At 47.1% G+C, this 115,343-nt stretch carries 94 protein-coding genes, 3 pseudogenes and 1 riboswitch (1 of these 98 running past the window's edge); of the genes and pseudogenes, 42 read left to right on the top strand and 55 right to left on the bottom strand.

What is annotated here, in order from left to right; translation table 11 throughout:
- The 3 genes and pseudogenes from pgl to T411_RS01000000118955 form a co-directional block, all read right to left on the bottom strand.
- Positions 1-298, bottom strand: the 5' portion of a protein-coding gene (gene pgl, locus T411_RS0102430; RefSeq protein WP_000607048.1) for a 6-phosphogluconolactonase. It extends 419 nt beyond the left edge of the window; the window shows 298 of its 717 coding nt (coding positions 1-298); it begins with the start codon at positions 296-298; the stop codon falls past the left edge of the window.
- Positions 295-1,797: a glucose-6-phosphate dehydrogenase gene (zwf, locus tag T411_RS0102425; RefSeq protein WP_000236508.1), complete on the bottom strand. Its 1,503-nt coding sequence runs from the start codon at positions 1,795-1,797 to the stop codon at positions 295-297. The genes pgl and zwf overlap by 4 nt, the downstream gene beginning before the upstream one ends.
- Before the next feature lie 346 nt (positions 1,798-2,143).
- Positions 2,144-5,031: pseudogene (locus tag T411_RS01000000118955) on the bottom strand (HD domain-containing phosphohydrolase).
- 224 nt (positions 5,032-5,255) lie between these two features.
- On the opposite strand from T411_RS01000000118955, the gene T411_RS0102415 reads away from it, so the two are divergent.
- The 4 genes from T411_RS0102415 to T411_RS0102400 all read left to right on the top strand — a co-directional run bounded on the left by T411_RS0102415 (position 5,256) and on the right by T411_RS0102400 (position 8,496).
- Positions 5,256-6,008, top strand: coding sequence for a phosphatase (locus T411_RS0102415; protein WP_000762043.1), 753 nt, complete (start codon positions 5,256-5,258; stop codon positions 6,006-6,008).
- Positions 6,009-6,084: 76 nt separating this feature from the next.
- Entirely contained in the window at positions 6,085-6,468 is a 384-nt protein-coding gene (locus tag T411_RS0102410; protein WP_000751795.1) for a cytochrome b562, read from the top strand.
- Positions 6,469-6,624: 156 nt separating this feature from the next.
- A complete protein-coding gene (locus T411_RS0102405) occupies positions 6,625-6,972 on the top strand; it encodes a hypothetical protein (protein WP_001069628.1) in 348 nt (115 codons plus the stop codon).
- Positions 6,973-7,083: 111 nt separating this feature from the next.
- A complete protein-coding gene (locus T411_RS0102400) occupies positions 7,084-8,496 on the top strand; it encodes a PepSY-associated TM helix domain-containing protein (RefSeq protein WP_000109027.1) in 1,413 nt (470 codons plus the stop codon).
- A 77-nt stretch (positions 8,497-8,573) separates the two neighbouring features.
- Here the strand turns inward: T411_RS0102400 and gloA2 are convergent, their stop codons facing one another.
- The 4 genes from gloA2 to hchA form a co-directional block, all read right to left on the bottom strand.
- Positions 8,574-8,957, bottom strand: coding sequence for an SMU1112c/YaeR family gloxylase I-like metalloprotein (gloA2, locus tag T411_RS0102395; RefSeq protein ID WP_000919370.1), 384 nt, complete (start codon positions 8,955-8,957; stop codon positions 8,574-8,576).
- A complete protein-coding gene (locus T411_RS0102390) occupies positions 8,951-9,889 on the bottom strand; it encodes a LysR family transcriptional regulator (protein ID WP_000926300.1) in 939 nt (312 codons plus the stop codon). The genes gloA2 and T411_RS0102390 overlap by 7 nt, the downstream gene beginning before the upstream one ends.
- Positions 9,890-9,988: 99 nt before the next feature.
- A complete protein-coding gene (locus tag T411_RS0102385) occupies positions 9,989-10,708 on the bottom strand; it encodes a PA1136 family autoinducer-binding transcriptional regulator (protein WP_001111918.1) in 720 nt (239 codons plus the stop codon).
- A gap of 19 nt (positions 10,709-10,727) precedes the next feature.
- Positions 10,728-11,588 (bottom strand): glyoxalase III HchA, encoded by an 861-nt coding sequence (hchA, locus tag T411_RS0102380; protein WP_000214329.1) that lies wholly within the window; start codon positions 11,586-11,588, stop codon positions 10,728-10,730.
- A gap of 319 nt (positions 11,589-11,907) precedes the next feature.
- Between hchA and T411_RS0102375 the strand changes: the two genes are divergently transcribed.
- Both T411_RS0102375 and tdh read left to right on the top strand, forming a co-directional pair.
- Positions 11,908-13,101 carry a glycine C-acetyltransferase gene (locus T411_RS0102375; protein ID WP_000092856.1) on the top strand — a complete coding sequence of 398 codons (1,194 nt, stop codon included), beginning with the start codon at positions 11,908-11,910 and terminating at the stop codon, positions 13,099-13,101.
- A gap of 2 nt (positions 13,102-13,103) precedes the next feature.
- Entirely contained in the window at positions 13,104-14,135 is a 1,032-nt protein-coding gene (tdh, locus tag T411_RS0102370) for an L-threonine 3-dehydrogenase (RefSeq protein ID WP_000692622.1), read from the top strand.
- Between the two features lie 349 nt (positions 14,136-14,484).
- On the opposite strand, the pseudogene T411_RS1000000121265 reads toward tdh, so the two are convergent.
- The 9 genes and pseudogenes from T411_RS1000000121265 to dsdC all read right to left on the bottom strand — a co-directional run.
- A pseudogene (locus T411_RS1000000121265) lies at positions 14,485-14,733 on the bottom strand (integrase core domain-containing protein); the annotation flags it as partial.
- A gap of 498 nt (positions 14,734-15,231) precedes the next feature.
- Positions 15,232-16,293: an alpha-pore-forming cytotoxin subunit MakE gene (gene makE / locus T411_RS0102365; RefSeq protein ID WP_001076381.1), complete on the bottom strand. Its 1,062-nt coding sequence runs from the start codon at positions 16,291-16,293 to the stop codon at positions 15,232-15,234.
- 50 nt (positions 16,294-16,343) lie between these two features.
- The gene (gene makA, locus T411_RS0102360; RefSeq protein WP_000082911.1) at positions 16,344-17,453 is read right to left on the bottom strand and encodes a cytotoxin MakA; all 1,110 of its coding nucleotides are present in this window, start codon (positions 17,451-17,453) and stop codon (positions 16,344-16,346) included.
- A gap of 12 nt (positions 17,454-17,465) precedes the next feature.
- Complete coding sequence (gene makB / locus T411_RS0102355) at positions 17,466-18,530, bottom strand: alpha-pore-forming cytotoxin subunit MakB (RefSeq protein WP_000950891.1); 1,065 nt, start codon at positions 18,528-18,530, stop codon at positions 17,466-17,468.
- An 11-nt stretch (positions 18,531-18,541) separates the two neighbouring features.
- The gene (gene makC / locus T411_RS0102350) at positions 18,542-18,937 is read right to left on the bottom strand and encodes an alpha-pore-forming tripartite toxin MakABE regulator MakC (RefSeq protein ID WP_000754946.1); all 396 of its coding nucleotides are present in this window, start codon (positions 18,935-18,937) and stop codon (positions 18,542-18,544) included.
- A 24-nt stretch (positions 18,938-18,961) separates the two neighbouring features.
- Positions 18,962-19,342, bottom strand: a complete 381-nt coding sequence (gene makD / locus T411_RS0102345) for an alpha-pore-forming tripartite toxin MakABE regulator MakD (protein ID WP_000717843.1) — start codon at positions 19,340-19,342, stop codon at positions 18,962-18,964.
- A 628-nt stretch (positions 19,343-19,970) separates the two neighbouring features.
- On the bottom strand, positions 19,971-20,132 hold the full coding sequence (locus tag T411_RS0102340) for an integrase (RefSeq protein ID WP_000627863.1): 162 nt from the start codon (positions 20,130-20,132) through the stop codon (positions 19,971-19,973).
- A 107-nt stretch (positions 20,133-20,239) separates the two neighbouring features.
- The gene (locus T411_RS0102335) at positions 20,240-21,316 is read right to left on the bottom strand and encodes a linear amide C-N hydrolase (protein ID WP_000782346.1); all 1,077 of its coding nucleotides are present in this window, start codon (positions 21,314-21,316) and stop codon (positions 20,240-20,242) included.
- A gap of 299 nt (positions 21,317-21,615) precedes the next feature.
- A complete protein-coding gene (dsdC, locus tag T411_RS0102330) occupies positions 21,616-22,560 on the bottom strand; it encodes a DNA-binding transcriptional regulator DsdC (RefSeq protein ID WP_000288116.1) in 945 nt (314 codons plus the stop codon).
- Between the two features lie 207 nt (positions 22,561-22,767).
- Between dsdC and dsdA the strand changes: the two genes are divergently transcribed.
- Positions 22,768-24,093, top strand: coding sequence for a D-serine ammonia-lyase (dsdA, locus tag T411_RS0102325; RefSeq protein WP_001885353.1), 1,326 nt, complete (start codon positions 22,768-22,770; stop codon positions 24,091-24,093).
- Between the two features lie 216 nt (positions 24,094-24,309).
- Here dsdA and T411_RS0102320 read toward each other — a convergent pair whose 3' ends face one another.
- From T411_RS0102320 to T411_RS0102295, 7 genes are all read right to left on the bottom strand, one after another.
- Complete coding sequence (locus tag T411_RS0102320) at positions 24,310-24,513, bottom strand: hypothetical protein (protein WP_000792246.1); 204 nt, start codon at positions 24,511-24,513, stop codon at positions 24,310-24,312.
- Between the two features lie 709 nt (positions 24,514-25,222).
- Positions 25,223-25,324, bottom strand: coding sequence for a cytochrome bd-I oxidase subunit CydX (gene cydX / locus T411_RS1000000119935; protein ID WP_071908327.1), 102 nt, complete (start codon positions 25,322-25,324; stop codon positions 25,223-25,225).
- Positions 25,325-25,334: 10 nt separating this feature from the next.
- Positions 25,335-26,471, bottom strand: coding sequence for a cytochrome d ubiquinol oxidase subunit II (cydB, locus tag T411_RS0102315; protein ID WP_000464440.1), 1,137 nt, complete (start codon positions 26,469-26,471; stop codon positions 25,335-25,337).
- A 12-nt stretch (positions 26,472-26,483) separates the two neighbouring features.
- Positions 26,484-28,064 carry a cytochrome ubiquinol oxidase subunit I gene (locus T411_RS0102310; protein ID WP_000568068.1) on the bottom strand — a complete coding sequence of 527 codons (1,581 nt, stop codon included), beginning with the start codon at positions 28,062-28,064 and terminating at the stop codon, positions 26,484-26,486.
- A gap of 140 nt (positions 28,065-28,204) precedes the next feature.
- Entirely contained in the window at positions 28,205-29,623 is a 1,419-nt protein-coding gene (locus T411_RS0102305; protein ID WP_000749571.1) for an aminotransferase-like domain-containing protein, read from the bottom strand.
- Between the two features lie 237 nt (positions 29,624-29,860).
- Positions 29,861-30,811: a D-alanyl-D-alanine endopeptidase gene (gene pbpG, locus T411_RS0102300; RefSeq protein ID WP_000689270.1), complete on the bottom strand. Its 951-nt coding sequence runs from the start codon at positions 30,809-30,811 to the stop codon at positions 29,861-29,863.
- 530 nt (positions 30,812-31,341) lie between these two features.
- Positions 31,342-31,524 (bottom strand): hypothetical protein, encoded by a 183-nt coding sequence (locus T411_RS0102295; RefSeq protein WP_000380449.1) that lies wholly within the window; start codon positions 31,522-31,524, stop codon positions 31,342-31,344.
- A 240-nt stretch (positions 31,525-31,764) separates the two neighbouring features.
- Between T411_RS0102295 and ompW the strand changes: the two genes are divergently transcribed.
- Positions 31,765-32,418, top strand: coding sequence for an outer membrane protein OmpW (gene ompW / locus T411_RS0102290; RefSeq protein ID WP_000814593.1), 654 nt, complete (start codon positions 31,765-31,767; stop codon positions 32,416-32,418).
- 195 nt (positions 32,419-32,613) lie between these two features.
- On the opposite strand, the gene T411_RS01000000118945 is transcribed toward ompW, so the two are convergent.
- Positions 32,614-32,823, bottom strand: coding sequence for a hypothetical protein (locus tag T411_RS01000000118945; RefSeq protein WP_032074627.1), 210 nt, complete (start codon positions 32,821-32,823; stop codon positions 32,614-32,616).
- A 15-nt stretch (positions 32,824-32,838) separates the two neighbouring features.
- Between T411_RS01000000118945 and hapA the strand changes: the two genes are divergently transcribed.
- Positions 32,839-34,668: a hemagglutinin/proteinase HapA gene (gene hapA / locus T411_RS0102285; RefSeq protein ID WP_000782166.1), complete on the top strand. Its 1,830-nt coding sequence runs from the start codon at positions 32,839-32,841 to the stop codon at positions 34,666-34,668.
- Positions 34,669-34,748: 80 nt separating this feature from the next.
- On the opposite strand, the gene T411_RS0102280 is transcribed toward hapA, so the two are convergent.
- From T411_RS0102280 to T411_RS0102255, 5 genes are all read right to left on the bottom strand, one after another.
- Positions 34,749-36,029: a methyl-accepting chemotaxis protein gene (locus T411_RS0102280; RefSeq protein ID WP_000478324.1), complete on the bottom strand. Its 1,281-nt coding sequence runs from the start codon at positions 36,027-36,029 to the stop codon at positions 34,749-34,751.
- Positions 36,030-36,506: 477 nt separating this feature from the next.
- Positions 36,507-38,897, bottom strand: coding sequence for a VolA/Pla-1 family phospholipase (locus T411_RS0102275; protein ID WP_000815657.1), 2,391 nt, complete (start codon positions 38,895-38,897; stop codon positions 36,507-36,509).
- 15 nt (positions 38,898-38,912) lie between these two features.
- Entirely contained in the window at positions 38,913-40,151 is a 1,239-nt protein-coding gene (locus T411_RS0102270) for an outer membrane protein transport protein (protein WP_000966057.1), read from the bottom strand.
- A gap of 359 nt (positions 40,152-40,510) precedes the next feature.
- A complete protein-coding gene (locus T411_RS0102260; RefSeq protein ID WP_000729211.1) occupies positions 40,511-40,696 on the bottom strand; it encodes a hypothetical protein in 186 nt (61 codons plus the stop codon).
- Positions 40,686-42,758: an alpha-amylase gene (locus T411_RS0102255; protein ID WP_000772619.1), complete on the bottom strand. Its 2,073-nt coding sequence runs from the start codon at positions 42,756-42,758 to the stop codon at positions 40,686-40,688. Before T411_RS0102255 ends, T411_RS0102260 begins: the two co-directional genes overlap by 11 nt.
- Positions 42,759-43,049: 291 nt before the next feature.
- On the opposite strand from T411_RS0102255, the gene T411_RS0102250 reads away from it, so the two are divergent.
- Entirely contained in the window at positions 43,050-43,973 is a 924-nt protein-coding gene (locus T411_RS0102250) for an aldo/keto reductase (RefSeq protein ID WP_001187221.1), read from the top strand.
- Positions 43,974-44,124: 151 nt separating this feature from the next.
- On the opposite strand, the gene T411_RS1000000121475 is transcribed toward T411_RS0102250, so the two are convergent.
- Positions 44,125-44,259, bottom strand: a complete 135-nt coding sequence (locus tag T411_RS1000000121475; protein ID WP_000003970.1) for a hypothetical protein — start codon at positions 44,257-44,259, stop codon at positions 44,125-44,127.
- A gap of 26 nt (positions 44,260-44,285) precedes the next feature.
- Between T411_RS1000000121475 and T411_RS0102240 the strand changes: the two genes are divergently transcribed.
- The 9 genes and pseudogenes from T411_RS0102240 (at position 44,286) to T411_RS0102200 (ending at position 62,109) form a co-directional block, all read left to right on the top strand.
- Positions 44,286-44,957 (top strand): hypothetical protein, encoded by a 672-nt coding sequence (locus T411_RS0102240; protein ID WP_000702730.1) that lies wholly within the window; start codon positions 44,286-44,288, stop codon positions 44,955-44,957.
- Positions 44,958-44,965: 8 nt separating this feature from the next.
- The gene (locus T411_RS0102235) at positions 44,966-45,649 is read left to right on the top strand and encodes an ABC transporter ATP-binding protein (RefSeq protein ID WP_000902226.1); all 684 of its coding nucleotides are present in this window, start codon (positions 44,966-44,968) and stop codon (positions 45,647-45,649) included.
- Positions 45,637-46,896 (top strand): ABC transporter permease, encoded by a 1,260-nt coding sequence (locus T411_RS0102230; RefSeq protein WP_000517213.1) that lies wholly within the window; start codon positions 45,637-45,639, stop codon positions 46,894-46,896. The genes T411_RS0102235 and T411_RS0102230 overlap by 13 nt, the downstream gene beginning before the upstream one ends.
- Positions 46,889-47,632, top strand: coding sequence for an outer membrane lipoprotein-sorting protein (locus tag T411_RS0102225; RefSeq protein WP_000475395.1), 744 nt, complete (start codon positions 46,889-46,891; stop codon positions 47,630-47,632). The genes T411_RS0102230 and T411_RS0102225 overlap by 8 nt, the downstream gene beginning before the upstream one ends.
- A gap of 4 nt (positions 47,633-47,636) precedes the next feature.
- On the top strand, positions 47,637-48,881 hold the full coding sequence (locus tag T411_RS0102220; protein WP_001203200.1) for a hypothetical protein: 1,245 nt from the start codon (positions 47,637-47,639) through the stop codon (positions 48,879-48,881).
- Positions 48,882-49,961 (top strand): sensor histidine kinase, encoded by a 1,080-nt coding sequence (locus T411_RS0102215; protein WP_000970565.1) that lies wholly within the window; start codon positions 48,882-48,884, stop codon positions 49,959-49,961.
- Between the two features lie 159 nt (positions 49,962-50,120).
- A complete protein-coding gene (locus T411_RS0102210; protein ID WP_000981879.1) occupies positions 50,121-50,906 on the top strand; it encodes a LytR/AlgR family response regulator transcription factor in 786 nt (261 codons plus the stop codon).
- Positions 50,907-51,205: 299 nt separating this feature from the next.
- Entirely contained in the window at positions 51,206-60,997 is a 9,792-nt protein-coding gene (locus T411_RS0102205; RefSeq protein ID WP_001191816.1) for a retention module-containing protein, read from the top strand.
- A 130-nt stretch (positions 60,998-61,127) separates the two neighbouring features.
- Positions 61,128-62,109 (top strand): annotated as a pseudogene (locus T411_RS0102200) (GGDEF domain-containing protein).
- Positions 62,110-62,151: 42 nt separating this feature from the next.
- Here the strand turns inward: T411_RS0102200 and yjeH are convergent.
- Positions 62,152-63,396 carry an L-methionine/branched-chain amino acid transporter gene (gene yjeH, locus T411_RS0102190; RefSeq protein WP_001912395.1) on the bottom strand — a complete coding sequence of 415 codons (1,245 nt, stop codon included), beginning with the start codon at positions 63,394-63,396 and terminating at the stop codon, positions 62,152-62,154.
- A 185-nt stretch (positions 63,397-63,581) separates the two neighbouring features.
- Between yjeH and T411_RS0102185 the strand changes: the two genes are divergently transcribed.
- A complete protein-coding gene (locus T411_RS0102185; protein ID WP_000176956.1) occupies positions 63,582-64,196 on the top strand; it encodes a LysE family translocator in 615 nt (204 codons plus the stop codon).
- Between the two features lie 48 nt (positions 64,197-64,244).
- Here T411_RS0102185 and T411_RS0102180 read toward each other — a convergent pair whose 3' ends face one another.
- The 3 genes from T411_RS0102180 to T411_RS0102170 all read right to left on the bottom strand — a co-directional run bounded on the left by T411_RS0102180 (position 64,245) and on the right by T411_RS0102170 (position 67,440).
- Entirely contained in the window at positions 64,245-64,469 is a 225-nt protein-coding gene (locus T411_RS0102180) for a hypothetical protein (RefSeq protein WP_001079005.1), read from the bottom strand.
- A 300-nt stretch (positions 64,470-64,769) separates the two neighbouring features.
- Complete coding sequence (locus T411_RS0102175) at positions 64,770-66,206, bottom strand: glyceraldehyde-3-phosphate dehydrogenase (RefSeq protein WP_001912394.1); 1,437 nt, start codon at positions 66,204-66,206, stop codon at positions 64,770-64,772.
- Positions 66,207-66,954: 748 nt separating this feature from the next.
- Positions 66,955-67,440: a dCMP deaminase family protein gene (locus T411_RS0102170; RefSeq protein ID WP_000624159.1), complete on the bottom strand. Its 486-nt coding sequence runs from the start codon at positions 67,438-67,440 to the stop codon at positions 66,955-66,957.
- 892 nt (positions 67,441-68,332) lie between these two features.
- Here T411_RS0102170 and T411_RS0102165 point away from each other — a divergent pair.
- The 4 genes from T411_RS0102165 (at position 68,333) to yddG (ending at position 71,945) form a co-directional block, all read left to right on the top strand.
- Complete coding sequence (locus T411_RS0102165; RefSeq protein WP_001148883.1) at positions 68,333-68,737, top strand: OsmC family protein; 405 nt, start codon at positions 68,333-68,335, stop codon at positions 68,735-68,737.
- Between the two features lie 154 nt (positions 68,738-68,891).
- A complete protein-coding gene (gene paeA / locus T411_RS0102160) occupies positions 68,892-70,205 on the top strand; it encodes a polyamine export protein PaeA (RefSeq protein ID WP_000007489.1) in 1,314 nt (437 codons plus the stop codon).
- Between the two features lie 143 nt (positions 70,206-70,348).
- A complete protein-coding gene (locus T411_RS0102155; RefSeq protein ID WP_001292091.1) occupies positions 70,349-70,921 on the top strand; it encodes a sugar O-acetyltransferase in 573 nt (190 codons plus the stop codon).
- 76 nt (positions 70,922-70,997) lie between these two features.
- Positions 70,998-71,945, top strand: a complete 948-nt coding sequence (yddG, locus tag T411_RS0102150; protein ID WP_000813131.1) for an aromatic amino acid DMT transporter YddG — start codon at positions 70,998-71,000, stop codon at positions 71,943-71,945.
- A gap of 31 nt (positions 71,946-71,976) precedes the next feature.
- Here yddG and T411_RS0102145 read toward each other — a convergent pair whose 3' ends face one another.
- Together T411_RS0102145 and T411_RS0102140 are read right to left on the bottom strand one after the other, a co-directional pair.
- A complete protein-coding gene (locus T411_RS0102145) occupies positions 71,977-72,873 on the bottom strand; it encodes a cation diffusion facilitator family transporter (protein ID WP_000337240.1) in 897 nt (298 codons plus the stop codon).
- A gap of 193 nt (positions 72,874-73,066) precedes the next feature.
- Entirely contained in the window at positions 73,067-73,945 is an 879-nt protein-coding gene (locus tag T411_RS0102140) for a LysR family transcriptional regulator (protein WP_001054352.1), read from the bottom strand.
- Between the two features lie 195 nt (positions 73,946-74,140).
- Between T411_RS0102140 and T411_RS0102135 the strand changes: the two genes are divergently transcribed.
- On the top strand, positions 74,141-74,719 hold the full coding sequence (locus T411_RS0102135; RefSeq protein ID WP_000929762.1) for a class I SAM-dependent DNA methyltransferase: 579 nt from the start codon (positions 74,141-74,143) through the stop codon (positions 74,717-74,719).
- Positions 74,720-75,022: 303 nt separating this feature from the next.
- Here T411_RS0102135 and T411_RS0102130 read toward each other — a convergent pair whose 3' ends face one another.
- From T411_RS0102130 to T411_RS0102120, 3 genes are all read right to left on the bottom strand, one after another.
- The gene (locus tag T411_RS0102130) at positions 75,023-75,217 is read right to left on the bottom strand and encodes a hypothetical protein (protein ID WP_001882642.1); all 195 of its coding nucleotides are present in this window, start codon (positions 75,215-75,217) and stop codon (positions 75,023-75,025) included.
- Position 75,218: 1 nt separating this feature from the next.
- Positions 75,219-76,136, bottom strand: a complete 918-nt coding sequence (locus tag T411_RS0102125; protein ID WP_000384531.1) for a LysR family transcriptional regulator — start codon at positions 76,134-76,136, stop codon at positions 75,219-75,221.
- Positions 76,137-76,266: 130 nt separating this feature from the next.
- Entirely contained in the window at positions 76,267-78,246 is a 1,980-nt protein-coding gene (locus T411_RS0102120; protein WP_000099717.1) for an acetoacetate--CoA ligase, read from the bottom strand.
- Positions 78,247-78,479: 233 nt separating this feature from the next.
- Between T411_RS0102120 and phhA the strand changes: the two genes are divergently transcribed.
- From phhA to T411_RS0102090, 6 genes are all read left to right on the top strand, one after another.
- Positions 78,480-79,274 carry a phenylalanine 4-monooxygenase gene (gene phhA, locus T411_RS0102115; RefSeq protein ID WP_000195733.1) on the top strand — a complete coding sequence of 265 codons (795 nt, stop codon included), beginning with the start codon at positions 78,480-78,482 and terminating at the stop codon, positions 79,272-79,274.
- Positions 79,264-79,593, top strand: coding sequence for a 4a-hydroxytetrahydrobiopterin dehydratase (locus tag T411_RS0102110; RefSeq protein ID WP_000883445.1), 330 nt, complete (start codon positions 79,264-79,266; stop codon positions 79,591-79,593). Before phhA ends, T411_RS0102110 begins: the two co-directional genes overlap by 11 nt.
- 679 nt (positions 79,594-80,272) lie before the next feature.
- On the top strand, positions 80,273-80,815 hold the full coding sequence (ectA, locus tag T411_RS0102105) for a diaminobutyrate acetyltransferase (RefSeq protein ID WP_000493522.1): 543 nt from the start codon (positions 80,273-80,275) through the stop codon (positions 80,813-80,815).
- Between the two features lie 23 nt (positions 80,816-80,838).
- On the top strand, positions 80,839-82,104 hold the full coding sequence (gene ectB, locus T411_RS0102100; protein WP_000350837.1) for a diaminobutyrate--2-oxoglutarate transaminase: 1,266 nt from the start codon (positions 80,839-80,841) through the stop codon (positions 82,102-82,104).
- 35 nt (positions 82,105-82,139) lie between these two features.
- Positions 82,140-82,556: an ectoine synthase gene (locus T411_RS0102095; RefSeq protein ID WP_000637098.1), complete on the top strand. Its 417-nt coding sequence runs from the start codon at positions 82,140-82,142 to the stop codon at positions 82,554-82,556.
- Entirely contained in the window at positions 82,556-83,977 is a 1,422-nt protein-coding gene (locus T411_RS0102090) for an aspartate kinase (RefSeq protein ID WP_000122727.1), read from the top strand. The genes T411_RS0102095 and T411_RS0102090 overlap by 1 nt, the downstream gene beginning before the upstream one ends.
- Positions 83,978-84,057: 80 nt before the next feature.
- Here T411_RS0102090 and T411_RS0102085 read toward each other — a convergent pair whose 3' ends face one another.
- From T411_RS0102085 to T411_RS0102065, 5 genes are all read right to left on the bottom strand, one after another.
- Complete coding sequence (locus T411_RS0102085) at positions 84,058-84,264, bottom strand: hypothetical protein (RefSeq protein ID WP_000163959.1); 207 nt, start codon at positions 84,262-84,264, stop codon at positions 84,058-84,060.
- A gap of 32 nt (positions 84,265-84,296) precedes the next feature.
- Positions 84,297-85,889, bottom strand: a complete 1,593-nt coding sequence (groL, locus tag T411_RS0102080; protein WP_001882637.1) for a chaperonin GroEL — start codon at positions 85,887-85,889, stop codon at positions 84,297-84,299.
- 28 nt (positions 85,890-85,917) lie between these two features.
- Positions 85,918-86,208: a co-chaperone GroES gene (locus T411_RS0102075; RefSeq protein ID WP_001026270.1), complete on the bottom strand. Its 291-nt coding sequence runs from the start codon at positions 86,206-86,208 to the stop codon at positions 85,918-85,920.
- 201 nt (positions 86,209-86,409) lie between these two features.
- A complete protein-coding gene (locus T411_RS0102070; RefSeq protein WP_000006220.1) occupies positions 86,410-87,756 on the bottom strand; it encodes a magnesium transporter in 1,347 nt (448 codons plus the stop codon).
- A gap of 2 nt (positions 87,757-87,758) precedes the next feature.
- A complete protein-coding gene (locus T411_RS0102065; RefSeq protein ID WP_000456055.1) occupies positions 87,759-88,319 on the bottom strand; it encodes a mechanosensitive ion channel domain-containing protein in 561 nt (186 codons plus the stop codon).
- Between the two features lie 446 nt (positions 88,320-88,765).
- On the opposite strand from T411_RS0102065, the gene speA reads away from it, so the two are divergent.
- Positions 88,766-90,676, top strand: coding sequence for an arginine decarboxylase (speA, locus tag T411_RS0102060; RefSeq protein ID WP_001917949.1), 1,911 nt, complete (start codon positions 88,766-88,768; stop codon positions 90,674-90,676).
- Positions 90,677-91,606, top strand: a complete 930-nt coding sequence (gene speB, locus T411_RS0102055) for an agmatinase (protein WP_000998707.1) — start codon at positions 90,677-90,679, stop codon at positions 91,604-91,606.
- Positions 91,607-91,793: 187 nt separating this feature from the next.
- On the opposite strand, the gene T411_RS0102050 is transcribed toward speB, so the two are convergent.
- From T411_RS0102050 to gbpA, 3 genes are all read right to left on the bottom strand, one after another.
- A complete protein-coding gene (locus tag T411_RS0102050; protein WP_001037203.1) occupies positions 91,794-93,299 on the bottom strand; it encodes a M28 family metallopeptidase in 1,506 nt (501 codons plus the stop codon).
- A gap of 34 nt (positions 93,300-93,333) precedes the next feature.
- A complete protein-coding gene (locus T411_RS0102045) occupies positions 93,334-94,761 on the bottom strand; it encodes a serine protease (protein WP_000837091.1) in 1,428 nt (475 codons plus the stop codon).
- A 330-nt stretch (positions 94,762-95,091) separates the two neighbouring features.
- On the bottom strand, positions 95,092-96,549 hold the full coding sequence (gene gbpA / locus T411_RS0102040; RefSeq protein WP_000744638.1) for an N-acetylglucosamine-binding protein GbpA: 1,458 nt from the start codon (positions 96,547-96,549) through the stop codon (positions 95,092-95,094).
- A 117-nt stretch (positions 96,550-96,666) separates the two neighbouring features.
- Positions 96,667-96,773, bottom strand: a riboswitch (cyclic di-GMP riboswitch).
- A gap of 269 nt (positions 96,774-97,042) precedes the next feature.
- On the opposite strand from gbpA, the gene T411_RS0102035 reads away from it, so the two are divergent.
- Positions 97,043-98,593 carry a cryptochrome/photolyase family protein gene (locus T411_RS0102035; protein ID WP_001270801.1) on the top strand — a complete coding sequence of 517 codons (1,551 nt, stop codon included), beginning with the start codon at positions 97,043-97,045 and terminating at the stop codon, positions 98,591-98,593.
- 294 nt (positions 98,594-98,887) lie between these two features.
- Complete coding sequence (locus T411_RS0102030) at positions 98,888-99,559, top strand: MaoC family dehydratase (RefSeq protein ID WP_001261563.1); 672 nt, start codon at positions 98,888-98,890, stop codon at positions 99,557-99,559.
- A gap of 145 nt (positions 99,560-99,704) precedes the next feature.
- Here T411_RS0102030 and T411_RS0102025 read toward each other — a convergent pair whose 3' ends face one another.
- On the bottom strand, positions 99,705-100,541 hold the full coding sequence (locus T411_RS0102025) for a phosphate ABC transporter substrate-binding protein PstS family protein (protein ID WP_000620570.1): 837 nt from the start codon (positions 100,539-100,541) through the stop codon (positions 99,705-99,707).
- 207 nt (positions 100,542-100,748) lie between these two features.
- Between T411_RS0102025 and T411_RS0102020 the strand changes: the two genes are divergently transcribed.
- Positions 100,749-101,102: a DUF3024 domain-containing protein gene (locus T411_RS0102020; protein ID WP_000636799.1), complete on the top strand. Its 354-nt coding sequence runs from the start codon at positions 100,749-100,751 to the stop codon at positions 101,100-101,102.
- Positions 101,103-101,196: 94 nt separating this feature from the next.
- Here T411_RS0102020 and rnb read toward each other — a convergent pair whose 3' ends face one another.
- The gene (rnb, locus tag T411_RS0102015) at positions 101,197-103,233 is read right to left on the bottom strand and encodes an exoribonuclease II (RefSeq protein WP_000485063.1); all 2,037 of its coding nucleotides are present in this window, start codon (positions 103,231-103,233) and stop codon (positions 101,197-101,199) included.
- Between the two features lie 373 nt (positions 103,234-103,606).
- Here rnb and T411_RS0102010 point away from each other — a divergent pair, with 373 nt between their 5' ends.
- The 3 genes from T411_RS0102010 (at position 103,607) to T411_RS0102000 (ending at position 108,726) form a co-directional block, all read left to right on the top strand.
- The gene (locus tag T411_RS0102010; protein ID WP_001154248.1) at positions 103,607-105,538 is read left to right on the top strand and encodes a DEAD/DEAH box helicase; all 1,932 of its coding nucleotides are present in this window, start codon (positions 103,607-103,609) and stop codon (positions 105,536-105,538) included.
- Between the two features lie 143 nt (positions 105,539-105,681).
- Positions 105,682-106,674, top strand: coding sequence for a GlyGly-anchored extracellular serine protease VesA (gene vesA / locus T411_RS0102005; protein WP_001233649.1), 993 nt, complete (start codon positions 105,682-105,684; stop codon positions 106,672-106,674).
- Positions 106,675-106,764: 90 nt separating this feature from the next.
- Positions 106,765-108,726, top strand: coding sequence for an LTA synthase family protein (locus T411_RS0102000; RefSeq protein ID WP_001037545.1), 1,962 nt, complete (start codon positions 106,765-106,767; stop codon positions 108,724-108,726).
- An 88-nt stretch (positions 108,727-108,814) separates the two neighbouring features.
- On the opposite strand, the gene T411_RS0101995 is transcribed toward T411_RS0102000, so the two are convergent.
- Complete coding sequence (locus tag T411_RS0101995; RefSeq protein ID WP_000671604.1) at positions 108,815-110,119, bottom strand: inosine/guanosine kinase; 1,305 nt, start codon at positions 110,117-110,119, stop codon at positions 108,815-108,817.
- 118 nt (positions 110,120-110,237) lie between these two features.
- On the bottom strand, positions 110,238-110,720 hold the full coding sequence (locus T411_RS0101990; protein WP_000935051.1) for a CreA family protein: 483 nt from the start codon (positions 110,718-110,720) through the stop codon (positions 110,238-110,240).
- Positions 110,721-111,041: 321 nt separating this feature from the next.
- Here T411_RS0101990 and T411_RS0101985 point away from each other — a divergent pair, with 321 nt between their 5' ends.
- Positions 111,042-111,548, top strand: coding sequence for a hypothetical protein (locus T411_RS0101985; RefSeq protein WP_000640597.1), 507 nt, complete (start codon positions 111,042-111,044; stop codon positions 111,546-111,548).
- A gap of 138 nt (positions 111,549-111,686) precedes the next feature.
- Positions 111,687-112,367 carry an HAD family hydrolase gene (locus tag T411_RS0101980; protein WP_000140419.1) on the top strand — a complete coding sequence of 227 codons (681 nt, stop codon included), beginning with the start codon at positions 111,687-111,689 and terminating at the stop codon, positions 112,365-112,367.
- Positions 112,368-112,562: 195 nt separating this feature from the next.
- Here T411_RS0101980 and T411_RS0101975 read toward each other — a convergent pair whose 3' ends face one another.
- From T411_RS0101975 to T411_RS0101960, 4 genes are all read right to left on the bottom strand, one after another.
- Positions 112,563-112,784: a transcription initiation factor TFIIIB gene (locus tag T411_RS0101975; RefSeq protein ID WP_001065259.1), complete on the bottom strand. Its 222-nt coding sequence runs from the start codon at positions 112,782-112,784 to the stop codon at positions 112,563-112,565.
- A 237-nt stretch (positions 112,785-113,021) separates the two neighbouring features.
- A complete protein-coding gene (locus T411_RS0101970; RefSeq protein WP_001917946.1) occupies positions 113,022-113,870 on the bottom strand; it encodes a recombinase family protein in 849 nt (282 codons plus the stop codon).
- A gap of 322 nt (positions 113,871-114,192) precedes the next feature.
- Positions 114,193-114,486, bottom strand: coding sequence for a hypothetical protein (locus T411_RS0101965; protein ID WP_000595765.1), 294 nt, complete (start codon positions 114,484-114,486; stop codon positions 114,193-114,195).
- Positions 114,487-114,969 (bottom strand): Rha family transcriptional regulator, encoded by a 483-nt coding sequence (locus tag T411_RS0101960; RefSeq protein ID WP_001034334.1) that lies wholly within the window; start codon positions 114,967-114,969, stop codon positions 114,487-114,489.
- 112 nt (positions 114,970-115,081) lie between these two features.
- On the opposite strand from T411_RS0101960, the gene T411_RS0101955 reads away from it, so the two are divergent.
- Positions 115,082-115,343: IS3 family transposase (locus T411_RS0101955; RefSeq protein ID WP_027694887.1), on the top strand; the 262-nt coding region annotated here is incomplete at its 3' end.

Genomic DNA, 115,343 nt, shown 5'->3' with positions numbered 1-115,343 from the left:
GAATGTTCTGTGCAGGCATGTTGATTTTGCTAAACAGCAGCGCATTGGCTTCACCGTAGTTGCTTTCTGCGTCATCCGGTGCCACACAGCGTTCATCCCCCCACCAGAAATGCAGGTTTTTCCACTGAATGTCGTTGGCGTAAGGCTGGCTTGCCAAAAGCTTAAACAGCATTTTTGGTGTGCTGCCGCCAGATAAGGAAATGTGTACTGGCTGACCTTGCTGGCTGTACGCCAACATATCGTCGGCAAGGCTTTTCACTACGGCATCCGCAGTTGGGAAAATTTTATGGTTGATCATAATTCGCAGTAATCCGTGTTAGTGAGGTTTTTACAAGGGAAGCGCCACTCACGGCCGTCACGGCGCAGCAAGTCATCCGACTCTTTCGGGCCCCAAGTGCCACAGGCGTAGCCATACAGCGATTGCGGATCTTGTTTGAAATCGAGGATCGGCTGCACAAACTTCCAACAAGCTTCTACAGCATCAGTACGGGCAAACAGTGTCGCGTCACCATTGAGTGCATCCAGCAGCAAACGCTCATAAGCGGTCAGCATTTTGATCTGCTCAAGTGAGGCGTAGTGGAAATTCATCGACACTTCTTTGGCTTTGAAACCTGCGCCGGGCTCTTTCAAGCCGAAGCTCATCAGAATGCCTTCATCAGGCTGAATACGGATGATCAGCTTGTTCTCTGGCGCATTTTGCCCAAAGACAGGATGCGGTGTACGTTTGAAGTGAATGACCACTTCGGTGACACGCGTTGGTAAACGTTTACCGCTGCGCACATAGAATGGCACACCATTCCAACGCCAGTTATTGATGAACATTTTTAGCGCGACGTAAGTTTCGGTGCGTGAATCCGCCGCCACGCCCGGCTCATTACGGTAGCTGGGTAAAAATTGCCCACGCACTTCCGATTCGGTGTATTGACCGAGCACCAGATTGTTGCGCAGATCAGATTCAGAAAGCGGTTGTAGGCTTTGCAGCACCTTGTTCACTTCGTTACGAATGGAATCCGCGTTGATCGCCGCAGGCGGCTCCATGCCCACCATAGCCAGCACTTGCAGCAGGTGGTTTTGGAACATATCGCGCACCGCGCCAGAACCATCGTAATAACCGCCGCGCTCTTCCACACCTAGGAATTCTGCGCCTGTGATTTCCACGTAATCAATAAAGTTACGGTTCCACAGTGGCTCAAACATGCCGTTGGCAAAGCGGAACACCAGCAGGTTTTGCACGGTTTCTTTACCAAGGTAGTGGTCGATACGGTAGATCTGATGCTCTTTGAAGTGGTGGTGGATTTCCACATCCAGATCTTGTGCAGATTGCAGATCGTAACCAAAAGGTTTTTCGATGATCAGACGCTTCCAGCCTTGGCTCTCATCGTTGAGGCCATGTGCCGCAAGGCAAGCTGGGATCACGCCATACAAGCTTGGTGGAGTTGCGAGATAAAACAGCGTATTACGCTGCTCAAACTGATAATCGTTAGCCAGTGTATCAAGGCGGGTCGCTAAGTGCTGATAATCAGCTACTTCTGAGGTGTTCAGCGCTTGATAATGCACATGCTGCATGAAGGCTTCGAGAGCGGCAGGTTCTGTTTTTTCCAGCTCTTGCAGTGAGCGCTTTAGCTTCTCGCGGTAAGACTCGTCACTGTACTCGGTACGGCTCACACCTAAAATCGCAAACGATTTAGGCAGTTGCTGACTGGCATAGAGGTGATACAACGCAGGAATAAGCTTACGGTACGTCAAATCTCCCGAAGCACCGAAAATTACGATGCTGCTGTTTTCAGGTATTACCATCATCTTTCCTTTAGAAACGAGGTACTCCCTTGATTTTGCAGTGAATCAATATCCATATTCACCGGAAAACCTTTGGGTATTGTTAGCATGCGCCAACCCTAGCAGCGCAATACACAAATCAAAAACCGATCTTGCCTATAGGTTTAATAGGAAAAATCAATCGGCGGGGAGGAACTGGTGCTAGCGAAACTCATCCCCGACTCGGGGGCGTATTGTCTACGACTCTTTGACATACATCAACTATTGATAACGCAATCGATTGAATTGTGACACGTTAAAATGTTAACCGTCAGTTTTTAAAAGGAAAAATGAGAAAGGCGTCAACGCGCCTTTCTGTCGTGATGTTCTAGTAATCTTCCCGTAAATACGCCAGCACTTTTTGAATATGCTCTTGAGTATCGACAACGCTATTTTGATACTGCTCCACCGAAAGAAATTGCTCTGCGTAAGTTTGATGAAGGTTGTGCTGCAAAAACAGCAGATAGAGTTTAGGGTCGATGTGCCCGCTGGTGGCCATATCTGTCATGATCGCGATGCACTCTTGCAAGGACTTGGCCTTCTTGTAGGGGCGATCATTAGACGTCAGAGCTTCAAACACATCGGCAATCGCCATGATGCGTGCAGGTACCGACAGCTGTGAGGCTTCGATTCCTCGTGGGTAGCCTTTGCCATCCATGCGCTCATGGTGTCCTCCTGCAATTTCGGGCACGCCTTGTAAATGTTTGGGGTAGGGTAAGCGTTGCAGCATCAAGATAGTCTGTATGATGTGATCATTAATCATAAACCGATCTTCTGCGGTTAAGGTGCCCCGTTTGACTTTGAGGTTATGCAGCTCCCCACGATTGTATTGCAGAGCCGGAGGCGTGAGACAGAAGGCTTCTTGCCATGTTTCTTGTGGGGTTTTGCCTTGTGGCCAAGGAATTTGGTGGACAGACTTATCGGCCAGCAACGGTTCCCAGACCGGCAATGGAGCTGGGGCTGCGGCGCGGCTTTTCTCAACCCAAGAGATGCCGATTTGATCATCTAAAGTCCGCTGCCATTGGCGCTGAGCGATCTGCTCCAGTCGTTTGATATCCTCATCACTCATCCCTTCGCTGCCAAGGTTACACTGAGCCACAAAAGCAAACTCGTCGTCCAATTGTTGATGCAGCGCCTTCAACGCCTGCTCTGCCTGTTTTGGATCCCCCCTTGAGCGCAGCTTTGCCAGTAATCACGCTCCGCTTGCATTTTTAAGAGTTCAAAGCGCATGCGCACCTCGTGGATCCGGTCGTAAATCGTTTCCAGCTTAGTGGCTTTGTCAACCACGAATTCTGGCGTGGTAACTTTGCCACAGTCATGCAACCAAGCCGCGAGGGTTAACTCTTCCCACTGTTCGGAACTCATCGTGAATTCAGCGAAATAGCGTTTATCTTTGGCCGCGGCTTCGGCTAATAAACGGGTTAATTCAGGAACGCGTTGACAATGGCCTCCGGTATAGGGCGATTTGGTATCAATCGCCGATGCAATCAGTTCGACGAACGCCTTCAGCATCTCTTTTTGTTGCTGAATTTTATCGATGTTGTCTTTGGCAATTTCAGCAAAACTGAGCAGTTCACGCAAAAATGCGTGTTTATCGGCTTGAACGTTTTCTATGGTGCGTTCATAGCCCAAACAGACAATCCCGACTAATTGACGCTCGCGGTTCAGTAGCGGGAAGAAGTATAAGTCTGAGTTGTAAAGCTGATCGAGATACGTGCGCAGAATATTATCTTTACGATTGAGGTGGATGGTTTCCCCTTTGCGCAGCTCGGCTAACAGCCATGCACTGCTGCTGAGTAGCTGATTAATATCGATTTTGAACGGTATGATGGCGTGATTGGCGGCAACAGAGAATTGATTATTTTCTTGATCATACACATACAGCAGTATGGTTTCGGCTTTAGTGATGGCATAACTCTGGTGAGCTATGGTTCTTGCCAGTTGAGCGAAATCTTGATTGTTAGTGGTTTCGCGCAGTAAGCGAAGCAGGTCGTGTAACGCATGTTCCATTAATTGGATGGATTGGCTTAAGTTCGCCGCTTCAGTAATCATGGTTTGTGGGTAGCGCGTTTTTTTGAAGTTAAAACGCGCGATGTTATCAGTCAGTTGGATGAGATTGTGTAATGGACTGGAGAGCCGTTTCGCCACCCAAATGACGACAGGGAAGCAAAACAGAAGCAACACAATCGCACTGGTGATTTGACGATTACGTAAGGTGATAAGATCCGCCAGCAGTTCATCTTTCGGTGTCGCTTGCGCTAAAAACAGATGCAACTGCTGGTTGAGTTTGACTGGCGTGAGGGTAGTGACCCAATCTTGACCTTGACTATGGGGAGTATCGTATTGCGCTTGGCTAGTAATGCGGCTCATGACAGAAGCAAACGGTGTGTCAGTATTTAGGAGTGATTGCTTAATCTGCTCTGGATCGGAGCGAAGATTGAGCCCTGAATTGTGCTCTGCTAGGGGGCGTAGCTGCTGATCCAGCAAGATCAGTTGTGAATGATCGGAGAAGCCAAGTTTACTCAGTTCACTGGAAAGGGCTTTCAACGTTAAATCGGCCCCCACGACCTGTTTGCCACTGAATGAGCGGCGTGACAAGGTTAACCCATAGGTTTGGAGAGTGAAAAATAGGTAGGGCTCGGTAATGCGGATCACCCCATCATTGGCGGCATTCAGATACCAAGGGCGTACTCTCGGATCAAAAAAATGGGCGACCTCTTTATATTGCCCGACTAATTTCATCTCTTGATTGAGAAAATAGATGTCGTTGGTGCCATCGATATGGCTGTAGTTCATCCATAGTACTGCGTCATCTGGTGCCGCAAACATCACTCGATCTGCACGGCTAAGTAAGGGGCGGAACATAAAAAACTGCCCTGTTTCATTGGCAAAATAGAGCGAATTTAAGTTCGAAGATTGCTCAAATGCGCGTAATACTGAGGTTAACCAACGTTCATCTTGTAGTGGCGGTTCGGTGTGCTCAATAAAACGGCTAGTGGCAAGAAAATCGAGACTGGTCAGGATAGGAGCCACATTTTGGGTAAACACGGTTTCGAGCTTTTTGCTGTTCTCGTGTGCTAAGGTTCTCGCACTACCCGCCAGAAGCTGTTGAGAGCTGTAATAACTGATCGCAATCAGCACACTGCCGATGAATAAGATCAGAATAAAAAACAGACTGCTGATATGGATAGATAGGGAATAACGACGCTTTTTCATAATGTTACCTAAGCCAAATAACACAGATAAGTATTGTTCATCTTGGCTAGGTTGCAAAAAATCACGCGATTAAATCTGTTTGTTTGGCTTGGTGTCGCAAACTGAGCCTCTCTTTGTGACGTGTTATGTCTGTTGTGCAAGGCCATGAAGTGCACGATTGAACATAGCAACCCTAAGGGGAGGCTGCTACACTGGCCGGCAATGCGTTTGGAAGGACTGTTGAAATGAAATTAGCTGTAGATACTCACACTCACACTCACACTTACGCCAGTGGCCACGCTTACAGCACGCTGATTGAGAATGCGCGTGCGGCCAAGCAAAATGGCTTGACGCTGTTTTGTACCACTGATCATGCCGAGTCTATGCCCGGAGCGCCGCATTACTGGTTTTTCTCCAACCAGCGCATTTTGCCCCGTTTTCTGGAGGGCGTTGGCGTGATCCGCGGTGTCGAGGCTAACATCCTCAATACGCAAGGTGAGATTGATTTGCACTCGAGCGTGGATCACAACTTGGATTGGGTGATTGGTAGTTTCCACGAGCCAGTATTTCATCCCGCCGATAAAGCAGCGCACACCCAAGCCCTGATCGAAACCATCAAAGGCGGTCGAGTGGATGCGCTAGGGCATCTGGGTAATCCGCACTTTGATTTTGATTTCGAGCAGGTGATTGCCTGTGCCAAAACGCACAATGTCGCGATTGAAATCAACAACAGTACCTTAAAAGGCCATAGCCGAGTGGGCAGTATTGATCGTTGTTACGAGATTGCTCGTGTCGCGAAATCGCTTGATGCCTACATCACCACTGGCAGTGATGCCCATTTTTGTCTGGACATAGGCGGTTTATCGCTAGCCAGTCAATTGATTGATGAAGTGGGCATTAACCCGCAACGTGTGATCACTCATACCGCGCGTCAGTTTCTCGACTTTCTTGAGTTACGTGGTCGCCAGCCGATTGAAGAGTTTGCCGGTCTACTTTAATTTTGCAACAAAACTCAGCTCACTTTTGCAGGCAGAATGGCGTACAATTCCACTCCCTTCAAAAGTGAGTAGAAAAATGAAAAAAACACTGATTCTAGTGGCAGCATTGCTCGCCACTCCGGTTCTTGCCGCGGGACAAGATCTTAAATCAATCATGCAGGACATGAAGCTCGCCTTTAAACAGGCCGCAGAAGCGCCAACCGTTGAAGCGATGCAAGCACCGATTTCTACCCTCGAAAGCTTGGTTGAGCAAGCCAAACGAGGTGTTTATCCTGTTGAAAAAGAAGCCACTTACCAAGAAGGCTTCCAAAAGCTCGCGGTGACTTTGGATAAAATAGACGCTCATTTGCAAGCCGGTGAACTCGAGGCAGCAAAAGCTAGCCTAAAAACCGTTGATGATCTGCGAATTGAATACCATGACAAACGCAATCCAAGTATTTGGAAGCGGTTGTTTGGTTAGTCTGCCTTTTCCTTCCTGCTTGAGAGCGACTTAAGTGGGAAGGAACGCTGGTTAGATGTAAACAACCCTCATCTTTTTGTTAAAACTTGGGTGTAACACACTGTTATGGTTATCACTAATGGTTATAGTAGTGAGCAATCCATAAAGAGTGTTGTTATGAACCCGCGACGTACCTTTCACCGCTTGATGCTGAAACTCAGCCTGCTTAGTTGGCTGCTGGTTTCGCTCATGCCTGTGCTCAATGCACACGGCAATGCGGCGGGCGTTTGGGCAACACTTTGTACCATCAATGGTTTTGAACTGGTCAAAATTGAAGATGGCAAACCGCAAACTCAGCACAGTAAGCCGTGTCCGTTTGCCCATTTCTCCAATTTTCATCACACCGAACTTCCAACCACACAACTTCCAATTCGACAAACGACGGCGCAAGTAGATGGTTACACTTTTTTGGCTCTAAGTGTCCGTTTTGAAAGTGCTGTCCCGCGTGCTCCGCCTGTGACTTAACTGAAATCATTACCCAATAACAATAAAACTATTTAGTAAAGTCACACGCTCATATCCCATTTGGTTTCTTCACCGAAGGGATAATTTGCGTTTAAAAAAGGAAGAAATACGTTGAGTACCGTTACTACACCTCAACCGACGGCGGCTGCGCGTCGTAAGACCCTCTATTTTCTCACTTGGCGTTGGCATTTTTATGCGGGCCTGTTTGTGGTGCCTTTTATGTTGATGTTGGCGCTGACGGGCTTAGTCATGTTGTTTGATGATGAAATTGAACAAGCTCGCTATGCCGAGGTATTAAACGTTACACCACAAGCGCAGGTCATGCCTGTTTCTCAGCAGCTTGCGGCAGTACAAAAGGCGTATCCAGAAGCGCAAGTTACCCAGTTTATTCCTGCGCTTCAGCCGGATTTAGCCAACCGTTTTTCTGTACTGTTTAGCGATGGTTCAACCCAATTTGTCACGGTTAATCCGTATAGCGCTGTGGTTCTGGGCACTATTGATCGTAGCGAAAGCTGGTATGAATGGGCGAACAGCATTCACGGCACCTTATTGATTGGCGATTGGGGAGATTATTTGATTGAAGTCGCGGCGAGCTTGGGGATGATTTTACTGGTGAGTGGTATCTACTTATGGTTGCCGCTTGATAACGCGCGTAAAGCGGGGTTTCTCAAAATCCGAGTGGGCAGTGGTGCGCGAATTTTCTGGCGTGACCTGCACGCAAATTTAGGTGGCATGCTGTCCTTAGTACTGCTGTTTTTCCTGATTTCCGGTCTTTCGTGGGCGGGCATTTGGGGCGGGAAACTGGTGCAGGCATGGAATACCTTCCCGACGTATTACACTTGGGGAGAAAAACCGCAATCGGTACTCACGCATGCGGATTTAAACCATGGCTCAGAAAAAGAGATGCCTTGGAACTTAGAGCAAACGCCAGTACCGCAATCGCATCATCATGGGGGTGAGCATGAAATGGTTGCGGTTAATCCTCAATTCGGTATCGACCAAGTGATCGCTCAGGCCAAGGCGCTCGGTTTTACGCAGTACCGCGTTGCTTTTCCGCGTGGGGAAACGGGCGTGTATACCGTTTCTGCCAATACCATGGCGGGTGATATTGTCGATCCACGTGATGATCGCACTGCGCATTTTGACCAATATTCTGGTGCGTTACTCACCGAGGTCACTTGGCAAGATTATTCGCCATTTGCCAAAGCAATGGCGGCGGGGATTTCGCTACACCAAGGCGATCTGAGTGTATGGAACAAAATAGCCAACGTGCTGTTTTGTCTCGCTTTCATTCTGATCTCTGTCACAGGTGTGGTGATGTGGTGGCTGCGCCGCCCGACCGGTCAAGCTCGGCTAGGTGTTCCGCCACGTTTTGAGCAAGATGGAGTATGGAAAGCAGGCTTAGCCACGTTACTGGTGATTGGTGTGGCATTCCCACTGGCGGGAGCGACGATAGTGTTGGCTTTGCTGCTTGATGGGTTACTGGTGAGTCGTATTGCTAAGCTGAAAATCGCTTTCAGTTAAGTGCAAAACTAGGAAAGTAAATAGAGGCCAGATTTTATCTGGCCTTTTTAGTTCACATGAGTACGAGTCGACCTCGTTTAAGCCTGATACAACTCAAGTGGCAACCCATCCGGATCAGCAAAAAAGGTGTAGGCTTTGCCAGTGTATTCATCAATGCGGATTGGCTCCACACTTACGCCTTGTTGCTCGAGTTGAGCTTTTATTTCTGCCACATCATCGACCACAAACGCCAAATGGCGCAGCCCTTGCGCCTCCGGAAAACTTGGCCGTTCAGGTGCTTTAGGAAAAGAGAACAACTCAATCTGCGAACCATCGGGCAGGGCTAAATCCAGCTTGTAAGAATCTCGCGCTGCACGGTAGTTTTCGGCCAATACGCGTAAGCCTAAAATTTCCGTATAAAACGCCTTAGAGCGTGGATAATCCGAACAAATGATCGCAGCATGATGAATGCGTTTTAGCATGTGGATTCCTTACCATTGAGCTTAGGACTTAGGTGTTCGAGCACAAAATCAATAAACACCCGTAGGCGAGCCGGCATGTATTTGGTTTGCGCGTACTGCATGGCAATCGCGCCGTGATAATTACTCTTAATATTCCACTCTTGCAGCACTTGCACCACCTTGCCCGCAGCCAGCGCATCTTGCACCACAAAATCATGGAAAATCCCGATGCCGAGATGATTCTTCACCCCAGTTAAGCGTAACTGCGATTGGTTCACGGCGTAACGACCACTCACAGCAACTGTGTGTGTTTCACGGCCTTTGGCAAACGTCCAGATATGATCTTTATCGGTTTCCGCGAGGTAGAGGCAATCATGCTCGGCTAAATCGGTGGGGTGAATCGGCGTGCCACGCTGCGCCAAATATTCAGGGCTGGCACACAGCACCAAATTGGTTTTGCACAGTTCCCGCAGCACGAGGTTTTCATCTGGCTTATCCGTCAAGCGAAAGGCGACATCAATATTGTGTTTGAACAGATCAATGTCACCATCGGCGGCACGCAACTTGAGCTGAATATGCGGATATTGGGCGAGAAATGGCACCACAAACGGCTGCAATACGGAATTTAAAAACGCCTCTGGCGCAGCAACAGTTAGTGCACCAGCAGGCTCGGCATGTTCCGAACTGGAGATTTCGATCGCTTGCTGCGCCGCATTGACCATCAATAAGCTTTGGTCATACACCTTTTGCCCCGCTTGAGTAATGATGAGTTTGCGCGTCGTACGTTCAAACAGCTTGACCGACAAGGCTTGCTCAAGGCGAGTAATCAGCTTACTGAGCGCAGAAGGTGTTACGCCAAGTTTGCTGGCCGCAGCGGTAAAACTGCCTTCATTGACCACCACAATAAAAGTGGCGAGGTCGGGCAAAAGAGCAATCAATTTGGGAAGTAGCATAAGTGTCGATAAGTCGGCCAACCAGTGGCGTCACTGTCGCAGAATCATCGGCTAAATGCAATTTGGTGGTAGTAAAGTCAGAGTTTAATCCGGTATAGCTCATATTGAATGACTATTGATATCGCCCCGTTGTATCGCAATTCTTATTGTTTCGGCTGTCGTTGCCCCACCAAGTTTGAGTCTGGCGTTACGCAAGTGATTTTCAATGGTTCTGGGAGAAACACCAAGAGCTATAGCAATATCGGCTTGTCTGCGTCCCAGTGCTGTCAATGACAGCACTTCTTTTTCCCGTTTAGAGAGCAATGCTGAGCGGTTTGGATCTGAGGACTCAAGCAGACGACGTGCCGCAAAAAACGCATAAGTTGATAAAAGACTAAGTTCACAACGAGCTCGCGGTGAGCTATCTATTGCCTTACCGCCTAGACTCACAGCTCCTTCTAGTCCTAGATGGCCAAAAATAGGAATTTGTAGGCCGTGTATGCCGCTACCTTTGGGTTTGGCAACCACTCTGTATTGTTCTCGATTGACGTCAGGTTTTTTAGTCCAAAAGAAAGGACGATCCGTTTCAATAATATGACGAGTTATAGGGCAATATTTGATGTAAGTCGCTGCATCAATGTTTTCTCCATCGTCAAACCAATCACCTTCAATCCAATAGATACGCTCTATGATGCCATCGAGCGTGGAGTGTGCTGAGAAAAACACGATCTTATCGTAACCATAAAAATGCGCCCGTTGCCGAACAATATCTTGAACCGTGGAAAAGCTATGGCTTTCTTCCAGTTGGCTTATCAAGGTGATTAAATCGACAGCGGGCATAGGTTCTTTCTGCTCTATTTTATTTCTGCTCAACTTCAGCAAGTAATGCCTTGGCGGCGAGTTGCCCTAAAGCATTGCCTGCAAGCGGACTATCACCGGTCAACATTTTACGGTCTTGGAAGACTTGTCCTGATATTCCAGTATTCAGTAATTCAAAACCAATCGCTTGCAATTGTTCGCCAAACTTCCATGTCAGATGACCTGGCATATAGCCGATACTGGGCGTTTGAGCATCCATTTCGTCAGGAAAGGCCACAATTTTATATCCAGCAAACAATGGATCATCACCTACGGCAAGGAAGGCTGCAGGCCCGTGACAGAGCGAGATAATAAATTTATTTTGTTTCATCGCCCATTGTAAGACCGCTTTAACCTCTTGGCTGTCAGGCAGACCCATTAACGCGCCATGTCCACCGGGAATAAACACACCGATATAATCGGAGTCTTCACCTAACGCAGTTTCAATCACATCACTCAACTTAAGTGGCTGCCTGAAAGAAGATTGATATTTGCTATATAACCCATTCACTTCTTGGTCTTCTCTTGGCATTGCCCACCATTCAAACTTCACTGGATTACCAGAAAGTGTAGCAATATCAAAAGAAAAACCTGCCTTATCAAGATGATACATTGGCAAAAGCGTTTCAACGGGATGATTACCCGTAGAAAAAAAAGTGCCGTTATCCATCATCAGATAACGCTCATCGGCACCAACGACAAGGATTTTCCAACGTCCGCCTTGGTAAGGGGTAGGGTAATGGGCACCACTTAAATCTGACTTGGAGGCAGTGAATTGACTCAGAGAGTATGCCGATGGGAAGAAAGCATTATCTTCTGCTGGGTCGGGAGTCGGATGTTTATCATTCATTACTGTCGTCATGGTGTTCTCCTTGGTTAAACCTTAAGTCGTTTTGATTATAGCGGTGACCTTTGATTAAAAAATAAGGGATTTCCCCTAAATGAAAATAATTCTTATGTTTAGGACTTGATGATAAGCGCAGGCAAATCATTCTTTATCTGTGCCTGAGGTTCACGAATGCTTTTCCGTTATCGCAGATAATCGCTTGAGTGACCTTGGATTACACTAAGGGAAAGGTTTTTTACAGTGTAAATATCCCCTTCCGACTTGAAGCGTACCCGCTAAGTTGTTTGGGTATAGATCCTGTTACCCGCAAAACGAAAACAAGAAGGAATACGCAATGTCTTCTGCTTTTTATCAGCAAATCCGTACTCAGCTTGAGGAAGTGAAAGCTGAGGGGCTTTATAAATCCGAACGTGTGATCACCTCGCAGCAACAAGCGGCGGTCGAAATTTCTACTGGCGAACAAGTACTGAACTTCTGTGCCAACAACTATCTTGGCTTGGCCAATCACCCTGCTCTGATTGAAGCGGCGAAACAGGGTATGGACAGCCACGGCTTTGGTATGGCTTCGGTGCGTTTCATCTGTGGTACGCAAGATATCCATAAACAGCTGGAACAGAAGCTCTCTCAATTCTTAGGTAAAGAAGACACCATTCTTTACACCTCATGCTTTGATGCAAATGCGGGTTTGTTTGAAACTCTGCTCGATAAAGAAGATGCGATCATCTCTGACGCACTAAACCACGCTTCAATCATTGATGGTGTACGTCTGTGTAAAGCGATGCGTTTTCGCTACTCGAACAACAACATGGCCGAGCTGGAAGAGCAACTTATCGCGGCAGATGCTGCTGGCGCTCGCCACAAGTTGATCGTGACGGATGGCGTGTTCTCAATGGATGGTGTAGTGGCTAACTTGCCTGCAATCTGTGACTTGGCAGATAAATACAACGCCTTAGTGATGGTGGATGACTCTCACGCGGTAGGCTTCATGGGCGCGAATGGTCGCGGCACACACGAATACCACGATGTGATTGATCGCATCGACATCATCACCGGCACGCTAGGCAAAGCCATGGGCGGTGCATCCGGCGGCTACACTTCAGGAAAGAAAGAAGTGATTGATTGGCTGCGTCAACGTTCACGTCCATATCTGTTCTCTAACTCGGTTGCACCTTCGATTGTTGCGGCGTCACTGCGTGTGTTGGATCTGCTGCAAGAGAGCGGCGATCTGCGTGAGCGCCTATGGGAAAACGCAGCGCACTTCCGTACTCGTATGGAAGCGGCGGGTTTCACTATGGGTGGTGCCGATCACGCCATCATTCCCATCATGCTAGGTGATGCCAAAGTTGCCGCAGAATTTGCGGAACGCGCACTGGCCAAAGGCATTTACGTTATTGGTTTCTCATTCCCGGTTGTACCAAAGGGACAAGCGCGCATTCGTACGCAAATGTCAGCCGCACACAGCCGTGAACAACTGGACAAAGCCATCGACGCCTTCATTGAAGTGGGTCGTGATATGGGACTTATTTAATTATGAAAATCAAAGCACTTTCAAAACTGAAACCAGAGCAGGGCATCTGGATGAACGAAGTGGACATGCCTGAGCTTGGCCACAACGACCTGCTGATCAAAATTAAGAAAACTGCCATTTGTGGCACTGACGTACACATTTATAACTGGGATGAGTGGTCACAAAAAACCATTCCAGTGCCTATGGTAGTCGGCCATGAATATGTGGGTGAAGTGGTTGGGATTGGCCAAGAAGTGCGTGGTTTCCAAATTGGAGATCGCGTTTCTGGTGAAGGTCACATCACTTGTGGTCACTGCCGTAACTGCCGTGGTGGCCGTACCCACCTGTGCCGCAACACCATTGGTGTGGGCGTAAACCGCACGGGTTGTTTCTCTGAATACTTAGTGATCCCAGCGTTTAACGCATTCAAGATCCCGGATGGTATTTCAGATGATCTGGCGTCTATTTTCGACCCGTTTGGAAACGCTGTACACACTGCGCTTTCATTCGACTTAGTGGGTGAAGATGTTCTGATCACCGGTGCTGGCCCAATCGGCATTATGGCCGCAGCTGTTGCGAAACATGTAGGTGCGCGCCATGTGGTGATCACCGATGTGAACGAATACCGCCTCGATTTAGCCCGTAAAATGGGCGTGACTCGCGCTGTGAACGTTGCTGAGCAAAACCTAGAAGACGTGATGAAAGAACTCGGTATGACCGAAGGTTTTGATGTGGGCTTAGAGATGTCTGGTGTACCGAGTGCGTTTAGCGCCATGCTAAAAACCATGAACCACGGTGGCCGCATTGCTCTGTTAGGTATTCCACCGTCATCGATGGCGATTGATTGGAACCAAGTGATCTTCAAAGGCCTTGTTATTAAAGGGATTTATGGAAGGGAAATGTTTGAAACTTGGTATAAGATGGCGAGCCTGATCCAATCGGGTCTCGATATCAGCCCAATTATCACTCACCACTTCAAAGTGGATGACTTCCAAAAAGGCTTCGACATCATGCGCAGCGGGGCTTCTGGCAAAGTTATCCTCGATTGGCAGTAACCGAAAATCTCTCCACAGAGCGCTCCGCAAGGGGCGCTTTGTTTTTGGCTAATACTGTTTTTATAAACAGTAAAGTGGAAAATATGACCCGATTTAGCCCTCGCTTTGGTCCCATTTTGGTCCCATCTGACTTTGTAATGGGACCACGTTCAGTTTGTTTTGGTCCCATCATCGCAACACGTAGAGGCGAAGAAGTTCTATGTAATAATTGGACAAAAGTGAGTCATTGGCTTTACTGAATTAGCAAATTATTTGAGGTGTTGAAAAGTTGTTTAGTTTAACTAAGTGTCCAAAATTGCTAGGAAAGAGTGCTCCTGCAAGACTTGACACTAAATTAAGCGACATATTGTTATTTAAAGTTAACTGGGCTTAGATACCCAAGAGTGCTGTGCTTTCTCATCCGATTATCATAATTTTCTATGTATTCAAAGATCATTTGTTGCATCTAGGCTCTCGTCATAATTAGCTCATATTGGATCGCTTCAGCTTTCATCGAATTGTTGAAACTCTCAATACAGGTAGGGGCCCAACAATTACCTCACCTAGATAAGCTTTGCTTGATTTTATAACGCCAAAACAGTTGTCGATATGAGCGACTGATGGGAAAGCTCATTAAACTGTTATTGCTATGGCAATTCTGCTCTAGTGAACATCAAGCCCTGTATATGGAGAATAGTTGACTGATTTTATACCGCGACATCCAAAAGATACCATAGGTGAGTCTTAAAATATAAGGTCATACCATCTAGCTGTTAACCAATAATCCCAATGGTGTAGACGCGAGCGTGATGCTGTACAGCATCGTCGAGATGGCGAAAGAAAATGGCCTTATCCTCGATAATTACATTGTCAATGTGTATGAAAAAATTAGCCAGATATCGATGCACTGTTACCCTGGGACGTCCAACACTAGCAAATCGCCCCGTGGGTTCATGGGCGAATACGATATGCCAATTCGATGATTCCTCAGGGAGAAGTATCAACAGCAGATGAGTACACCCTTTGTCATGGCAATAGGGTTATTGGCGGTATCGGCATTGCTTTATAACTTGCTCAATTAAATCAGCTATTGGCTCCGTCACTGGAGCGAAATCAATTACTTGATTTGAGCTTTTGTTATTTGAGGTTGTGCATTATTGAGCGTTGATGCTACCTCCAGAATATCTTGCCACTCATTGTAAGCTGATTGGTACCAAACTTGCTCCAGAATGACCGCTTGTGAATCTTGTGCTTTGGTAAGGTTAGAAACGACATTGTTGGTTTCATTGTATAAACTGAGCACCGTGGTTTGTAGTGTATCTAAGGATCGGCTGATCGCCGCACAATCGTTGTTAACTTGATCGACACTTAGCAATAGGGCATTGAGAGACGCGATTTGTTGTTGATCTTGAGAGAGCGTTTGTTGATCGTGGTTGATGGTATTTAAAGATGATTGGATATCGCTTTGCAGGCTAGATATTTCACTTTGTGCTTCTACAATAGAGCTAACACCAAACCCTGCCAATATCAAAGAACCTCCCAGTGTAAACGGAGCAAGCACCACGCCAAAAATCGTTTCAAATATCCCTTTCTTACGCTGCGATTGAGCGTTCGCAATGGCGGTTTTAAATGCTGCTATCTGCTGTTTCATTAGATCAATTTGGGCGTTGGTGGCGATAATTTCTGCTTGGATTGAAACTTCTTCTTGCTGGATCTGTGCAATAGTTTGTTGCAATGTGTTATGAGCATCTTCCACTTGGCGAGCCCAAGCATTCAATCCCTCATCATAACGTTTTATATTTGATGTAAGACTTTGAATCGGATTTTGTAATGTTAAGATTAATGAAGTGAGCTGCTGTAGTTGGGCGGTATCAAAACGGGTTTCTAGTGCTTTGAATAACGTTAAAATTTGAACATTAGAATCTTTGAATGTATTCGCAATGGAAAGAACACTGTCCATAATGTCATTTGAAAAATATAAATTACCACTCAAACGCCATTGTCGTACCAGTTTTTGCACCGCATTTAAATTTTGTTCTACCTGAGCATACCAATGTTCTGCATTGCCTTGATCAATATAAGTTTCAACAACGCCTTGGCATGCAGAATTTAGTAACACCATAGCGCTAATAGATGCAGGAATGTCGGTTTGAAGTTGCTCGCTGGCTGATTGATTCATGATGGTCCTCGAAAAAGAATAGAAGGGGGCGTAACCCCCTTTAGTAATGTTTAAGCTGCTTGTTTTACTGCAGGTGCTAACTCTTTCGTTTCGATAGCTATTTTTGCGCTAGCTAGCTGTTTAGCAAGTTCAACCGCATCATCCCATTCGTTTTTCGCTGCGTCAGACATCACTTTTTCCATTATAATGCTCTGCATGGATGCACCATTATTAAGCTTTGTTACTACATCATCTAACTCGTTGCCAAAGACAGTCCACGTTGTTTCAAAATCAGATAATACTGATGTCGATGTTTCAATCGCTGAAACAACGGCGCTACTGGCATTGGAAAGCCCCTGTAAAGCGATAATCTGTTGTTGATCTTCAGCTTTTTGCTTTTGTTCTTGCGCGATGCTGTCGTAGTCATCATCAATTTGATTTTGTAATACGCCCCATGTAACGCCACCAGCAATAATCGATGCCGCGCCGACGGCTGCGATACCGCCGGAGACTGCAGCTGCGGTGCCAGCGGTTGCGACGGTAAGCGCAACGCCTGCGACGAGCATAAAGATGCCAACACCAACCGCAACTTGTGCATAGACCAGATCTTTATTCAGTTTCTCAATGGCTGCACGATTGTTGTCTATTGCGTTATTCATACTTTCAATATCTGTTTGTAAATCAATAATTGTTTTTTGAATATTGGTCGCACCATTGACTAAGTCATCATGTGCTGCTTGCATTTTCACCCCCCAATCAGAGAGTTCCTTATTCATCCCTTTGACTGTGGCTTCGATACCGCTGACTTGAGAAGATAGGGCGGTCATAATCTGTGAAGCTTGCTGAACCGTTGTATTGTCTTTGCCACTTGCTGTTGGATCCGCTTTATATAACTCATGAATGGCATCGATTGATGCTTGAAAAGTAGCGTCAAAATTAATTACGCTGGAGGGAATCGATGCTGATACTTGTGGTCCCAAATCGTCAATCCATTGCTTAGCAACCAATTTTGCTGAGTCTAACTTTTTACTCAGGTCATCAAACCAATCTGGTTTTACCGTAGGTGGCGTAAATTGTGTGTTTAAAATGGCATGGCACTGCGCTGTGATGACTGTGGTTGCCAAAAATGCAGATTGAGTGGTTTGCTGTGTTGGGTTCAACTGAGTAACTTGTTGTGACATTGTGTATCTCCTTTACTGTTCTTGAATGGTGTTATTTAGTGTGTTGACTAAAACGGGTTTTCCAACGTTTGGCGGTAAACTAATGAGTTGCACAAATTCTGAAATGGTTTTCCATGAGGCTGAAGCAATCTTGATGGTTTGCAAATCAGTCAATAGGGCAGGGTCTGAACCGCTTTGTAAGGCGTTGATCAGTTCGTTTACCTTGTCTAATTCGTCTTGCCATAACAATGAAAGTGCTGGCAAGCTATCATCAATCTTTAGGAATTCTTCGCTCATGTTGCTGAGGGTTTGAATAATGGCTTTAGTAATGGCAGCCGCTTGTGCTTCTTCACTGGCTAGTGTTTGTAATTGAGTGAGTTTGTCTAAATCTTGTTGTACCTCTTTCGCGCTCGATATTGTGCTGTATGCACTGTAACCAACCGTGAATAGCGCACCAGCAAAGGAAAGGAATGGCACAGACGTCGTTGCTCCCATTACGACACCGTAGGAAATAGTGACCATACTTTGTATGTAAGCTTTTCCTGCTCTTAATTGGGCCGCCGTGACATTGGCTCCTAAACTGGCAATGGATTGCGATAGAGAGCCTATCTCTGTTGCAATGCGTACCATTGCTTGTTCTTCGCTCGCAAGTTCATTCCAGCCATCTTGAATGCTGGATGCGAGTAGCTCCTCTGCATTTTTCGCTTGGTTGTAAGATTTCGTGAAAACTTGCTGAGCTTCATTTGTTAACGTGATATTTTGCTTTAACGTTTTTTGCAATAATTGTAAGCATTCAATCCATTGCTTCGTACTTGTTATCGCCTTACTGTTTTGTGCGCAGGCATCGAACGTGGTCTGATAATTAATAAACGATGTAATAATTTGCGCAAAAATTTTAGGCTTTTGCTGCATAAACTCATTCATTACCGCTCTTAAGATCTCAGTCCTGCTTCGAACTTCTACGAGCCAGTTTGGATCTTTTGCTACATGGCCAATAAAGAGAGAGTTGCACGTTGCATCGTAATTACTAATACCTAAAAAATCAGTATATACGTCGGTCAGCATATTTAATGCGGTATCAACATTTGGGCTTAACATGAGTTCGCCCTCTACAGTGAAATAACGAGGAAAGGATCAAACGTTAATCTTGAACCATCAATAGACAAGGTCGCATTGTATTGTTGTGTGCTGGCTTGTCCTTGCGCTTCAACTCGGCCTTCCCAGAATTCATCACCGCTTAGTCCTTGTTTAGTGGGTATACAAACTCTGTCATTTATCATTTGCCCATTAAACTCGACAATATCAACTTCATTGTCTGGTGAAATAGCGACAACTCGCCAGCATAATAATTGGCCGTCTTTACAGGCTGTTTTTAACTCAGCTTGGCCTTCATTACCCGAGCCCATATATTTATTTGTATCAATGAGATAAATGTTACTTTGCAGATCTCGACTTGCAAGCGCTGCTGCTGCATCTACGACCATGAGTATTTCTACTTTTTTCATACAATGTTCCTTATTTAGATGGAGTTATTGAACTTCGAGATAAGGTGAAAAATTCATTGTTATTCCGTTTATTGAAAGAGAAATGGTATATAGATAACGCCCAGTATCCCCGCGAGTCTGAACTCTGCCTTCCCATGCGTCATTAACAGGGCTTGGTAAGCAAGCTTTTTGATCAATCATGTCACCATAGAATCCCGTTATATTGACTTCGTCATCTGGCGAAATGGCGCAGCTACGCCAGCAAATAAACTGACCATCTTCAGATACCGTGTGGAGTTGGCACGTCCCTTCATCCCATGAACCAAGCCATTGGTTACTATCAATTAAGTAAACGTTACTAATTAAGCTAGTGGTTGCTAATGCTCCGGCACAATCAACCACGATAAGTATTTCTATTTTTTTCATCCAATACCTACTGACGTTTATTTATGGAGCCACAGGGTATCACTGTACTGATTTAACCATTTCGAATGGTTTTTGGGTTTTACCCACTAAATATTATTGATATTAGTGTTTATATATATGTATTTTTAATCTCTATGCATATAAATATAGTTAGTGATTTCAGTTAATCAAGGTCGCATAACTAATATGTACATATCAGTATGTAAATAAGATAAATACATAATGAAATTTATGGATGGCTCTTAATTTTAATTTCATTTTTGTTATTTATTAATCATTGTATTTGTGGGCTTGATCATATTTTTGCGTGAGAAATTGCAAGGAATAATTAAACGAACATTTATTTGATGGAATAATTATTTCATGGTTGGACGTTGAGGGAGCTCCTCATGTTTTTTCTAATGTCTAATCATGCTTGAATAAATTTCGTGCAAGTATAACTGCTGCTAGTTCGGCTATGGCGGAGGTTTAATCCGTACGCAGGGCTTTCAAGCCTCGGAATGTTTCTTCAATTTGCACACGCTTCGAGTTCACTTTGGGGCAAAAATTTGTTGTCATGTCGACCTAGTTGATTGTAGGAGTTATGGGGATTCCGTTCGGTAGGATCAAAAAACCGCCTAATCGGCGGTTATTGATTCCTCACTTTTTCTAGCTCTTGCCATACCCGTTCGGATTCTTTCTTGTTCGATTCAACCAGCCATTTACCGTAGACCCTTGCGACCATGGTGATATCAGCGTGGCCCATTTGTTGTGCCAAGTAACTCACGTTGACGTTAGCGTGAGTGATCATCCAACTGGCGTAGGTATGTCGAAGTTGATACTGATTACGGTAACGGACGCCTCTTTTTGCACCGAGTTGATGAGTTGCATATCGTATTAGTCACCGCAATATCCTGATCATTCTGCCCCGAGCCACTTGAAGGGCTCTGCTGGCTTAAGTGCAGCTGAAAGCTCGCCTGCGAGAGGCTGGCCCCGTTCCACTCTAACGACTTTTGGGGCTGCGCCTTCCGTCAGATCAACCTTACTCATGTCTAGCCAAGAAACGGCGGGGAAAACTGCAGACTCAAAGTAATAAATCTTCGCTGTATGATCTGCAAATGTACGCCACAGTGTCATTGCGAGGTTAGGGCGGTCGGGATCAGTAATGCCGAGAGGGACGCTAACCGCACGAATTTGCGAAAAAACAGATGCAAGTGCAAGGTCGTTGTCTCGGTATTTAGGTGAGGCACTGAGAGCATAAGAGGCGCGGACAAAGCGATCTGCGGCATTGATTGTGCCTGGAAGAAATTTGCTTCCGCCTATCTGCTGCCAATAGGTATTGAGTGCTAGCTGCTGATCGAACGTCGGTGAGTTAGTCATTACCTTGTACTGCGAACCATGATGAATCACGAGCTTGCCATCAATGTATTCAAAAATCGCAGAGTCGCCGTTCACGTCAGAAATCGAGAGGTGTAAGGCTGCTGCGTCTCCGTTTGGCAGTGAAGGCGCAATGATGGTAAATGGAGGATTGGCCATTGCCGTAACGGCCTCTTCTACGGTTGCGTAGTTATCGAGAAAATACTGTGCCCAAGCACCAGCGGTCAGTGTAGGCTTTCCTGCCTTGGTTGCATCCCCCCATTTAGCCTCCTTCAGATACAGCATGTTGGCAACGAGTCCTTTCTCATTCATTCCATCAGCGGTTCCAGCATCATAGAAGGAGACAATAATTGAGCCGTACTTCGCGCTCCACTTGATTGGATTGTCACCAACCGTTCCATCGCGTTTCATCCCTTTGGGAAAGACCCACAGCGCCGTCGCTGCGGAAGGATCCGCCCAATCCATGGATCGTCCGCTGATATAGGATTGATTCCCCGTCTCGTATAAGATGCGTGTGCAAGCTTGGGCGTTGTGCAAAGGCCCGAAAGCGAGCGCGATGGCTAAGGTGCTGAGCACAGTTTTCATCGTCGTGTATGGTTTCATGTGTTTCATCTTCATCTCTGATTCCTCTTTGGTGATGTGATGCAGTCCTTTCCAGACATAAACATTAGTCCCTATAGTCCTAACGTGAGGTTAAGGGGCGGCAACGCATTAACACTTAACTCAAGCACAACAACTGCAATCACCGCAGTTCATTGAGAATTCAAATACAACACATGTGTAATTTGTTGCATATTTGCTTTATACAGAACTGTATTGAGAGGCGCAAGCCTGTCGTTGATTGTCTAGGATGAATGGTAGATTACAAATTCAAGATACCCATGCATCCATGGAAATAAAGTGATTACAAAATGAATTTACACTGCTTTTTTTACCTGTGATTCCAACCAATCAATGAAAAGTTTTACTTTTTGATTGTGCTTATTCGGCAGAGTCGCGACATAGTATCTTTGCTTACAAATCACCTCAGTATTGGGGTAGGGGGTCATCAGCTCACCCGACGATAGTCGCGATTTGACTAAACTGAATCGGCCCATTGCGATCCCTGCATTATTGATAGCCGCTATTACTGCTAAGTCTGATCGGTCGAAGCCGATACGGGATATATTTTCTAAGTTTTCCAACTGATTGGCATTGGCCCATGTTTTCCACTCATCTGCATCTGAATTATAGTTCCATGCCTGATTGTCATGGAGTAATGTGGTGTTATAAAGGTTATCCATTGAGCTAGTGAGCGAATATTTTTGGGCATACTCAGGGGTGCAAACTGGAATGATCGTTTCTGAGAATATTTCTTTGCAAGATAGCTTATCTGGCATATGGTCATCAAAATAGATGGCGACATCAATTCCAGAACCTTGGAAACTGATATTTTCATTTCCTGTTAGCAATTTCAGATCAATGGATGGATAGAGCTCTTTAAATGCGTGAATACGAGGAACTAACCAACATTGTGCAAAAGAAGGTCTTGAATAAATAGTCAGTAAGCCTGAGGTTTCACCATTTTTTATATCGGTAATTTCTTGATTTAGATTATTCAATGTTTTTTGTAAAGAGTGATATATACGTTGTCCCTCTTCAGTTAATACTACCTTTCTATGTGTTCGCTCAAATAATTTAATTCCGATTTCTTCCTCAAGTTTATTTATTCTATGCGATATCGCACTCGGTGTGAGTGAGAGTTCATCCGCAGCCAAAGAAAAGGAATTATGCCTAGCGGCTACTTCAAAAGTATGCAACTTTGAAAGCTGAAAACTATTTATTCGGCTGTGTTTGGCAAAGATATTATCCTTAGTGTACATAGTTAGGCTCTGACTGAGGTATCAAGGTTCTGTCATATTAGCCCAATGTTGTGAATAAAATACACCTATTGTCCTGTGTTTCCCCAAGAGTCTATGAATTTCACGATTTTGTTTTAATCTGGTTCATGTGAAAGTGATTATTCTTCACTTGTCAGGATGTCTAATCTTCTATGAAATGCTCAGTGCATAAATAAACACCAAGGTTTTATGATGACGATCAACATAGAGCAACTTACCGAGCAATATCCGCTAGTCAAAGAGCTCATCGAGCTTAAAGAGGTATCTTGGTTTAACCCATCCATTACTCGCCTTGAGGAAGGGTTAAGCTACGTTGGACTTGGTTCTGAGGATATTCAAGATGCGAGTCAACGCTTAAAACGATTCGCACCTTATCTTGCAAAAGCGTTTCCAGAAACCGCGAAAACAAACGGAATTATTGAGTCTGAGGTCGTTCCCATTTCAGAGATGCAAAGCGTGCTTGAGCGTGAATATGACACCCCAATACAAGGTCGATTACTCCTCAAAAAAGACAGTCACTTACCCATTTCTGGCTCTATAAAAGCGCGAGGCGGGATCTATGAAGTGTTGACTCACGCAGAAAAACTCGCGATAGAGGCCGGATTGCTGACGGAGTCAGATGACTACAGCAAACTCTTAAACGAAGAATTTCGTGATTTCTTTAAACGGTTCAGTATTGCAGTGGGTTCGACCGGAAATCTGGGGATGTCGATTGGGATTATGAGTGCTAAGTTAGGTTTCTCGGTTTCTGTGCATATGTCAGCCGATGCAAGGGCGTGGAAGAAAAACAGACTCCGTGCTCTTGGGGTCAATGTGATTGAGTACGCCCAAGATTATGGTGTTGCGGTCGCTCAGGGGCGCAAAGAAGCTGAAAATGATCCGACGTGCTTTTTCATTGATGATGAAAATTCGCAAACTCTATTTCTAGGGTATTCGGTTGCAGGTGAACGCCTCAAGAAACAGTTCGATGAAAAAGGTATTGTAGTCGACGCGCAGCACCCTTTATTTGTTTACCTACCCTGCGGCGTTGGTGGGGGACCGGGAGGGGTTGCTTTCGGTCTGAAAATGGCTTTTGGGGACAATGTTCATTGTATTTTTGCTGAGCCGACTCATTCTCCATGCATGATGCTTGGTGTTCATACTGGCTTGCATGACGCAATCAGTGTTCAAGATATCGGGATTGATAACATCACTGCAGCTGATGGTTTAGCGGTGGGGAGAGCTTCTGGTTTTGTCGGTCGAGCAATGGAAAGGCTGCTGGATGGCTATTTAACCATCAGTGATGAGCGTATGTACCGACTGCTTGGGCAATTGAATGAAGCGGAGAATATCCAGCTCGAGCCTTCTGCATTAGCCGGTATGATTGGCCCTATCGTGGTCACAAAGAGTGTTGAATATCGAGCTCGAATGCAGTTTGATGATACCGTGATGGGGAATGCCACGCATCTTGTTTGGGCGACTGGCGGGGGAATGGTTCCAGCAGAAGAGATGGACTCTTACCTAAAAAATCGTTGATTTAACAATAAGAGGTAAGGCGTTTCACCAAAAAGTGAAGCGCCGTTGATGTGTAAAGGTTCATCGGACTCAACATATCCCTTGCGACTTGATGTTGCAGCCGTTTGGGAAATTGCTCTAGAGACAAGTCATATTTATCAAAGGTGAGTGATGAGAATGATGTGAAGAGGAATAAAACTTACACACCACCATCATTAGGCTTATTAATAAGTTTGGTTATTGATTCTGCTTAAAAAAGCGCTCAGCATGAGCAAATAGCTTGTCACAGAGAATTTTTTGTTCAGTGTACTCTTCAGAGCCGACAGACATTTCGCCTAAAACCGCTTGGGCGCTATGATACTCTTTTACCATCTCTTCAAATTTTGCTTCATATGCACCTTTTTTATTTTTTTTAGGCAATTTAACTCTTTTGTTCTTCATGATTTACCTTTTGAAAGCCATGTGATGCATATTTATTATTACTTGTGATTTTTACTCAGTTTAATAATAAATACTCATCAATATTTAAACCCAAGCATTTAAGATAATCTTGAATGCTTGACTTGTTATCTTGAGAAGTGGTCATTTAATTAACGGAACACGTTAATCAATAATTTATGCTTCTTTGGTTATATGAGGAATATACTTCTTTTTAAAATTCCAATGCGCGATTTTTTATCTTCTAAAGATGGCTCGCGCAATGATATGCATTGAGATTATCTTATGATAATAAAAACATGTCACTAAGTGCTCGTTTTACTACACACTCAAAATGAAACCTAAAAGAAATTCAGACTAACCAAAGAATGAATATTTCAAGATAAAAAACGAGGCTCACTATACACGGATAAAATGAAATAGATAGACTTTTTTCGCTCTTTCATGGTTAGCCTTAAGGTTAACATGCTTCACAAGAGTTAATGTGTGAACGCATTGATTGTAGTTTTTAGCATCACTCATAGCGTTGATCGTTGAGCAGATTTTGATGCAACCATGACATGCCACTGAGTGACATGCCATGATTAAAATGCTCATAAATGGTATGCGAGCGTGATCCATGTGCTCTTGTTTACCCACATACCTGAAAGATTTTTCTAGGGTATCTTTCGATATGGCACTGGATGGTTATGTTGGTAACCTCTGCTTAAGTTTAAGGTTGTCTTTCCGTGCTATTTTTCTCTAAATTAATGATATTCAGAATAGAGAATGTGGCCGCTAGAAATAAGCCTGAAATCCATATGAAATACCACATGCGAATACCTCTAATAGAGTGAGTGATGATTACGTTCGATATATTGCTTATCAAGTCGACCAAACATGGTTCTGTAACTGAAAGCGGTATAAAAAAGAATGATGGGCAACATGACAAAGGCTACGCCCGTCATAATATTTAATGTTCGCTCACTGGATGTCGCATCCCACAAAGTTAAACTATGGCTTGGTTCAAAACTGGATGGCATGATGAAGGGGAACATCGCAAAACCTGCGGTTAAAATAATACAAGCATTCGTCACGCTGGCGCAGACGAAGGTGATAGCATCGTTTTTCCATTTCGCACTGAGGAATACTCCCATAGCCATCATTAAGCCACCCATAGGTGCAAACCACATCCACGGGTAACGTTCAAAATTGGTTAGCCAAGCACCGGCTTGTTGGAAGACGACCTTATTTAACGGATTAGATATGGCGTTATAGTCTAATGAGCTGACAATCAGGTATCCATTCATTCCATGCACCATAAACCCACCTATGATGAATAATCCAAAGAGACACAAGACACTTATTTGAGCGGTTAGCCGCGCTTTTTTATGAAGAATATCGCTGGTTTTGAGCGTGAGCCATGCACTGCCTTGCACTAATGCCATTAATACGCCAATACCGCCAGACAGCACGCTGAAAGGGGTAATGAGATCGATGAAGGATCCATGATAATCTACCATCAGTAACGCATTGAGCGAGAAAGGTAATCCTTGCATTAAATTCCCAAAGGCGACACCAAATAGAAGAGGAGGAATTAAACCTGAAAGCGAAATCGAGATATCGCAGATTTTTCGCCAAGAAGGGGTATCAATCTTTGCGCGATATTCCAATGCTAGTGGCCGTAACCAAAGCGCCAACAGTATTAAATACATAGCAATATACAGGCTTGAAAAAGAGGTGGCATAAACTAAAGGCCAGGCGGCAAAGAGTGCTCCCCCTGCGGTGATTAGCCATACTTGGTTGCCATCCCAATGAGGCGCAATTGAATTGATCATCACTCGTTTGTCGGATTCCGATTGTCCAAGGATGGGCAAGAGTGCACCTACCCCCATATCAAAACCATCGGTGATCATAAAACCAATCAGCAATGCACCGATCAGCCCCCACCAAATGAGGCGCAATGTGTCATATTCAAACATGAATACTCTCTCCTAATATTGTACTTGTTGTGCCAACTTATGCTCGTATAAGCTTTGTTCGTCCTGATAGCGACCAGTTTTTAAGCTACTGGGTCCTTTTCGAGCAACGGTGACTATGAGATAGCTTTCCACAAAAATAAAAACGGTATAAAGACTTAGAATGATGGCGAGCGAAGTGATTAAGTTTTCGAACGTTTGGGATGAGACGGCAACCGTGACGGGAAGGACTTCACCGATTGCCCAAGGCTGACGACCATATTCGGCGACAAACCAACCCGCCTCGATAGCAATCCATGGCAATGGAATTGACCAGAGCGCAGCTTTGAGTACCCAAGGCTTATGAGTGATGCGTTGACGGCAGGTTTGTAGCAAGGCGGCACCAAATACAAACAGCATAATGAAGCCGCAGCCAACCATGATGCGAAATGACCAAAACAGTGGCCACACAGTAGGCATGGAATCATCTGCTGCTTGCTGGATCTGTGCCTCGTTGGCATCTGTGATGGTATCGGTATAACGCTTGAGTAACAGCCCGTAGCCGAGGTCATGCTTCGTTTGCTCAAATTTTCGTTGTGTTTCTACGGATGCATCACCAGCCTGTAACCGTTCAAGTAGTTGATAAGCCACCATTCCGTTACGAATGCGTAGTAGATGTTCATGGCGTAAATCGTGGAGCCCTGTTACTTGTTCATCAAACGAACGGGTGGCGATTAACCCCATGAGGTAGGGAATTTTAATGGCATAATCGGTTTTACCTTCTTTCTGATTGGGTAAGCCGAACAGAGTGAACGCTGCTGGGGCTGGTTCGGTGTGCCATTCTGCCTCAATCGCGGCCAACTTTACTTTTTGGACATCGCCAAGTTTATAGCCCGACTCATCCCCCAATACGATCACTGAGATAATGGCTGCCATACCAAAAGTGGCGGCGATGGCAAATGAACGGCGCGCAAACTCGATGTCACGGCCTTGCAATAAGTAATAAGAACTCACCCCGAGAATAAACATTGCACCACAGGTGTAAGCGGATGCGACAGTATGGAGAAATTTCACCTGCGCGACCGGGTTTAATACCACTTCGGCAAAGCTGGTCATTTCCATACGCATGGTTTGATAGTTGAACTCTGCTCCGACGGGATTTTGCATCCAACCGTTTGCAACCAAGATCCACAAGGCAGAAAAGCTAGATCCTAGGGCTACTAGCCATGTGATGAGCAAATGCTGGCGTTTTGACAAGCGTGACCAACCAAAGAAGAACAGGCCCACAAAAGTGGACTCCAGAAAAAAGGCGACGAGAGCCTCAATCGCTAACGGAGCACCAAAAATATCGCCAACATAATGTGAATAGTAAGACCAGTTGGTTCCAAACTGAAACTCCATGGTTAAACCCGTCGTCACACCTAACGCAAAGTTTATTCCAAAGAGCTTGCCCCAAAAGCGGGTCATGTCTTGGTAAATCTGCTTCCCTGTGAGTACATAAATCGACTCCATGATAGCGAGTAGGCAAGACATCCCTATGGTTAAAGGGACGAAGAGAAAGTGAAACATGGCCGTTAATGCGAACTGCAAACGCGATAATTCAACAACATCAATCATGAAAGCTCCCAACCATCGTAAGATGGCTTTACATCAAGAATTGGAAGGCATTTCAGCACAGCTTTTGAAGTGAGAACTAGAACAGTTCGAAAGTTAAAAAATAGAACAGATTGATGGTGGTCACGACGATCATTGTGCGATTACCTATTGATTTCCATGGTGTGAATAAGCTGACCTAGAGTTTGAATGGCTTGCTCGATTCGTTCATCACATGCATAAGAACAGTTGAGACGGATATGATGGGAAAAGCGTTTATCGCTGCTGAACAAGATCCCCGGAGCAATTGCTATATTGTGTTCAAGTGCCTGTTCGTACAGAGTTTCTGCGTAAATGGTTTGGGGCAGTTCGACCCAGATAAAATAGCCCCCGTTATTGAGATGGATTTTAGTGTTATGTGGCAAGTAGGTTCGCAGTAATTCAGCATGTGCTTTTTTACGCTCGTTCAGCAATTTACGCAGTTTTTTTAAGTGGTGATCAAAGTTATAAAAAGTGAGGTAATGAGATAGGCCGAGCTGGATCGGGATGCTGCTAGAAAGAGTGGACAAATGCTGTAAGCGTTGGATGTTTAAGGCGCGTTCTCCCGCAACGACCCAACCGATACGAAAACCGGGCGATAGAGATTTCGAAAATGAACCGCATAGCAGGATATTGCCTACTTTATCGTAAGCTTTTGCTGGCAGTGAGCTTGGGTTACCTATACCAAGCTCACGATAAACATCATCTTCAATCATTGGAATTTGATAGTGATTGACTAACTCTGCCAAACGCTGCTTGTTTGTTTCACTCATAGAATAGCCGAGCGGATTCTGTGACTCGGTCATAAACCAGCATGCTTTAATATCCATAGAAGAAAATACAGAGGCTAACACATCGAGATCAATGCCATCTCTAGGATCGGTTGGGATCTCAACCGCCGTAAGATTGAGCCGTTCAATCGCTTGCAAAACACCATAAAAAGCGGGGTATTCGATGGCGACTAAATCCCCCGGTTTTGTGCAAGATTGTAAGCATAAGTTCAACGCTTCCATTGCCCCTGAAGTAATGACGATGTCATCGGGTAATACATTTAAACCACTTTTTTGATAGCGCTGAGCGATTTGCCGTCTTAGCGTTTGGCTGCCAGGAGGTAAATTAGTCAGCATGCAGCTTCCCAACATTTGACGGCTAGCATTCGCTAAACTGCGTGATAACGCTTGGTGTGGAAATAACGCAGGGTCAGGGAATGCTGAACTAAATGGAATGATCTCGGGGTCTTTTGCTCTTTGTAGGACGTCGTATAGTAAATCGCTGATTTTTACTGGATAGGGTTTAATCACTTTTGCACTGAGATTGCCGGCAAATAGAGTATTTCTTCGCGGTAACACGACATAGCCTGATTTCGCTTTGGCGCGAATATAGCCTTGATCTTCCAACTGTTGATAGGCTTGGAGCACAGTTTCAATACTCAGCTTGTATCGTTTGCAGGTGGATCGAATCGATGGGATTTTTTCTCCACTAAGCCAGATATTCTGCTCGATTTGACTTTTAATTGTGTTGGCCAGTACTTGCGATTTCTTCATCAAAAAACCTGTTTGCTCTCATTTGCCCCACCGCTTATCCATCCTACTGACTGTGGCGACGCAGAGCGAACTATATCTTTGCTTGTTCGTTGAGACTAGGGTGAGATTGGTGAGGCGAGTTTATTCTCATCGCAAAAAGCCTGTGCGCCGAGATTGAGATGGATTCCAATACCGCCTTTTGCCTTCTTACGTCGTAAGAGAGGCAAAGGGCATAGCGCTCAGAGTGAGATTGGATCGTCAGCTTTTGTAATCACTGATTTTAGCGATTTGCTCTTGGCTGCGTTGCTTTTTATATTGCTTGGCTTCCGATGAAAGAGGCGTGACCTTGCCGGTTTCTATCCAAGTACGTAGACGATTGGCATCACCGACGGGTGAAAGTTTGCCTTTAGTATCCAGTACGACGAAGGCAACTTGGCGTCTACCCATCTGTGTGCGCATGACAAGACAATGTCCTGCGGCATTGGTGAATCCGGTTTTTGTGAGGTCAATTTTCCAATTGTCGTTGTGCACCAATCGGTTCGTGTTACGGAAATCGAGCGTGTATCGAGGTTTAGAAAAGGTGACGGTTTTCTTGTCGGTGGCGCTCAATTTACCCAACAAAGGGTATTTTTTACTGGCTTTCAGTAATACCACCAAGTCGCGAGCCGTTGAGACATTTTTCGCTGAGAGCCCGGTTGGCTCGACAAAGCGCGTATTTTTCATACCTAATGCTTTCGCTTTGGCGTTCATGGCTTTAATGAACGCTTTATAGCCGCCCGGATAGTGGTGGGCAAGGCTTGCCGCGGCGCGGTTTTCAGATGACATTAATGTCAGCAATAGCATATCTTTTCGACTGATTTCACTGCCGATCTTTACTCGAGAGTGCACGCCTTTCATCTCTTTCGCGTCTTTGATGGTGATGGGCAGTTTGGCATCCATGGGCAGCTTGGCATCTAAAGTCACGATGGCTGTCATTAATTTCGTGACTGAAGCGATGGGTTTTACCGCATCAGGATTATTGGAATAAATAATCTCATTGGTTTTAAGATCGATCACCAATGCACTATTGGCAGAGAGTTCTTGCTTCTTAACGGTTTTTTTTACGCCAGCTTTGGTCGTAGTTGAGGAATCGGCGGAATGCGCTGGTATGGCAATGATTAAACTGCTGCATATCAGAAGAACATGACCAAGGCGAGAGAAGATCTTCATTTTGAATTCACTGAACGGTTAATTAAGTCAAAGGTTTGTCATTTGTACCCAATCTACTCGAAACCACAGCATTAAACCGCGCTTACGAATGCCCGCGGCACGATTACACTATGCTGCTGGTGGCTTACTTTTGAGTGGTTACCTGGACATCGAGTCGTTTGGGTATCACTGACAAAGTAAGTATAAGAGGCTTAGTTTCGGAGCAATAGAAGCGCCATTGAAAATATATTTATCCTTTTTTGGCACTCAACTACTGGAAAAATCTAGATTTTGGTATACGGTCTGGCGTGCTGAGCTTATGTGAATTTCAATACTTAGAAAAGGTGTCCATCTGAAGCGAGTCGCACCTAATGATAAAGTTTGAGTACGAAAGCACAGTTTGTTGCGCTCATTCATTTCAATCCCTACCGTGAGGCATGCCTACAAGTGCGATGCCATATGCAACGTATCAACCCTCTACTTAACTACGGTCACTATTAATGGGTGACTTCGCTCACCAACTCTTCAAATTGGGTGATATCCCAATCACTTCAACTGTCCGTGACTTTTCCGACCAGCGGCAGTAAACGCCACGCTTCACTTTCTCGAAACGGGTGATTGGTGATGACGGCGTAACCGGCGACGCAACATCTGCCGCCTTTGGATCGAATGAACTCGGCAATGGTATTAACGGCTTCATCACTGTATGACTCGATTTTGTAGAGTGTGTCCATATCGTCATCCTCGATTGGGGAACAACGAATCTTTTGCATATTTGATGCCATGATGGCACGTCATGCTCGCACTAGAAGAATGTTAAGGATGTTTGCAAAAAGTGATGCAAGTTGCAAAAACACATTATTAATGTGCCTAAATGATGCAAATTGATTTCCATCAAGTTTGTGTGATTTTTGTGTGCTACTGTGCGCGCAACACAAAGATAACAACATAGCCCTACAAAAAAGGAAAACGTCATGAAACAAACCATTTGCGGCCTAGCCGTACTTGCAGCCCTAAGCTCCGCTCCTGTATTTGCTCACCAAGAAGGTGACTTTATTGTGCGCGCGGGTATTGCCTCGGTAGTACCTAATGACAGTAGCGATAAAGTGTTAAACACTCAAAGTGAGTTGGCAGTTAATAGCAATACCCAGTTAGGGTTAACGCTTGGCTATATGTTTACTGACAACATCAGTTTTGAAGTCCTCGCTGCTACGCCATTTTCACATAAGATTTCTACCTCTGGTGGTGAGTTAGGTAGCCTTGGTGATATTGGTGAAACAAAACATTTGCCACCTACCTTTATGGTCCAATACTACTTTGGTGAAGCTAATTCGACTTTCCGTCCATATGTTGGTGCGGGTTTGAATTACACCACTTTCTTTGATGAAAGCTTTAATAGTACGGGTACTAATAATGCATTGAGTGATTTAAAACTGGACGACTCATGGGGACTTGCTGCTAACGTTGGCTTTGATTATATGCTCAATGATAGCTGGTTCCTCAACGCTTCTGTGTGGTATGCCAATATTGAAACAACGGCAACCTACAAAGCAGGTGCAGATGCCAAATCCACGGATGTTGAAATCAATCCTTGGGTATTTATGATCGCGGGTGGTTATAAGTTCTAACGCCCTATTTCGAAAATAAAGCCGCGAAATCGCGGCTTTATTTTTTTGTGGCCTCGATTTCATCATTTTTAGCGGTAGTGATTGTTTTCTAACGTAATCTCTATTCAGAGCCTGAGACGTACGTCAATCCCCTGTTGATACTGATAAATAGGTGTCAAATTTTAAAGGCGCAAACCTATCAGTAAGATTTTATCTTTATGATTTTCTTTTCTTTATTTCTGGCTTTCGTATCGAGTATTTCTGCTTACTGAGTAGTTTGTGACACGTAGAGTTCACACTGCTTGTTAACATTTTTTTAACTCGAATTTGGTGTTTTTCATTGACTTGTACCACTTTGATTGAACGCGGTATTTCGCGTGCAATCGGCGTTGATGGGAGCGGTTCAACGCTTAATACATTCAACATCTCTAGGATTGAGAAATGAAAATGATACAACGTCCTCTGAATTGGTTAGTTCTGGCCGGAGCGGCAACTGGCTTCCCTCTCTATGCGGCACAAATGGTCATGATTGATGATGCATCAATGGTTGAACAAGCGTTGGCGCAGCAACAGTACAGTATGATGCCTGCCGCCAGCGGTTTTAAAGCCGTCAATACGGTACAGTTGCCGAATGGTAAGGTGAAAGTGCGTTACCAGCAGATGTACAACGGGGTTCCTGTCTATGGCACCGCTGTGGTGGCAACCGAATCCAGTAAAGGGATTTCGCAAGTGTATGGTCAAATGGCTCAGCAGTTGGAAGCCGATCTCTCAACCGTGACCCCTGACATTGAAAGCCAGCAGGCCATCGCTTTAGCGGTTAGCCATTTTGGTGAACAACACGCTGGAGAATCGCTCCCGGTGGAAAACGAAAGTGTGCAACTGATGGTACGTTTGGATGATAACCAACAGGCTCAGTTAGTGTACTTGGTCGACTTTTTTGTCGCTTCAGAAACACCTTCGCGTCCGTTCTACTTTATCAGTGCAGCAACGGGAGAAGTGCTAGACCAATGGGATGGCATTAACCACGCACAGGCAACAGGAACCGGCCCCGGCGGTAACCAAAAAACGGGACGTTATGAATACGGCAGTAACGGTTTACCCGGTTTCACGATTGATAAGACCGGAACCACCTGTACGATGAATAACAGTGCGGTAAAAACCGTTAACCTCAATGGCGGCACCTCGGGTAGCACGGCGTTCAGTTATGCTTGTAACAACAGCACTAACTACAACAGTGTTAAAACAGTGAATGGTGCTTACTCACCGCTAAACGACGCGCACTTCTTCGGAAAAGTGGTGTTTGATATGTATCAGCAGTGGTTGAATACTTCGCCGCTGACTTTCCAATTAACCATGCGTGTGCACTATGGCAATAACTATGAAAATGCCTTCTGGGATGGCCGCGCCATGACTTTTGGTGATGGCTATACCCGTTTCTATCCTTTGGTGGATATCAACGTTAGTGCCCATGAGGTCAGCCACGGTTTTACTGAGCAGAATTCAGGCCTCGTTTACCGAGATATGTCCGGTGGTATTAACGAAGCATTCTCGGATATCGCAGGGGAAGCGGCAGAGTACTTTATGCGTGGCAATGTTGACTGGATTGTCGGCGCGGATATTTTTAAATCCTCCGGTGGCCTACGTTATTTCGATCAGCCGTCACGTGATGGCCGATCGATAGATCATGCTTCACAGTATTACAGCGGTATTGATGTTCACCATTCGAGTGGCGTGTTTAACCGCGCGTTTTACCTACTCGCCAATAAATCGGGTTGGAACGTACGTAAAGGTTTTGAAGTGTTTGCCGTGGCTAACCAGTTGTACTGGACACCGAACAGCACTTTTGATCAAGGTGGCTGTGGGGTAGTGAAAGCGGCGCAGGATCTCAACTACAACACCGCAGACGTCGTGGCAGCCTTTAATACCGTGGGTGTCAATGCTTCTTGTGGCACCACGCCACCACCTGTCGGCAAAGTGCTTGAGAAAGGTAAACCGTTCACAGGACTGAGCGGCTCACGTGGAGGAGAAGATTTCTATACCTTCACTGTGACCAATTCAGGCAGTGTTGTTGTGTCCATCAGTGGTGGAACGGGCGATGCGGATCTGTATGTCAAAGCAGGCAGCAAACCCACCACTTCTTCTTGGGATTGTCGTCCATACCGTTCAGGCAATGCCGAGCAGTGTTCCATCTCTGCGGTCGTGGGTACGACATACCATGTCATGTTACGCGGTTACAGTAACTATTCTGGTGTGACGTTACGCTTGGACTAACTTCCTTGCCACCTACCTGCAACGCCCTCAGCAAAGTCTGAGGGCGTTGTTTTTGAAGGGCAGTTTCTAGGATGTATCAACTATTTGAGTTGGCTGACCGCCGAAGAAACATTTTCTGCACCTTGGTAAATCTGTTCCATGATGGTTGACACTTCCACAATGCGGCCATTGGTTTCATTGGCAATCTGAGAGACTTGAGAAATAGAGCTGGTTACCGCTTCAGTTAAGGAGAGGTTTTTATTCACCACTTGATTGATCTCTTCTGTGGCTTTTGAGGTGCGAGAAGCCAGTTGACGCACTTCATCGGCAACCACCGCAAAACCGCGTCCTTGCTCACCCGCTCGCGCCGCTTCTATCGCTGCATTTAATGCGAGCAAGTTGGTTTGGTCAGCGATACCACTGATGGTTTTGACAATTTCAGAGACATCTTTCGAGAGAACCACGAGCTGCTCAATCTGTTGTAGTGATTGTTCGATATTGCCCACCATTTTTTCTGCTAAACGAACTGAATCTTGCAGTACATGGTTCCCGCCTTGTGCTACTTGCGAGGTTTCTACTGAGGTGCTATAGGCGATATTGGCAGCGTCTGTTACTTGCTGTTCACGTAATACCTCTGCAGTGATGTCTGAGGCGAACTTGACAATTTTATATACCTTATTGTTTTGATCTTTGACCGGACTGTAGGAGGCTTGGATCCATACCTGACTACCATAACTATTTTTGCGTAAGAACCGACCAGAATAAGCTTGCCCTGCCGCCAAGCTTTTCCAAAAGGTTGGATGTTGCTGATAGAACTCATCAAAGCAGAACAGGCGATGGTGTTTGCCTTTTATTTGGTCGAGTGAATAGCCCATTGTTTTGAGAAATGCACTGTTTGCAGAAATAATCGTGCCATCAGGTTCAAATTCGATCACTGCAAAATTTTGGTTCAGTGCCGTCAAAAGATCTCGTTGTGACTCAGCGTGGAGATATTGTTCCGTAACATCACTGGCAATTTTCATCACACTACTCACTTTCCCATCGGTTTTGATGGGGAAATAGGTCGCTTCTAAGACTAAAAGTGAACCATCTTTTTTGTAGCGCATAAAAGTACCAGAATGCGACTTACCTTGAGCAAGAGAGGTCCAAAATTGCTGATATTGTTGCGATTGACACTCTGCGGGAGAGCAAAAAATACGATGATGTTTCCCGGTAAGCTCCTCTAACCGATAACCAACGGCATTGAGAAAAAGTGGATTAGCAGAGATGACATTACCTGAGGTATCAAATTCAATCGAAGCAATATGCTCGGATAGGGACTGCACAATATTGTCCTGATGGGAAGGTTTGGTCGATGGTTTTTGTTTTTGAAAAAGAAACATAAGTGACCCTTTAATAGTTGATACGCCCTTATTTGCAGCCAACAAATTCGTCACTGGGACCACCCAACGCAGCAATCTTTCATGGCTGAAAGGGCAATTCCCTTTAATGTGAGGCATCGCTGAGATGGTGAGTTCGACTTATTGAGCGTAGTGCCTCTCCATTCAAAACGGCAAAACGATCCCGCCTCTAAGCAACACTTCAACTTACGTCGGTTTAAATGATTAAAGTACAAAACAATCGGAATATCGGTTGTTAGGTAAACCAACGCTAATCAATGAGATAATAACCGTGAATCTTGTCTTATTTATGAATATTTTTATTAATAGTAAGCTTAGTTAAGGTTCATGCATTTCAGGAAGGTTTTTACATTTGGATACACTTAATCGATGCGGAAGGTGTTTTTTACACTGGATAAAAAAGCGCACTCGAGAGTGCGCTTTTCGCTTTATCCTTAAACCTCTAAGAAGGGATGAAAGTTACTTCAAGACAGAGTTGCTATTAGATACGGCGCCAAGGCTATCGTCAGCAAGAAAATCAGCGGTTTCAGTTTGCATCTCCGTATGATGTGCAAGATCCGCATATCCCGCATCTTGCGGTGCAACAAAGGTCGAGTGCTTCGCCGTGCTGTTGAACTGAACAAAGCTTTTGGTTGCGTTTGGCGCTGTTTGTCCTGCATTGACTGTGGTTAAACCAAGCAAGGTAGCCAGCGGCTCTGTGCCGGCAAACTGAGGGCTGAGATAAACCAGCGAGCCAGTAGGATTACTCACCTTGTTAGGTACCACGCTATCACCATCCACTTCTGAGAAGTAAAGTGGTGTGGTCAGCCCACCATTATTGAGCTTTGTGCTCACTATAGAGTAAGGATCAATGGTGTCGAGTAGGGTCTGCGCCGCATACGAGAACATCTGGAAGCCTGAGGTGACTTGGGCCAGCTGCTCTTGGGTTGCCAAGGAAGTGAACAAGTTATAGCAAGCAGAATCATCTAAGCTGGCACATTGTGCATCAGCAAACCCTTTGTATTCTGTGCTAGCGCTTAATGCAACGTTATGCTTGATCTTCGGACCAAAAAACGCTGATCCCAATAGTAGGTTAGAAATTTGCCCGCCTGAGTTTTGAATCGCCGCGCCAGAGAAGCTGTACATAGCATCTGCAGCAGTAGATCCTAAGGTCTTGTTGCTTTCCGCAATCGCAGAAGTGCCGACAATTCCCCCTAATGAATGTCCCAGCATACGAACTTTCGAGCCTGTACCTACATTGATGCCAGACAGTCGGGTACCAGTGAAAAGAGGCTGAGACAGGGTTAACGCTGCTCGCAGTCCCAATACATCGAGAATGCTTTGGCGTAAGTTATCCCGAGCCACGGCCAAGTAGGTGAGGTTGATGTAAGCAAGGGGATCACTATTGGCCGAGCGCGTGCTGTCTAAACTACGTTCCCCGTGCAGCGGTAAGTCAATGGCAATAACAGCAAGTCCCACAGCTGTAAGATTTTTCGCGAAAGCGTAGGCATTTTCTTTGGCAGTGGTGACACCGTGTTGATAAATCACAATATCAGTTGGCGCAGCACCTGCCGGAGTAAACAGTAAAAATGGCACATCTTGCACCGATTTCACTTTGGGTACGGGTGAATAGCGAGTGATGTAGCGTTCAGGGTCCAATGCAGTGCCATCGGACTTGGTCAATGTCAAACCCATCAGCTTGAGCTGTTCACTCGCATCAGTGGCGAGCTTGGTGGTATCAATCCCCGCGGCAAGCAGTTGGCTGCCGATCGTTAATTGCTCTTTACTGTCTGCCAGTGCGGCTTTGATCTTGGCGAGGCTTGGCATCGCCGATTCAAACGGTTGAGTATTCCAGTTACTGCCAGTTTCAAGGTAGTAAGGTAGACGGACTGTGCCTTTGGTTACATCAACGGTATTGGCCGTGTAAGTACCTAAAATAGCGGTTTTTTTGTCTGCACCAACATAGGTACTGAAATTGTCATCCGCTGTCAGAGCGGCAGCGAAGTCAACGGGTGTACCTAATTGTATGGTGTAAGCCGTATCGAGCCCAAGGCCTGTTTGTTTCCACACTGTCTCTAATTGGTTGCTGCCACTGGCAAAAGCGGATGCGGTCGCACCGCGCGTGGCAAACAGAGTATTGCTCACCGATTGGGTGGAAAACCACGTCGAGTAAACGATTTGAGTCTCATCGACGCCGCTGAGTTGGAAGATTTTTTCTACCCCTTGAGTGACTTTTTGTAGCGTCGCAATATCTCCTTCGCTGTAAATCTTGTTTTTGGATTTTAGTGCGGCATAGCTTGCAGAAGTCCCCACCGGATTACCGTTGGCATCCGAGACTTCTGAGGTGACCGCCAGAATGTATTCCGAAGAGGCATTGAGTGCTTTGGTCGGCATGATGAGAATCTTATCGGAAGCAGCACTGGATACGGCGGTGTAATCCACCCCATTGGTTAATAAAGCTTTGATACTCGGTGAACCGGTCATCGAGTCGGTTAACTCGTACAGATAAATACCCGATGTGATGATGTTATCGGCTAAACCTGCACCTTTAAAATCGAGGAACAGCGGCATAGTGATGGGCCAGCCATCCACTTGTCCCATCGCGACCAATGGGTTAGAGCCAGAAGTATTGCTTCCTGGCGGAATTTCCAACGTGCCATCCTTAGCATTCATTAAGGCAAAGGAGGGTAGAGGCACATTGGCATCTTTGCCACTTAACGCAAATTTGATCGTGGTATCACGTTGCAAGGCTTGTTGAATATAGGATTCGTATACCACCTCAGTGCTTGCACCTGAACTATTGGTCTCATCACCGCAACCGGCTAACCAGAGTGCTGAGCAGAGTAGGGAGAGCTTAATAACCTGTTTCATGTTCGACTCCAGAAATTAGTGAAAACGGTAGTTAAATTGCAATGCACTGATATAGGCGACCGCCTCAGACTCAAACTGAAGGTTCTGGCCGATTTGGTTTTTTTCAGTAAAAGACCCCTTACGGCTCTGTACTAACGCAAAACCGGCATCCATAGTCAGTTGTGGCGTCAAGGTGTACGTCAAACCCGCTGAGTACCAGAAACGGTCACTGTCGGGAATACTGAGTGTTGCCTTACCGGCTTGCTCATCGAAAGCCAAACCTGCGCGCAATGTCCAAGTGGTGTTCAGCGTATAGGTTGCGCCGACAGACCAGCGTCCGTTGTCTTGGTATTGTTCGATTTTTTGGAAACAGGTGCCGTTTTTACATTGGCTGGAAGTGGCAGTGAGTTCTTCAAAGCTGCTCCAATCGGTTTGTTGGTAGCTGTAATGCACAGCCCATTGTTCATTCAGTTGGTGGAAGCCGGAGAGCTCCCAAATGGCTGGCAGTTCGATTTTGAGTTGTCCCGGAACAACCGCACTGGTCGCGATGCCTGAGTCATAACTGGAGAACTCGCCATCATCGAAATTCAGCTTAACGCGCGAACGGTAGCCAAAGCCGATCCGGTTTTGCTCATCCAATTCATAAAGCGCGCCGATATTCCAGCCTAAAGCAAGGGTTTCACCCGTCATGCCAATCAGGTTATCGCTAGGATTTCCGCCGCCCATGAAGGGAGCCAATCCACCTTTGTGGCGAGTTAATTTGGCTTTGGCGGCGACCAGATCAAGGCCAAAACCTAAGCTCAGTTCTGGGTTAACACGATAAGCGATATTCGGGTTGAGGTTGACTGAGATGAGTGAGGTATCGCCGGCTAAGTCGCCTGCATAAATCTCATTGGGGTAGTCGGTCGCAACGCCATAGGTCGTAAACATGGCTAGCCCCCAAGCCCATTGGTCGTTGATTGGGCGGATATAATACGCGGCGGGCACAATTTGCAGAGGAGCCACATCCTTCATCGACTGATTGTTGGAAAGATCGTCCACATTGACTTCAGGATCGACGATCGACAGTGCACCAGAGAATTGTGCCGTCTCAAAAAGCATCATGGCGGCAGGATTTCGTGCTAACACGCTGGCATTATCGGCTACCGCCGCTTCACCAGAAAATGCACGACCTAAACCCGATGCTGAGTGTTCGGCAACTTGAAAACCAGCGGCGCTAACTTGCCCCGCAATCAGGGCTGAGATGGCGACAGCAAGGGAAGATTTATACAACATTCTCGACCTCCTAGGTCTTTCCGCACGATTGAAGAACAAAAGCAACATTGGCAGCACGCAGGAGTGCTTGGTTGCTAATCGGTATTCTCAAACCGCTTGGGTGTGTGGTTATTGTTATTGGCTTGATGCGATTTTTTCAGTTGACCCATGACGGATATCCCTTGCTACCGATCTATAACGCCAAGTCGTTTTGTTATGGCGAGCAAGTGGTTGGATGCGTAACGGGTGGGGGTGAGAAGGTGCAAGTAAAGGAACCCAACCACTGAAAAGAGCACATGAAGCGCGATGTTAAATTTGTGTTAATGCTATGTCAAAGAAAATAACTGAATTATTTTATAAAAGAGGCGCAAGATAGAGATTTAATTCATCAAGATCAATGAATTAAAGTCATTTTCTGGTTGTACCAGTTTAAGTTTGCAGGCTTTACAGTCAGTTACAACCAAAGGATGATTTTTGAGTGCTTTTGAGGAGGGGACATCGCCACGAATTTCGACAAATTCAGGAGCATACTGTGTATGCTCCTGATGGAGTGGCTTAGCGGCCAACGAACGCCACGACCACCTTATCTTCACCCAATGTGCGAGTGAAAACATAAGCGTTAGATTGGGCGATTTCGCGATGCTCTCCCGTTCCTATCGCAGGGTGACGTTGACGGAATTGACCTAAGGTTTGCCAATGCTTGAGCAGTGCTTGGCGTTCGGCATTCCATTCCCAAGGCATATCAGAGCGAGTGCCTTGATGGAAATCGTCTGCGTACGGTCCCGCTTCGCGGGCGACTTCATCGCCGTAATACACTTGGATAGCACCCGGTGTCAGTAGCAGGGCATTGGCGGCGTTACGTTGCATATCCAGTGATTTAAAGCGCCCGAAAAACAACTCAGTATCGTGCGAGGACATATAACTGACGGGGTTAAAGTCGGGATATTTGGCGAGGGTTTGCGCGTAATCGCGATACACCATCGCCATCTGGCTCAAACAGGCTGCGCCGTTATCCATACGTTTTTGAATGTCAAAGTTAATCAATGCATCAAAGCCATCATCAAAGTAGGGGCTGCGATAGGCACCGTGCCCCCACACTTCGCCCATCATCCAAAACGGCTCACCGCTTTGATTATTGTCTTTACGCCACGCTGCAAGGCTTTCCGTCGCGCGCTGTTTTAAGCGTTGCCACACTTCCCCTTCCACATGTTTGACGGTGTCGATGCGAAAACCGTCGATCCCAAAGCGGCGTACCCAATCGCTTTGCCATTCAATTAAATAGTCAGCGACAGTGTAATTGGGTTTGCTCACCACTCGTGTGCCGGGATTGTTGAGTAGCCACTGCGGCGGGGTAACGGCTTGGGGGGATTCAGTGCGAAAATCCGGTAAACCGGCGAGATTCATCGTGATGTCACTGCTGCCCGGCGCAGGATAGCCCGGTAAGCCTGCGCGTACCCAGTCTGGCCCCCACCACTGTTGCCAATTCTTGCTTTGGTAATCAATGGCTTGATGGAAGCTGTGCCAGTTTTCGTCGGCGCTGGGTTTCCAGTCATTCCAACGTTCAGGCAGCATAGGTGCGTTCACCACTTGTACTGCATCTTGCTGTAAATCGGCGAGTGTCGCGTAACCTGCATGATTGATCACCGCATCCATCAAAATTTTAATGCCGCGACGATGCGCCTCACGCACTAAGGTTTGTAAATCCTCATCTTTCCCAAAGTTGGCATCGATCTTGGTGAAATCGCGGGTCCAATAGCCGTGATAGGCATAAAACGGGAATGATCCTTTCTCGCCACCGCCGACAAACCCATGTACCTGTTCGACAATCGGAGAGAGCCAGATAGCATCTGTGCCTAAGCTTTGGATATGGTCAAGTTTTGCAATCACACCCTTGAGATCGCCGCCATGAAATGTTCCGATCTCCTCTTGGCCATCTTTGTGACGACCATAACTGCCATCATTGCTTGGGTCTGCGTTGTAGAAGCGATCAACCATCACAAAATAAATATTGGCATTTCGATAGGTAAAGGGCTGTTTGGGCTCGGCTTTTGCTGTCTGTTTAGGTTCCAACAACACCAAGCCGCCGCTGTTAGCGGAAGGGGTTAAGCGCACTTTGCCTTGCTCGATGGTCACTACTTGCCCAGTCATAGCATCTTGCAACTCGGTTCCATCGGCAAAGCTGCTCGCCAGATCTAAAGTCACTTCACCGCCTTGATACACTTCGCAACTGACGTTTGGGATCGGGCGATGAAACTCAGTTTTGGCTGCCTTAGTGGTTTGACGCACGAAGGTGAGAGTATTGTTTTGCGCTTGCCACTGAAATGCGTAATCCCCGGTAAAACGGATACTCAAAGGTAACTGAGTCGGGACATGGCAATTGAGAGCGATGGGCGTGTTGAATTTGATCTCTTGTTCGGGGACCGGTGGGCAATCACCGCCAATCCCGCTAATGGTCAAGGTGTAGTCGCCCTTAGTGAGCGGGATCACCAGTGGTTCATCGGCTTGCAGTGGAAAATCGCGGCTGTTGGTGGTGGTTGCTACCGTTAAATTCGCAGTGGAAGCTGGCGAGGCCAGCGCTGGCAAAGCTAGAGCTGAGAGCAGCGATAGGGTCAAGGCATTCAGTTTCATTGTCTATCCTTCTTATTATTGATTCGGCTTTCCTACCCAAATGGCGCCGATTTTTGTATCGATAAAGGATAAATTGCACCGCGTCACTCAACATCATTCTTAGCGCTACGCCTTGTTAATTTGCACCGCGTCACAACCCAACAGGATAGGGCGTAGAAAGCCAGATTGCCGCCATGCGTTATCGTCTAAAAATCTAATTCAAGTCACAACTTTATGGATCGATATTGATAGTTTTTGCACAGAGACGGCCAGCTGCATAGGATGTGCTGAGTGAAAAACAGGAGAATAACCATGCAACAACAAGCAACCGTACAGAAAGTGACCATGGCGCAACAAGGGCCAGAGCTGTCTGAACTGGTTCAAGGTTACTGGCGACTGGCGGAATGGAATATGACGCCTCAGCAGCGCTTAACCTTTTTGAAGCAGCATATTGAGCTGGGGATCAGTACCGTTGATCACGCGGACATTTACGGTAACTATCAATGTGAAACACTGTTTGGTGAAGCCCTAGCGTTGGAACCTTCACTGCGCGAGCAGATCGAGATTGTGACCAAATGCGACATTAAACTGTGTAGCGATCGCTTTCCTGAGCGCAAAATTAATCACTACGACACCAGCGCGGCGCATATCTATCAATCGGTCAATCACTCGCTTGAGCGTTTGGGAGTCAATGAGATCGATGTCTTGCTGATCCACCGCCCAGATGTACTGATGAATGCTGATGAAGTCGCGGAAGCATTTTCTGAACTGCACAAGGTCGGTAAAGTGAAACACTTTGGTGTTTCAAACTTCAGCCCAGCGCAGTTTGATTTGCTGCAGTCACGCTTAGGTAAGCTATTGGTGACTAACCAAGTCGAAATCAATCCACTCAATTTTGATGTGGCACACGATGGCACCTTGGATCAACTGCAGCGTCTGCGCATTCGCCCAATGGCATGGTCATGCCTCGGTGGCAGCGCAATTTTCTCAGGTCAAACTGAGCAAACGCAGCGCGTACGAGCTGTGCTGGAAGAGATCCGTGTTGAGCTCGGCGCAGAGTCGATTGAGCAGGTGATTTATGCGTGGGTGCGTCGTTTACCGAGCCAACCACTACCGATTATCGGATCCGGAAAAATCGAGCGAGTTCAAAGTGCAATAGCAGCCTTGTCGTTAGAGCTTTCTCGTGAGCAGTGGTATCGGGTGTGGGTCGCATCCAAAGGTCATGGCGTGCCATAACGGGTTATTACGGCTCAATCTTCTTCCTACCTGCAGCTCCAAGTTGTTTGAGGAGATACTCTTGCGCCAGTCTTTGTACTGGCGCAGTTTTTATCAACTCATATCTTATCTCTTCACTTCTTGCCACCCATTCGCTCCCGATATTGTCCATTCACGCCCCATAAAGACCATTGGTCGCAAAGCCCGATAACGACAGACGAAGTTCAGTAAGCTCACTCCATTCTTGATAGCTGCTGCGTCGTGGCACAAACACGATGAGCAGTTGAGGACGTTTACGTTCTGACAATTACGTTACTGAAAAGGACCGTTCACATGAAAATTCGAACTTCGTTGAGCTTGACTGCTTATGTCTCCGTTTTGTTGTTTAGCTTATCTGCTTGGCCTGTATTTGCGCTGCCAAGCGAAGCCATGATCCAACGTTATAACCAAGCCGCACAAGGTGATGAAAAGTTAGTTGAACCCTTGTACGCCGATTTAGAAAAATTGGTTGCGCAAGAAGGGGCGACGGCACTGAGCTTGGTCTATTTGGGCAGTACACGCACCTTGATGGGACGTGATGCTTTTTTACCGTGGAAGAAAATGCGTTATAGCGAAGAGGGGCTTGCCACAATAGAGAAAGGCCTTTCTTTATTAAGTAGTCAGGTGACCCAATCAAGTGAGCACACGGCAAGTTCAGAAGAGATACGCAACGGTTTACCAGTTCAAATGCTTGCTATGGCAGTGGCGGCGGCCACTTATACCGCCATGCCCGACATGTTTAACCATTTTGAGCGCGGATATGATCTCTACCTGAATCTATTGTCCGATCCTCAATTTCAAGCGCAGCCGTTTGCGGCCACCGCGTGGATCTATCGCTTAGCTATTGTTGCTGCCTTGCGCGCCGAAGATGAAGCGCAAGCTCGCCTTTGGCTAGAAGCCATGCAGCAAGCGGATGCGCAACATCCAGATACCCAGCAAGCTCAAGCCTTGCTGAGCCAAGGGTAGGAGGACGCATGCTGCATTTTCAAAGTATAGAAAAACAGTACTCATTGGGAGTTCAAAGCGTGCCAGCGCTACGTGGTGTGAGCGGTGTGGTACAGCAAGGCGAGATGTTAGTGCTGTGTGGCCCCTCCGGCTCGGGTAAAAGCACTTTGCTCAACATCTTGGGATTACTTGACCCTAATTACCAAGGTGAAGTGGCATTAGAGGGACGTGTATATCCACGTAAGGGTAAGTCTGCCGCCTTACTGCGTCGTACTCAGTTTGGTTTTGTGTTCCAAAAATTCAACTTAGTATCCGTGATGACGGCGCTAGAGAATGTCGCCTATCCCTTGATGCTTAATGGTTTTAGCCGTCGTGATCAGCACAAGTTAGCACATGACATGCTAACCAAGGTTGGATTAGAAGCGGTGATGCAGCAGCGTCCAGATCATCTTTCCGGTGGTCAGCAGCAGCGTGTAGCGATAGCTCGGGCGTTGGTTCACAACCCGAAATTGGTGGTCGCGGATGAGCCTACCGCGAGTCTGGATAGTCAAACAGCCAACCTCGTGATCAGTTTAATGAAAAGTCTTGGTCATGAGTTAGGCACGACTTTTGTGGTTGCCACTCATGACGGGCGCATGGCAGCTCAGTGCGATCGCACCCTCAATCTGGTGGACGGACAAATTTCATTGGAGGCGATGCAATGGGCAAGTTGATCTCACAAGCATGGCGATTGGCGGCGTTAAACCTGCAGCGTAATCGTCGCCGCAGCCTACTCTCTATTTCGATCATCGCGATTGCAGTATTGGCATTAACATCTGCAGGCGGCTTTGGTCTTTATACCTATGATTCACTACGTGAATCGACAGCGCGGGATGTCGGACATTTAACGCTGAGCCAGCGTGGCTATTTTGCACAAGAGGAAGAGACACCTTTGGCGAATGGATTAGAAGGCAGCGACCACATTCGCCAAGTGTTGCTGGCGAATCCGGCGATTCGTGGCATCCAGCCACGTATTGAGTTAACAGGGCTGGTTTCGAATGGCCAAAAATCAACGATTTTTGTTGGTCTTGGTGTGGATGACAAAGAGTTTGATATGAAAGGCCCGTTTTTGGATCTGCGAGCAGGGCAAACCTTGCAAGATCCTAAGTCTCCGCGCTTTGACCCGACTCAACCTCAAGTGATGCTTGGCGTAGATCTGGCGCGCAACTTAAGTGTGGGCGTCGGTGATTGGGTGACGCTGCTCGCTACCACGGCGGATGGCGCACTGAACGCACTGGATTTTCAAGTGCGTGGTCTCTATTCGACAGGAGTGCCTGAGTTGGATAAACGGCAGCTCTATTTGCACTTAGCATCGGCTCAAGAGCTGCTCAACTCCAGTAAAGTCAGCACCTTGTCTGTGTATCTGTTTAACACCGAGAATACTCAAACGCTACAAACGTGGGTGGAAAATCAACTGAATCAGTTGTCCTTATCACAAGAGCTGCAAGTGACACCTTGGCAGCAACTCGCTTTCTTTTACACCCGAGTCAAAGACTTGTATGACCGATTGTTTGGCGTGATGGGAACCGTGATGGCGATGGTGGTGTTTGTTGCGCTCTTTAATACCTTAACCATGTCGGTCAGTGAGCGGACTCGTGAAATCGGAACTTTGTCGGCTCTTGGCGCGTACCCAAGCGACATTTTGGCGGGCTTTGTGCGCGAAGCGACCTTGCTGGCGCTGTGCGGCTCACTCTTGGGTACCTTGCTTACAGGAATAACCATAGTGGCGGTACGCGTAGCGGATATTCAAATGCCACCGCCCCCGGGAAGAACCGAAGGTTATCCGCTCGATCTCTATTTTTCCTTCACTCTGGTTGGGTTTTGCACCCTAGGCACAGTGCTCATTTGTGTACTCGCGGCGTGGTTCTCTGCGCGCAAAGGCGTCAATAAGCCAATTACGGAGGCGTTAGCGTATGTTTAAACTCATTTTTATGGTGGTTTTAGGGCTTGTGGTGATGGATCGATCTTTCGCGGTCGAGATGGATGTGAGCAGCATGGTGCAGCGAGCCGATGAGTACCGGCTTAAAGAAGCGGCAGCGAAAGTCGTCTCTGTGGTGCAGCTTTATCATGATGGCCAGTTGGAAAAAACCAATCAGTATGATGTCTATGTGCGTGAAAATCGCGAATCGCTAGTGCTGTTTCAATCGGCGACAGAAGCTGGACAAAAAATGTTGATGCTCGGAGATAACTATTGGTTACTGATGCCGAAAAGTCGCCGCCCAATCCGTATTACACCGATGCAAAAACTGCTCGGTGAAGCTTCAGTCGGTGATATTTCAACACTGACTTGGAGTGATGATTATCAAGCGAGTTTAGAGGGAGAAGACTCGGTGCAACGTGAAGATCAATCCAGCGTTGAAACGTACCGCTTGGCGCTCAAAGCGAAAACCGCAGGGGCCAGCTATCAAGCGATCACCTTGTGGCTTAATCGTGCGGATGCTTCACCAATCAAAGCCGAACTTTATCTGCATTCCGGTAAACTGGCCAAGGTGGCGTGGTTTACCGTGCAAGGTGATCGAGTGGTTGAGATGACGTTGCTGGATAAAATTCAACCCTTGCGACGAACCGTGATCGAATATCAATCCGTACAGCCGAAACGTTTGGAGGATAAGTTCTACAACCCGGCGTATTTGATTCAAAATACGGCCTTGGAGTAATGCTATGAGGTGTGCTCAGGCGTTAGGAATTATTGGGCTACTGAGTTGTCCTCCTGCATGGACACAAGAGCCGCTCAAGTTAGACTGGGATTGGATGGTGAGCGCTTCGCATGCTCAACGCAATGACTCCTTGGTGTGGGCTGCTGCTCAAGATGATGAACAGCAGCAAGTGGATATCGGGCTCGATTTACAGTCTCGCTGGCAAGGTTGGACGGCGAGTTTTGCGCTCACTAGCCGCGCACTCTATCGAAGTGATGAGCAGGCAAAAGAAACGAGGCTGACACTCAGTGAACTGTTTTGGCAAGGGGAAAGCACGCTTGCTGGACAAACACTAGATATTACCGCCGGAAAAATTCGTCTCGATTGGGGAGTGGGCTATGGTTATCGGCCGCTGGATCTTTTTTTACCCTATCGGCGCAATCCATTAGGTATTCAAGTGGAAGAGGGGGCTGGTGTGCTCGCGCTCTCCTCCTATCAAGAGTTAGGTGAATGGACTTTGATCGCCACGGATAGTGCTTGGGGGCGTTCGAGCGAAGCGCAGTTAGTGACTCAAAATGAACAACAAGGCATTGGATTACGCCACTATCGCTTAATAGGGGAGAGTGAAATCCAAGGCATCGTTTATTACGACAATGTCCGGCGTGGTTTAGTGGGCGGCTCGTGGGTTTCTGTACTCAATAGCACATGGGGCGTGCACAGCTCTTGGCTATATCAACGAGAATATTGGCAATACCAAAGACAAACTGAGCAGCCGATCGAATTGGTTAAACAAGAAAATGCGGCGCAGTTTTTGTTTGGCATAAACTGGGCAAACCCAGAGGGGCACAACGTCATTGCCGAATACTGGTACGACGGACGCAGTTGGAATGCTGATGAATGGCAGCAAATATTGGCTGATGCGACTTTGCTGCATCAACAGGGCCGGTCACCAATGGCTTTTGCGTATGCACAAGGCTATCAAGCCACTAACCTGGTGGCGCACAATTTTATGCTGCATTGGACATGGGATAGCGGTAATGGTCAACGGTTTGGTATGGATAACCTCACGCCAACTCTTGATGTTTTGTGGTCTCCGGAAGAGGGCGGTTGGATGATTACTCAATGGATCAATTGGCAAGCTTACGACACGGGCTCTGCCTCTTTGGAACTGGAACTGGCCGCGCGTTTCTTTGGTGGCGAAACGGATTCGGCGTACGTCAACTTACCCGATAGCGTTAGGGTTTTGTTCAATCTAAAAGGAAAATTCTAGATGATGGAACGCTTTGATATTTCAGCACAAGATTTGAAAAGTTTTGGTTTTACCACACTGTTTTGCATCGTGATCGCTCTCGCGACGATGTCAATTTGGGGTGGGCTATTTGGAGAGCATCTCGCCATCAGCTTTAGTTATGGCTACAGCGCCTTTTTTTCCGCGCAATGGATTGCACGGCGCTGGCCGGAACTATCAAAGCGTTTGGTGAATATCTTATCTTTAAGCTGTGCGGTGGTGCTGGGTACCAGCAGCGCCTATCTATGGCTGCGCCATTACCCGGGCTTTGATGAGTTTTCTGCTTATAAGCCCATTATTTTTCTTGGGTTTATTTTTTCCGCGGTCTGTTTTTTGTATTTTTATTCTCACGAACAAAAAATCCTAGCTCAAGGCGCATTGGAAGCGGCTCGCCGCCGCCAGTCGGAGCAAGAAAAAGCGCTGTTATTGAGTCAACTCAAGCAGCTACAAAGTCAGATGGAGCCTCATTTTCTGTTCAATACTTTGGCCAATATTAATGCTTTGATTGCGGTAGAACCCTATAAAGCGCAGTTAATGTTGGAGAAACTCACTGAGTTACTGCGCGGTACTATGCGCTTGCGACGAACCAATACAGGAGACTTGCGTGAAGAGATGCAACTGATTGATGCGTATCTGGGAATTCAAAAAATACGCTTAGGGGAAAGGCTGGAATACACTCTGCCCGAGTTGTCAGAATGGGGTACACTCGGCATGCCGCCTATGCTGATCCAACCTTTGGTCGAAAATGCAGTGTCACATGGTATTGAACCCAAAGCCGAAGGCGGTACCATTCGGGTGAGAATCGAAGTGGCTGATGACTGGTTTGAGCTATCGGTAGAAGATAATGGCATGGGCTTAAGTGATACCCCCAAGGGCAATGGTATTGCTTTGCAGAATGTTCGCGACCGTCTGTCTGGGCTCTTTGGGCATGAAGGTTTACTGACCGTGGCGCAAAATTGCTCTGGCGGCGTTACGGCCACGATTCGCATCCGTTTGCACCATTTGCAGGGATTGCAGCGTTCTTTTTATGATTACTCGCAGGCTCGTTCACCTCAATCGTAGAGTTTGTCTATGCGCATAATAAGAGGAATGAGGGTATCCTTGGCTAAGCAACAAAGGTCGGTCTACGGCGATGCCAATCTGTTCCAGATAAATTTTTCACTCGGCGTTTACCTGCAACGTCAAGTAGCTTGGGTATACAAAAAGTAAGAAGAGGCTCTAATGATGAACCAGACCTACACTGCGGTTCTTGCGGATGATGAACCTTTACTGCGTCATCATCTCAATAAGCTCTTGGCTGAGTTGTGGCCAGCGCTTGAGATCGTGGCCAGTGCGGAAAATGGTCAAATCGCTTTGCAGGCAATTGAACAGCATCAGCCTGATGTGGTTTTTTTAGACATTCGGATGCCTAAAATGGATGGCATCGAAGTGGCTCGGCGTCTACTTCAACAGCCTAAAGTCCCGTTAGTGGTTTTCATCACCGCGTATGATGAGTACGCAGTCAGTGCCTTTGAAACACATGCTATCGACTATTTGCTGAAGCCACTTTCGTCTTCTCGACTAGCGAGTTGCTGCGAAAAATTGCAGCAACAATTGCGGCGTAACGTGGCTCCAAGCAATGATTTGGCACAGTTGATGAGCCAATTTGAGCAACTTACTCGCACTGTTAAACCTCAATACCAGGTCTGGTTAAAAGCCAGTAAAGGTGAGGAGATCCATCTTATTGCCGTAAATGAGTTGCTCTACGTGAAAGCGGAGGATAAGTACCTCTCTTTGTACAAAGTGCATGGCGCGACAACGCATGAGTATTTGTTGCGTTCTTCTTTGAAAGAGCTGCTTGCGCAGCTCGATCCCAACCAGTTTTGGCAAATTCACCGTTCTATCGTGGTCAATGTCGGAAAAATCGATAAAGTTACCCGTGATTTTGGCGGCAAAATGTGGGTGCATATTGATAGACTTCAGCTACCCGTGAGTCGAGCACTGCAGCACCTATTCAAAGTCAGTTAAACCGATAGCACGCCTGCCTATTTTTCTCTCCACTCTCCTACTGTCTAACAATTAATTCGCAAGAGTACTTGCGAGCCATTTCACAATTGAGACTTTCGCTATTTAGCTTTCTTGTTAGTAGTTATTTAGTTATGCATCGCTTATAACTTAAGCAGGAAGTTTAGTTACAAAATCATAATCACGATTCCAAATAAAAATATCCCCTTCTTATTGGTATTGCTGTGAGCAACACGGCTGCAGTTTCAAATTGAAAGGGGCCAATTTATTACCAATTATTTACCGCGAGAAATGGGGGCAGTATGCAGTCTCAAGTCGTCACTCAACCTGTAACAGTCACAAGTTTGTCTGGCAATGTGGTTGTTGTTAATGCGCAGGGCCAAGCGCGGATTGTGAATGCAGGGGATGTTCTGCAACCAGATGAAATTATCATTACGGTCAATCAATCTGCGATCGAACTGCAAACAACACAAGGTGGTGTGCAGATTGATGAGAACTGCGTGGCGTGTTTGCCAGAGTTCTCAGCAGATGGACAGCCGGAAGTGCAAGCTGCACCCGTTCAAGGTCAAATCAACCTTGATTTAGCGCAATTGGATACGGCGAATTTTGATGAGCAAGCTATCGCGGCGATTCAGCAGGCGATTTTAGACGGTGTCGACCCAACCACCGCATTAGAAGCCGCCGCGGCAGGCGCTGGTGCGGGTGGCTCGGCTAACGGTGGTGCAATTACCATTGACTATAACTTCTTAGAAGTGCTTGCCAGTACCGCCTTTGATACTCAAGGCTACAACCAAACGTTTTCGACAACTCAAACTTTGGTTAACCCACTGCGTTTTGCCGCGGGTGGTGAAAGCCTGAGCACGCAAGTCACCGAAGGGTCGCTGTCACTTGGCACTTATCCGCAAACGTCTACGGTGACCAGCTTAATTACGGCAGGTAGCCTCGCGCTGCTGCCAGCCTCTTTTGTGCCTGAAGCGGCTTTTTTAACCTCGCTGCTTGCCGAGCTCAACCAAGACATTACCTCTTCCGGGCAACCTGTAGTTTTCCGTTATGATGCCGCGACCAATAGCATTATTGGTGAGCAAAACGGTAGCACGGTATTGAGTATCGCGATTAGCGCGGAATCGATAGGCCGAGATGTTAATCTCACCATCACAACCACTCTCAGCCAGCCGATTGACCACTTGCCTTCGGTGGGGGGCGGTTTGGTCTCTATCAGTGGTGATCAAATTTCAATTGCACTCCAACTGACGGGAACCGACAGTAACGGCAACGTGATCCAAGCTCCGATTGATGTGGTTGTGGCCATCAATGATGGTAGTGCGCCGGTGATGGTCGATGAACCGACCCTCAGCTTGAATGAAAATGATCTACCCGCGGGATCGGATGGCGCGGATCCACTGACTGTGTCTGGCCAGTTTGATACTCAGTTAGGTTCCGATCAGGTTGCGTCTTATCAAATTGATCCCAGCACTGCTAATCCTATCGCTGGGCTGACTTCACAAGGTGACGCGGTCATATTAGGTGAGCCAACTCTGATTGATGGCAACCGCGTTTATCAAGCTACCGCGGGCGGCCGTGATATTTTCCAACTGACGCTCAATGCCGACGGCAGTTACCAGTTCGTATTACAAGGCACTCTGGATCATGCTGCCGGCAGTGATGCATTGACCATTAGCTTGCCAATTGTCGCGATAGATTACGATAACGACAGCTCAGCACCGGGTAATTTGAATATCGAAATTCAAGATGATAAACCGATCATTATCGGAGCCGAGCAGCTTACCGTCGCAAAACAAACCTTAGATACAGGCTCGATCGGTGGTGGCGCGAGTTTGGTGGCCGATGGCAATTTTACTACCACTCAAGGCTCAGATGGTGTGGTGTCTTATCGTTTAGACAGCCTAACGGATTCCGTAGCAGGTATTACGTCAGGTGGTGTCGCGGTGACATTGAGCGAATCGGTTGATGCTAACGGCAATTACACCTATACCGCGACGGCTGGCGGTGAGCCAGTATTCACTCTGCTGCTCAACCAAGATGGGAGCTACCGCTTTACCTTACAAGGCTCACTCGATCACGCGCTCAACAGCGATGAGTTGTTGGTCAATTTCACCGTAGTCGCAACTGATTTTGATGGTGATACAGCAAGCATAACCTTGCCAGTGACAGTGAAGGATGACAAACCCTATTTCACCAATGTCACCAGTTTGAACGTTCATGAAAACGATCTGCCGCAAGGTTCTGATGTGACGAAAGAACCACTCACCGCGAGTGGTCAGTTTGAATTAGTGCAGGGCTCGGATCGCGTAGCGAGCTTCACGCTCGATAGCAGCGTCAATCCTGTGCAAGGCCTGACGTCGAATGGCGTGGCGGTGACGCTGTCAGCGCCTGTCGATGATGGTCATGGAAATCTCACTTACACCGCGATGGCGGGCGCAGTCACCGTCTTTACCTTGACCCTGAATACCGATGGCACCTACAGCTTTACGCTGGCAGCGCCGGTTGACCATGCGCTCAATAGCAACGATTTAACGCTCAATTTCCAAGTGATTGCCACCGATTTTGATGGTGATAGCGACAGCATCGTGTTGCCCGTCAAAATCAATGACGACAAGCCTTACTTCACCAATGTGCAGGGCTTGTACGTACACGAAAACGACTTGCCACAATGCTCGGACACCGACAAAGAGCCCGTGACCGTTAATGGTCAATTCCAGTTGGTGCAAGGGGCAGATACGGTCGCGAGTTTTGCGCTCGATAGCAGCGTCAATCCAGTACAAGGGCTGACATCCAATGGCGTGGCGGTGACGCTGTCAGCGCCTGTCGATGATGGTAATGGCAACCTGACTTACACAGCGATGGCAGGCTCAGTTACCGTCTTTACCTTGACCCTAAATAGCGATGGAACTTACAGTTTTACGCTGGCGGCACCGGTTGAGCATGCGCTGAATAGCGATAGCTTGACACTGAATTTCAAAGTGATTGCCACCGACTTTGATGGCGATACGGCGAGCATAGTGCTGCCAGTCACAGTATTAGATGACCAACCATCGGTGATCAGTGCGCAAGCCTTGTCGGTCAACGAAGATGATTTAGCCACTGGTACAGATCAAAGCAAAGAATCAACCACCGCCAATGGTCAATTTACAACCACCCAAGGTGCAGATGGCATTGCCCATTATCAGATTGATACCAGCACAAGTAGCGATACTGGGCTCACTTCACAAGGTCAGCCTGTGGTATGGGGCGCGCCTAGCATAACTACAACCAGTAGTGGTCAAGTCTATACCTATCAAGGTATCGCCAATGGTGTGGTGATCTTCACCCTAGTGCTAAGAGCCGATGGCAGCTACAGCTTTACTTTAAATGGCGCGGTGGATCATCCGCTCAATGCCAATGAGCTAACGCTGAATATTCCAGTACTGGCGCAAGATGCGGACGGCGATACCTCACCGATCACCTTGCCTGTCACTATCGTCGATGATGTACCGATCCTGCATGATAAAAATATCGCGCTGCAAGAGGGCTCAGTGGCATCGTCGGTGAATCTATTCTCGCGTGACAATAACTTAAGCCCAGATACACAAGGTGCAGATCGCGGAGTGATTACTCACTTTAGTGCAGTAGACGAAGCGGGGCGTGATATCCAGTTCCGTGAAGGCAGTGTGCTGAGTAATGATATTGAGCTCAATGGCGCCGCGAAAACCGTCACTGTGGTGGAAATCGTTAATGGTGTGAGCCGCGATCTTGGTACGTTAACCATTCAACCTAACGGAACGGCCACTTTCACTCCAGTTACACAGTTGGATCACACTGATGGAAACGACATCAAATTTACGGTGGATGTGACGGCGACCGATTACGATCACGATACCTCGACGGAACAGCTCAACATTACGATTTCCGATCACAAAGCGACCATTACTCAGCAGAAATTTACGGGCTATGAAGACCAAGGCCACGATGCGGCGCTGAACTTGGTGCCTGCGGGTGAGCAAAGCAATGCGCAAGATAACTTGGGTGGATTACCGGTTGAAGCACTGAAACTCGCCTTGCAGGTCAACCTGTATGATGTAGACCAAGGGGAAAGCTTAGGTGAAGTCTCGATTTGGAATCCAAACCAGATCCGTGGCGATTTCTATTATTTGGATAGCGCCAACCAGCTAGTGAAACTGGATGTCGATCCGGCAAGCGGACATGTTGTGCTGCCTGCCGCACTGTTGCAACAATCGATCAATGGCACTATTGCCACGGTCGAAAACCTCTACTTTGTGCCGGATCGTCACTACTCGACAGGCAATGGAGGCATGAATGCCTCAGTGAGTGTGGAAATTTTGCACAATGGTGTGCGTGATCATTTCACCAACGGCAACATGCGCATCGAGATTGAAAGCGTAGCGGATATTGCGACTTGGAAGAGCAGCAGTGAGTTTCACTATGATGCGGTTGAGGATGGCAGTCATGTTAGCCTCAACATCGCAGCGGAGACTCAAGACAACAGTAATCCTGAAGCGATCACCTACCAGATTCGTTTTACTGAAAATGGCGCAAACGCCAACTTGGTGTACAGCGATGGCTCCCTGATCCCAACCAAAACTGATGCTAATGGTACTTACTATGAAGTGCCGGCTAACAAGATAGCCCAAGTTCAGGTCGATCCGGCGGATAACTTCGCAGGCCAAATCAAACTGGATGTCACGGCCATCACTAAAGAGTCCACCAATTACGTTGCTGGCAAGCAGACGGCGCAATCAGAAACCAAAGAGATTGTGATTGATGTTGCGCCAGAAGCGGATCGCGGCAGCTTTACCGTTAATCGTATTTCGATTTTTGAAGATAACGCTTCCAATCAAAATGCGGTTGACCCGAGTGTTGAGCACGATCCTCTCCTGCTCAGTGAAGTGATTTCTATGACTGGCTCAAGCGATGCGGATGGCTCAGAAGCGCTATTCGTTCGTCTGTCCGATTTTACGGATACGGGCGCCACTTTGGTGTGGTTAGGCTCTGGCCCAAGTCCGATCACGGTTGGAACCTACCCTAATGGCGAAACTTATTATGAGATCCCGCAGAGTGCGCTATCTCAGGTTGAGGTTCTACCAACGAAACACAGCAATGAGAATTTCTCATTCGTGGTCGAAGGGATTGTGAAAGACACGGTTAACCTATCAACCGGTCAAGTGCAGGATATTGAATCGCTAGGCAGCAAAACCGTCAATGTCACGGTGAAAGGGGTTGCCGATCTCCCTACGATTGAGTTTCTCAATGGTAATACGCAGTGGCAAACCTTCAATGATGGTGTGCAAAGTGGCGTGATCACTACGGTGAGTGAAGATAGCCGAGTCGATCTCAACTTCAGCATCATTTCTGGTGAAATCGCGGACAGCCCGACGGACAGTTCAGAAACCATTTCGGTACTGCTCTCGAACATTCCGGACGGTGTAAAGCTGTTTGACAGTGACGGTACGAGCGTCGATTTGGTGTTTGCCGGCTACGACAGCAACCATAAGCCGATTTATCAAGCCAACTTGACGGTCGCTCAGGTAGTGACAGGTATTCAGGTTCAGCCAGTGGCATCATCGACAGCCAATATTGATATCAAGGCAACGGTGATTGTGACTGAAAATGATGGTCATGTTCGCCAAGTGGAAGAGACGATCCGTATTTTGGTCGAGCCGAAAATTGATGTGACCGAAAACTACCACAATGCCGTGTCTGGTAATGAAGATGAGCGTATTCATGTCACTTGGGTACCACAAAACACGCCGGGGAATATTCAAAACCCCGATGCGCAAGAGTACTTCAGCCGAGTTGAAATCTCTGGCTTCCCAGATGGCAGCCGAGTGTTCGTCAATAATGTGGAAGTGACCTTAGTTAATGGCGTGCTGGTACTTGAACCTGTAGCAGGGCAATCGGATCTCGATTTCTCAAATCAGGTTTCCGCGGCGGGCTACATTCAGGTCATCCCTCCGCACAACTCCAGTACCGACTTCACTTTGAGTACGGCGATTACCGTAAAAGAGCAAGACCACGAGTACGTGAATGCGGGTAATCCGGGCCAAGGTATTGCCGAGGAAGTGATCCACGGTTCGATTGGCGTGAAAGTGAACCCGATCGCTGAGCCGGATGGACAGCTTTTGGTCGAAAACGCGGGCAGAGTAGCCCAAACCGTGCAAGCCGATGCCAATGGCAAGATTGATTTCACCATCAATGATGCGAGTGGCGGTCAAGCGGGGGCGAATGTGATTCGCTTTGATAACCTTGATAGCAACACCGCAGGCAGTTATCAGTCCGATGAGTTAGTGGATCAACTGGTGGTCAGCTTTGGCAACGTACCACAGGAGTTATTGAATCAACTGCTGATCACCGGCGCCATCAACAACGGTGATGGAACATGGACAATCACCAACGAAGCCGATTTCAGCATCAAAGCGCCTAATGGTCTGGTGTACAACAGTAATAACGACCCGGATAACAACGGTTTCAACGACATCAAGATCACCATCACTGCTAAAGTCTATGACCAAGGTGAAGACAGCAGTGAAGTGAAAATCACCAAGCAGGTGAGCACAGAGTTAACCTTGAGTTTCCCCACCGTGGTCACGGGTAATAACAGCGTTGCCGCGCAGCTCAACTGGGTTGGCGATGCCGATGATTTGGTGATTGGCAAAGAAGATAACGCGGTGGACTTGGGGCAACAGATCCAAGACAAACTCATGGTCAATGCGACCGGTTTTGATGCGGTAGCCGACGAACTGAGTATTGTGATTAACGCGAGCGATCTGCCTGCTGGAGCCTCGATTGGTGGGCAAGATTTCAACTTTGTTGATGGTCAATATGTATTTAAAGGCACGCTGAATCCTGATGGTTCAATTTCTGGATTGGAAGGACTGGTGCTGATCCCACCGCGCGATTTTGCGGGGGATTTTAAGCTGCCGATCACGTTTGTGACGACAGATACCCAGTCGGGTGATGAGAAAACATTGACGGCGCAAGTGCCTGTCGCGATCTCTCCGGTTGCGGATGTACCCAGCAGCAGTGGCGATCAGCCACTCGATAATCATGTGACCCCAAGCATTACACTGAATGTGCAAGAGACACTGGGACTGGATGCGAACCATCAACCGACCGATTTGGCGAACGATACCCCAACGCAAGACGGTATCGCCTATGAAGATGGCATTGTGCACCTCAATCTCGCGATTGGCTTGGCGGATAGCCTCAATGGCAGTACGCAAGGCCAAGAAGTGTTAACCGAAGTGACACTGACTTTGAATGACACCAACTCTGGTGTCTTCGTGGATGCCAACGGCCAAAGTTTGGGAACCAGTATTACGCTCACTCAAGCTGAGCTACCGGCTGCACTCGGCGAAATTTACTTCAAACCAGCGCCGAACTATCCAAGTGGTAACGACATCAATACCGTGGGAATTACTGTGACCGGAAAAGTCACTGACAGCACCGTATTTGATGAAACCAACGCCAGTTCACAAGGTGTGAGCAGCAGCGATGCAGATAAAACTTTCACCTCACAAGTGAGCTTTGAAGTGAAACCAGTGGTGGATGAGATCACGATTGGTTCTGGTAGTCCGATTTCGGTGACGGGAGATGAAGACAGTTGGATTGCCCTTGCCGATCAAGGCAATGCGTTCAACGTCAGCCTGAATGACAATGATGGCTCGGAACAATTTGTTTCCTTGGTTCTTACTGGACTGCCGACCGATTTCCTCGTCAAGTCACTGTCGAGTGACTATGTGGTGAAAAATAACGGCGGCGGCGAGTGGAGCGTGCAAATCCGCAATCCAAACTTAACCAGCTTGGATCTATCCGCACTGGCGATTAAACCGGCCAAAGATTTCAGTGGCGAAGTGCAATTGGGGATCAAAGTATTTACCCAAGAATCATTGCTTGGTGAACCCGTTGAACACACAGGGCAGTTCACACTCAATGTAACGCCTGTTGGTGATGATGTGGATATTGCTCCGATAACGAATGTTGCTGGCAATGAAGGTCAAGCGATTGACATCAGCCTTGGTGCGCAAATTCTCGATAAAGCACCAAGCTTACCGGGTGGGGCGAATTACACCGAAAACAGCCCAGAGACTTTGCGTGTTGAGATCTCCGGTGTGCCGGATGGCGCATCCTTGAGCTTGGCGGATGGTACTTTGGGAACACCTCTTGGTGGCGGCGTTTGGGTATTTGAAATCAATGCGCAGCAGCTTGATAAAGTGGTGTTCAATTCCGGCGATAACAACCAACTGAATTGGAATGGCAATCTGCATTTTAAAGTGCAGTCCGTGGATACCGGATTGGCAGGCGATCAGCACCTTGGCAGTGCGCAAGAGTTTGATGTGCATGTGGATGTGACGGCGGTGAACGATCGTCCTGAATTGATTAACGTGCAGGATCAAGTGACGGAAGAAGATACACCTCTACTGCTCGATAGCTTTACGTTGGCCGATATTGATGCCCAGTTGGATGACCCGAATGCGGATTATACGCTGCAAATCGGTGTGAATAGCGGCGTGCTGATCATCGACTCATCGCTCAGCAGCGGTTTGACCATTCAGGGCGATGGTACGGGGGCGCTTTCCATCACAGGTAACGTGGCCGAGATCAATGCTGCGATTGGCGCTGGCTTAGTGAAATTCGTCCCATCACCGGATTTTTATGGTCAGGTCGCCGTCACGCTTAACGTGAATGATAACGGCAATGCGGGGAGCGAAATCGCGGGCGATGCATCAACCGCGCACGATAACAGCGCGCAGTTTGTGATTGATGTTACGGCTGTCAACGACAAACCCGAAGTGGATGGCATCCACTTGACCGCTCAGATTGATGAAGCGTCAGGGCAAAAACTGACTGGCATTACGGTGTCTGATGTGGATTATGCCGGATCACACACGAATGATGTGATGAAAGTGACACTGAGTATCAGCGAAGGCATTTTGAGTGTACAAGCGCCCGCAGGCAGCTCAGTGGCCGTCAGTTATGCCTTAGATGGCAGTGTGATCCTCGAAGGCAGCCCAGAGGCGATTAACGCGCTACTGAACCATAGTGACTCCGCTTACGGCTTATTTGTGGATGCAGCGGCTATCGCAGGGACGCAAATCAATCTCACCGTGACGGCGCAGGATATGGGCGTCTACTTCGAAAATGCCTCAGGTATGGCATTGGAAGAGAGCAAAACCTACCCGATTCAGGTCAATCCGGTGGCTAACGCGCCAAGTTTGAGCATGAATCCTGCCTTCGGTTATGCCCAGCAGATTTATGCTAATCAGAGCGTGAGTGCACAAGGGATTGCTCTTTTAGGCGCGATTGCGGCCTTAACGGATTTACATGAAACCTTGAGTTTGCGTGTCGATCATCTTCCAGCGGGAGCAAGCTTAAGCAGCACGGCAGGCTCAGTGACCGATTTAGGTAATGGTCGCTGGGAAGTCTCTCCTGATGCGCTAGAAAGTCTCAAAGTAGTCGGTTTGGAGGAGGGAGTACACACCTTGTCGCTTACAGCACTGTCTACCGAGAGTGATGGTAGCAGCGCACCTTCCGCAAACAGCATCGATTATCGGATTGAGATTGCGGCAGATGGCTCACTGCTGGATCATCGCAGTGCAACCGATGATAGCTTGCTGGTGGCGGACAATAGTGGCATGACGCTGCTCTCCGGTAGCGGTGATGACTTTGTTCAAGGCGGTGCGGGTGACGATGTCTTGGTCGGTGGTTTAGGTGCTGACATTTTGGTCGGTGGCACGGGCGCAGATATGTTCAAATGGACGCTCGACGGAGTCGACGATAAAGTTGACCGTATCCGTGATTTCAATGTCAGCGAAGGCGATAGCATTGATCTGATTGATGTGGTGCAGGACCTCGGTAACCACTTAACCATGGAACAACTGTTGAACAACTTGAGCGTGTCTAATCAATTGACCGCGCAGGTGGTGGATAATGATGTCACCTTGCAAGTCACGACCGATAATCAGGTTCAACAAACCATTGTGATCGAAAACCTCGCGACTCAAATTGATTTCACGGGAATGAGTTCATTGGACATTATCGGCACCTTGTTAGATCTGAATTTGTTGCGTCACGACTAACGCTCCATTTTACGACTGAATCATCAGCCCCTTCTTCTAGGGGCTGATTTTTTCTTCTCGCGATTTTTCTATTCCCCGTTTCCTTTCCTATACTTGGGAAAACGCGGTTCTCCTTCGGATAGAAAAACGTATGAATGACAAAGTGCTTGAGTCGGTTATTGAAATTACTGAGCAGAAAAATTCGCTGGCACTCAGTTACAGTATTTTGGCGACCTTGTCTGAATTGTTACCGCTCTCCACGGCGACCTTATTTCACCATCTTGGACGTTCAACCCTTATGGTGGCACGTTTAATGATTACCAAAAATGCTGCAGGTAAAAAGGAGTACCAGTGGCAATACGACCAAGTATGTGCCGACAATGGTTACCAGCACTCTCAATCGGAAATGGCGTTTTCCCAACAAGTGAATGGCCAATATCAATGCTTTTGCCCGATTCCGATAGAAGAACACTTTTCCGCAGAGCTGTGCTTAATCCTCAATAAAGATCCTGAACCTTATCGTATGTTGATCAACGGATTTGCGAAAATTTACCGTAATTACACGGTGATTTTGCATGAGAGTGAACGCGATAAGCTGACCGGATTACTCAATCGTCGAACGTTAGAAGACCGATTGCGCCACACCTTTGCCATCAATCCCTCGACAGAAGAGAATCACAAACTCTGGATCGCGATGTTGGATATTGACCATTTTAAAGCGATCAATGATCACTTCGGACACATGATTGGTGATGAAATTCTGCTTATGTTCGCTCAGCAGATGCAGCACTATTTCGGACCGTCTTCTCAACTATTTCGCTTTGGTGGTGAAGAGTTCGTGATTATTTTTTCAAGCGGTAATGAGCCACAAATCAAGCAACAGTTGGATGGCTTCCGTCAACAGATCCGACGCCATAACTTCCCGAGAATCGGTGAACTGAGCTTCAGCGCTGGTTTTTGCTCACTCAGGCCGGGTGACTATTTACCTACCATTCTCGACCATGCCGATAAAGCGTTGTATTACGCCAAAGAGCATGGCACGAAATCAGGTGCACTGCTATGAACAGCTGTGTGAGAACGGTAAAATTGCCAGCGCGCAACGGCCATTTTCTGATGACGTTGAACTTTTCTAAAGCGGTGTTTCCCTTCTTACTCTTACCTACCAGTCCACACCATTAGATTGTTTGCACCCGAGCTTGCCATGGCCGAATCAGTAGCACAAAGACGCCCAGAGCGTATAGCATTGACCACCCTAAACAGAGAAACACTCCAGCACACAGAACCAAAGCTAAGCCAGCAAGGTGTTTACTCCACCCCGTCAGAAGTTTGAATGCGGCTAACATCGCCAATAAGTAAACCAAGACAAAGATACCATTCGCCAGCTTGAGGAAGAATTCGAGATCAAGCCCAGTCAAATGGCCAATAAAGCAAGAAGCAAACAGTACCACTCCGACGAGTAACGTTGCGTGTGCAGGAACCCCCCGAATCGAGACGCGAGCGATCGCACTTTCAGGACGATATTCTCGTGCTTGTGCCCACACCATGCGCGCTAAGCTTTGGGTGTAAAGGTTCAGACTGGCAAAACAGGCTAAAAAGCCAATCACACTGATCATGATTGCCCAGCGAGTGCCAAACAATTGGTCACTGAGCCAAGGAATCGCGCCACTATCAAATTGAGGAGTGCCAAAGGCACCAAATTTCAGTACGACGACGGAACACGCCCAGTAGGTCAATCCAGCGACAAAACTGCCGATCAAAATCGCCAATGGAAAATCGCGTTGCGGATTACGAAACTCTTCTCCCATATGGGCAAAAGCCTCAATGCCGACAAAACACCAGAACATGACTGCCAGCGCGGCTCCGATCGAAACCCATCCTTCCTGTGTTAATGCAGGCATGACCAAATCTTGCGTGGTTACTTCACCACGCCACCAAAAAGCAATCACCAAACTGAAAATGGCCAACGCGATGAGGGTTTGTAAACGGCCTGATGACTTAGTACCCGCCAAATTAACCCCAACTAAGAGCAATATAGTTAGAGTTTGGGTCAGCAGTGGGTTAGCCAAAGGCGCTGGGAGTAAGGCTTGCAGAAAACTGGCGGCGAGCGTGACTGCCGCAGGAACGCCCACAGGAATAACGCTGAGAAACAACCATGCCACTGCACGTTCAAGGCGTGGATTAAATGCTTGGCGTACAAAGTAAGCGGTGCCCCCCGCATTGGGGTAACGTTTACCTAATTGCGCAAAGGTCAAGGCGATCGGGCAAATCGCAACAAACAGCAGCAGCCATGCCCAGAGTGAGAATACACCGGCGATCCCTGCGGCAATCGCTGGAACCATAAACAGCCCGGTCCCCATTAACGTCGTGGAAAGTTGAGCAATTCCTGCTCCCAGAGAAATATCCTTTTTCAGTTGATTCACTTTACGCCACCTGCACAGAATTTGAGCTTTAGCATACTCCATTCCATAAGGTCTTTCACTGAATAAACATTCACTCAAAAATCATTCAATCAAAATTCGAAGTGATATTTATCGCTCATTTATCTATATTTTCCCTTCATTTGCTTATATTGTTGCTCGCTCAGTCTTTGGTTTTAGGAGCTTGCATGACACTGACAGTGTGGTTATCGCTATTTACGATTTGTATTTTAGGGGCGATGTCGCCGGGGCCGAGTTTGGCTATGGTGGCTAAACACAGTTTGGCAGGGGGACGTAAGAACGGCTTAGCAGCTGCTTGGGCTCATGCGTTCGGGATTGGGGTGTATGCCTTTATTACCCTGATCGGATTGGCCGTCGTACTGCATCAATCTCCTGTGCTGTTTAAAACCATTAGCTATGCGGGTGCCGCCTATCTTGCCTACTTGGGCTGGAACGCTTTGCGTTCAAAAGGTGGGGTCGCGGCTAAGTTAGAGTCGGGCGAGTCGGTCAGCGTATGGCAATCAGCTAGAGAGGGGCTACTGATTTCTCTGCTCAGTCCTAAGATTGCGCTGTTTTTTATCGCGTTGTTCAGTCAATACGTCGCGGTAGGCTCGGATTTGACCAGTAAGGCGGCGATTGTCATCACTCCCTTAGTGGTTGATGGTCTTTGGTATAGCTTCATTACTCTGATTTTATCTTCGCCTCGTTTACTCGATAAATTGCGCGCCCGTGCCGTGCTCATCGACAGGCTGTCTGGCCTGGTGCTGATTGCGTTAGCGATCCGAGTGTTGTGGACGGTGTAACTCATTTCATTAGGGTTTGAGCTGACCTCAAACCCTCTCGTCATCTTGTTAACGGCGTGGCGAGATCTCTTCACATTCCCCTTCAATCACATTGGCATGAGGCTGATAAGTCGCGGAAGATTTGAATTGAAACGCGCGTGCTTTGAGCTGTTTTTCTAAACGTTTGCCTGTGATTAACGCTGCGATAGTCAATGGAATCGCGAGCAGCAGACTAAAGATCAAAGCGAACACACCAGTAATCAGTGACAGTAAGGTGATCAGGAATCGGTTCATAATGGTTCCTCCAAGTAACAGAGCCACCTTACCCTGAACCAGATTAATCGAAAATGAACAATGTTCATTTTCACCATAACAGGACAAACTTGACGTATTTCTGACCTAAAGCGGGTGAGTCGGTACAAAAAAGCCGCCCACATCAGTGAGGCGGCAAGCTTGAGGGAGAGGTCGGTGTTGCTCATCGCGAAGCGATCAGCGCAGCACGACTTATGGTTGTTATTGTTTGACCCATTCCACCTGCCACGAGACTATCGAGCTTCGCTGCACGCAGTTTGGGTCTGTTGTGGAGACGGTGATTTATTGAGCGGGATAGGTCGGGTAACGCACACCCATCATCTGTTCCATGCAATGTACCACTTGGCAGCTATAACCAAATTCATTGTCATACCAAACATACAGAACACAACGGCTATCTTGTGCAATCGTTGCTGTGGCATCGACCACGCCCGCATAACGTGAACCCACCAGATCGCTGGAAACAATTTCAGTCGACTCGGTGTAATCAATTTGTCCTGAGAGTGGAGAATGGGTAGCCATTTCTCGCAAGTAAGCATTCAGCTCTTGCTTAGTCGTGGCATGAGCTAAATTGAGATTGGCTATCGCCATCGACACATTCGGAGTCGGTACGCGAATCGAATTACCCGTCAGTTTGCCAGTTAACTCAGGCAGCGCTTTAGCAACGGCTTTAGCCGCGCCTGTCTCAGTAAGCACCATATTGAGTGATGCGGCTCGACCACGACGCTCACCTTTGTGGAAGTTATCGATCAGGTTTTGATCATTGGTAAAAGAGTGGACGGTTTCGATGTGTCCAGAAGTAATGCCGAAACGGTCATTCACCGCTTTTAACACCGGAGTAATCGCGTTTGTGGTGCAACTTGCCGCTGAAATAATGGTGTCTTCCGGCTGAATCACCGATTCATTGACCCCAAACACCACGTTTTTAATATCGCCTTTACCGGGCGCAGTAAGCAGAACCTTACTCGCTCCCGGAGAGGCAAGGTGCTGGCTTAAGCCTTCGCTGTCGCGCCATACGCCCGTGTTATCCACCACCAAAGCGTTATGAATGCCGTAAGCGGTATAATCGACATCTTGAGGGGAATTCGCATAAATGACGTTGATGAAGTTACCGTTTGCGATCAGCGCTTTACGCTCTTTATCTATAGTAATACTGCCGTTGAATTGACCATGAACCGAGTCTCGACGGAGCAGACTGGCACGTTTTTCAAGATCGCCCTCTTTTCCACCACGTACAACAATCGCCCGTAGACGCAACGGATAACCTGCGCCGCTCTTTTCAATCAGTAAGCGAGCGAGTAGACGGCCAATTCGGCCAAATCCATACAGCACCACATCTTTGGGCTCAATAGCCTGAGCGGGTTGTAGTGCGGCGTCTAATGCGGTGTGCAGAAAATCATTCAAACCATGCTCATCGTCATGTTGCTGCCAATACTGGCTGGCAAGTTGGCCAATATCAATTCGGCAGGGGGCTAACTCAAGCGTCGATAACTGCTGCACTAAGGGTAAGGTCTTATCGAGTGCCAAAGGCTCACTTAAATAGCGCCGAGCGACACGGTGAGTCTTAATGATGTCGATCGTGGTCGCATTAATCAGGGTTTTACCGCACAACACGGCTTCAACCCCTTTCTGGCGATAGAGTTGACCAATTAAGGGAGACAGGGTTTCTGCAAGGGTTTGGCTTTTTTGCCAGTCTAGAAAGTAGTTCTCTGGACTCATGGTTGACTTGGGACCTTTCACGTTAGAGTTAATTCCCTCGCTGGGCATCGCCACAGCTTTGAGAGAGTGTTGATACAGATTATTTTTATACACACTTAAGTAGGGGGAGTGTGCACCATCCTATAATGCTTTCTACTCGAAGCCGCAGCAGCATGGGCTAGATTCATTGACCCTGAGCATAGTGTTTATCTATACCCGTTTATCTATCCCCATAGTGATGAACTCACCTGCTGCTTATCTGCAACGCCAAGTGGTTTGGGATATCCGATTTCGGCATACCCAAGCGGATGGTTGTTATTTTTATGTGGCGCGATTGTAAAGTTGTGATCGTTTTTCTGCTAGGAAAAATAATGCATTGATATATCACGTAATAGTAGTGATTTTGATGAGTGTTTGGTCGATTTACCAAGGTTTAGTCAGGGTTGACATTGGCAGAGTTGGCGACTTATTTCGTTCCGATAATGACTAAGTTCAAAGTTTTTTCAGTGAGTAGATTTGCGTTTTGCAATTCAATGTGCAGTGCTTCGCGAAAATTGGCAGAATAAAGTGCTGGAAGGCGATCTTTGTCATCTGCGCATAAGAGAGAAAAAACAGCGGATAAAGTGGAAGCGGTGCGCTGCTACAAAAATCAAAAATGGGACAGCGGTGTCCCATTTATAAGTACGATGGTTGCTGGTTATCCCCTTACTACTTGAAGCTGCAGCGGTGTTGGCTGTAACTCCAAGTTGTTTGGGTATATCGCTTCTGTTTATGGATTGCTCGATTCTGAAGGCAGCTCAATCGTATTGATGTGCTTCAGTTCAACCAAAGGTAGCCAATGCACTTTAACCCCAGCTTGTAAGAACATGTCTTGGCTGACTTTGATCTTATCGCCCCAGCGTGACAGAAAATCTTCGGATTGCTCAGGGCAATGTACGGCAGAGATCCCAGTTTGGATAATTTTGGCCGCGCAATTAGGGCAAGGGAAGTGGGTGACGTAAATCTCACAGCCATCCAAATCACGCTTGGCAAACAAAATCGCATTCTCTTCTGCGTGCAGCGTTTTCAAATACTTCATATCACGGTCATCGGTGCTGGCACTGTCAGAGATACCGTGTGGGTAGCCATTGAAGCCAACGGAGACAATCCGGTTTTGTTTGGTGATCACAGCGCCTACCTGCGTGGAAGGATCTTTACTCCACGAGCCAACTAATTCAGCCATTTGGAAAAAACGTTGCGCCCATTTTGAAATCATGTCGTTGTTCCTCATTCATTCGCGACATTGGTCAAGCCATCGAGTACGTAAGCCCAATACATTACTCTCGCTGATACTATCCTGATTTTTGTGATAAGAGTCTATAGCCTTTCTCTACTTGAAGCATTTGTGGTCTTGGCTAGGCAAAGTCGTTTGGAGATCTCTCTGTTGTGAACACGGTGCTTTTCTTGGTTTGAATGAGTGGGAAAACTCTTGCGAGCGGTATCACAGAGTGTGCGAAGGGCGAAAAAGCAGAACCTTCTTGTTTTAGGATTTATCTTGTGCGAGATCTCTTACGTCTGATGTAAGAGATTTTAGCTTTTGATTGCAGACTTTAAATTTGTTTTGTTTTTATGTTATTGATTTATTTTGTTTTCTGTTTGAAATTGCCTATCGGCCAGTAATAAAAATGCTCAACAGCGCTTGCTGAAATACGCTCATATCGTAAATTCAATCCGTCAGCAGGAAGCGGACACGGAACAGGAAAGACCCAAGGATTGGTCATCTTCAGGACGAAGATTTCGATTGTTCAGGATGAATGGTCGGCAAGGAGAGCAAAGGACGTTAGCTGGACGCTTAATAACTAGGATGGTTATAAACGGAGAGTTAATGGACAACTTAAAGGACTAAGCGAGTTCTGTCAGGATGACAGAGGAAGGGACACCGCTAGGAAGGCGATGAAACGGATTGCGCTGAAGGACACAGCAGACTATCAAGGAATAGATGCAGGGAGCACCTATTAGTAGCGGGATTGCTGCGAGTGAGAACTGAACCCCACTAAGCTTAGGCTTAGTGGGGTTTTCTTTTTTAGCTTCGCTTTTGTCTCTTGGCATCTTTCCGTATGCCACTGTGCTAACATACTGGCGGTCATTTACTTTAGTGAGGTTCCGTTATGCAAGCGCAAGTCAAATGGGTTGAAGATTTTCGTTTTATTGGGTTATCTAATTCCGGTCATTCGATTGTGATGGATGGGAACGGTGGAGCGAGTGCTCCAAGTCCAATGGAAATGGTGTTGATGGCCGCAGGTGGATGCAGCTCTGTCGATGTTGTGGATGGCATGAAAAAAGCGGGACAAAAAATCCATGGTTGCACCGCGCAATTGTCTGCTGAGCGTCGTGATACCGCGCCGAAACTGTTCACTCAAGTCAATATCCATTTTGTCGTCAGTGGTGAAGATCTGGATCAAGAGATCGTAGCGCGCGTCACCGCTGATTCTCTAGAGAAATACTGCTCAGTATGTTTAATGCTCGGGAAAGGTGTTGAGATGACTCATTCGTGGGAAATCCGCACCGAGTAATCCTTTTCCTGCTTGACGTTGCAGTATGCCTCTCTATCCGTCTCGTGTTCGTCTATGCTGAACGAGGCGGATAAAGAGGTGTTTATCTCTCGCTTATCTTCTCTGTTACTCGTGTTTTAAGCCGTTTGGTTTTATTGATTTTGGGTGTACACCTATGAGTTTTTTCGAAAACATCTCGATCATCATGGCGCTGATTGCTGCCAGTTGTTTCTTTTCTATGTCAGAAATTTCTTTGGCTGCGGCGCGCAAAATTCGTTTGCGGCAGATGGCCGATGAAGGCGATGAACGTGCCGAGCGGGTGTTAGAGCTGCAAGCTCGGCCAGGCAACTTTTTCACTGTGGTGCAAATTGGCCTCAATGCGGTTGCCATTATGGGCGGTATTGTGGGGGAATCGGCGTTTACCCCTTACATCCGAGCGCTGCTGGAAGGATGGATTCCAGCCAATCTCCTGTCACAAGCGAGTTTTGTGCTCTCCTTTATGCTCGTAACCAGTATGTTTATTTTGATTGCGGATTTGATGCCTAAGCGGATTGCGATGGCGATGCCAGAGCGAATTGCCACCAGTTTGGTGGGAGGCATGCTGATTTGCATTACTTTGTTAAAACCGTTTGTTTGGTTCTTCAATGGATTGGCGAACTTGCTGTTTCGCGCTCTCAGTGTACCGACCGAGCGTAATGATGAGATCACCTCTGACGACATTTATGCCGTGATGGATGCTGGCGCAGAAGCGGGCGTGCTGGATAAAGGCGAGCAACAGATGATGGAAAGCGTGTTTGAAATGCAGAGCATTCCAGTGACATCGGCCATGACGGCGCGCGAAAGTTTGGTGTTTCTTAACCTCAGCGACAGTGAGGAAGTGATCAAGCAGAAAATTTCTCAGCATCCGCACAACAAATTCTTGGTCTGTGATGGGCAGTTGGATCAGATCAAAGGTTACGTTGACTCGAAGGCCTTGTTAATTCGAGTAATTAATGGTCAAGGAATGAATCTCAAAGAGAGCAATGTGGTCATTGGTTGTCCGATTATTCCCGATACGTTAAGCCTTTCGGAAGCGTTGGAGTACTTCAAAATTAACCGCGTTGATTTTGCGGTGGTGATGAACGAATACGCGCTTGTTGTAGGCGTTGTGACGTTCAACGACTTACAAAGCGCAGTCATGGGCACTTGGGTGCTTGCCGAAGGGGAAGAGCAAATCGTCGCGCGTGATGGCAACTCATGGCTAGTAGACGGGGTGACACCGATCACCGACGTGATGCGCTCCTTTGCGATTGAAGAGTTTCCTCAGCAACAAAACTACGAAACGATCGCAGGATTTATGATGTATATGCTGCGTAAGATCCCGCGTCGTACGGATTCAGTGGTCTATGCCGGCTATAAATTTGAAGTGGTGGACATCGATAATTACAAAGTCGATCAGCTTCTGGTGAGTCGCGTTGAACCTCTCGAACCTATCGTCAAAGAAGAATAGAGGAAACCGATTTGCTCTTATTTGCACTTTTCATTTACTGATAGGTGATTAACCATGTGATCCCCTTACGACTGGAGGCAGCATCGCCAACTGGTTGGGGGATAGCTGAGTAATGGACGTTCATAAATCACGGGGGAATGAAGATGAGCGAATTAGAAAAAATGCTCAAAGGTGAACACTTTGACGGCGCATCCGCGGAAATTGAGGCACTGCGCAGCCAAGCGGGAAGGCTCAAGCTCGAGATCAACCAAAGTCTTGATGAAGCGGAGCGCTATGCACTGCAACGTGAGCTGTTTGGTCATCTCGGTCATAAAAGTTGCGTACAGCCTCCTTTTCACTGTGAGTTTGGCAAAACCATTCGTATTGGCGATCACACCTTCATCAACATGAACGTGGTGATGTTGGATGGTGCACCCATCACGATTGGGGATCACGTATTAATCGGCCCGAGTACTCAATTTTACACCGCATCGCACTCTTTAGATTATCGTCGTCGCCAAGCGTGGGAAACCATCTGCAAACCGATTGTGATTGAAGATGATGTCTGGATTGGTGGAAATGTCGTCATTAATCAAGGGGTCACGATTGGTGCTCGTTCTGTCGTAGCGGCGAATTCCGTGGTCAATCAGGATGTTCCACCGGATACGTTAGTCGGTGGCACTCCTGCGCGTATTTTGCGCTCACTAAAAGATCCTGCCGAATCAATGGCAGAATGATCGCACGGCTTGGCGTTTTATCCCTCAACTGCTTGACGTGATAGGTAGGGAAGGGGTTACCACTTTGAGGTTTACTGTGAAACAGCAATTCATCACTCATAAACACACCTTGTATGGTGTCGCGGCCATTTTGCTTTGGGGAAGCCTGATGGCATTAACGCGTCGTGTTGCTGAGGAGTTTTCACCGATTGGCGGCGCGGCGCTAATCTACACAGTGAGTACGCTGTTTTTGCTGTTTGCGATGGGGATGCCTCGACTCAAAGCGGGATCGAGCCGCTATATTCTGATTGGCGGTGCGCTGTTTGTCAGTTACGAAATTTGCCTTGCCTTAGCACTCGGTATGGCGAGCGATCGCTTACAAGCGATAGAGATGTCGGTGATTAACTACCTTTGGCCAGCCTTAACCGTATTGATCGCGGTGTTGCTCAGTCAGCGTGCGGTTAGCTTTTGGGTTTACCCGAGCGTTGGTTTGGCTTTCGCTGGTGTCGCGTGGACTATTGTCGCCGAACAAGGCATTTCGCTCGCCGATTTTTCCGCTCGCATCGCTACCAATCCAGCGGTTTATGCTATGGCATTAACGGGCGCTTTTATCTGGGCGATTTACTGCAATGTAACCCAACGTTTAGCACGAGGGCAGAATGCCATCGTACTGTTTTTTGCCGCGACCGCTGCCACACTCTGGCTCCAATACGCTTTGAGTAATGAGCCGGCACTCTCTTTTACTGGGTCGAGCATGGGGACGCTGTTATTAACGGGCATTGTGATGGGAAGTGGTTATGCACTGTGGAATGTGGCCATTTTGCGGGGGAACATGTTGCTGCTGGCAACGCTTTCTTACTTTACGCCGGTTATCTCAACCTTATTTTCATCGCTGATTTTAGGGGTGGTCCTCGGGTTAAGTTTCTGGCAGGGAGTGATCATGGTGACATTCGGTTCGCTGATCTGCTGGTGGGTGACTCGCGAGTCGAGTTCATCAACAGGGGAGGTGCCTGAAACGCCTCCGCCGCTTAAAGAACAAAGTTAACATTCAGCCCGCGACAGCGGGCTGAGATGAGTTAGCGAGCAACGCTCACCGTGAGCTGCAATTGGTAAGGTAATGCCGCCAAGCTTTGCTGCAAGTGGTTTTCGATACGCTGAATATCTTCTACCTCAACCGAATCATCCTCGGCCGTTTTTAACGCCACTTCGACCCACAGTTCACGTCCGACTTTAGCCACACCGTAAAGCTCAAGTGGTTGTTCGGCGTGCTCTTGCGTGGCTTGAACACTGTGTGATACGGCTTGCTGTATATCGTGGCTTGGAGCCATCAACAATATTTCACGCAGAGCGGATTTCAGCATCCCAAGTGGAAGTTTTATAAAGTAAAACGACATCAACAGCATCATCATCGGATCGGCGTAGACCGAATAATGCGCCCAAGGGGTTAGGTTGATTAACCAAGCGGCAATAAAGCCAACCATGACCACTAAACTCAGTAAGGTATCCATCTGCCACTGTTTGACTTCTGCCGCAATCAGCCCGGAAGGGTGACGTCGGCTTAAGCCTGCCATTTTCCACCAAGCTAAAGCACAGCCTGTGACGCTAAATACACCAAATAAGGTGGCGATAGAAGGATCCACTTCGCGTCCGCCACTGAGGAGAGCGGTGAGCGAGGAGTAGAGTGAATAGCTGACAATCAGCAAGATCACTAAACCTTTTATCGCGATAACCAGGGGTTCTAACACTGCGCGCCCAAAAGGGAAACGAGCGTCAGACGGTTTTTGAATAAAACGTGATACCGCCAGCGACAATAATGTTAACAGTAAACTCACCAGCGAATAGACACCATCAAAGACAATGACCATAGAGCCGACGAGTAGACCGACTAGCAAACCACTGCCAGCAAAGCCTGATGCGATAAGGGCAGAAAGCGTTAAAAAACGCTTTTCATTAAAATTGGATTGAGAACACATCGTTAATTTCCTCGTAGGTTTCGCCGCACATTCTGGCGATTCATGGGGGAATCGCAATGTCGATTTACGACGAGAAGAGGAAGGTAAATTTCCATTTTAAAATAAATATAATTAAAACATATGCTTAATTAATTTTTCCTGTGTCAGCATTTTTGACGCTGAGTGCGGGCATGTCTAGAAAGGAGGAGGATGTCTAGAAATCAAACAGATAATCACTCACCTTATCACTGAGCCAGAGAATGGCAGGGTTATCATGCATTCCGATAGGTTGGAATAAGCAGAAGTCTTCTTGCGTGAGACCGTACGTATGTTTAATCACGGTCAGTTGCTGCTCGCGTAAATAGTGACGAATCAATGGCTCAGGCAATACGCCCCAAGCATTCTCACTCAAAATTGTATTGAGCATGTATTCAAAGCTTGAGAAGCCGATATAGCGACGGGAGAAAGGCTGCAGGTTCGGATTATCTTTTTCATTAAGATAGACCATGACGGCTTGCATAAATTTACGCAGTTCCTCATCGCTAACTCGTTTTTGTTTAACCAAAGGATGCTGGCTATTACACACCGACATGAGGCGGATTTTACCCAAAGGTTGGTAAGTGATGCGCGGATCGTCTAAGCGCTCATAATCGACCCCGAAAGCGCAGTTGACTTGTTGTGTCGCGACCAAGTTGGCTAAATCGCCACTGGAGGCCAAAACCATATTAAAAGAGGTGTTGGGAAAGAGTTTGTGCAATTGGCTGGCGATATCTTGCCAAAAATGGTCTGGGAGTGAATCATCACGCGCGATCCACATCTCGGCGGCAAATTCACTGCACGCTTGAGCGCAAGTCTGGCGAATACGTGATGCTGTGATGAGTAAACTCTCGCAATCTTTGTAAACGGCTTTGCCCGCTTCGGAAAGGGTTAAGTAGTTACCCGCTCTCACAAACAGCGCCACATTGAGTTCTTTTTCCAGCGCTTTGATCGCCATGCTTAATTTAGTACGATTGCAATCGAGTTGACGCGCGGCTTCAGAGACGGAGCCTGTATTGGCGATAGTGCAAAAAGCTTCGATTTGTGACAGGTTCATAGCAGACCCAAGTGGTTAAAACTTTTGGGATAATAAACAAAATTCAATGTGCTGCCTATCGGCATAAATTCTCGACAAATGAGGTCGAAATGGATTTTCTTAACAAAGAATGCGTTGTAACTCTATGAACTTGACTTCATTTTGGTTTACTCTTGGCAGCATTGCCCGAATACAAGAAGTAATACGGAGGCCATGATGGCACACGACTGGGATGAGTACGCAGCAAATTGGGAAAAAGACCCAGCGACCCATGCTTTTGCGCAAAGCGTATTTGAACATCTGACAAAAATCCTCTCTTTGCAGGGAAAGCATATTTTGGATTTTGGCTGTGGTACAGGCTTGCTAAGTCAGCGGATGTCGCCGTTTGCTCGTGATATTGTTGCGCTGGACTCATCAGAAGCCATGATTGAGGAGCTGGATCGCAAGGAACTACGCAACGTTGAGCCTGTGGTGGATTGCTTAACCCGCGGTTTGGTTGCTCAACATCCAGCCTTTCGTAAGCAGTTTGATTTGGTCGTTGCCTCATCGGTATGCGCTTTCTTACCGAATCTTCAAGATGTGACCGATATTATTTTCACGCTAGTGGATGAAGGCGGGTATTTTGTGCATTTTGATTGGTTAGCCGATGGCAAATCGGAAATAGGCTTGAGCACGACGGAGATTGAATCTGTGCTGCGTAATGCGGGGTTCTCTGCCGTGGAGACTCGGGTCGCGTTTGATGTCACTACCGCACAAGGCACGCAACCTGTTGTGGTTGGAATTGCTCGTAAGTAATTCATCGATTCATAGAGTTCGTTATAGCCGCTACTTGTACAGCGGCTTTATTTTTTCGCTTTTTGCTATCCCCCTTCCTACTTGAAGCTGCAGCGGTGTTGGCTACGTTCGTTCACCCCAATCACATCGTCTATCTATGCTCATGGGGACTCTCTCACTTGCCGCCTACCTGTAACGCCAAGTTGTTTGGGGATAAATCTTACCGACACTGTTTCATTCATTGGGTTATTGCATATCAATTTCGTTAACAATGTGATTTGCATATCTTTTCCAAATCGTAAATTGACCATTTACTTCTTTTCACTAACAAAAATTCAACCTTGCACCTAAACTAATGATTGAATAATCAAAGACGAGGCTCAGTTCCCCGAGTACACGTCTCAGTTTCTGTTTATTGACTGACAACTCATGGCTAGGGTTATTAACAAAAATCAAAAACAGAGCAACAAAGGAAAGGGTCAGCGTTTGCTGACCCTTTCCTTTTTCACCCATTTTCATCTCAAGTTAACTGGCTGTTCAGTTGCTGGCATAGCCACCGAATAGCTCGGTCATTCATGCTGGGTTTGTTCCAGACTAAGCTATAAGCCACCTTGCCATATTCAAAGGGTAGGGTTTTTTGCACCAAGCCTTGAGCTTGCATTGCGTGATCCGCCCACCTCTTTGAACAAGTGAGCAGCAAATGTGTCTGCCGACACAAGATGGCCGCTGCACCAAAGTCAGGAGTGGCAACAGCAATGCGTCGAGTTTCGTGTTGCTGAGTCAGGTACTTCTCAAAATATGGCTCATTGAGCTCATTATCGAGAATGCCGATGTGCTTATAAGCAAGGTAGGCGTCGACACTGAGTTCAGCGTGAGCAAGAGGATGATCAGCACTCATCAAACAGACCAGCTCATCCGATTCGATTACCTGCCAAACTAAGTCTTGGGCAAAGGTTGGGGGCTGGCTGATGTCATGTGGCAAAAGAATGCAATCAATCAAGCCACTCTGCAAAGCCTCAAATCCATAATGTTCTTTGGAGTGTATCGTCATGGAGAGCTCGGATGAGCAGGCGGCGAGAATCGCAGTGACTTTGGGCGCAAATAGCTCAAATGTACTTTCACGCATCGCTAAACGATAGTGGCCTTGGTATGCCTGAGGATCGAATTCGGTGCAGTGCAATAAGCCATTCATACTGGACAGAACATGATGCACTGTTGGCCCCATTTGCTGTACATAAGGGGTCGGGATTAACTGATTTCCATCCCGGTAAAAAAGGTCGTCATTAAGCAGTTCACGCAATTGAGCGAGGATTTTACTGATACTGGATGGACTTACACACAGTCGAGCGGCGGTTTGGGTAACACTGCGCGTGTTGAGCATGACATGCAGGGCTGTCAGGTGTTTTAAGCTAAATCGGGAGAGGTGAATATAATCCATAAAAAGTCTATGCAGAGAACAGCTGAGCCAAGAATACCACTGTGGCACGAAAATCAAACCGATAAATGTGCCAAGATAACTCGGATTATGCCGTGTAGTCAGTTTGTTATCGTATTTTCCGAGTCATGACTTATGCCGTAAGTAATCTTTCTATTTCCGCTAACACTTGCGGATTGGCGATAGCCCCTAGGTTTTTCACTTCGTCACCATGACACACTTGTTTGACGGCCAGTTCGACCAGCTTGCCCGATTTCGTGCGCGGGATTTCGCTGATGGCATAAATGTGAGCAGGAACATGGCGTGGAGAGCAGCGTTCGCGCAGTAAGCTGCGGATTTTCTGCTGCAGCTCGTCATTAAAGGGGACGTTTTGCGCGAGTTGAACGAATAGAATCACCTGTTCATCGCGGTCAATATGGCGGCCAATGGCAATCGAATCGTGGATCTCAGGTAATGCATTGACTTGCTGATAGATTTCAGCCGTGCCAATCCGAACTCCACCCGGGTTCAGAACGGTGTCGCTGCGACCGAAGAATAATACACCTCCCTTGTCGGTGATTTCGATTTCATCGCCATGATGCCAAACTCCCGGGTATTTATCCCAATAAGCTTGGTGATAACGGCTGCCATCATCATGCCAAAATCCAATCGGTTGATTGGGGAAACTGTTTCGGCATACCAGCTCTCCACGCTCAGCGACGATGGCCTCTCCATGCTGATTGTAAGCCACGACATCCAAACCTAAGCCCGCACTTTGGCATTCGCCCTGATAAACCGGAGAAATAGGGTTACCAAGCACAAAGCAGCCGCAAATATCCGTGCCACCAGAAATAGAAGCCAGATGCAGATCGGATTTGACATGCTCATACACATAGTCAAATTGCTCAGGATAGAGCACCGAACCGGTCGAACACAGGGTCTTTAAGTGGCTTAATGAGTAAAAATCGCATGGAGAAAACTGATTTTTTTGCAGTGTTTCTAGGTACTTGGCAGAGGTGCCAAACAAACTGACTTTGGCTTCGTCAACCAGAGCCCATAACGCTCCCGCTTGTGGGTAGAGTGGATGCCCATCATAAATCACTAAGGTTGCGCCACTGGCGAGTGCAGAGACATGCCAGTTCCACATCATCCAACCTGTTGTGGTGTAATAGAACACGCGATCTTGTGGCTGGATATCACAGTGTAACTGATGCTCTTTCAAATGATTGAGTAGCGTACCGCCAACGGAGTGCGTGATACATTTCGGTTTGCCCGTTGTTCCAGAGGAATACAGAACAAACAGCGGATCGTTAAAACCAATCCGGCGGTATTCGACTCCTCGCGGTTGATAACTGGCGAAAATCGATTGCCAGTCAGAAAAGCTATCATTGAAATCCGGTGTGAAGTTGCGATCTTGCAGATATTCGATTTGACAGGTGTTGACTAGGCTTGGCAGGGCGCTCGCTATCTGAGCATTACGCTCTTGCATGGGAAACGATTTACCGTTAAACGTGTAGCCATTACAACAAAACAGAATTTTCGGTTGAACTTGACCAAAGCGTTCAATCACACTTTCCACGCCAAAATCCGGTGACGTCGAAGTCCAGATTGCCCCTAAACTGGTGGCGGCTAACATGGCAATCACGGTTTCGGGTAAGTGGGGAAGATAGCCAGCCACGACATCACCCTCTCCAACGCCATTTTGTGCCAACCACTGTTGAACGACGGAAACATGATCACACAACTGCTGCCAACTGAATTTCTTGGTATGGCCATTTTCATTTTTAAACCAGAGGGCGATCCCATCGGGATTTTGGAATGCGTATGAGAGTAGGTTTTCTGCGTAGTTGAGCTGAGCTTGTGGAAACCAGATCGAATCACGAGCGGGAACCATGGTTTTACCAAAACGAGGTAGTCCTTCACCAATAATGCAGTTTCCGCGATAGCCGATCACATCGCAAAATTGCCACACCTCAAGCCAGAATTGTCGTGTTTCAGCAACAGACCACTGATGTAACGAAGAATAACTGTCGATCGCTTCACCTTGCATGTTCACATGTGCGATGAACTGTTGCAGGTTAGAAGCGGAAATGCGCTCGTGGCTTGGCGTCCACAATGGTGTAGTCGATGACATAATATTCCCTGTCTAAAAATCAATTCTGACGTGATCACTGTGAACAAGTTTTGTCCTCGCAAGTTCGAAAGTCAACTTGACTGGTCAGGATCAGGCCTATGAAAAATAACTAAAAAGTGCACCATTGTAAAATTATTGTTACATCAATGTTGGCTTGATTGAGCAAGATCCCATTGGCAGTTCGGATTGGGCTAGGTAGGCTTAATGTAACGAATTTGTTAAGGAGTAGGGCGATGACTCAGTATCACTCTAAACCCGTTAGTGAGCATGGTCATATTGATTGGGATCAGGATGAGCATGCTGTTTGGCATGAGCTGATCACTCGCCAGCAAGAAGTGGTGAAAACCAGAGCCTGCCAAGCTTATTTAGATGGTTTGAATATGCTTAATTTGCCGACAGATCGCCTGCCACAATTGCCGGAAATAAACCGAGTATTGCAAAGAGAAACCGGTTGGCAAGTTGAGCCTGTTCCGGCATTGATCAGTTTTGATCGCTTCTTTGCCTTACTCGCCGATAAGAAGTTTCCAGTGGCCACGTTTTTGCGGCGTAGAGAGGAGTTTGATTATCTCCAAGAGCCGGATTTCTTCCATGAAGTGTATGGTCACTGCGCTATGCTCACGCACCCTGATTTTGCCGCTTTTACTCATGTTTATGGCCAGCTAGGTGCTAAAGCCACCCCCAAAGAGCGTAGCTACTTAGCGCGTCTGTACTGGTTTACGGTTGAGTTCGGTTTAGTTCAAGAACAGGGACAAACCAAAATTTATGGCGGGGGCATTTTGTCGTCACCGGGTGAAACGCTTTACGCTTCAGAAAGCACAATCCCAAAACGTGAGCCGTTCGATATTATGCAAGTGCTACGCACTCCTTACCGCATTGATATCATGCAGCCGATTTATTATGTGTTGCCGGATCTCAGTCAACTGTATCAACTCAGTCAACGCGATGTAATGGCGTTGGTGTGGCAAGCTATGCAAGACGGGTTACTCCCGCCTCTTTTTCAACCAAAGGAACAACAACATGCTGGATGAATTACGTTGTGAAGCGTGCAGTGCAGGCGCTATCGGTTTGACATCAGAAGAGCAGCAACAGCTGCTCAGTGAACTGGATGGTTGGGCATTAATTCACCGAGACGGTATTGCCCAACTTGAAAAGCGGTATCGCTTCAAAAACTTTAAACAAGCGTGGGCATTCTCTAATCAAATTGCTGAATTGGCAGAACAAGAATTTCATCATCCGGCCATTTTATTAGAATGGGGCAACGTGACCGTGACTTGGTGGAGTCATTCCATCAAAGGTCTACACAAAAATGATTTTATCTGTGCTGCGAAGTGTGACGCCTTAACATAATCGTTGGAAAACGCCTTCACACCTTGAATGTTGCAGGCTAAATGGTTTTTAGTTGTTCAGGGATTAAAAAGAAAAAAGCCAATCACAAAAGGGTGATTGGCTGATAAAACAAATGTGAACAATTTCATTCACTAACAACGTCAGTTGGCTAGGTGACCCTCGGCTTAATTAAGGGTCATTCCTATAAATGCACTATCTGTGCCAAGTTTAACAGGCACGTATTTGTGTGGTTTTTGTGCATTTCTTGCGGAGTTGCTGTTCATTTGGTTGCATTGTGCAATTGCAAAATGCAACGGCTCGCAATCCGCTTCAAACCTCTGCTAAATCCATCCCCGTATGGGCCGAAAGATCGAAAATAGCCATTTGTTACGTGAAGCGGTAGCCGTGCTGGCCGTATTCGTTCACACCAATCACACCGTGTATCTGAGCTCTTCGTCATTTACCCCTACCTGCAACGTCAAGTCGCTTGGGTGTTAATCCGCGAGTTAGCACTGGCTGCCTATCAATTTCATCGGTATTTTAAAATTCATTTTATGTTTCAGTTCAAAGTATTTTTATTCCTTGCAAAGGGATTTTTTAGCTTTTGATAGGTATTTATTGCGATTTAAGCTTGAAATGTCTGCTTGTTCTGCTAGGGTAAAAATGGATATTTAATTTGAACACAAAGGAAGTTGTTGTGATGTTTACCGCTACGCCTTGGATGATTTATCCGCAAATCATGCACAAACCTGCGCTGCCGTGGGTATTTCGTCGGCCAACACAGGAAGATGGTTTGTCGATTCATGAGCTCATCGCGCAGTGTGCGCCGCTCGATCAGAATTCAGCTTATTGCAACTTTCTGCAGTCCAGTCATTTTCAAACAACATGTTTGATGGCTGAACAGCAAGAGTTGTTGGTCGGATTTGTTTCTGCGTATCGCAAGCCGGAGCAGCAGAACGAGTTGTTTATTTGGCAAGTGGCGGTGCACCCCAGTGCACGCGGTAAAGGTTTAGCCTATCAGATGCTCAAACATCTGCTGGCGCGCGAGGATTTAGCCGACATCACGGTTCTTGAAACCACCATTACGCGCTCCAATCAAGCGTCTTGGCGGCTGTTTCAAAAGCTAGATAGAGAGCAGGGAGAGCAAGGCAGTGTATCCACTTTTTTGGATGAAACCTGCCATTTTGAAGGAGAACACGACACGGAATATCTCTATCGCATACCTCTTCAATCATCGAACTGACCTAAAGGATAACAAATCTGGTTATGGATATTTTTAAACACCACGAATCTCAAGTGCAGTCTTATGCGAATCATTTTCCAGTGCTATTTGGCACCGCCAAAGGCAGTTGGCTTTACAGCCAGCAAGGCGACGCTTATCTGGATTTTCTCTCCGGCGCGGGCGCGCTGAATTATGGCCACAATAATGCTGTCCTCAAACAAGCTCTCCTTGAGTACATCGAACGTGATGGCTTAACTCACGGATTGGATATGCATTCTGAAGCCAAAGCGCATTTTATTCAGGCGCTGCAAACGCACATTCTTGAGCCGCGTGGATTGAACTACAAACTGCAGTTTACTGGCCCAACCGGAACCAATGCGGTCGAAGCAGCGTTAAAGTTGGCGCGCAAAGTGACGGGCCGTCATAACGTCGTGACATTTACGAATGGTTTCCACGGTTGTTCACTCGGGGCACTTGCCGCGACGGGCAATCAGCATCATCGTCAAGGCGCGGGTTTAGCACTCTCAGGCGTTTATCGTGTGCCTTATGATGGCTACGCAGGCGTTGATGGACTCACTTTGTTTGAAACCATGCTGCAAGATAACTCGTCCGGTTTAGATAAGCCTGCCGCGGTATTACTGGAAACAGTACAAGGCGAGGGAGGTTTGAACGTTGCTTCGGACGCTTGGTTACAACGTGTACAGGCGATTTGCCGTGCTCAGCAAATTTTGTTGATTGTGGATGATATTCAAGCGGGTTGTGGCCGTACGGGGACGTTCTTTAGTTTCGAGCCAAGCGGCATCGAGCCGGATATGGTGACCTTATCGAAATCGCTCAGCGGTTACGGACTACCCATGGCATTAGTGCTGTTTAAGCCCGAGTGGGATCAATGGAAACCAGGAGAGCACAACGGGACTTTTCGTGGCAATAACCATGCTTTTGTCACCGCCACTCGCGCGCTAGAAGCCTACTGGGCGAATCAGGATTTTCAAACCCATATCGCCGCACGCAGTGAGCAAGTGACTCAGGCATTGCTGCAGTGTTTGAGTCGTTATCCGACGTTATTTTCTGGCTTAAAAGGACGCGGCTTAATGCAAGGTCTGGCTTGCCATAATGGGGACATTGCCCGCGATATTGCCGCGCTCTGTTTTCAAAAAGGGTTGATTATTGAAACTGCGGGTGCAGAAGATGAGGTGCTGAAAGTGTTTTGCCCCCTCACCATAACCGAAGCGGATCTCGCGCACGGATTGACCATTATTGAGCGCAGTGCTGCTCGAATAGCACCGCGTGGATTGCAGCAAGCCTCCTGACTCATCCGAAACAAGCATAAAAATAAGGAGAAAACATGATTGTTAGAACGCTAGAAGAGTGCCGCCAAAGTGAACGTCGAGTGGTGGCAGAAAACTGGGAAAGTGTGCGTATGTTATTGAAAGATGACCATATGGGGTTCTCTTTTCATATCACGACCATCTACGCCAACACTCAGACGCATATTCACTACCGCAACCACCTCGAATCGGTGTACTGCATGTCGGGTGAAGGCGAAATTGAGGTTGTGGGTGGTAAAACGTATCCGATCCAACCAGGAACCTTGTACATCCTAGATCAACATGATGAACACTACTTGCGCGCTTTTTCTAGCGAGATGGTGATGGCGTGCGTCTTTAATCCGCCACTCACTGGACACGAAATTCATGATGCGGAAGGTGTCTATCCGCTGGATAAAAGTGAATTGATATCACAATGTCATAAGGAGAAATGATGTCTTACACCGTAGAGAAAATCGGTGGTACTTCGATGACCGCTTTTGATGCGGTATTGGAAAATATTTTACTCAGGCCCGAGCAGCTCTATGGTCGAGTATTTGTGGTCTCGGCTTATTCGGGCATGACCGATGCCTTACTGGAATGCAAACGCACTGGTGCGCCTGGGATTTACCAAAAAATAGCCAAGCATGATGAGAGTTGGCGTGATGCGGTTTACGCCCTAGAACAGCGTATGCTGCTGATTAACGAAAATATGTTTGCAGATGCAATGACGCGTTTACGCGCGGATAAATTTATTCGCGCTCGTTTAGCCGAAGCCATAGCTTGCATCCAAAACATTTTGCAAACCTGCCAATATGGACAGTTTTCGCTGCGCCAATACTTACCGCAAATTCGTGAGTTTCTTGCCTCGCTTGGTGAATCGCACAGCGCTTATAACACAGCACTCAAGCTCAACACACTAGGTGTTAACGCCCGCTTTGTCGATTTGTCTGGTTGGTGCGAAGCGATGCAAGGCAACCTCGATCAGGTGATTGAAGAAGCGTTTCGCGATATTGATGTGACGAGTGAGTTGCCGATCGTCACTGGCTACGCTTCTTGCCAAGAAGGGTTGATGCGCACCTATGATCGCGGTTACAGCGAAATGACATTTAGTCGAATTGCGGTGGTTACGGGCGCTCAGCAAGCCATCATCCACAAAGAGTATCACTTGAGCTCGGCCGATCCGCGCCTGGTCGGCGCAGAAAAAGTGCGCCCGATTGGCTTAACCAATTTCGATGTGGCGGATCAATTGGCTAATCTCGGTATGGAGGCGATCCACCCCAACGCGGCAGCAGGGTTAAGACAAAGTAATATCGATTTGCGGATCAAAAATACCTTTGAACCTGACCATTCTGGCACGTTAATTACAGCCTCACATCAGCCGCAGCAAGATAGAGTGGAGATCATTGCAGGACGAGATAAAGTGTTTGCGTTGCATCTGTTTGACCAAAGCATGGTCGGGATGATGGATAAAGTCAGCCATGAATTGATTGAATGGATCCACGCAGCGAAAGTGCAGTTGATCGGTAAAGAGATGAACGCCAACTCAGTCACTTATTATCTGAGTGGCAGCAGCGAGCCACTCAATCACATTCGCTATCAAGCGGAGAAGCGTTATCCGCAAGCGAAAGTCTCAGGGCGAATGGTTGCGCTGATCTCAGCGATCGGTGCGCACATGGAAACCAACAAAGTGCTCGCCCAAGGATTGCAAGCGTTACTGGAACACCAGTTGCAACCCATGGCCGCACACTCGTCGATGCGTAATGTGAATGTACAGTTTGTGGTGGATGATGCGGATTACGCGAACGGGGTGTGCGTGCTGCACCAAGCGTTAATGCCCTTTGCACAGCCATCGTCAGCGAGAAAAGTGGCGTAAACTCCGTACTTGTTGAATAGAAATTCGAGCAATAAAAAAGAGGCAGAAAAATCTGCCTCTTAGACCAAGTTCAGCAATCATCAGTGCAAGGTCGGGCTAGGTTGCTGCTGAGCCTGATTGATGTAAACCACCAATACCACAGCAGGGAAAACGCTACGATAAGGTGGCATCAGCACCCTGTCTTGGCAGCGCTGCGGAAAGCTCATACTCATAGGCCAAGCATTGGCCGGATGAGTCTTTGGCTGCGCTTCAACAACACTCAACTGTAAATGAGGCAGTTTCGTCATTTCGCCCTCCTTGCCCTGTTCACCTTACTCGATTACGCCGCAGACTCTTTGTCTACTTCGCTGACCATGGCTTCGGTGGTGATCATCAAGCCAGCAATGCTTGCGGCAAACTGTAGCGCTGAGCGTGTCACCTTCGCAGGATCCAAAATGCCCATCTCTAACATATTGCCAAATTGGCCGGTGGCAGCGTTGTAGCCGTAATGCTCATCGCCCGTTTTGACTTGATTTGCGATCACTGAAGCTTCATCCCCTGCGTTGATGGCGATTTGACGCAGTGGTTCTTCCATCGCTCTTAGCGCAATGCGAATGCCGACATTTTGATCGTCATTATCACCTTGTAAATTGCTGAGCTCGTTGGCAATTTTCAGCAGAGCGACACCACCGCCGGCCACAATCCCTTCTTCCACTGCGGCGCGAGTGGCGTGCAATGCATCATCCACGCGATCTTTTTTCTCTTTCATCTCCACTTCTGTTGCCGCACCAATCTTGATCACAGCAACCCCACCAGAGAGTTTGGCAATGCGTTGCTGCAATTTGTCCCGATCGTATTGCGATGTGGTGTGTTCCAATTGATGTTGGATCTGCGCGATGCGATCTTGGAGGGCACTTGGCTCGGCAGCGCCATCGACAATCGTGGTATTGTCTTTATTGATGGTGACTTTTTTCGCGCTACCCAGATCGTCCAGCGTCACTTTTTCAAGCTCAAGACCTATTTCCTCGCTAATCACTCGGCCAGCAGTGAGGGCCGCGATGTCCTCGAGCATTGCTTTGCGCTGTTCACCAAAGCCTGGCGCTTTCACCGCTGCCACTTTAATGATGCCACGCATGCTGTTAACCACTAATGTCGCAAGCGCATCGCCATCCACATCTTCAGCAATGATCAGCAGCGAACGGGAAGCTTTAGCCACGGATTCTAAAATCGGTAGCAGTTCACGAATGTGGCTGATTTTCTTGTCTACTAGCAAGACGTAGGGATTCTCCAACTCAACACAGCCCGCTTTGGGTTGGTTGATGAAGTAAGGGGAAAGGTAACCGCGATCAAATTGCATACCTTCAACCACCGAAAGCTCGTTTTGTAGAGCTTGTCCCTCTTCAACCGTGATCACACCATTGCGGCCAACTTTCTCCATCGCTTGCGCGATGATTTCACCGATCGCGTGATCGCTATTAGCGGAAATGGCACCGACTTGAGTGATCGATTGGGTGTCACTGCAAGGTTTGGCCAGTTGGTGCAATTTCTCGACCGCTGCGGAGACTGCTTTGTCGATACCGCGCTTAAGATCCATGGGGTTCATGCCAGCGGCGACCGCCTTCATCCCTTCATTGATCAGCGCTTGGGCCAACACGGTTGCTGTGGTAGTGCCATCGCCCGCTTCGTCGTTGGCTTTGGACGCCACTTGTTTGAGCATTTGTGCGCCCATGTTTTCGAATTTATCGGCGAGCTCAATCTCTTTGGCGACAGAGACGCCATCTTTAGTGATGGTTGGCGCACCATAAGATTTATTGAGCACAACATGGCGACCTTTGGGCCCGAGCGTAACTTTGACGGCGTTGGCCAGTAAATTTACGCCACTAAGCATTTTCTGTCTGGCGTCGGTTGAAAACAGAACGTGTTTTGCTGCCATTTCGTTATCCTCCTTTTGCTGCAACAAATTATTCTACAATCGCTAACACATCAGACTCGGAGAGGATCAGATACTCTTTACCGTCCACTTTCTCCGTTTTCACACCGTAACCATCGTTGAAAATGATCTGGTCGCCGGTTTTCACTTCCATGCGTGCGCGATCGCCATTCTTCAGCGGACGACCTAACCCCACCGCAACAACTTTGCCACGGTTTGATTTTTTGACGGATTGAGAAGTGAGTACGATTCCGCCCTCAGACTTGTTTTCGACTTCCAGTCTTTCAACAATCAACTTGTCATGTAAAGGACGAATATTCATCGGGAATGCCTCCTACTTAAATGTCACTATCAAGATAAAAGGCCGGTAGGATTGTTTGCAAAATGAGCTCAGTTTCACGCGAAGCTAGAAGCAATCAATCCAGTCTCGGCGGGGCATCACTGCCACTCGCCGATATAAATAGGGTAAGAAAATCGAAGTTCAAGAGGGGGAATAAAAATTTTTTCTAGGGTTTGATGGCGGCTACAACATCACCAAACTGGCGGTGCCGAGGAAGGCAAAAAAGCCGACCACATCGGTCACGGTGGTGAGAATAACCGAACCTGCCAGCGCGGGATCGAGCTTGAATTTGTCCAAAATTATCGGGATCAACACCCCAAATAATGCTGCGGTAATAATGTTGACCACAATTGCCAGCGCAATGGTTGCGCCGATCACTGGCTCTTGGAACCAAAGTGCCGCCATACCACCGATGATCAGCGCCCAGACTAGGCCGTTGATTGAGCCAATGCCGAGTTCATTTTTCAGTAAGGCAAAACGGTTACCCACGGTGATCTGATTAAGCGCCATCGCGCGTACCATCAAAGTCAAGGTTTGGCTTCCCGCAATGCCACCCATCGAAGCGACAATTGGCATCAGCACCGCTAAAGCGACAACTTGCGAAATGACATTCTCAAATAAGCCAATGGTGATGGAGGCAAGAATGGCGGTCAGAAGGTTAATGCCGAGCCACAAACCGCGTTTTTTCGAGCTTTTGATGACGGGCGCGAACAGATCATCACCTTCATCCATACCGGTACCGGCCATCAGGCGTGCTTCATACATTTCACGTTGCACGCTGAGCGCAAAATGCCAGTCAATTTCACCAATCAAGGTTTCATCGTCACTCAGCACTGGCACAATTGGCAAAGTGGTGTGTTCGAGGGCATCCACCGCGTCTGATAAGGTTTGCTTAGCATTGAGCGTCACCAGTTCTTCCATACGTAAGTTCTTGAGCTGAGTTGTTTCTTCGGCTTGCAATACATCACTAAAGCTTACTAAGCCACGGAACTTTTTGGCTTTGTTGATGAGGTAAATATATTGAGGGGAGTCGTAGTGATATTTATCCAACAAGACTTTGGCGCGGCGAACACTGATGCTAAAAGGTAAGGTATAAACTTTTCGATCCGCCCAGTGGCCAATTTCGTCATCTGCAAACTCGTTGGCTTGGTCGTATAGCTCAAGTTCATCACGGTTAATAAGGCTTAATGCTTCACTGATGATGTCATCGGGTAGCGAGTCTTCCCACTCGATCAGTGACAGGTTATCGAGCTTAGCCAGCGTCAGTTTGAGTTCAATTTCCGACAGCGCGTTAATGACCGAAATCCGCACCTCGGCGCGCATCTCGGTTAGCACATCTATGTGCATCTCCAGTGGCAAACTGCGCCATAAACGTACCCGTTGTTCCACAGGAAACGCTTCTAAAATCAGAGCGATCGAGCCTTCATCTAAGCCATTTTCCACCATCTCACCGAGTAGATGGGTTTGCTCGGATTCTTCGGCGGTGGCAATCAATTCAATTTGTTGAGATAAGTCTTGGTATTCGCTCAAAATTACAATCCCTTGGGTAGCTGTTTTCTTTCTGGTTTTTTGACCGCTTTCTCGGGTGCCTTTTGTAAGACAATCACAGGGCGAACAATAAATAAGTTGTTAGGGTAGAGCACGCGGTTGCCTTCAAGGGTTTCCAATTCAACATTCAGCAGCGCCATGTCAATGATCTTGCCTTCAATAAAGTTTGCGCCATCGACGATGCGAACCCAGCAGCCGATCCGGCACTGGTTTTGCACAAACAGAATTAAGAATGCGGTGACATTACTCAGCAGTGACCAACCGGCAAACAAACCCACCCCGAGCAAGGCAAATAGGGATGAGCCGACCACCAGTAGACCCCGTAACTCAATGCCCCACAAAATCAAGGTCGTAAACAGCATCACGAGAAAGAGTAAGGTGCGGATCAGCCAACGCGCGCGTTTCAAACGGTGAATGTCCACCCGTCCGGTAAGCATACTTTCGAACAGGCGTAAGGTTATCCGTGAAATATGCGGATATAAGACGATGATGAGTATTGTCATCAACCATTTATAGTGGGTTTGTAATAAAGCTAGGTATTCCATCGTGTATCTCACCGTTATGCTCAAATCACCTTAACGGAATTGTATGTAATTACAAAGAACAACCAAGTGAAAACCCGAGTTAACTAGACGAGTTGGTTGAATTGTGCCCATTGTCATAAACAGCACTATACAGAGAATGAATTGATGCGTTCTATTTGTTTGTTTCAGTCTATAAATCTCCCTATTCAATGACATTTTTATTGCAAAGAATCGATGACCGCTTTGCGGCTATGCCTTGTGGCATCAAGGGCGTACAGAAAAATATGAATGAAATGAAGACATTTATGCAAGTTTATGTGTGATAACTAACAGTTGTCCTAACGATAAATTATTATCATTAGACACACCCTAGCTTTTCACCGATAAAGCGCGTGACATCTAGGGTGTCAGGTGTGATTTCAACCGATGAAATCATTGTAATCCTCTCTGTTTTTGTGAGATACGATGTGGAACAACCATCCAAATTAGACCGCGTTCGCGCTGACTACAATGTGCATTACTGGAGCCAAGGCTTTTTTGGCATTGACGATCAAGGCGAAGTGTATGTGTCGCCGAGAAAAGACAAAGCTCATCAAACGCAATTAAGCTCAATTGTTAAACAGCTCGAAGCGCGCGATTTAAATTTGCCTGTGCTTGTACGCTTCCCGCAGATCCTGCATCAACGCGTGCACAACATTTGTGACGCTTTCAATCAGGCGATTGAAGAGTACGACTACCCAAATAAATACCTGCTGGTTTATCCCATCAAAGTGAACCAACAAAAAGAGGTAGTAGATGAAATTCTGGCCAGTCAGGCCGAATTAGAACACAAACAACTCGGCTTAGAAGCGGGCAGTAAGCCTGAACTTCTGGCGGTGTTGGCTATGGCTCAGCAAGCCAGTTCAGTGATTGTATGTAATGGTTACAAAGACAGAGAGTACATTCGTCTGGCACTGATCGGTGAAAAACTGGGTCACAAAGTTTTCATCGTTCTGGAAAAACTGTCAGAGCTGGATCTGGTCCTGAAAGAAGCGAAAAGCCTTGGCGTGAAACCACGTCTGGGTCTGCGTATTCGTCTTGCTTCTCAGGGTGCAGGCAAATGGCAATCGAGCGGCGGTGAAAAATCGAAGTTCGGCCTAGCTGCATCACAAGTGCTCACCGTGATTAACCGCTTGAAAGCGGAAAATCAACTGGAAGCACTGCAACTGGTGCATTTCCACCTTGGTTCACAAATGGCGAACATTCGTGACGTGCGTAATGGTGTGAACGAAGCGGTGCGTTTCTACTGTGAACTGCGTGAGCTGGGTGCGCACATCGATTTCTTCGACGTGGGTGGCGGCTTGGCCGTGGATTACGATGGTACTCGTAGCCAGTCATCAAACTCGATGAACTACGGTCTGCACGAATATGCGCGTAACATCGTGAGCACAGTGAGCGATGTGTGTAACCTGTACGGTCAGCCTCGTCCGGTGATCATTTCTGAATCGGGTCGTTCGATCACGGCGCACCATGCGGTATTGATCACCAACGTTATCGGTACGGAAGCCTACTCGCCAGAAGAGATCCCAGCACCGGGTGCGGATGCGCCAATGCTACTGAAAAACATGTGGCGTGGGTTTGAAGAAGTGCAACACGGTACCGATGACCGCGCACTGATTGAAATTTACAACGACACACAGAGCGATCTTTCTGAAGCGCATAGCCAGTTTGCAACGGGTGTATTAAACCTTGAGCACCGTGCATGGGCAGAGCAGTTGTCACTGCGTATCTACCATGAACTGCGTCAGAAGATGAGCAACAAAAACCGCTTCCATCGCCCGATTCTGGATGAGCTGCAAGAGCGTTTAGCAGACAAGTTCTTCGTGAACTTCTCACTGTTCCAGTCGCTGCCGGATGCTTGGGGTATCGATCAAGTGTTCCCAGTGCTGCCGCTTTCTGGTTTGGAAGAGATGAACGATCGTCGCGCAGTAATGCTCGACATCACCTGTGACTCAGACGGTGCGGTTGAACAGTACGTTGAAGGCCAAGGTATTGAAAGTACACTGCCTGTGCCAGCATGGACGAGTGACAAGCCATACCTAATGGGCTTTTTCCTGGTCGGTGCATACCAAGAAATCTTGGGCGATATGCACAACCTGTTTGGTGACACACACAGCGCGGTTGTGAATATTAATGATAATGGCGAGTCTGAAATTGCCTTTATCAATGAAGGTGACACGGTTGAAGATATGATGCGCTACGTTCACATCGATGTAGATAAAATTCGCACCAACTATCGTCAACTGGTTTCTCAACGTGTTGCCAAAGAAGAACAAGAGACCGTTTTGGCGGAACTTGAATTAGGCCTGAGCGGCTATACTTACTTAGAGGATTTCTAAATGAATGATTTGTTTACTAAAACTGATTATTCACTCTACTCAAACGCGATGACGTTTGTCCGTCGTCCCTATGTGCGTAACCCAGTAGATACTAATGCTGATGTCGTGGTACTTGGCGTGCCTTTGGATATGGCGACGTCCGGTCGTCCGGGGGCTCGTATGGGGCCTGACGCGATTCGTCGTGCTTCGGTTAACCTCGCTTGGGAAGGTAAGAAATTCCCTTGGGATTTCAACCTGTTTAAAAAGATCAACGTGATTGATGCGGGCGATTTGGTTTTTGATTGCGGTGATGCTGAAGATTTCACTTACCGCCTAGAAGCCGCGACCAGCGAAATCCTGAAAAGTGGCAAAACCATGCTGGCACTGGGTGGCGATCACTTCATCACTCTGCCAATCCTGCGTGCTTACGCTAAGCACTTCGGTGAAATGGCGCTGATCCACTTTGATGCACACACGGACACTTACGCGAACGGCAGTGCGTATGACCACGGCACCATGTTCTACCATGCGCCAAAAGAAGGTCTGATCTCGGCTAAGCATTCGGTGCAAGTGGGTATTCGTACGGAATACAAACAAGAAGGCCACGGCTTCAACGTGATTAACGCGATGCAAGCCAACGACATGTCTGTCGAAGAGATTGTGGCGCAAATTCGCCACATCGTGGGTGACAAGCCGGTTTACCTGACTTTCGACATTGACTGTCTGGATCCTGCTTTCGCACCGGGTACGGGTACGCCAGTTTGTGGCGGTTTGAGCTCAGACAAGATCCTGAAAATCATCCGCGCGCTGAAAGGCATCAACCTGATCGGTATGGATGTGGTAGAAGTGTCACCTCCTTACGATCAAAGCGACCTGACTTCACTGGCGGGTGCGACGATCGCTCTGGAACTGCTCTACGTTTGGGCATCCAACAAGAAAGATGAAGAGTAATCTGAGTTAAGCAATGTAAAGGCCTGAGAGATCAGGCCTTTTTTCTATACCCGTCCGACTTGAAGCTGCAGCGGTGTTGGCTATGTTCGTTCACCCCAATCACATAGTCTATCTATGCTCATAGGGATTCACTCACTTGCCTTCGACCAGCAACTCCAAGTTGTTTGGTGATATCGCTTTTCCCAAGCTACTGAGTTGAGGCTTTTAACGCCACATCATTGTAGTTGGTGTAACCGTCCAGCATCACATGGTAAATACCGGGTTGTGCGTTGTTGAATGAGCACGTTTCTCGGTTACCATTTTGGTAAGGGCGACAGTCCCAGTTCGATTTTGAGGGAGCGGAGCCATATTTTACGTACAGATCAACATCGCCTGAACCACCATAAGTTTGAATGGTGAGCGGTTTGCTTTGGGAGAGCTCAAAAGTAAAGCGCTTCTGAGTGCCTCGTGCACCGCTGAGATTGATTTTCGCCGTACCATCTTGCAAGACAGAATCATCGGGAACTTGAGATGAGCCTGCATTGGCCATCTCAATGACATAAGCGAGCCCGAGTTTGGTGAATTTAACCGCATGGTTACCCGTGGGATCAGAATTCGCTAGAGTATCTTGCGAAGTGTGGATCTTGGGGTTGTAGTCTTTGAATTTAGATTCAAAAGGCATGGCCGCTGAGAAGCCGGCTTTATGCCAAGAGGCATGGTCTGAGCATGCATAGCCGCAGCGATCGTAGCCATAAGTTAGCTCAGGGAGGTATTCATCAATCAGCGTTGTGAGGAACTGGGTTAAATTGCTGTCGGTATAATCGGTAATAAAGACTATATCCTCCGCTGAACCTCGATAGTTGGTCATATCAAGTTGCAGGACCGATACGACTTTTTTGCCTTGTGCTTTGTATTGATTAGCAAGGTCCTGTGAGCCTCGCAAACCGACCTCTTCCGCCGCATAGGCCATCAATGCAACGGAGCGTTTTGGCCTGAAATTGTTATCACGTAAGACACGAATGATCTCACTCAAACTGGCAATACCGGAGGCATCATCATCCGCACCGGGAGCAATCGATTGTTCATTGGTGTGTGAGCCTAAAGTTGAATCTAAGTGACCGCCGACAATGACCCATTCATCCGGTTTTTCGCTGCCTTGAATCGTCAAAACGACCGATTTTTGGTTATAACCAGAGTGCTTGATCTGCTCAATCCGGCTCCCCGGTAATGACGAGATGAGAGAGCACCACTCATTGGCCAGCCAATCAGAGGCTTGTGCCCCCGAGGCGGTGGTATAAAAGCGGTTATTAAAACTGGATAACGCACGGATCGTATTGGTGATTTGGTCTGCACTCACTTGTGGCAGCCAAGCATTGACCAGATCTTGCTGTGAAGGTGCGGGGATCGTGAAATTGGCGATGCTTTCCGGCATCATCAGCGCAGCCATCGCACCTTGTGCTGAGGTGTGTACCATGTAGCCACCGCAGCGATTATGTTGCTCATGCATCGTATGTGAAAGCTCGGCAAGCTCGTCGATAGCGACTTCGCCTATCCATACCTGAGAGCCACTGGCGAATGAATGAGGTAATAAGGATTCGCTCAGCGCAGGATTTAAACTTCCGACGGCATCTGCGCCCATCGAGATCCAGACTTTGTCTTCAGCATTGGCGCTCAACGCTGCCGACATCAAAGCCATGACGAATAGTTTGTTCATAAGATTTTCCCTTCTCCGTGGGTGTGAAGAATCGTTATTGTTTTTCAGTCGCAGTGAGTGAGACCCCAGCAAAACTGCGATACGCACGCAGCATGATGTAGAGATCTTCATTCACTAAGGGCGCAACACAGGTTTCGTTATTTGTCGATTGATAAGGTCTGCAATCGTAGAGGCTTTGGGTTGGTGGCTGGCCCGTTTTTACGTAGAGGTCTGCGTCACCGCTCCCTGAACTTATCGAAATGGTTAAGTTGGTCTTTCGGTTTGAAGCTTTTACCATCAGCAACATCTCTTCACCTTGGGATAGGGCGAGATTATTGAGCGGTTGGTTTGGAATGAGCTCTCTCACTTGAGGTGGCGTTTGGCTAACGGAGCCATTGGGTAAGGTATGATTAAAAAACGTCGCCACTTTAGTCCAGATCTTACTGATTTTTACCCCTTGATTTTCACACCCGCCGAAATGATGTAACGCAATGGCTTTGTTATCAGAGGTGTTGAGGACGGGGGAGCCCGAAGAGCCGCCAATGGTGTCGCAGAAGTAGCCAGTGTCCGTGTGAGTGCCTCGACCATTGGTTGATGCGATATCAATCTGACATAAGCCAGATCCATTCTTATCGCTCTCGATGGCGAGTTCTTTAGGATTGCCAGCCCCATGTTGGGGAATGTATATCCCATTGCCAAAAACAGGCTCTGTATTGTCTAAGCCTAAGTAACCAAAAGAGGCGATCTTATTGAAATCATCGACCGTGAAGAGGGTATAGTCCAAGGTGTAATCGGTGCTCAATAATTCATTACCCATCACTTTCACGGTCGTGGCAAGTGACCCATTACATGTTGTTCTCTGATAATTGAACCACACTTCCGTTTGCTTGAGTTCAGAGGCTGTGCTGACACAATGATTATTGGTGAACAGTCGGTTATCAGGGCCTACACGCCAAGCTGTACAAAGGCTGCGTCCATTAATCAATAACCGTGCTACTGGGCTCGACCAAGAGACTTTCTCTGGATGGGAGTCCTGCCAACAGGCGACATCTTTGCGTTCATTGATCCCACAAGTGGACAACAGCTCTGACTCGGCAAGGCTCTCATTTCCGGCCATATAATAGTCGATTTCAAATTGTCCGATTTCACCCTTGGCATTGGGGATCAACTCAATCAACACTTGGTCACCAAAGAGCGATTGAGCAAACCATGACTGCTGACTTTCTGTATATTGCACCACTTCAGTGCCATCTCGAGAGGTCAGTCTGATGGCACTGCCTTGGGGTAAATTCAGCGATTTAAAATGTAATTTAATAAAATCGGCCTTGGGATGTTCTACGACGGCGCGAGGGGAGGTTAAGGTTTCGGAGGAGAGAGTAAAGATCACCTCATCGGCAATGGTTGGAGCGGTGCTCTGAGCGTAACTGAACGATGGGGATAGACAACATAAAGCCAGTGTGGCGGTCACTATTTTACTTTTCATCATGATTCCTTCTGAAAGAATGGTTGTTAATAAAAAGTAAATGCAATTAACCGATATGCAACAAATTAGATTAATTCGATAAGTAAATAAATTTGAACATAAAACTATAAATAAAGTGCCGCAGACTCGATTCTCTCAGAGGTTTCTCAACGACGCTGGAGTTGTATGTAGGTGGTAAATAAGAGGCAAATTAGTATGGATCTAGCCCACAGTGCAGCTGCTTCAAGTAGGAAGGGTAAAGCACGAAGAAAGAGTGGAGAGGTAGCCACTGGAGAATAAAAAATCCCCCAGCGTGAGCTGAGGGATGATGGGTGTAAGAGGGAGGATAACTTAACGTTTATCCCACGCCATTTCCCAATGACTGCCGGTACCCGGTTGGTATTGAGTAGCGTTACTTGTCCATTGCTGGCAGTAGCCAGAGTATGGCCATGGCTTACATTGGTAGATTGCGCCATCACTAGCGAGCACTTTGGTGCCAGCCACGTACTCTTTCAGGCCATTCGGGAAAACAAAGTCGTAGTCACCCGGTGTTGGTGGTGTTTGCGGTTCAACCAGCATGAAATCGAGAGTTTGTTGATCTTGCAGATTGCCATCGCGATCTTTGATGCGAGAAACCAGCATGTGGTGTCCAGCTTTGGCTTCACTCAGTTCTAAGGTTACTGATTTCAGCTCGCCATCCGTCATCGCTTGTGACCAACTTGCCAGCGGCTTTTGGTGGTGGTTATAAACCGTCAGCTCTGCGCTCATTTCACCTTGCGCTTCTAAAGTCAGGTCAAGCTGAATCGGTTGTTCGCCAATCTCATACTCTTTCGCTAGACCAGAAACCGTCAGTGAATACTCAGGCTGTGGCGCTTCAATTTGGTAGCCAATTTCAACACTCTTCAAGCCACTGCCTTCTTTCAGATAAATCGGGTTGGTGCCGTAAACGGGAACAAATTGATCGCCATTAAGCTGACCAGCACGTTGCTGTTTTTGCGTTTGGTTAATTTTAGTCGCCAGAGCGTAAGACCATTGATTGGCTTTGGTTAGCGTCTCAGAGTCAATTTTCAGCTCAGTGCGATAAGCGGGGTTTTCCCCCTCGTTATCAAACACGCGAGTGTACACGGTATCGCCAATGCTGAGATCCATACTTGGAATGATTTGACCTGCTGGGTTCCAATCCGGTAACACTGGGCCGTTACCGTCAAATTTCACGTCGATCACGTTGTAGAAGGAAGCTGCGGTATCGCCCACATCCCATACGGCGAGGATGACCTGATACCCTTCGCGCTCAGGCACGATACATTCGTGGCTGACACGTTTTGGTGGCTGCACCATATTTCCTTCAACGACACAGAACGGATTGAGGTCAAATGCATCACGCGACAATGGCTGGTTTGGGTTCCAGTTTGGTTTGGTAATGTAGTATTTCCAATCCTTTGTGACGTGGTTGGCGGTAAACGTCCACTCGAAGGTTTGCGGGCCAGCTTGAATTGGGCGCTTTACCCAACGGTCGGCGGTTTGCTCATCCAGCGCTGCCGCCAGTGCCGATTCCGCACTGGCAATTTTGCCATCGCGAGGGCCAGTGACCGGGAAGCCATCTGGGCCTTCGACACTTTGTGGTTCGTATTGAATCGCGCCACAGTGAGTGTTTTTTTCTCCAGTGCCGTTAGCGGCAAATTTACACAAGGTGACACGTCCTTCGGCGACACCGTTTTCCACTGCGGAAACGTAGCCGTGTCCATACGCTAATCCACTGATACCAGAGAGGATCAGGGCGATAGCGGTCATTTTAGGTTGTTTTTTCATCACAGACTCTTCTTTGTTAGCTGACATAGTTTGTCTGGCAAAGCGCCAGACGCAGTTCAGAGTGAATCTGAACTTCAGCACCTTCAGCAACGCATAAGACAAAACGGCATAAACCGAATTGGTAACCCCGCTATCCTAGGTGTAAGAGTGCTTTATGAGCTTTCTTGACCGACAGACCGGAAGCTTTGCGTCCCATTTTTCCAAAGGGTTTGCCAAAGTGTGACCGAGAGCAAATTTACTTAAGACCAAGAGAGAAAGCGAAGTCATTACTCAATATGTGGAATCAAGCTCTCACGCTTATTTTTTAGAGTTAAATAACTAATATCTTCATGAAATATATGATGTTTATTCAATATGAAAGGTTGATGCTTTACTCGGTTTCTACCGTGTCAATACAGGTTAACCACTGATCGGAGAGCGGTTTTAAACGTATACCCAAAGCATGAATGGAAGATAATGCATTCTTCTGTCGCGGTATTGATTAAGGAGCACCATGCGCTATTCCGTTGTGCGATTGATATTGGGTGACCAACTCAACCATGCTCATTCTTGGTTTTCTGAGCATAGGGATGATGTTTTATACCTGATTGCAGAGCTGCATCAGGAGCAGGAGTACGTTCGCCATCACATTCAAAAGCAGTGTGCATTTTTTGCGGCCATGCAAGCTTTTGCTGATTATTTAAGTGCAGAAGGGCATCACGTATGGCATCTGGATCTGGATGCCAGCGCGCAATATAACGATTTACCCGATCTGATCGCGCAGATTTGCCAGCAAGTTCAGGCCGATGCTTTCCAATACCAAAGACCTGACGAGTATCGACTGCTTGAGCAAATGGCCAATTTGCGCCTATCCGGCATCACAATAGGGTGCGTTGATACTGAGCACTTCTTGCTACCGTTTGCGGAGATCCCAGAGCAATTTCCCGCAAGCAAAGCCGTGCTGATGGAACACTTTTATCGACGAATGCGTAAGCGTTTTGGTTATTTGATGACGGCTGATGGCAAACCTGAAGGTGGACAGTGGAATTTTGATGCCGACAATCGTAATAAACTGAAATCGCCAGATCTTCTTCAGTTGCCGACGCCACTCTGTTTTGATAATCCCGTTGCGTCCATCAAGGCGCGAATAGAACGTCATCGGATTCCGTCTATCGGACAAGTCGGAGAGTCACTGCTGTGGCCTATCAATCGTGCGCAAGCGCTTTCCTTATTGGCGCATTTTTGCCAAATTTGCTTGCCTAATTTTGGTCGCTTTCAAGATGCGATGACGGCGCAGCATCCCCATCGCTGGAGCCTGTATCACAGCCGACTTTCATTTGCGCTCAATAGTAAGCTACTTTCACCTCGCGAAGTGATTGAAGCTACTATTAGTGCTTATCGCGCAGCTCAAGGGCAGATCTCGTTAGCTCAAGTGGAAGGATTTGTGCGACAAATTCTCGGTTGGCGTGAATATGTGCGCGGCATGTATTGGAGCAATATGCCTCATTACCAAACACGCAATCATTTAGGAGCGCAGCGGCCGTTACCAAGCTATTTCTGGAATGGACAAACCAAGATGCGTTGTTTGCAGCAGGCGATCACTCAGTCACTGGATTTTGGCTACGCGCATCATATTCAACGCTTGATGGTGACAGGGAATTTTGCCTTGCTGACCGAGTGTGACCCTGATCAAGTCGATGCCTGGTATTTAGGTATCTATATCGATGCGATTGAATGGGTCGAACTTCCTAATACGCGAGGTATGGCTCTGTTTGCGGATGGCGGATTGATCGCCACCAAACCCTATTCAGCCAGTGGTTCCTACATCAATAAAATGAGTGACTACTGCGCCTCTTGTGCTTATCAAGTGAAACTCAAATCCGGAGAGAAAGCGTGCCCGCTAAATTCGCTTTACTGGCGGTTTATGCTTAAACATCGTGATCGACTCGCCAACAATCCTCGCATCGGAATGCTATACAAAACGTGGGACAAGATGACGAGCGATTCTCAGCAAGCGATCCTGAGCACGGCTGATGCGTATCTGAGCCAGATTGAAAGTTTATAAATGAGGGTTAGAAAGTACCGATTCGGTGCAATATTTGCTTGGCATTCTACAATCCTTCGCAAGTTGCTGACGAGTTTGCTTGGCTAACGTAGCGCAAAAGGATGGAAATAAATGGTGTGTTTGCTCTAATTGTTCAAAAGCTAATAAAATAATGTTTTATTGATAATGCTTTGTTTTTAAACATTTTTGTTGGTTACAGGTTACGCATGTACGCCCGAAAGTGATTGCAGCTTACTGTGAAGTACTTCAAAATTAGGTCGTTTCCATTTCTTCTTGGTTAAGAATGAGGTTTTGATGAGAGTCGCTGAGCTTCTGAAGCATCGAGCTGAAAACTTGGTTAAGCACACTGAATTTAAGCAGTGGATGTCTCCGTCTGTGCGCGAGTACTGGGATGATATTTTAAACAAGACCCAAAGCCGTCCACTGTTTGGGTGGGTAAAAGATCTGCATCTGCCTGCCAATGAAGATACGCCGATCCCTGAGCCGATTGAACTCAAACCCGAGGCTCAAGCACTGTATGACGAGTTGCAAACCCAGGTGGGTGAAGTGATCCATACGGGAGATTGGTTACTGGTTGATCAAGAGCGAATCAATCAATTCGGTGCAGTCACTGAAGATATGCAGTGGATTCATACCAATCCGGATCGTGCGGCGTTGGAATCGCCATTCAAAACGACGATTGCGCATGGATTTTTAACGCTGGCATTGTTGCCAAAGTTAACCGACAGCGTTGATGAAGAGAAAACCTTGTTTCCAACCGCTAAAATGGTGGTCAATATTGGCTTGAACTCGGTACGTTTCCCTTATCCAGTAAAAGCGGGTAATCGAGTTCGTGCCGTGAGTACTTTGTCGAAAGTGACCCCGATTAAGAAGGGACTTGAGATTGAGCGTGAAATCAAGGTTGAGATCGAGGGCGTTCGTCGTCCGGGTTGTGTTGTAGTGTCAGTGATCCAACTGCACTTCTAGCCCATTGTGTCATCAGTATAAATCAACAAGGAGAGCCTATTTGCTCTCCTTGTTCGTTTCTGAAGCACACTGTGTGTGGTAAACCATGAAGAACTATGGTGCAACCATGCAGAAACTCATGTAGTAAGAGTAATGCTCTTGTGGTTTATTCCACATCACTTGGCATAATGTAGCCGTATTCCACAATCAATTTTTTAGCGCTTTCAGACTTTAAGAAGGCGATGAACTCTTTGGTCTGTTCGTCTGCGTTATCTGAGTAGTGCAAAATTAAGAACGGGCGTGATAATTGGTAAGTGTGCTTAGCTATGTTGTCAGAAGTGGGATCTGTTTTTTCAAACTGAATCGCTTTGACGGATTTATCGACCGAGCCAATAGAGATAAAGCCAACCGCTTGAGTATTGTGGTTGACTAACGTTTTCATCATGCTGTTGCTATTGACGACAAGCGCGGTCGGCGCAACATCGGAAACCTCACGATCTTTGACGGTTTTGGTTAATCCCATCAAGCTTTCAAAGCTGTAGCGAGTACCCGATGAGGCTTCGCGAGTCACGACCGCGATTTTTTGATCGTTACCGCCCACCTGTTTCCAGTTGGTGATTTGGCCTTTGTAAATGCCGTATAGCTGCTCTCGCGTAAGATTGGTGACTGGATTGGCTTGGTTGACCACAATCGCTAAACCATCAAAAGCCAGCGTAAAAGTGTGTAGGGTGTTTTGCGCTTCACTTTCCGTGAGATAGCGTGAGGTCATAGCGATATCCGCGACGCCTTTTTTCAAAAGAGAAATCCCAGCGGTAGAACCGACACCTTGAACTGCGACATAAGTCTCGGGGTGTTGTTGGTTATATTTTTCAGCCAGTACGTCCATAATTCTGGCCACTGAGGTGGAACCTGAAATGGTTATTTCACTTGCTTGCACAAAGGGTGTCATCGTTGTGATGGAAAAAAGAAGTGCGCAAACGGCGGCAAGTGCCATCCTGATCATAAATTAGCTCCCATATTGTCAAAAAAATCTTACGCAGTATGCCTGAAACGTATGACAAAAATGTGAAGGCAGCTCTAGGTTAGTGAGTTGATTGGTGAAATTCACCGAGCTTGCACCCATTGCTTATACTCAAATGATGTGGAGATCATGGAATTGCATCGCTCAGATAGCCATACTGAGCAGACTCAGACACCGATGAGGTTAAAAATGATTGTCAATCTTCTCCAGAGACAGCTTGAACGCCGTGCAGAATTGCTTTGCATGAGCCGCAACCAGAGCTTACCTGCTGAGCTGGGCAAGTCGAGCTTTGAGCCCATCGAGCACGGGGTGCAGTTTATTCTGTGCCACTACAAACTCGACTCAACCCGTTGTGACTACGAAAGTTTGGTTGCAAAAATCGTCTGGGAAGAAGCGTCTAAACAGTGGGCGCTCTACGCCTACGATCAACAAAAAGCGCAGAGTGAAGCTTGGATCCCTTATCCATTTTTGGCGCGTAGCGAGGATTTAACCGCCATCATCCGCGAAGTGGAGAAAGATCCGAAAGCGTATTTTTGGGTATAGGCTTGGCCCGCTTATGGGGTTATTCGCCAGACGAGAAAAACAAAAGGCATTCCGAAGAATGCCTTTTGAATGAAGGAGACTCAAACCAAGCGAATTAAGCTTGGGGCTCGTTATTTTCTGCGCCCTCAGCAGGTTGCTCCGTGCTGGTTTGCGTCTCTGAAACCAGATCAGCAAACACTTGCGTTGGTTTACCCACTAAGCTGCGGTTTTCTTGATTGACTTCTGTCAGGACGATTTCCAGCACATCACCAAGTTTGTACACCACTTCTTTATCGATCAGTATCGTGCCGTCTTCACCATTACACTCGATACGCTCTTTGTTATCGAGGATCAGAGCTCCCGGAATAAAGGCCATTGCGCCATTTTCGAGTAAGCGAACACGCATGCCCGGACGGTTGATATCAAAGATCTCAGCTTGGAAGCGGGTTTCTTTCGCAGGCTCATCAGCCAGCGTGCGCGCATAGAGCCAATCTGCCACATTACGTTCAGCAATTTTGTGGTGTTTACGGTGCAGAGCCAGTTCTTCACCAACTGTCTCATCCGGCGTTTGCACCGGGGCTTTGCCGAGAATGTGCGCTTTCAGCAGACGGTGGTTAATCATGTCGCCGTATTTACGAATCGGCGAAGTCCATGTTGCGTACACATCAAGGCCCATCGCGAAGTGGGGGAGAGGCTGGTTGCCAATCTCACTGTAGCTTTGGTATTTACGAATACGATTATCGAGGTAGCTGGTTTCTTGCGTGGCTAGCCAGCGGCGCAGAGCGGCAAAGCCTTCTACGGTTGCCAGCGTTTCTGCATCCGCATTGGGTGCGCCGTTGACCGCCATGAGCTCTACTACATCGGCCATTTTTTCAGCTTTAAAACCCGCGTGGGTATTGAATACACCAAAACCAAATGTAGTTTGCAGCGTTTTACCCGCACAGATGTTCGCAGTGATCATCGATTCTTCAACCAAGCGGTTTGCCGTACGGCGCATGTCCGCATGGATCGCCACCACATCGTTATCTGCGCTCAGTTCAAAACGGTAGTCTGGACGATCTGGGAACACTACGGCATGGGTCTCACACCAGTTCGCACGTGCTTGTGAGAAAGCGTAGAGGTCGCGCACTACTTGGGCGATTTCTTCGCTTGGTTGCCATTGTTCCGAGCTGCCAGTCTCCAACCAGTCAGAAACATGGTCGTAAACTAGGCGTGCATGAGATTTGATGTTGGCTGCGAAGAAACGAATATCATCGCCAATCACGCCATCTTTACGGATAGTGACTGAGCAGCATAGCGCTGGACGAACTTGGTTTTCCATCAGAGAGCAAAGCTCATCAGCCAGATCGCGTGGCAACATTGGAATGTTGCGACCCGGCAAATAAATGGTAAAGCCACGCTCGCGTGCGACTTTGTCCATCTCATCTTCTGGGGTGATGTAAGCGGTTGGATCGGCAATCGCGATAGTCAGCGCAAAATCACCGTTTGGCAGTTGCTGTGCGTAAAGCGCGTCGTCCATATCTTTGGTCGATTCACCATCGATGGTCACAAAAGGCAGCGCGGTCAGATCTTCACGAACCAAGTCTGCATCATCTTTCAGTTGCCAATCGTCAATGCCCGCTGGCTCGCTGTTGGGCAGATCGTTTTCTGCTAATGTCACCCACCAAGGGGCAATTTTGTCATTGGCATCGGTGATTTTGTGTGAAATCTGCACAAAGAAACCATCGTCACCTTTCAGCGGGTGGCGCACAAGATGAGCGACCACCCAGTCACCCTCTTGGAAGTCAGCTTCGTTGAGGCCTTTCTTGGTTTTTGCCTTCAGCGACAGCTTTTTCAGTTGTGGATGATCGGGAGCGACGTTGAGTTTGCCTTTAAATAGCTTTACGCGACCAATGAAGCGAGTCAGCGATTGCTCGATGAGTTCAGAAGGCTCAGCCACTTCGCGTTCATTTTCGGTGCGGATGAAAGCCACGACTTTGTCGCCATGCATACACTTCTTCATATAAGGAGGCGGAACAAAGTAGCTGGTTTTGCTATCGACTTCGAGGAAGCCAAAACCTTTGTCACTGGCTTTGATGGTGCCTTCTTTTTTAGGCAGGGTTTCTTGGATTTTTTGCTTAAGCTGCGCGAGGCGCGGATTGTCTTGGAACATCTTTTTTATCTAACCGTTTAAGTTGGGCACACTATAATCATTGAGGGGCTGGATTACTACCGAAAACGTGAGATTGAGCGCCGTTGGCTGTTTATTTATTCGCTGAAATTGTCAGCAATTTTGGTGTTTTAACGGGGTTTTCCGGTCAATGAGACGTCATTTTTCCTTTGCTAAGAAATTTTTGTGATGAAATTCAATTTTTCCTAGCTTTTTTTATGCTTTTAGGGAATAATCCGCGTCCCTTATATGTCCCTAGCGGCTTGATGCGTTTTAATACTTATCCGCATCTGAACGGACTCAGCAATTCATTGGATTGGTTGGAAATGGTAAAGCACGTGGGACCTTGGTTATTTCTTCATTTAGTGGGATCCCCATGCAAGATACTGCAATTCAATTCAGTGATTTAGCACTGAACAGCGCCATCCTTTCTGCCCTAACCGAAATGGGCTTCGTATCACCAACTCCTATCCAAGCAGCAGCGATTCCTGTTCTGCTTGAAGGCCGTGATGCACTGGGTAAAGCGCAAACAGGTACAGGTAAAACAGCGGCATTCTCTTTGCCTCTGCTCAACAAACTTAATCTATCTCAGTACAAGCCACAAGCTATCGTTATGGCGCCAACACGTGAGCTGGCGATTCAGGTAGCAGCCGAGATCAAAAACCTAGGCCAAAACATCAAAGGCCTCAAGGTTCTTGAGATCTACGGTGGTGCTTCAATTCTTGATCAAATGCGCGCTCTGAAATCTGGCGCTCACATCGTTGTGGGTACGCCGGGTCGTGTAAAAGATCTGATCACTCGTGATCGTCTACACCTAGACGAATGTCATACTTTCATCCTTGATGAAGCAGACGAAATGCTGAAAATGGGCTTCGTTGATGACGTAACTTGGATCATGGAACAAGCGCCAGAGTCTGCACAACGCGTACTGTTCTCAGCCACTATGCCGCCAATGGTTAAAGAAATTGTTGAGCGTTTCCTACGTGATCCAGAGTGTGTTGACGTAGCGGGCTCTAACCAAACGGTCGCGAAAGTTGAGCAACAATACTGGGTAGTAAAAGGTGTAGAGAAAGATGAAGCGATGGCTCGTCTGCTTGAAACCGAAGAAACCGATGCTTCTATCGTATTCGTACGTACTCGTCAGGATACTGAGCGTCTAGCGGATTGGCTGTGCGCGCGTGGCTTCAAAGCAGCGGCTCTGCACGGTGATATCCCTCAGTCTCTGCGTGAGCGTACTGTTGATCATATCAAACAAGGTGTGATTGATATTCTGGTTGCGACCGACGTTGTTGCACGTGGTCTGGACGTTCCTCGTATCACTCACGTATACAACTACGATATTCCATTTGATGTGGAATCTTACATCCACCGTATCGGCCGTACTGGTCGTGCTGGACGTAAAGGTAAGGCGATCCTGCTGGTTCGTACTAACCAAATCCGCATGCTACGTACTATCGAGCGTGTCACTCGTTCTTCAATGGAAGAGATCCAACTGCCGCACCGCGATAAAGTGGCTGAATCTCGTCTGACTAAGCTGGGTCAAGAGCTGGCAGCAGATAAAGAGTTCAGTTCGCTGGAGCGTTTCGCTGATTTGGTTGAAAAACTGCAAGCGTCACTGGAAATTGATGCAACGACTCTGGCTGCAATCCTGCTGAAACGTCAGCAAGGTAAGCGTCCACTGTTTTATGTCGGCGCTGATCCAATGATCGAAGCGATGGAGCGTGAAAAATCACGTCGTCGTGAGCGTCGTGATGACCGCCGCGATGGTGATCGTCCTGCTCGTCGTGAATTCGGTGGCCGCGATCAAGAAAACCACGATTGGGATACTTACCAACTGCAAGTTGGCCGTGACCAAGGCGTTCAAGTGAAAGACATCGTTGGTGCTCTCGCAAACGAACTGGGTCTGACTAAAGGTTCTATCGGTGCGATCAAACTGGCTCAAGGCCATACGTTTGTTCAGCTACCAAAAGCCATGTCAAATGACGTTTCTAGCAAGCTACGTAAGCTGCGTATCCGCCAGAAAGAAGTGGGTGCTGTAGTGTGTGACTTCGATGACTTCCGCGAATCTCGTGGTGGTGCTCGTCGTGAAGGTGGTCCACGTCGCGAAGGTGGTCGTCGTCCAGAAGGCAACCGTGAAGGCGGTTTCCGTGGTGGTCGTGAAGGCGGCCGCGAAGGTGGTCGTGGCCGTGGTGGTGAAGGCCGTCCTTTCCGTGAAGGTGAGCGTCGTTTTGAGCGCAACCGTAGTGGTGAGAGCAGTGGTAGCTACCGTGGTGAGCGTGGCCATAGCCGTCGTCGCGAAGAAGCATAATTCACACATGTGATTTGAATTGATAAACCCGCAGGTAAAACTGCGGGTTTTTTGTTATCTGCATCGCATAGTTTCATTTCATTGCTACACTTTAAGCGGGTGATAAATAAGCAGAACAATCAATTCAACCAATGAGGTGACGCATGCGCAAATGGCTATGGCTCCTGTTACTGCTGACAACGCGAGTTTCTGCGGTTGAGATTTCGCCGTACATCGTCAATGGTACCAATGCGAATGTCGCAAACTACCCTTCGTTTGCCAGCTTGGCGATTTATATCTCTCCTTATCAATACAGCTCAGGAACCTACTGTGGTGCGACGGTTCTGAATTCACGTTATATCTTGACGGCAGCACATTGTATTTATGGCAATAGCTATACCATGTTGTATACCGTTGTGGTTCCTCAGTTGGAAGATGAAAGCCAGTTCCCCAATGGCAATGTTCAACTTGCTCGTGCCGCGGAATTTTATTATCCCGATAACTATGTCGATTCTTCGGCAGTGTATTGGCCAAATGATATTGCGATCATCAAGTTAGAAAGCGACCTTAACGTGAGTAATTTCGTTGGGGTACTCAATAGCTCCATCAATAACAGCTATGACGTGAATGGGACCTATAAAGCGATTGGTCACGGCTATGTGAATGGTAATGTCGCCGGAGGAACCCGTTTATTAGAGACCACCTTAACCTTTGTTCCGTTTGCGACCTGCTCGGCTTATTACGGTGCTAATTTAGGCCCTGGGCATGTCTGCTTTACAGGGCCACAAATCGGTTCGTATCGCAACTCCACCTGCTCTGGGGATTCCGGAGGTCCTGTCTATTGGGATAGTGGCTCTGGATATGTGCAAATTGGGATCACCAGTTTTGGACCATCAACCTGTGGCAATCCAGCGCTGCCCGTTACCTCGGTATTCACGGAAGTATCCGATTACTACAGTTGGATATTACGTGTCATGAATGGATTAGAGACGCCCAAATATTACGTTACAGAAAGTAATGGAGTACGGCAGTTGGTTGCAGGAGGGACTACAACGGTTAGCGTGAGTGAGAGCTCATCTGGAGGAGGTGTCTCTTTGCTTATTGCTTTCTTTTTAGGCATGTTGATGATTATTCGACGTAACAATCTGAAAATTTGAACTTTATGATCAAGGTGTGTTTGATTTGAGATGTTAATCTGAGATTATCGGTATTCACTTTCTCAATATATACACACCAAGGTAACGACTTTGAATAAACTCAAATTATTCTTTGGGCCTCTTTATCCTATCGTTTGCGCTGTATTCGCCTTATTAGTCATTTTTGCGCTATCACGTTTAGGTCTTGCTATGTGGCATTTTGATCGCGTAACGAATGCTGACGGCTGGATACGCATTTTCACTAGTGGCTTAAGGGTGGACTTTGCGTCAATCTGCTATTTGTTTATTTTACCTGCACTTTTGACTAGCTTAATTTCTGGTGAGCATTGGTTAGGCCGCATTTGGAATTGGGTGTTGCGTCTTTGGATCACGGCTGGGTTATGGTTCGTTGTGTACATGGAAGTGGCTACTCCTCCTTTTATCATTGAGTACGATCTGCGCCCTAATCGCTTATTTGTGGAATACCTTATCTATCCGAAAGAAGTCTTCGGTATGCTGTGGTCGGGTTACAAATTGGAGCTATTTATCGGCCTAGTCGTGAGTGTATTAACGGTTGTACTCGGCTGGCGATGGAGTAAAACACTCGTTTCCAACTTGCATTACCCCAAGTGGTATTGGCGTCCAGTGATTGCTGTGCTTGTGGTCACTGTTGGGGTATTAGGAGCTCGTTCTTCTTTAGGGCATCGCCCAATGAACCCTGCAATGGTCTCTTTCTCTAGCGATCCTTTGATGAACGATCTTGCGCTCAACTCCGCGTATTCAGTGATTTTCGCAGCCAAGCAAATGGGCTCAGAGGCCAACGCATTTGAATTTTATCCGAAAATGGATAAACAACTCGTGATCGATCAAGTTCGTGCTTCGATGACTGTAGCCCCGGAAGATTTTATTAGTGATGACAAACCGTCTTTGGCCAATCATGTTGCGACTTACCAAGGTGCACCTAAAAACATCGTCATTTTGTTGATGGAAAGCCACGGGGCGCGTTATGTAAAAAGCCTTGGGGGAATCGATGTTTCTCCAAACATGGACAAACTGATTAACGAAGGCTGGGCATTCACTCGCATGTACGCTACGGGTACTCGCTCTGTACGTGGTATTGAAGCAGTAACCACAGGATTTTCTCCAACGCCTGCTCGCTCTGTGGTGAAGTTAGGTAAAAGCCAGAATAACTTCTTCTCAATTGCAGGCTTGCTGAAAACTCAGCAGTACCACACGCAATTTATTTATGGTGGCGAGAGCCATTTTGACAATATGAAGAGCTTCTTCCTCGGCAACGGTTTTGTGGATATGCAAGATCTACCTACCTTCTCAAATCCTAAGTTTGTCGGTTCGTGGGGAGCGTCGGATGAAGATCTGTTCAATAAAGCTGATGAGCAGTTCACGCAAATGGTACAAGAAGGTAAACCCTTCTTTAGTTTGGTATTTACCTCGTCTAACCATAGCCCGTTTGAATACCCTGATGGCGTGATTACACCATACAATGAACCGAAACAGACGGTAGAAAATGCAGTGAAATACGCTGACTACGCGTTGGGGCAATTTGTTGAAAAGGCGAAAAAATCTCCTTATTGGGATAACACCGTGTTTGTTGTTGTCGCAGACCATGACGCGCGTACACAAGGTACCAATCCAATCCCTGTGGAATACTTTCATATTCCAGCGGTTATTTTTGGTGGTGGCATTGAAGCGCGTAAAGATGACCGCTTACTCAGCCAGTTGGATTTAGCTCCGACGCTACTCTCCTTAGCCGGTATTAGTAGTCAAAACCCAATGATTGGCTTTGATTTAACCCAAGACGTTCCGGTTGAAAAGCAACGCGCTATGATGCAACGTGACAAAAACTTTGGTTGGTTAACACCGGATAACCAAGTGGTTGTATTGCAGCCAGGACAAGATATCACGACCTATCAATATGACTCAGTGACACATAAGATGACACCACTTCAGCTTGACGAATCGATCGTGACTCGCGCGCATGCTAATGCGATGTGGGGGAGTCTGGCATTCAAAGAGAATTTCTACACCGCACAAAAAAGTTATGAATTGGAATAATAAGCCATTTCATTAACTGGAAAATAAAGAAGGCGACCAATGGTCGCCTTCTTTATTAAAGAGTGAGAGTTTTGTCCACGATAATCAATTAACGATCCCAGTACGCTTCTTCCAAGCTATCTTCACGCTCAGGTAAAGCCCGTGACAGACGTGGCGAATGCTGAGTCAACACTTCATAGCTGACGCGGTTGGCGTACTTACACACTTGAGAGAGCGAGGAATAGGTCAGGTATGGCTGATCATGTTTGGCTGAATTCGGCACATTACGTTGGTGATACGCGTTTGCCGCCATGTCGTGCAGTAACGCGGAAAGTGCGCCATCGCCAGCACCATTAGTGTTCTTAATCTCCAGCGGGCCGCCTAAGTATGGACCAATGTGAGAGTAAACTTTCAGTGGTGTGCGGCAATCTTCTTTACGCATTGCGCGGCTGAATTCGTACTTATTAAACTCAGGAATATTACCCGGTAGTAGTGGTAGCTCTGTTTCGCGCTTTGCTGATTCGTCAATATAGCCTGCCATATACAAACCCACAGGGCCTGCCGTACACAGCACTAAATCAACCCATTGCAGCGCTTTATCTGCAGCAAGTAGAGGATCGCGTTCGCCCGTCAGCGCTGCGCCTTCTTCTTCATTCATGGCGACAACGGTAACATGCTCTTTCATGTAGTTTTGCCACCACTCGGCATTCCCTTCGATCACATATTTTGTGCCTAAGGTGAGAACCACAGGAATGCTGCGTGCTTTTGCGATTTCAATGGCACGTTGCACCGCTTGTGGCATAGGGTCTTCTGGCTTACCACGCATCAAATACGATGACACAACCAAGGCCGAAGCTTTATCAAACACTTCTTCTGGAATGCTGTCAGGGCGCAGCTTGTTCATGTGCCCTTCATTGATCGCAAACGTACGTTCACCATCTTCAGAAATCAAGGTGTAGCAGCGACCGATAGGGCCATCCACTGTTTGCAAGTGGTTTAGATTCATCCGCGCTGAAGTACGACATAGGTAGCGATAAGCGTATGAACCCACCTCGATATTTTTCGACATCACACCCAGCAATACCGATTTGCTGTCCGCTAAAACCGAATAGTTGTGCAATGTGTTGCCAATCGTATCTCCCGGATACTGGTGAGTGATCAATCCACGCTCGACCAATTCATGATAGAGAGCATCCGCTTTACTCTCTTCCAGTACCAGTGAATGGCCTTTACTGAGATCGTAGCGGGTAAGAAATTCATCATCAACGCGAGCTTCAATATCGACGATGGTTTGGCCGACGCCGACAATCGTCGGACGATGGAGCTTTGGTGTTTGTTGAATCTGGTTGACGAGTGGATCGCGGGCGTGAGTTGGAAAATAGTGCTTAGATTTGCGCTGACCGGGAAACTTCATTTTGAAAGTGTTAATTGAAAAAATTTTCGCGCATCATATCACAGGTGTGACAGATTACTTTCATTTTTATTGCAGCCTGAAGTGATGTAAAGCACACCTCAGGCTGCGATGGATGAAGCTATTTGTTCTGTGTTTCAGGGAAGGCGTTGTAGGCTTGAGTGCCCCACAGCGGCACGGTAGACAGGCTGTGTTTAAAGCTGCCGGATGTTTCTTTAGTCGAGTAGGAGAGATACATCAGGGTTTGGTTTTTCGCATCAAAAATACGGCGAATTTTCATCGATTTGAAGAAAATACTTTTGGATTTTTGAAAGACCACTTCGCCTGAAGAGGATTTATCAATTTGCGCGATCATTTCTGGCGTAATTTCACCCGTTTGGCGACAAGAAATCGAGGAGTCTGATGGATCGGCCAAGCTTAAATCGGCTTCAATACTGGCTACATGGCAAGTCACGCCCGTTACAACAGGATCGGTCAAGTTGTTGATTTTAATATCTTTCAAGGTAAACATGCCGAGACTGACATCACCGACTTCTGAGCGATCACAACCACTCAAAACGAAAGCGAAGGAAAGAAGCAAAGCAGTGCGAATAGAATTGAGCATAATCAGGTTCCGTTTACGTTAATTGTGTTTACCCTGCCAACTTGCAACGGCAGCGCGCGTGAGCATCGTTTAGCTTCAAGCTGTATTGGGATATCACCTTCCTACCTGATATTGGGATGCTTATCGCGGCAACATCAGGTTATTTGGGTTTACATCATACTGATTTTCTGAAGATAGTGCAGCCTCATGGCTAAGACCAAGATACGCAATTGCTCATCAAAAGGGATTAAAGCTTGTTCCGTGTGGGCTTGATGAGTATGCTGCGTTTACTGCGACGCTTATTGATTAGGTGTTGCTTCACCAACCAAGAAGAAGTCCCCTATGATTTACTCTCCCTCACCTGTGGTTGCGGCCAAAAATCAGTGGTTATCGAGTCAAGTGGATGTCGAATTCCCGACTGCTCAAAGTTTAGAGGGGCGCGATATTTACCATGCGTTAAGCCGACACACTGAAGTTTCGTTGTTTCAACCGCAGGCCTGTGATGCGCCATTACTGCAAGAGATTTATTTGGTGGATTTTCATCGTTTAACTGTCTGGTTTGCTCTCTTGCAGGCAACGCGTAGCTCAACCCAGCATGAGCAAGAACGTTTGGTTGAGTTTTTTACCCAAATTATTTACTCACCGCCATGCCAACTATTCCTCGGATTTCATCTTGGCGAACCCGTTGCGGCAGGTATGGTGACGGAGCATGAGCACATGGTTCTGCTTTCCGATCTGGTTGTGAAACCCAACCCTCTATTTGACACTCGCGAAGCATTTGCTCAAGCGCTGTATGCGAAATGGCAAGCCATCACCGCGAGTGATGCTACCCCTTACATCGAACTTTGAGCCACTTTCTGTTCGTAAAAGAGTGACTTCGGTAGAAGTTATGCACGTTTGTGCATGGTTTTCTGCCATTCTGTTAACTCCATCCTTTTTAGTGCCACAGTGAGATATACACTGCTAATGGGGATGGAGGAATAAGTAATGACTGAATCCAGAGTAAAGTGTGTCATTTTTGACTGCGAAGGAACCTTAGTAGACAGCGAACGTTTGTGCTGTGAAGCTCTGGTACAAGTGTTTGGCGAACTTGGGGTGGCCTTAAGCTACCAGCAGGTCGCTGAGCATTTCTCGGGTGGCAAAATCGCCGACATTCTCCATGCGGCTTGCCAACTGGCGAAGATAACAGCGGATATTGATTTGCTTGAGCAGCGTTACCGCTCGATTGTCGCGGCAACGTTTCGGCGCAAACTTTCTCCGATGGGGGGCGCGAGGGCATTACTCAATTACTTGAAGCGTAACCAGATTGAATTTTGTGTGGCGTCAAACGCGCCACGAGAAAAAATCGCGATGACCCTGACTCTCGCCGGTCTTGAGCACTATTTTGAAGGGCGGATTTTTTCTGCTTTTGATGCGAACAGCTGGAAACCTGAGCCGGATCTCATCCGTTATTGTGCAATGAACATGGGTTTTACATTGGATGAGTGCATTTATGTTGACGACACACCGAAGGGCGTTGAAGCAGGATTAAATGCAGAAGTGCTGACCTTTCAATTGAGCCCACTGAATCCCCAACATCGCAGCCATTCTCAGCAAGTGATTGTGCTGAGCAATCTACTTCAACTTGCGGAGTATTTGAGTGGTAGCGTGATGCGCCAATCCGCGTAAGCCGATCCTTTCTCGACTCACTTTCGTCAGTTGCTTTCGTTTTTTCCGTTTCTTTTGGCGCTGGGAGTTGTGCTGAAATTAGTGGAGGCTTGACGCACCTTGTTCACTCACATTGCTACCATCACGGCGGTTACGACCGCATTTTCCATCTTTTGACAGAGAAATAATGCGGTTTCGATAACGAACGAGCTTCCATTATTGACGAGTTTTGATTCCGGTGTGGACAAAGCGATGTGTGAGATTCGCTTTAGCCGCCAGCATGGGCTGAATGCTGGTCAGAGTGTTGGTGTGAAAGCCACATTTCGCGCAGTAAAATTTCTCTTTGTCGGCAGAAATAAAGAATTCATCGTGTTGGCAGAGAGGGCAGCAGTCGATGGTTTCTTCTGCAATGGTTTCTTCGACAAGTCGGTTATTCATAGTTTTATTCTCAGCAGCAAAAAAGGAGTGTTGCTCAGCGCTGTAGGCGACGCTAGGCTTGTGATTTCATTTTATATTTGCCTTTAGCATAAACACTTTCTAAAAGTTTGTTGGTGAGCTTTTCTGTCTTTGTTCCAAAATTGAGATGCAATTCATATTAAGACACGCAACAAGGCTGCTGATATACATGTAATATAGGTATTGTAGCGATAGTGTTTACTAACATCAAGATGCGTCTTATTGACCGCTTTCAGTGACCACTTCCAGTGACCTTTTAGTGTCTACCCAGTTTCTTCTAACGGTTGATAATGACACGTTCAGTTTATCGGCAATGGTTCTCTGGCTAATGCCTTGGGCTTTCAGCTCTTGTACATCGTCATAAACATTCTTTGTTGGTCTACCCAATGCCTTGCCTTCTTGTTTTAGCTGTTTCAGTTTGTCCCTGATTCGCTCTGATATGCGATTCTTTTCAAACTCAGCAAAGGTAGCGAACATCTGAAGCATTAACTTACCTTCAGGACTACTTAAATCAGCTACTGGTAAATCAAGGATGAATAGCTTGATGCCCTTATCGGTTAACATCTGGACTACTTGTTGAACGTCAATATTGTCTCTGCCTAATCTATCTAATTTAGCGATAACTAACGTATCACCTTTTTCAAGCTTATTTTCTACAAGGTTTCTAAATGCTGGTCTCTCCATTGCACAGACACCACCGCTAACACCTTCATCCACAATAAAGCGGTTATCACTTACTTTATGACCTGCTTCACGAATAGCTGTAAGTTGTTGGCTTGTGGTCTGCTCATCGGTAGATACTCGACCATACCCATAAGTACGTTGAGAGGTTTCGCTTACTGTGTTTACTTCTTCAGAATCATCTGAGGGTATAAAACTATCTGCTTTCTTTTCTAATGCCTTGATTTTCTCTTTAGCACCTTTGAGTAGTTCACAGTGTCCACCGATACGTGCTGCTGCTCTGGTTTCCGTTGTGTAGTTCTCTGGGTCTGCTTCAATGTCTTCTATTGCTTGTTGACAGTCACTGTAGCTGTTCATCGCTGATAGCTTGATTAATGAGTATTTCATGGCGTCTACTTCGCTTACTGTGTTTACTTCGTTTACTGTGTGTGTGCTCTTTAAGATGTGTTCATAATGAATGATGTGTTCTTTATTATCAATAGTATTTATGAACACTTTAGAATGCTATTTAAGAACATCTTTAGGGTGATGTCCTAAACGCCTGTTTTTGAACACAGTGAACACAGTGGATGAAGTAGATACAGTGACAGCACATAGGGACACCATACGGGGGTAATCCCTGTGCTTAATTAGTTAGATGGTCGCTCAGATTTTTCTGGTAGATTTTCATCAAGGAAAGACAAGACAGGACAAGATAAGATGTAATTAGTTACTCCACCTCAAAACCTTGCTCATCGTAGACTTTGGGTTGATTCTTCATGTGTTCCTCAAGTTTAGCTTTATACATCGCTTGTAACTTGGGTCTATCGGAGAACTGAAGACACTGCCATTTAATACGCTCGGCGGCTTCTTGAAGCTTCTTAAAGCCGTTCGTTAAGACTCTGAATCCTTCTTTATTGATACCAAGGTTATCAGCCTTCTTAAATGACTTATCAGCAAGTAAACTCGGTTTAACAACTAAGCCACCGTCAAAGTCTCTCTTGAAGAAACCACGCTTAATCATTTACTTCAAGGCTAAATCAGGATGTTCAATCCCTACAGTTCGACAGGCTTCTCTCCATGTAACACCTTGCTTTGATAGCTTACGGTCGAACTCGGTAGCTTTTGCCTCTTTGGCTTTCTCAAAGATTTGTTCCAGTTGGTCAAGGTAGACCATTATCATGTAACACACGGATTTACTTTCCGTAGCAGCTATAGCTCGACATTCAGTTTTACCTAAGAGATAACATTTGCGGTCTTCACCTTTAGTGTCTTTGTATGAACTTTCAACCACCCGAAAATTCGGGGCGTTAACCTGCTCACTAAACTCTCGGATTTTATTCATCAAGTGGTCATGACGTAACTCGACTACTTTCTCGTTGTGGTCATTACGCATCTTATTGATTAGCTCACAGAGCTTAACGGAAGTAATCGGGAAGTCTACACCATAGAACGGGTTAAACTTCTCGAAGGCTGATTGATAGGCTTGGATTTCTTTCTTGTTCATAATTGATTATCACACTCCTCTTATGTTGGCCGTCCTTGACTGTAGTGGCATAGTGAATTTGGTCACTTAGTTAGAGGTGATATCATCACCTCATAAGTTAACAGGTGACATTATGACAAAACGTACAAGACGACTATTTAGCGCAGAATTTAAGTTAGAAGCAGCGCAGCTAGTCTTAGACCAAAATTACTCAGTGACGGAAGCAGCCCAAGCCATGAATGTGGGCAAGTCCACGATGGATAAATGGGTTCGCCAGCTTAGAGAAGAACGCCAAGGGAAAACACCTAAAGCTTCACCTATGACCCCTGAGCAAATAGAAATTCGGGAATTGAAAAAGAAGCTGGCTCGCCTTGAAGAGCATAATGAAATACTAA

Source organism: Vibrio cholerae ATCC 14035, assembly GCF_000621645.1.
In the GTDB taxonomy this organism is placed as follows: Bacteria; Pseudomonadota; Gammaproteobacteria; order Enterobacterales; family Vibrionaceae; genus Vibrio; species Vibrio cholerae.
The sequence above is the reverse complement of the archived record's forward strand: the minus strand, read 5'-3'. Positions and strand labels throughout refer to the sequence as shown.

Excerpts from the sequence above, each read along its gene's own strand:
- zwf (WP_000236508.1), bottom strand. The coding sequence starts at position 1,797 with ATGGTAATACCTGAAAACAGCAGCATCGTAATTTTCGGTGCTTCGGGA.
- T411_RS0102415 (WP_000762043.1), top strand. The coding sequence starts at position 5,256 with ATGAAATTAGCTGTAGATACTCACACTCACACTCACACTTACGCCAGT.
- T411_RS0102410 (WP_000751795.1), top strand. The coding sequence starts at position 6,085 with ATGAAAAAAACACTGATTCTAGTGGCAGCATTGCTCGCCACTCCGGTT.
- T411_RS0102405 (WP_001069628.1), top strand. The coding sequence starts at position 6,625 with ATGAACCCGCGACGTACCTTTCACCGCTTGATGCTGAAACTCAGCCTG.
- gloA2 (WP_000919370.1), bottom strand. The coding sequence starts at position 8,957 with ATGCTAAAACGCATTCATCATGCTGCGATCATTTGTTCGGATTATCCA.
- T411_RS0102390 (WP_000926300.1), bottom strand. The coding sequence starts at position 9,889 with ATGCTACTTCCCAAATTGATTGCTCTTTTGCCCGACCTCGCCACTTTT.
- T411_RS0102385 (WP_001111918.1), bottom strand. The coding sequence starts at position 10,708 with ATGCCCGCTGTCGATTTAATCACCTTGATAAGCCAACTGGAAGAAAGC.
- hchA (WP_000214329.1), bottom strand. The coding sequence starts at position 11,588 with ATGACGACAGTAATGAATGATAAACATCCGACTCCCGACCCAGCAGAA.
- T411_RS0102375 (WP_000092856.1), top strand. The coding sequence starts at position 11,908 with ATGTCTTCTGCTTTTTATCAGCAAATCCGTACTCAGCTTGAGGAAGTG.
- tdh (WP_000692622.1), top strand. The coding sequence starts at position 13,104 with ATGAAAATCAAAGCACTTTCAAAACTGAAACCAGAGCAGGGCATCTGG.
- makE (WP_001076381.1), bottom strand. The coding sequence starts at position 16,293 with ATGAATCAATCAGCCAGCGAGCAACTTCAAACCGACATTCCTGCATCT.
- makA (WP_000082911.1), bottom strand. The coding sequence starts at position 17,453 with ATGTCACAACAAGTTACTCAGTTGAACCCAACACAGCAAACCACTCAA.
- makB (WP_000950891.1), bottom strand. The coding sequence starts at position 18,530 with ATGTTAAGCCCAAATGTTGATACCGCATTAAATATGCTGACCGACGTA.
- makC (WP_000754946.1), bottom strand. The coding sequence starts at position 18,937 with ATGAAAAAAGTAGAAATACTCATGGTCGTAGATGCAGCAGCAGCGCTT.
- makD (WP_000717843.1), bottom strand. The coding sequence starts at position 19,342 with ATGAAAAAAATAGAAATACTTATCGTGGTTGATTGTGCCGGAGCATTA.
- T411_RS0102340 (WP_000627863.1), bottom strand. The coding sequence starts at position 20,132 with ATGATCACTCACGCTAACGTCAACGTGAGTTACTTGGCACAACAAATG.
- T411_RS0102335 (WP_000782346.1), bottom strand. The coding sequence starts at position 21,316 with ATGAAGATGAAACACATGAAACCATACACGACGATGAAAACTGTGCTC.
- dsdC (WP_000288116.1), bottom strand. The coding sequence starts at position 22,560 with ATGTACACTAAGGATAATATCTTTGCCAAACACAGCCGAATAAATAGT.
- dsdA (WP_001885353.1), top strand. The coding sequence starts at position 22,768 with ATGATGACGATCAACATAGAGCAACTTACCGAGCAATATCCGCTAGTC.
- T411_RS0102320 (WP_000792246.1), bottom strand. The coding sequence starts at position 24,513 with ATGAAGAACAAAAGAGTTAAATTGCCTAAAAAAAATAAAAAAGGTGCA.
- cydX (WP_071908327.1), bottom strand. The coding sequence starts at position 25,324 with ATGTGGTATTTCATATGGATTTCAGGCTTATTTCTAGCGGCCACATTC.
- cydB (WP_000464440.1), bottom strand. The coding sequence starts at position 26,471 with ATGTTTGAATATGACACATTGCGCCTCATTTGGTGGGGGCTGATCGGT.
- T411_RS0102310 (WP_000568068.1), bottom strand. The coding sequence starts at position 28,064 with ATGATTGATGTTGTTGAATTATCGCGTTTGCAGTTCGCATTAACGGCC.
- T411_RS0102305 (WP_000749571.1), bottom strand. The coding sequence starts at position 29,623 with ATGAAGAAATCGCAAGTACTGGCCAACACAATTAAAAGTCAAATCGAG.
- pbpG (WP_000689270.1), bottom strand. The coding sequence starts at position 30,811 with ATGAAGATCTTCTCTCGCCTTGGTCATGTTCTTCTGATATGCAGCAGT.
- T411_RS0102295 (WP_000380449.1), bottom strand. The coding sequence starts at position 31,524 with ATGGACACACTCTACAAAATCGAGTCATACAGTGATGAAGCCGTTAAT.
- ompW (WP_000814593.1), top strand. The coding sequence starts at position 31,765 with ATGAAACAAACCATTTGCGGCCTAGCCGTACTTGCAGCCCTAAGCTCC.
- T411_RS01000000118945 (WP_032074627.1), bottom strand. The coding sequence starts at position 32,823 with ATGTTGAATGTATTAAGCGTTGAACCGCTCCCATCAACGCCGATTGCA.
- hapA (WP_000782166.1), top strand. The coding sequence starts at position 32,839 with ATGAAAATGATACAACGTCCTCTGAATTGGTTAGTTCTGGCCGGAGCG.
- T411_RS0102280 (WP_000478324.1), bottom strand. The coding sequence starts at position 36,029 with ATGTTTCTTTTTCAAAAACAAAAACCATCGACCAAACCTTCCCATCAG.
- T411_RS0102275 (WP_000815657.1), bottom strand. The coding sequence starts at position 38,897 with ATGAAACAGGTTATTAAGCTCTCCCTACTCTGCTCAGCACTCTGGTTA.
- T411_RS0102270 (WP_000966057.1), bottom strand. The coding sequence starts at position 40,151 with ATGTTGTATAAATCTTCCCTTGCTGTCGCCATCTCAGCCCTGATTGCG.
- T411_RS0102255 (WP_000772619.1), bottom strand. The coding sequence starts at position 42,758 with ATGAAACTGAATGCCTTGACCCTATCGCTGCTCTCAGCTCTAGCTTTG.
- T411_RS0102250 (WP_001187221.1), top strand. The coding sequence starts at position 43,050 with ATGCAACAACAAGCAACCGTACAGAAAGTGACCATGGCGCAACAAGGG.
- T411_RS0102240 (WP_000702730.1), top strand. The coding sequence starts at position 44,286 with ATGAAAATTCGAACTTCGTTGAGCTTGACTGCTTATGTCTCCGTTTTG.
- T411_RS0102235 (WP_000902226.1), top strand. The coding sequence starts at position 44,966 with ATGCTGCATTTTCAAAGTATAGAAAAACAGTACTCATTGGGAGTTCAA.
- T411_RS0102230 (WP_000517213.1), top strand. The coding sequence starts at position 45,637 with ATGGGCAAGTTGATCTCACAAGCATGGCGATTGGCGGCGTTAAACCTG.
- T411_RS0102225 (WP_000475395.1), top strand. The coding sequence starts at position 46,889 with ATGTTTAAACTCATTTTTATGGTGGTTTTAGGGCTTGTGGTGATGGAT.
- T411_RS0102220 (WP_001203200.1), top strand. The coding sequence starts at position 47,637 with ATGAGGTGTGCTCAGGCGTTAGGAATTATTGGGCTACTGAGTTGTCCT.
- T411_RS0102215 (WP_000970565.1), top strand. The coding sequence starts at position 48,882 with ATGATGGAACGCTTTGATATTTCAGCACAAGATTTGAAAAGTTTTGGT.
- T411_RS0102210 (WP_000981879.1), top strand. The coding sequence starts at position 50,121 with ATGATGAACCAGACCTACACTGCGGTTCTTGCGGATGATGAACCTTTA.
- T411_RS0102205 (WP_001191816.1), top strand. The coding sequence starts at position 51,206 with ATGCAGTCTCAAGTCGTCACTCAACCTGTAACAGTCACAAGTTTGTCT.
- T411_RS0102185 (WP_000176956.1), top strand. The coding sequence starts at position 63,582 with ATGACACTGACAGTGTGGTTATCGCTATTTACGATTTGTATTTTAGGG.
- T411_RS0102180 (WP_001079005.1), bottom strand. The coding sequence starts at position 64,469 with ATGAACCGATTCCTGATCACCTTACTGTCACTGATTACTGGTGTGTTC.
- T411_RS0102175 (WP_001912394.1), bottom strand. The coding sequence starts at position 66,206 with ATGAGTCCAGAGAACTACTTTCTAGACTGGCAAAAAAGCCAAACCCTT.
- T411_RS0102170 (WP_000624159.1), bottom strand. The coding sequence starts at position 67,440 with ATGATTTCAAAATGGGCGCAACGTTTTTTCCAAATGGCTGAATTAGTT.
- T411_RS0102165 (WP_001148883.1), top strand. The coding sequence starts at position 68,333 with ATGCAAGCGCAAGTCAAATGGGTTGAAGATTTTCGTTTTATTGGGTTA.
- paeA (WP_000007489.1), top strand. The coding sequence starts at position 68,892 with ATGAGTTTTTTCGAAAACATCTCGATCATCATGGCGCTGATTGCTGCC.
- T411_RS0102155 (WP_001292091.1), top strand. The coding sequence starts at position 70,349 with ATGAGCGAATTAGAAAAAATGCTCAAAGGTGAACACTTTGACGGCGCA.
- T411_RS0102145 (WP_000337240.1), bottom strand. The coding sequence starts at position 72,873 with ATGTGTTCTCAATCCAATTTTAATGAAAAGCGTTTTTTAACGCTTTCT.
- T411_RS0102140 (WP_001054352.1), bottom strand. The coding sequence starts at position 73,945 with ATGAACCTGTCACAAATCGAAGCTTTTTGCACTATCGCCAATACAGGC.
- T411_RS0102135 (WP_000929762.1), top strand. The coding sequence starts at position 74,141 with ATGGCACACGACTGGGATGAGTACGCAGCAAATTGGGAAAAAGACCCA.
- T411_RS0102130 (WP_001882642.1), bottom strand. The coding sequence starts at position 75,217 with ATGAAAATGGGTGAAAAAGGAAAGGGTCAGCAAACGCTGACCCTTTCC.
- T411_RS0102125 (WP_000384531.1), bottom strand. The coding sequence starts at position 76,136 with ATGGATTATATTCACCTCTCCCGATTTAGCTTAAAACACCTGACAGCC.
- T411_RS0102120 (WP_000099717.1), bottom strand. The coding sequence starts at position 78,246 with ATGTCATCGACTACACCATTGTGGACGCCAAGCCACGAGCGCATTTCC.
- phhA (WP_000195733.1), top strand. The coding sequence starts at position 78,480 with ATGACTCAGTATCACTCTAAACCCGTTAGTGAGCATGGTCATATTGAT.
- T411_RS0102110 (WP_000883445.1), top strand. The coding sequence starts at position 79,264 with ATGCTGGATGAATTACGTTGTGAAGCGTGCAGTGCAGGCGCTATCGGT.
- ectA (WP_000493522.1), top strand. The coding sequence starts at position 80,273 with ATGTTTACCGCTACGCCTTGGATGATTTATCCGCAAATCATGCACAAA.
- ectB (WP_000350837.1), top strand. The coding sequence starts at position 80,839 with ATGGATATTTTTAAACACCACGAATCTCAAGTGCAGTCTTATGCGAAT.
- T411_RS0102095 (WP_000637098.1), top strand. The coding sequence starts at position 82,140 with ATGATTGTTAGAACGCTAGAAGAGTGCCGCCAAAGTGAACGTCGAGTG.
- T411_RS0102090 (WP_000122727.1), top strand. The coding sequence starts at position 82,556 with ATGTCTTACACCGTAGAGAAAATCGGTGGTACTTCGATGACCGCTTTT.
- T411_RS0102085 (WP_000163959.1), bottom strand. The coding sequence starts at position 84,264 with ATGACGAAACTGCCTCATTTACAGTTGAGTGTTGTTGAAGCGCAGCCA.
- groL (WP_001882637.1), bottom strand. The coding sequence starts at position 85,889 with ATGGCAGCAAAACACGTTCTGTTTTCAACCGACGCCAGACAGAAAATG.
- T411_RS0102075 (WP_001026270.1), bottom strand. The coding sequence starts at position 86,208 with ATGAATATTCGTCCTTTACATGACAAGTTGATTGTTGAAAGACTGGAA.
- T411_RS0102065 (WP_000456055.1), bottom strand. The coding sequence starts at position 88,319 with ATGGAATACCTAGCTTTATTACAAACCCACTATAAATGGTTGATGACA.
- speB (WP_000998707.1), top strand. The coding sequence starts at position 90,677 with ATGAATGATTTGTTTACTAAAACTGATTATTCACTCTACTCAAACGCG.
- T411_RS0102050 (WP_001037203.1), bottom strand. The coding sequence starts at position 93,299 with ATGAACAAACTATTCGTCATGGCTTTGATGTCGGCAGCGTTGAGCGCC.
- T411_RS0102045 (WP_000837091.1), bottom strand. The coding sequence starts at position 94,761 with ATGAAAAGTAAAATAGTGACCGCCACACTGGCTTTATGTTGTCTATCC.
- gbpA (WP_000744638.1), bottom strand. The coding sequence starts at position 96,549 with ATGAAAAAACAACCTAAAATGACCGCTATCGCCCTGATCCTCTCTGGT.
- T411_RS0102035 (WP_001270801.1), top strand. The coding sequence starts at position 97,043 with ATGCGCTATTCCGTTGTGCGATTGATATTGGGTGACCAACTCAACCAT.
- T411_RS0102030 (WP_001261563.1), top strand. The coding sequence starts at position 98,888 with ATGAGAGTCGCTGAGCTTCTGAAGCATCGAGCTGAAAACTTGGTTAAG.
- T411_RS0102025 (WP_000620570.1), bottom strand. The coding sequence starts at position 100,541 with ATGATCAGGATGGCACTTGCCGCCGTTTGCGCACTTCTTTTTTCCATC.
- T411_RS0102020 (WP_000636799.1), top strand. The coding sequence starts at position 100,749 with ATGATTGTCAATCTTCTCCAGAGACAGCTTGAACGCCGTGCAGAATTG.
- rnb (WP_000485063.1), bottom strand. The coding sequence starts at position 103,233 with ATGTTCCAAGACAATCCGCGCCTCGCGCAGCTTAAGCAAAAAATCCAA.
- T411_RS0102010 (WP_001154248.1), top strand. The coding sequence starts at position 103,607 with ATGCAAGATACTGCAATTCAATTCAGTGATTTAGCACTGAACAGCGCC.
- vesA (WP_001233649.1), top strand. The coding sequence starts at position 105,682 with ATGCGCAAATGGCTATGGCTCCTGTTACTGCTGACAACGCGAGTTTCT.
- T411_RS0101995 (WP_000671604.1), bottom strand. The coding sequence starts at position 110,119 with ATGAAGTTTCCCGGTCAGCGCAAATCTAAGCACTATTTTCCAACTCAC.
- T411_RS0101990 (WP_000935051.1), bottom strand. The coding sequence starts at position 110,720 with ATGCTCAATTCTATTCGCACTGCTTTGCTTCTTTCCTTCGCTTTCGTT.
- T411_RS0101985 (WP_000640597.1), top strand. The coding sequence starts at position 111,042 with ATGATTTACTCTCCCTCACCTGTGGTTGCGGCCAAAAATCAGTGGTTA.
- T411_RS0101980 (WP_000140419.1), top strand. The coding sequence starts at position 111,687 with ATGACTGAATCCAGAGTAAAGTGTGTCATTTTTGACTGCGAAGGAACC.
- T411_RS0101975 (WP_001065259.1), bottom strand. The coding sequence starts at position 112,784 with ATGAATAACCGACTTGTCGAAGAAACCATTGCAGAAGAAACCATCGAC.
- T411_RS0101970 (WP_001917946.1), bottom strand. The coding sequence starts at position 113,870 with ATGAAATACTCATTAATCAAGCTATCAGCGATGAACAGCTACAGTGAC.
- T411_RS0101965 (WP_000595765.1), bottom strand. The coding sequence starts at position 114,486 with ATGATTAAGCGTGGTTTCTTCAAGAGAGACTTTGACGGTGGCTTAGTT.
- T411_RS0101960 (WP_001034334.1), bottom strand. The coding sequence starts at position 114,969 with ATGAACAAGAAAGAAATCCAAGCCTATCAATCAGCCTTCGAGAAGTTT.